A 114,046-nucleotide genomic window follows, 5' to 3' on the forward strand; every position below is an offset into this window, starting at 1 on the left:
CTCCGAGCCCGCCGGGCCGAGGCGTAGGCGCCCGGGGCCGGGCCTTAGGGTCGGAAGATGACCACGCCCGAATACATCCGCGAGATCCGCGCCACGGCCGGACACCGGCTGCTCCTGCTGCCCGGCGTCACGGCCATCGTCGTCGACGACGAGGGCCGGGTGCTGCTCGGCCGGCGCTCGGACACCGGCCGCTGGTCGGTGGTCGGAGGGATCGCCGAACCGGGGGAGCAGCCCGCCGAGACCGCCGTGCGCGAGGTGTACGAGGAGACCGCCGTGCGGTGCGTGCCCGAGCGCGTGGTCCTCGTCCAGATGCTCGAGCCGGTCACCTACCCCAACGGCGACGTCTGCCAGTTCCAGGACATCACCTTCCGCTGCCGGGCGACCGGCGGCGAGGCGCGGGTGAACGACAGCGAGTCGCTGGAGGTCGCCTGGTTCGAGGTGGACGCCCTGCCGCCGCTGGAGCCCTTCGCGCTCGACCGCATCCACCGCGCGCTGCGCGACGAGCCGGCCTGGTTCGAGGCCCCGGTCGCGGTCACGGACTAGCGCGCACGCGGCGCCCCCGCGGATCGGCCCGTACGCGGCCGCCCGCACGGAGCGGTGCGTACGGCGGGCGGTGTCAGCCGGCGTCCGACGCCTCGCGGTACAGCTCCACCGCCTGGTCGCCCATCAGCGCGCTGTACGAGACCTCCGGCACGGTGCCGCCGCCCTCGTAGCCGCCGAGCACCCCGGCCAGGGCGCCGTCCACCAGCCAGGGGCTGCCGCTGGTGCCGCCGCTGAGGTCCGGGCACTCGATGCGGCGCTGGGTCGGCGAGAGCAGGGCGGTGGTGTTCGCGCAGCGCAGCGGGGCCTCCTCGGCGCGCGGGTAGCCGATGACGGTCACGGTGGCGTCGGCCGCCTGCTCCGCGGCGACCGGGAAGCCGCCGACGAGGTCCTCGACCCGCTCGGAGTGCCCGCCGTCCGCCGGGGCCACCGTCGCGAAGGCGATGTCGGCGTCCGGGTCCTCGCCGTCCGTCCAGCCCGGCGCCACGTACACCCCCGTGATCCGCCATGTGCCGTAGGGGGCCTCGCCCTCCCGGTAGCCCGGCGCGAACACGGTGGTGTCCGGGTCCTCCAGGCAGTGCGCGGCGGTGGCGATCACGTCGCGGCCGCCGCTGCGGACCACCGCGGCGGTGCAGAAGTGCCCGCCGTCGAGCCCGCCGGCGAACAGCGCGCCCACCCGGTCCGCCGCGGGGTCCGGCGCGGCCCGCGCGGTGACGCCGAGCGGCAGCCCGGCGGCCGCGCCGGGCACGTCCACGCTGAGCAGCGCGGCCATCGCGGCCAGCGCCGCCAGGATCCGGGACGCCCGCCGGGCACGCGCTCGGCCGACGGCACGGGGCTGGGGGAGCAAGCGGTGGATCATGCTTCGACCCTGCCCGGCGAACCTATGTCCGGAGCCCGATGTTCCGTATGAATCCGCTGTGAATCGTGGACCCGCCGTGAAGCCGGTGGCCCCCGTGTGAAGGCCGGGCGCCCGGCCCGGGCGCCCTAACCGAGCCGCTCGTACACCGTCACCCGGCGGCCCCGGACCTGCCGGTCCTCCACCACCGTGAACCGCTCCCGCAGGACGGCGGCCTTGGCCTTGTCGCGCTCCGCCGACGGAGCCTTCGCGACCTCCGCCGCGTCCGTGACCAGCAGCACCCGCCGCTGTCCGAGCAGCTCCTCCCGGATGCGGGCCGGACCTGCCTCCTCGCCCTTGAGCGTGCCCGAGGCGGCCGGGGTGCTCGCCAGGGCGATGTCGGCCAGCCCCGTGAACGCACCGGGGGAGACCAGCGCGGTGTCCCGGCGCGCGGCCGGGACGAACAGCACCGCGTCCCCGTCCCGCTTGAGCCGCGCCACCTCACCGGCCACCGACAGTACGTCGTCGACCCGGCTCGCCGGAGCCCGCTGGCCCAGCTCCACCGGCAGCAGGGCCAGCGCGGCGACCCCCGCCACCCCCGGCACGACCAGCCGGCCGGTCCTCGGGAAGCGGGGTGCGCAGGCCCGCACGGCGGCGCCCAGCGCGGCGCCGACCAGCAGGGCCAGACCCAGCAGGGAGAACAGCACGTACCGGTCCAGGAACAGCGGCTGGACCAGCGAGATGCCGATCAGCCCCAGCTGGGGCACCGCCAGCAGCGGCAGCCCGACCGCCGCCGCCGACAGCCGCCCCCGGCGGGGGCGGTCCGCCCCCGCGCAGAGGCCGCCGAGCGCCAGCAGGATGCCGGGCCCGATCAGCATGTGCCAGGTCAGCGGCGGTATCCACGAGACCTGGTCGGACTGCCCCCGGCTGAACAGGACCAGCGGCAGCGCACCCGCCACCGCGCCCGCGCCGTACGCCGCCCACCGCAGCCACGCCCCGCGCCCGGCCCGCACCCACCACAGCGTCACCGCGTGGGCGGGCAGGACCAGCAGCGACAGCCAGTTCAGCAGGGCGCAGACCAGCACGGTGATCCCGTACGCCGTCCAGCGCGGCCGGACCCGCCGCCCGGGCCGCGCGGCCTCCGGGCCCAGCAGCGACACCAGCAGCAGGGTCGACAGCCCGGCCCCGGCCGCGACCAGCGCGTACGGCCGGCCCTCCTGCAGGTGGAACTGCACGGCGGGCAGCAGCCCGAGGGCCAGTCCGCCGCCGAGCCCCGCCCAGAACCCGGCGAGCCGCCGCCCGAGGATCGCCACGCACGAGGCGGCGGCGGCGACCGCCAGCACGGACGGCAGCCGCAGGGTCGTCGTGCTCGCCCCGAAGACCTCGAAGAGGCCGTGCATCAGCAGGTAGTACAGGCCGTGCACGGCGTCGACGTTGCCGAGCATGTCCCAGATCTCGCCCGCCGACCGCCCGGCCACCTGCCAGGTCGCCGCCTCGTCCCGCCACACGCTGTCCTGGCGGGAGAGCCCCCACAGACCGAACGCCAGGGTCCACAGGAAGGGGAGGAGCCAAACGAGGTGCCCGCGTCGGGGCGCGGGTATGTGGCAAAGCATGAAGGGCTGGTGTTCCTCGGTCTGGCGTTCGGGCGGAAGCCACCAGTCTATGGACGACACGGACGGTTTCCGGACCGCCTGTTGTGCACCGCGGAGCGTGAGCCGGCGCCCCACCCGCCCCTAGCCTCGCCGCAGGAGCACGAACGAGGGGCGGTACCCGGTGAACTGGCTCATCCACGACTACCGCGAGAGCGATCTCGCAGCGGTGGTCCACCTGATCGACACCACGGCCGAACTCGGCCAGGAGTCCGTCTTCTCGCTCGCCGAGTGCATCAGCGCCCTCACGGACCGGCAGCCCTGTGTGGTCGCCGTCCACCAGGGCGTGCCGATCGGCGCGGCGCTCGCCTGCGTCACCGGGGAGCGGGCCTGGGTCATGCGCATCGCGATCGCCGCGGGCTGGCGCGGCCGGGGCCTGGCCAGCGCCCTGCTCGTCGAGCTGGAGCGGCGGCTCATCGCGGCCCGCGTGGGCCGGATCGCCTACGTGCTGCCCGAGGAGGACCTGCTCGGCGAGGGGCTGCTCAACGCCGGCTACACCCGCCAGCCCGCCGTCGCCTACTTCGAGAAGACGGAGCCGCTGCACGGACCGGCCGCGGGTCTCCTCGACGACCTCGGCGGCCGTTTCCTGCAGGGCGACCTGTGGGCCAAGGTCGCGGGAATGGAGCGGGAGAAGGACCTCATCGAACGGCGCGTGGTGCTGCCGCTCGCCGAGCCGGAGCGCGCCGCCTCGCACGGGGTGCGGCCGCCGCGCGCCATCACCCTCTTCGGGCCGCCCGGCACCGGCAAGACCACCTTCGCCCGGGCCATCGCCTCCCGGCTCGGCTGGCCCTTCGTGGAACTGCTGCCGTCCCGGCTCGCCGACGAGGGCAACCTGGCCGCGGCGCTGCGCGACGCCTTCGCCCGGATCGCCGAGCTGGAACGGGTCCTCGTCTTCATCGACGAGGTCGAGGAGATCGCGCCCGTGCGCACCGAGCCCGCACAGCCCGGCGGGATCCACGGGGTGACGAACGAACTGCTCAAGCTGATACCCGGCTTCCGCGAGGGCGACGAGCGGCTGCTGGTGTGCGCCACCAACTCCATCCGCTCCCTCGACCCGGCGTTCCTGCGGCCCGGGCGCTTCGACTACCTGATCCCGATCGGCACCCCGGACGCCGGGGCCCGCGCCGCGATCTGGTCCCGCTACACGGCGGGCCGCGCGGACGTCGACGTGGCGGCCCTGGTGGCGGCGACCGAGCTGTTCACGCCGGCCGACATCGAGCACGCGGCGCGGATCGCGGCGCAGGTGTCCTTCGAACGTGACCTGGAGGCGGTGGGCGGCCGGGGCGCCTCGGCCGCGCAGCTCGGCGCGACCACCGAGGACTACCTCGCGGCGGTCCGGCAGTGCCGGCCGACGGTGACCCCGGCGATGACGGGCGAGTTCGAGGCGGACATCACCGCCCACGCCCGGTTCTAGCCCCCGCGGAAACAAGGACTCCGCTCCCCGGTTGCGGCGGGGGGCGGGACGGCCGAGCGGCCGGACGCGAAACGGCCCGCGGCCACTCCCCAAAGCGGCCGCGGGCCTCCCGCGCGGACTTGGCATCCGTGCGGGACGGCCACGCTCCGGTTGGGGTGTTCGCCGGCTGGAACGTGACACGCAGGGGTGCCGGAGGGCGTCCTGAGCGCCCTCGTCAACACCCTCGAGTCAACCAGCGGACGGATCTGCGCGCTTCGGCCGGACGGCCACCGCCGCCCCGGCCGAAAGGACGAGAACGCGCGGGGAGGGCGGCGGGGGAGGTACGGGCAGCCGGATCCGGCCGCCCGCTACGGGGCGCAGCGGTAGGTGAACTCCACCGCGGCGGTGTGCCGATCGGGCGAGAGCAGCTCGAGCTCGGCCTTCGCGGGGTAGGTCCCCGGGCCGCGGAAGGTCCACAGCAGGTGCAGCCGCGCTTCGCCCTGTCCCCGCGGCACCCGCTCGGTCAGCCGCTCGGACCGCGTGCCGTCGCTGCGCAGCCACCGGTAGGAGAGGGTCCCCGGCCGGCCGTTGGTCCGTACGACGGCCACCACATCGGCGGTCGCATCGCAGGCCGGGCCCCGGGGGTCGGTGGTGACGGCCACGTCCCGGACGGCGAGCGCGGGACCGAACCGCTGCCACCCGAGGTACGCGAGGACCGCGAGCAGCACGACCGCGGCCAGGGCGTACCGCCGCAGGCCCGCGCCGCGCCGCGGCCGCGCGGGCGGGGCGGGGGCGGTCAGCGGGAACGGGGCGGGCAGGGCCGCCGTGACGCCGGGCCCGAACCGGAGCACCGATCCCTCGACCCGGTCGGGGGTCACCTCGGGGGCCGCCGGGGGGCCGGAGAACCAGTGGCTGCCGAGGACGGTGGCGCTGTAGTCGTCGTCCTGCGGGGCGCGGGGATCGCTCATCGGGGCGGCTCCTGGCAGCGCAGCAGGTACTGCGAGGCGGACGCGGACTTGTTGCCCGCGGCGGGCTTGGTCGTCACCCTGACACCGCCGTAGCAGCCGCGGTCGCGGGTGAACGCGTGGGACTTCACCACCGGGGCGAGCGAGCCGGACTGCACGACGAAGGTCTCCGTGCCGTCGGGTACCGAGTAGTCGCCCTGCCGGCTGCCGAGGAACCACTCGACCACGACGGTGACCGGCCCGGTGCCCGTGGCCGCGACCGAGATGGTCGCGTCGCCCCGGTAGACCCCCGTCCTGAGCGAGACGTCGACGCTCGTGACCCGCAGCGTCGGCGTGGGACTCGGAGTGGGCGTGGGCGACCAGCTGACGGTCGGCTTCGGGGACGGTGTGGGGCTCGGCGAGGCCGATCCCGACACCGACGGCGAGGGCGACGCCGACGCGGACGCGGACGGCGAGGGGCTCGCCGACGCGGAGGGACTCGGGCTCGGCGACGCGGAAGGGGACGCGGCCGGGCCCGGAGCAGGGGAGCCGGGAGGGGCCGCGCTCGTCGTGGCGAACGCGCTGAGGGCGGAGGCCCCGTCCGGCGACGCGCCGATCGCGTCCGTCGTGAGCACCAGAGCGGTGCCCAGGATCAGCGCCGCCCCCGCCGCCAGCCAGCCGCGCCGGCCCGGGGCCCAGCCGGAGCCCGATCCGCTGCTCAGGGTGGTCGTGGCCACCGCGGTGGTGCCCTCGGCCGCGCCGCCCGCGGAGGGGAACAGCAGTGGCAGCAGCGCCGCCACCGCCGCCAGCTTGCGCTGCCCGCGCTCCTCCCACTGCGGCCCGTACGCCGCGAGGGCCACGTGCTCCAGCTCCGCAACGAAGGCCTCGGCGTTCTCCGGCCGCTGCTCGGGCTGCTTGGCCAGACCCCGCCGGATCAGCGGGCGCACGGGCTCGGGGGCCTCGGTCTCCGGCACGGGCGCCTCGATGTGCTGCACGGCGAGCTCCGCGAAGTTCTCCCCGTCGTAGGGCTTGCGCCCGGTCAGGCACTCGAAGAAGGTCGCCGTCGCCGCGTACACGTCGGCGGCGGGGGAAGCGGGCCGGCCCTGCCACTGCTCGGGGGCCATGTAGGCGGGGGTGCCGGCCACGCCCGGGGTGGTCCCGCGCCCGGCCGCGATCCCGAAGTCCACCAGCTTCGAGGAGCCGTCCGCCGAGACCAGGACGTTCTCCGGCTTGTAGTCCCGGTGGACGACGCCCTCCCGGTGCGCGGCCGCCAGCCCGAGCAGCGAGCCCTTCAGCACCACCAGGGCGGCCTCGGCGTCCGCCTGCCCGGACTGCCGGAGCAGGGCGCGCAGCGAGATGCCGTCCACCAGCTCCATCACGATGGCCGCGCCGGCGGGCGACTCCACGTACTCGTACAGGCCCACGACGAAGGGCGAGCGCAGCCCGCCCAGCAGCCGGGCCTCCGCCCGGAACTCGCCGACGAAGGCCGGGTCCTCGCGCAGCCGGTCGCTCAGGTACTTCACCGCGACCGCCGTGCCCGTGCCGTCGTGCACGGCGAGCACCACGCGCCCGCTGCCGCCCGCACCCAGCTCCCGGACCTCCGTGTATCCGGGGACCGCCCATGCCGTCCGGGTGTCCTTCATCGTCTTCCGCCCCCCTGCCGGCCGTGGTTCCGCCGCCCGTGTGCGCCCCAGGTCGGGGCGTCACATGGGACGTGGTTCGAGCCACGGCCGGTTCCCCACCGCGTGGCGTGTCTCAGGCCGCGACCGACACCGCTCCGATCATGGCGTGCAGCCGGTCGGCGGCGGCCCGTCCGAAGGCCGGGTCGTTGATGTGGGTGTCGTAGTCGTAGAGCCGGGCGGCGCTGCCCCGCAAGCCGTCGCGCAGCGCCGAGAACAAGGCCCGGTCCGCGCCGGGGTCATGGTAGGGCCCGCCGGGGGCGCCGAGCGTGGACAGTCCGCGCAGTGGGACGCAGACGGCCGTGGGGCCGGTCGCCGCACGGAGTTTGCCGGCGACCCGGCGGCCGAGTTCCGCGCACTCGGCCTCGGTCGTGCGGATCACCGTGATGGACGGGTTGTGCACGCGGACCCGCCGGTGGCGGACCCGGTCGGGCAGCGTCTCCATCGGGCCGAACTTCACCATGTCCAGCGCCCCCAGGCTCACCACCTGCGGGATCCCGGCCCGCCCGGCGGCGCTGAGCCGGTCGGGGCCGGCGGTGAGGATGCCGCCGCACAGGTCGTCGGCGAGCTCGCTGAGCGTGAGGTCGAGGACGCCCGCGAAGACCCCCTGGCCGGCCAGCGTCTCCAGGGTGCGGCCGCCGGACCCGCTGACGTGGAAGACGAGGACCTCGTAGCCCAGTTCGGTCAGCCGCTCACGGGCCGCGTCCACCCCGGTCGTGGTCACACCCGCCATGCTCGCCGCGATCAGCGGGCGGTCGCCCGCGCCCAGCCGCGGGGCGCGGCGCGGGTCCAGCGAGGCGCGGGCGAAGGCCTTCGCCATCCCGGCGACCGCCTCCACGGCATTGGCCAGGACGGGCGACGAGACGCTGTTGATCCCCGCGATGTCCACCACGCTGTACATCATCGTGATGTCCGAGGAGCCCACGTACGGCGAGACATCGCCGGACGCCATGGACGAGACCATCAGTTTCGGTACGCCCAGCGGCAGGGCGCGCATCGCCCGGGTGGCGATGGAGGTGCCGCCGCTGCCGCCGATCGCGAGGACCCCGTGCAGCCGGCCTTCGGCGTGCAGGCGTAACAGGGTCGCCTCGGCGCCCCGGGCCATCGCGGTGACGGCCGCGCCCCGGTCGGCGGCCGCACGCAGTTGCGACAGTTCCGTTCCCGCGGCCCGGGCGACCGCCTCCCGCGGTACGTCCGCGGGCACCCGGGGCTCGCCCATCACCCCCGTGTCGACCAGTACCACTTCGACGCCGGCGCGCAGCAGCCCTTCGCGCAGCCAGCCGTACTCCACACCCTTGGTGTCCAGGGTTCCCACCAGCACGACGTTCGTCATGTGTGCAATGTGCACGCAGCCGGACCCGCTGACAAGCCGACGCGTATCAGCCCTTGATCACCTCCAACAGGCGTTCCAGGAAAGGAACCTGAGAGGCGATCAGTTTCTGCCGGGCGGTGGACGGGTCGAACCACGCCACCCGGTCGAGCTCGGGGAACTCCTGCACGGTCCCCGAGTGCGGCGGCCATTCCATCGTGAAGGTCCCGGGCACCATCAGCGCGGGGTCGAGGTCCGCCTCCACCGCCCAGACGGTCACCAGTTTTCCGCTGGTCAGCCGTACGTCGCCGAGGGGAAGGTACTCGCCCTCCGGCGGCGGCAGCCCGATCTCCTCGGTGAACTCCCGGCGGGCCGCGTTCCGCGGGGTCTCGCCGGGTTCGTACTCGCCCTTCGGGATGCCCCAGCCGCCGGCGTCCCGCCCCGACCAGAGCGGGCCGCCCAGGTGGCCGAGGAGGACCTCGATCCGGGGGTCGGCATCCTCACCCGTTCGGCGGAACAGGAGCAGTCCGGCACTGCGCTTGTGCGTCATGGGTCCATGTATGCCCCGTACGGCGGCAGGCCATGGACCGGACCCGCCGGTGTCCGGCGACGCGCCGTCAGTGGTCGTGCGGGCCCTCGCGGTGGACCGGGCCGTGGGCGTCCGCGCAGTGCGCGTCCCGCGGCTGCTGACCGGAGCGGCCGACCGTGAGCAGCACGTCCTGCACGTGGTCCACCTGGAGGGTGGTGTGGGTGATCCCGTACTCCTTGGCCAGCAGCCGCTCCAGGTCCCGGCGCACCGCGTGGCAGTCGCCCGCGGGCTCCACGAGCACGTGCGCCGACAGGGCCGCCTGCCCGGAGGTGATGGTCCATATGTGCAGGTCGTGCACCTCGGTGACCGGCGGGTGCCCGACCAGCCGGTCGCCCACCGCGTCCGGGTCCACATGGGCGGGGGCGGCCTCCAGGAGGATCCGGCCGGACTCGCGGACCAGCCCGTAGCCCGCCTTGACCATCAGCACCACCACCACGAGGGTGGCGATCGCGTCGGCCTGCCGGAATCCGGTGGTCAGCACGATCAGGCCGGCGACGGCGGTCCCGATGAACGCGAACAGGTCGTTCAGGATGTGCTGGTAGGCGCCCTCGACGGCGAGGGAGGACCGGTTGGCCCGCGAGATGCACCAGGCCGCGGCGATGTTGACGAGGATGCCCGCCAGCGCCGTCACGACCACCAGCCCGCCCTCCACCGGCGGCGGGTCCATGAGCCTGCGCACCGCCTCGTACGCCAGCCACACCGCCAGCAGCAGCAGCGTCAGCCCGTTGGCCTGGGCGGAGAGTATCTCCGCCCGCTTGAGGCCGTACGTGAAGCCGCCGCGCGCCGGCCGGGCCGCCAGCCGCATCGCGATCAGCGCGAGGACGATCGAGACGGCGTCGGTCAGCATGTGGGCCGCGTCGGAGATCAGGGCCAGCGAGTTGGCCACCACGCCGATGACCACCTCGACGGCCATGAACGTGCCGATCAGGCCGAGTGCGATGGCCAGCCAGCGGCGGTCGGCGTCGGCCGACACGCCGTGGCTGTGCCCGGCGTGGCCGTGGCCCTTGCCGGCGCCCTCGTCGGGCGCGCGGCCGTGGTCGTGCGCATGGTCGATCGCGGTTCCGTGGTCGTGCCCACTCATGGCGTCCCCCGTTTGTTCGGTTCCGTCGCGTGAAGTGAAGCGCACCCGGGCGAGATGGGCAAAGGCTGCAACGGGGACCGTTGTCATTACCCATAAGAGGCCTCTGACCTGCGGTGATGCCCGACCGGTGCCGCGTCGCCCGGATCGTGGGAAAATCTGCTCATGGTCCAGCGCCCCGGTGTGCCGACCGCACCCGAGCTCGTTCTGGAGACCGACCGGGGCTCCACACGGATGAGCCCGGGCCGGAACTACCACGTCGGCCGCGACCCCCTCTGCGAGATCTGCCTCGAGGACGCCCGCGTCTCGTGGCACCACGCCGTGCTGCGTCCCGACGGCGACCACTGGACGGTCGAGGACGAGGGCAGCACCAACGGCACCTGGGCCGACGGCCACCGCATCCACGAATGGATCGTCGGCCCCGGCAGCGAGCTGCGCTTCGGCAGCGCCGAGGACGGCCCGCGCGCCGTCCTCGTCGACGCACCCGCCGGATCGGCCCGCCCCTCCCGGATCTCGAACCCCGGCATGACCGGCACCTTCCGGCAGCCGACGACCATACGCCCGCTGCTCGCCCGCGCCGCCGTCAAGATCGGCCGAGGCCCCGACAACGACCTCGTCATCGAGGACCTCATCGTGTCCCGGCGCCACGCCGAACTCCGCGCCCTGGCCGACGGGAGCTACGAGATCGCCGACCTCGGCAGCCACAACGGCACCTATCTCAACGGCGCCCGGATCGAGGGGGCCGCCCGCCTGGCCGAGGGGGACATCGTCGGCATCGGCCGCTCCGCCTTCTGCCTCGTCGGCGACCAGCTCCAGGAGTACGTGGACACGGGCGAGGTCTCCCTCGACGTCCAGGACCTCACCGTCGCCGTCGACCGGGGCCGCAAGACCCTGATGGACGGCGTCTCCTTCCCCGTGGGCGCCAAATGCCTGCTCGCCGTCGTCGGCCCCAGCGGTGCGGGCAAGTCCACCCTGCTCGGCGCGCTGACGGGCCTGCGCCCCGCCGACCGCGGCACCGTCCTCTACGACGGCCGCGACCTCTACCGCGACTACGCCGAACTGCGCAGCCGCATCGGCCTCGTCCCCCAGGACGACATCCTGCACGCCCAGCTCACCGTCCGCCGCGCCCTCGTCTACGCCGCCGAACTGCGCTTCCCGCAGGACACCGCCAAAGCCGAGCGCGAGGCCCGGGTCGACGAGGTGATCCGGGAGCTCGGCCTCGTCCAGCGCGCCGACCAGCCCATCCACAGCCTCTCCGGCGGCCAGCGCAAACGCGTCTCCGTCGCCCTGGAACTGCTCACCAAGCCGTCCCTGCTCTTCCTCGACGAACCCACCTCCGGCCTCGACCCCGGCATGGACCGCTCGGTCATGCACATGCTGCGCGGACTCGCCGACGACAGCCGCACCGTCATCGTCGTCACCCACAGCGTGCTCAGCCTCGACGTCTGCGACCGGCTGCTGTTCCTGGCCCCCGGCGGGCGCGTGGCCTACTTCGGCCCGCCCCAGGAGGCCCTCGACTTCTTCGGCTTCGACCACTGGCCGGAGGCCTTCGAGGCCTTCGAGACCCAGCAGGGCCGCGACTGGGCGGGGGCCTACCGCGCCTCGCCCGTCCACCGCCGCTACGTCCACGACGCCACCGCGCGCGGGACCGGACCGGCCGACGCGGCCGCGGGGCCCGCCCGGGCCGCGCCGCTGCCCCCGCCCAAGGCGCAGAGCTGGGGCTCCCAGCTGTCCACCATGATCCGCCGGTACGCCGCCGTGCTCGGCGCCGACCGCACCTTCCTCGTGATCATGGTCGCGCTGCCGTTCATGATGGGCGCCATGGCCCGCGCGCTCGCCGGAAGCACCCTCACCGCCGAGACCGCGTTGAACGCCCTGCTCATCCTGACCATCGGCGGCGTGCTCACCGGCGCCGCCAACGCGGTGCGCGAACTCGTCAAGGAACGCGTGATCTACCAGCGCGAACGCGCCGTCGGGCTGTCCCGCTCCGCCTACCTGATGTCCAAGGTGGTGGTACTCGGCACGATCACGGTCGGCCAGGCCGTGGTGCTGACCCTCGTGGCCCTCGGCGGAGTGAAACTGAACGCCCCGGACGGCAAGGGGATCATCCTGCCACCGCTGATCGAGATCACCCTCGCCGTCGCCCTGCTGTCCTTCACCGCGATGATGCTCGGACTGCTGATCTCCGCCCTGGTCCGCAAGGAGGAGGTCACCATGCCCCTGCTGGTCCTCCTCGCCATCGTCCAGGTCGTCTTCTGCGGCACCCTGCTGAAGCTCTACGACGTCGCCGTCCTCGAACAGGTGGCCTGGCTCGCGCCCGCCCGGTGGGCGATGGGCGCGATGGGCGGCACCATCGGGCTCGGCGCCATCGTCCCCGGCCGGCTCACCCAGGACCCGATCTTCCGGCACGAGGCCGGCGTGTGGCTGATCAGCATCTCCATGCTGCCGGTCCTGTCCGTGCTCTTCGGCGTCCTGGTGTCCCGGCTGCTGCGCAGGCACGAGCCGGCCGTCATGCGGAAGCAGCCGCGGAAATGAGCTTCTCCGAGGGGGTCGCGGACTTCCACCCCACCCACATCGTCCCCCAGGAGGGCCTGCCCGCCTGGGAGACCCCGGACGCCTCCCGCCCGACCGTGCCGCTCGACGCCTTCCTCCCCGTACAGCTGCTGACCCGGCGCGGCGACTGGGGGGAGGTCCTGTGCGCCAACGGCTGGTCCGCCTGGGTGGACGGCCGCCTGCTGGTCTCGGTACCGCAGCCGCCGCCGACCGCCGCAGGACGCCCCCCGGGACGCGCCGAGGACCCCGGACCCCAGCTCGACCGCGGCGCCGCGTCCCTGGACCGCTACCGGCGGGCCGTCGCCGAACTCGCCGCCGGGCGCACGGACAGCGATGCCTTCCGGCGGTCCGTACGGGGCCTGCGCGCCGGGATCGTCATCGACGGGGAGTCCGTGTGGCTGTACGACGAGTCGGCGGGCCGGTGGATGTACGGCGACGGGTCCCGGATGATGACCTACGCGGCCGTCGCCGGACCGGGAGCACCCCTCGGACCGGGCACCCCGCCCGCACCGGCCTCGCCGCCCGCGACCCCGCCCGCGGAGGCTTCGGCGCCCGATCCGGTCGCGGTACAGCTCGACGTGGAGCCCGAACCGGAGATGGGGCACGCCCCGACCCGCATCGTCGACAAGCCCGGGCACGGCGGCGAGTGATGGCCACGCCGGATCCGGTCGGCGGGCGCCCCTCCGACCTGCGGGGCAAACGCATCGCCGGATACGTGGTGGAGAGCGAGATCGGACGCGGCGGCATGGCCGTCGTCTACCGGGCGCGCGACCTGAACCTGGACCGTACGGTGGCGCTGAAGCTGCTGGCCCCCGAACTGGCCCGGAACGACACCTTCAGGCAGCGGTTCGCGTACGAGTCGAAGGTGGCCGCGGCCATCGACCACCCGCACATCGTGCCCGTCTTCGAGGCGGGCGAGACGGACGGGCTGCTGTACATCGCGATGCGCTACGTCCCCGGGCAGGACCTGCGGGCCATGCTGAACCGCGCCGGGCCGCTCCCGGTGGACACGGCCGTCCGGATCGCCGGGCAGGTCGCCTCGGCGCTGGACGCGGCGCACGACCACGACCTCGTGCACCGCGACGTCAAACCGGGCAACATCCTCGTCGCACGGGGCACGGACAGCGACCACCCCGAGCACGTGTACCTCACGGACTTCGGACTGACGAAGAAGTCGCTGTCCCTGACCGGCTTCACCAGCGTGGGGCAGTTCGTCGGGACCCTGGACTACGTGGCGCCGGAGCAGATCTCCGGCAAGCCGGTGGACGGCCGGTGCGACGTGTACAGCCTCGCCTGCGTGGTCTACGAAACCCTGGCCGGCGGCCCGCCGTTCGAGCGGGACGACGACATGGCCCTGCTGTGGGCCCACCAGTACGACGCGCCACCGCCGCTGTCCTCGCGGCGGCCCGGGCTGCCCGAGGCGTTGGACGAGGTCCTGGCGAAGGCGCTGGCCAAGTCCCCGGAGGACCGCTGGAGCACCTGCCTGGAGTTCACCGGAGCGCTGCGCCTCGCCGGCGCGTCCGCCGGCCCCCCGCCCCGCCCGGCGCCCCCGCCGGACACCGCGCCCCCGCCTCCTCCGGCGTGGGCGCTCCCGGTGTTCGGACGGGACGCCTGAGGTACTCCGCCAAGGGCGCGGCGGTGGCGCCGGCCCGGCGTCAAGGGCGGGGGGCCGCGGCGGGCTCGTCGACGCGGCCGCGGTGGCGCACCGGCCGGGCCAGGAGCGCGCCCAGGAAGCCCGCCACCGCGCCCCACAGGAGGGCGAGGCCGACCGTGCGCCACAGGACCGGCAGGAGCTCCACCCTGCCGCCGAGGCCGTCCTCGTCGCCGATCCCCAGGAGGGAGAGGCCGAACTGGGCCTGGACCCGCGCCAGCAGGCAGACCATCAGCGTCGCGAGGGCCAGGGCCACCGCCAGGTGCAGCGCGTGCTGCCAGGGGCGGACGTGCGCGGGGGAGCGTACGGCCGCCAGTACGCCGGTGCAGAGCAGCAGGACCGCGGCCACCGCCACCAGCCACCAGGCGCGGGAGTCCCGCTCGGCGAGCGAGGCCACGTCGACCGAGGACAGGTCGGAGCCGCGCAGGACGTGGTCCAGCAACGGGGGCATCGGCAGCCCGAACGGGCCCTCCACCCGGCCCTCCCAGGCACCGCCGAAGCCCAGGGTGAGCGCGAGCCAGACCAGGTTCGGCAGGCCCAGCAGGATCACGGCCAGGGTCCGGGCGGCGTGGCCCTGGGTGGCGGCCACGACCACGCCGACCCCGATGCCGAGGACGACGTACGCCAGCAGCAGCACGACCGTGGCGAAGGCGGCGGGGCGCACCGCGGCGTGGAAGCGGACCAGCCCGGCCGGGAGCGGTGCGCGGCGGGAGACCAGCAGGGCCACCAGCAACAGGCCGATGATCCACAGCAGTCCGAAGAGGATCGTGGCGGGCAGGTTGGCCCGGAACCCCACCGTCGGGGCGGAGTCGAGGAGTTCGCCGATCACTCCGATGGGGGAGTCGCCGGTGGTGAGCCCGAACGTCTGCCGGGCGAGGTAGCCCGCGCCGGTCAGTGCGAGGAGCCACAGGACGATCAACGGGACCGCCCGGCCGAGGAGTTCGCGGGGCCGGGCGACCGCACGGTTGTGCAGCGGACGCAGGAAGCAGTAGCCGGCGGTGAGGGCGCCGGCCAGGCTCACCGAGAGCGGGAGCACCGACAGGTTCGCGTTCGCCCCCGCCAGGAATCCGGCTCCGCCCGACACCTCGACCGAACCGCCGGCCGCCATCACGACGACCGCGGCGACCACCCGGGGGAACGCGCCGCCGGGCAGATCGCCCGCGCCCGCGAACGCCAGGCCGGCCGCGGCGACCGCGGTCATCACCGCGAAGGCCGCGACGACGGCGACGAGGGCGTCACGCCATGCCCCCGCGGAGCCCCCGGACGACGGTGATCTCGGTGTCTGGCTCACCCTGCAACCGTGGCACTCTCGGCTTGCGGGCACCACCCGGACGGCGCACACAATGGTCCGCAGGGAACTCACTCCTCCTGTGAAGGAGAGCCCGTGACCACGCAACCCTCCGGCCGACCGCCCTCGTCAGAGCGCCCCACCGGGCCGCCGTCAGGCCCGCTCTCGGGCGGGCAGCAAGGGCCTCCTCCGCCGCCTCCACCCCCTTCCGCGCCGCCCGGTGGGCCCGGTGGCGCGGGCGGCCCCGGCGGCCCCGGCGGCCCGGCCAAGGGCCCGTGGTGGCGGTCCGTACCCCGGCTCGCCACCGCGCTCGTCGCGGTGGCGGCCGCGGTGGCCCTGGCCGTGGTGCTGACCAGGCCCTCCGGGACGGCCGAGGGCGGCGAGGTGTTCCTCCAGCCGGTGGCCGCCTCGGGCCCGGACCCGTTCACCGAGTCCACCGCGGTGAGCGAGGCCCCGCCGCCCCCGGAGACCCCACCGCCGACCGGGACGGGGAAGCCTCCCGAGACCGGCAGGCCCCCTGAGACCGGCAAGCCGCCCGAGACCGGCAAGCGGCCCGAGACGGGCAGGCCCCCCGAGACCGGTACGCGGCCCGCGACCAGGGCGCCGGGCACCACGGCCCCCTCGGGCACCCGGACCGTCAACGGCGCTTCGCCGGGCGTGTACAGCGGCACCAGGAACGTCGCCAGCTGCGACGTCGAGAAGCAGATCCGGGTGCTGTCCGCGCAGCCGGACCGGAACAGCGCCTTCGCCTCGGCCCTCGGCATCCAGCCGGCGGCCGTCCCCGGCTACCTCCGCTCGCTCACCCCGATGCAGCTGCGGTTGGACACCCGGGTCACGAACCACGGCTTCCGGGACGGCAAGGCCACCTCCTACCAGGCGGTGCTCCAGGCCGGAACGGCCGTGCTGGTGGACGACCGCGGGGTGCCGCGGGTGCGGTGCGCGTGCGGGAACCCGCTCGGGCCGCCGGTGGCACTCAGGGCCAACCCGAAGCGCTTCGGGCAGGTGTGGAACACGTACCAGCCCGCGCGGGTCGTCGTCATCGCACCGTCGGTGACCATCGTGAACAACTTCGTGATCTACGACCAGGGCAACGGGCACTGGTACGAGCGGGTCCCCGGCGACCGTCCCAGCCGGCCCGACCGGCGGGTGCCGCCGCCCGTGTTCCCGACTCCGCCGATCACCACGACGACTCCGTCGTTCCCCACGCCGACCAGGCCCACCGGCTCGCCGTTGACGCCGACGCCGACCCCGACCGGGTCGCCGACGCCGTCGGGAACGCCCTCGCGGACGCCTTCCGGGACCCCGTCGGAGACGCCGTCCAGGACCCCGTCCGTGACTCCGTCGGAGACGCCGTCCAGGACCCCGTCCGAGACCCCGTCCGAGGCACCTTCCGAGACCCCGTCCGAGACGCCATCGCCGACCCCGTCGAGGGAGGAGTCGCCCACGGCGTCCCCTTCGCCGGAGTCCCCGTCCGCGTCACCCGCCGCGTCGCCCACGCCGTCCCCGACCGAGGCGACCCCGCCGGCCACCTCCGTGCCGCCGACCGAACCGCGGTCGGTGGAACCGGAGTCCCCGCCGCCGACCACACCCGAGGCGGAGGTGCCGCCGGCCCCGGTTCCGACTCCGGCGCCCTCGGTGCCGCTTCCGCCGCCGCCGGTCGTCCCCAGCCCTGAGGAGCCCGCCCCCGCGGAGCCCAGCCCGGAGGCCCCCGCCCCCGAGGAGCCCGGACCGGCCCAACCCGACCCCGACCGGCCTGAGGAGTAGCAGCCCGTCGGGCCTGTAAGGGGCCAGTAGGGGCCGCCCCCCGCGGGGAGGCGGCCCCTACCGACGCCGCCGTCCGGCGAGCGAGTCGCCCGCCGCGCCCACCGCGATCCCGAGCGCCACCATCACCCCGTAGCCGTAGGGCTCGTAACCCTCCGGGACCAGGAAGCGGACGAAGCCCATGAAGTGGAACCAACCGAGCCATTCGTGCAGCAGGCCGCTCGCGCCGCCGACGACGAGGACGAAGCCGATCAGCCCCGACAGGGCCGTCGCGGGGGATCCGGGTGTGGTTGAGGTCATGCCCCGACGGTAGGCGGGCGGGCTCGGGCGGCGGATCGGCCGTTGGGCGCCGGCGAGGGGTACTTAAGTATCCGGTTGGCCGCGCGGAGGTCCGGCCACCGCCGGGCCCGCGTAGATTTCCGGGACATGCGCCGCTTCCCCCGCATCCCCGGCATCCACCGGATCCCCCGGCTCCGGCGGATCTCCCGCACCCGCCGGGACTGGGCCGCCGACCTGGCTCTCGTCCTCTTCGCCGCCTGCTTCGCGGCCGTCAGCTCGCAGTCCATCCCGGTGGCCGACAGCATCGGACCCGCCTGGCGCGCCGCCGACCAGGCGGCCGGCGGGCTGGCCTGCGCGGCGGTGCTGCTGCGGCGGCGCTGGCCGGTGCAGCTCGCGGTGGTGCTCCTGCTGGCGGGCACACAGGCGCACTATCTGACCGGCCCGGCGCTGGTGGCGGTGTTCACGGTGGCCGCGAGCCGGCCCTGGCGGATCACGGCCTGGGTGGCCGCCCTGGCCTTCGCCCCGCTCCCGCTCTTCCTGTGGCGGCTGCCCGGCATGTCCGACGAGCGGGCGGGCCCGGCGGTCACGTACTTCGCCCTGATCGCCGGGTCCCTCGGCTGGGGCCTGTTCCGGCGGTCCCGGCAGCAGCTGATCGCCTCGCTGCGGGAACGCGCCGAACTGGCCGAGGCGGACGCGGAGTCGCGGGCCCAGCGGGTCCGGATGGAGGTGCGCGAGGAGATCGCCCGCGAGATGCACGACGTACTCGGGCACCGGCTGTCGCTGCTGAGCGTGCACGCGGGCGCCCTCGAGTACAACCCGGGCGCACCGCCCGCGGAGACCGCCCGGGCCGCCGGGGTGATCCGGGAGAACGCGCACCTCGCCCTGCACGACCTGCGCGAGGTCATCGGAGTGCTCCGGTCGGGAACGGGCACCGACACCGCGGAGCGGGAGCGGCCGCAACCGGAACTGGCGGACCTGGAGCGGCTGGTGGCGGAGGTCCGGGCGGCGGGCGGTCGGATCGAGCTGGCCGGGCCCCCGGAGGGGCCCGCCCCGCCGCCGCTCGCGGGGCGCACCGCGTACCGGATCGTGCAGGAGGCGCTGACCAACGTACGCAAGCACGCGCCCGGTGCGACGGTCCGGGTGCGGGTGGCGGGGGTCCCGGGGGAGCGGCTGACGGTGGAGGTGCGCAGCGACCGGCCGCCCGGTCCGGCTCCGGGGCCCGGTCCGGACCGCGGGCCGGGCGCGGGCGGCGGACAGGGCCTGATCGGACTGGCCGAGCGGGCCCGGCTCGCGGGCGGCGAGCTCACGGCCGGCCCCGCGGACGGCGGGTTCCGGGTGGCCGCGTGGCTACCCTGGCAGCACTGAACACAGGGAAGGGGCGCGGGTGATCCGGGTACTGCTGGTCGACGACGACGCGATCGTCCGGGCCGGGCTGCGCCTCATGCTCGGCGGCGCCCCGGACATCGAGCTCGTCGCGGAGGCAGCGGACGGCGCCGAGGTGCCCGCGCTGGTCACCTCCTACCGCCCCGACCTGGTGCTGATGGACATCCGGATGCCGGGCGTGGACGGACTGGCCGCCACCGAGGCCCTGCGGGCCCGGCCCGGCGCGCCCGAGGTGCTGGTCCTGACCACCTTCCACACCGACGCGCACGTCCTGCGGGCGCTGCGGGCCGGGGCGGCCGGCTTCGTCCTCAAGGACACCCCGCCGCACGAGATCGTGACGGCGATCCGGGCGGTGGCCGCCGGAGACCCGGTGCTCTCGCCCGCGGTCATCCGCCGGCTCATCGACCGGGTGGCGGCCGGCACCGGCCAGGACACCCGGGCGGCCGCGGCCCGGGAACGGCTGGCGCTGCTGGCCGGACGGGAGCGGGAGGTGGCGCTGGCGGTCGGGCGCGGCCTGTCCAACGCGGAGATCGGGCGCGAACTGCACCTGGCCCTGCCGACCGTGAAGACGCACGTCTCCCGGATCCTGACCCGGCTGCACCTCAACAATCGCGTCCAGATCGCCCTGCTGGTCCACGACGCGACCCCGCCGGAGGACTAGGGCGCCTCTCCGATCAGGCCGGGCTCCTCGGCCGGGCCCGGCCGTTTTCGCCGCTCGGGGGCGATATGAGGAGAAAGGCCGCGGGGAGTGAGACGCTGGCTGCATGGCCCAGTGGGGACGGAATCCCGAGGTCGACTGGCCCGCGCGGCCGGACACAAGCCTGGCGCTCAACCGCATGGGCACCTTCGACTGGGACCTCGACAGCGGACGGATGTTCCTCGATCCCACCGCCCTCGAGGTCATCGACCTGCGCCCGGACGAGTTCGACGGGACCACCGCCGGGCTGCGCCCCCGCATCCCGCCCGCCGACGAGGCCCGCCTCGAGGCCCGGGTCGCGCAGGCCCTGGAGGACGGGCACAGCCACTACGGGGCCTACGTCCGCGGCCGCCGCCGGGACGGAACCCTGGCCTGGCTCCACATCCAGGGGCACATCATGCGAGACCCGGGCGGGCGCCCGTACCGGGTCATCGGAATCCTCCGCGACGCCGCCCACGACCCCGGGGAGCCCGGCGCCGCCGGGGAGCGCGCGGAGGGGCGGCGCCGGATGACCGGCGTCGTCGAACGGACCACGGCCATCCTCGCCCACGCCCGCACCGTCAACGACGTGACCGACGTCCTCAAGGATCCGGAGGCCCTCGGCCACCTCGGCGCCGTCAGCGTGATGCTGGGCGTCGTCGACGGCGGTCGCATCCACCTGGTCGCGGAGGGCCAGCTGGGCTCGTACGTGCCCGAGATCGAGTACACCCGGATCGACGCGCAGCTCCCGATGAGCGAGGCCGTACGCACCATGCAGCCGGTCTACCTCGCCTCACGGGAGGAGTTCCAGCTGGGCTACCCGCAGCTGTGGCCGTACATCGAGCCGCTGTCCGTGCGCAGCGGGGTCTACCTGCCGCTGATCGCCCAGGGGCGGCCCATCGGGGCGCTCGGGCTGCTCTACACCCGCGACGGGGACTTCACCGCCGAGGAGCGCAACCTGCTGATGGCGCTCGGCAGCGGCATCGCGCAGAGCCTCCAGCGCGCCATGCTCTTCGAGCAGGAGCACGACCTGGCGGAGGGCCTCCAACGGGCCATGCTGCCCCGCCGGATCCCCGACGTGCCGGGCGCGCTGATCGCCGTGCGCTACCGCTCCGCCCGGATGGGGCGGGACATCGGCGGCGACTGGTACGACGTGATCCCGCTCGGCGAAGGCCGCGTCGGGGTCATGATCGGTGACGTGGAGGGCCACGACACGGACGCGGCCGCCGTCATGGGCCAGCTGCGCATCGTGCTGCGCGCCTACATCGTCGAGGGGCACACCCCCGGCACCGCCATGGCACGGGCCTCCGCCTTCCTGCGCGAGCTGCAGACCGAACGGTTCGCCACCTGCACGTACGCGGAAGTGGACCTCACCAGCGGGATGCTCCGGATGGTCCGCGCCGGCCACCTCGACCCGGTGGTGCGGCGCGGGGACGGCAGCTGCCACCGGGTCCAGGTGGCCGGCGGGCTGCCGCTCGGGCTGCCGCCCCGCGAGCAGTCCGGCAGCGGCTCCGGCTACCCGGTCACCAGCATCGAGCTGCACCCCGGTGACACCCTGCTGCTGTGCACGGACGGGCTGGTCGAACGGCCCGGGGCGGACTTCGACACCGGCATGCGGGAGCTCATGGACGCGGTCCGCGGCGGCCCGGTCGATGTGGAGGAACTGGCCGACGTCCTGTGCGACCTGGTCGGCGACTCGGGAGGCGGCGACGACATGGCCCTGCTCGTCCTGCGCCGCCGCGGCACGCCCACCGGGCGCGGCGGCGGCCCGCTGCACCACCGGCTGGACCCCGGCGATCCGGAAGCCCCGGCGATGGCCCGGCACCTGATCCGAGCGGCCGCGGCCGCCTGGGGAGCAGGGGACCGGGCCGACGAGATCGAACTCGCGGCGGACGAGCTGATGACCAACGCCCTGGTCCACACCGACGGCCCCGCCGAGCTCGGCATGCGGCTGACGGCGGAGGGCCGGATCCGCGTTGAGGTCGAGGACTCCAGCAGCGCCCTGCCGAGGCGCCGTGAGGCGGGGGACTGGGCGGTCTCCGGACGCGGGCTGCTCCTGGTGGAACAGCTCGCGGACGCCTGGGGCGTGGAGCCCCGGGGCGGCGGGAAGCGCGTGTGGTGCGAGTTCGCCGTCACCGCCCCGCAGCCGGCGGCCGGCTGACCTTCAGACGGCGGCGTACGGGCCCTGCACGGCCTTGGTGTTCTGCAGGGCGGTGAGCTTGCGGACGAACAGCACGGCGAGCACCGCGGCGGCGACCATGAGCAGGTCGGAGAAGACGCCGACGGCGGAGGCGTCGCGCACGGCCTCGGGGGTCTCGGCCCGTTTGTACATCTGCGCGAAGACGCGGTCGACGCAGGCCGCGAGGACCCAGACCACCCACCAGGCCGTGAGGGGCGCGGCGGAGACCGGGCGCCAGGATCCGTCGGGTCCGAGCTGGGTGCTGGCCGTCCAGACCTGGCGGGCGATGCGGAAGGGGAGGAACAGGTTGCCGAGGGGGATGAACCAGGCGCCGATGGCCCAGCCGCGCCCCATGGTGAAGGCGTCGGGGCGGAAGATCCCGCCGTTCACGCGCACCCGGTGGAACCAGATGACGAAGACGGTCGCCGTGCCGAGCAGCGCCAGGAGCTGCAGGCCCCCGGCGAAGGCGGTGAGGACGTCCGACGTGCTGAGCGCGTCGCGCGTGGCCTGGTCGGGGTCGGCGATCAGGTCCTTCATCAGCGACCAGGCGAACAGGTGGGCGCCCGCCGAGAACAGGTTGACCGCGCCCGCGAGGGACAGCAGCACGGTCAGCGCCGTCGCGAGGGCCTGCGGGGAACGCAGTACGTCGGCGGACGGCGGCGGGCCGGGGTACGGGGGGCCCGGGTACGGCTGCCCGGGGTAGGGCGACCCGGGGTAGGGCGGCGCCGGGTCGGGCGACCCGGCATAGGGCGGCGCCGGGTACGGCTGCTGCGGGTGCGGCTGCCCCGGAAACGGGCCGGCCGCGTCGTACGGCGGCGGTGAGCCTGGCGGCGGCGGTGAGCCGGGCGCGCTGAAGGACATGACGGAGGACCCCCCACGGGACGCGTGACATGCGGATGGCGCCCGCGACGGGCGCGCAGGCACCGCAGAACATATGCCAGGCCGCTGACGTGCGTCCAAACGATTCCGGCGGCGGCGCGCTAGAGGCGTACGAGGGTGACCTCGGTGGCCTTCACGCTGGTCCACACCTCGGCCCCGTCGACGATGCCCAGCTCCGCGGCGGCCTCCGGGGTGATCTCCGCGACCAGGTCCGGCGCGTCCTGCGGGGCGATCAGCACCCGCAGCCTGCTGCCGACCGCCGTGACCTCCCGTACCGTGCCCGGCCACACGTTGCGGGGACTGCCGCCCGGCCGGTCCCGGTGCACGGACACCGCCTCCGGGGCGATGATCGCGAGGGCCTGCGCCCCCTCGGGCAGCGCCTCGGCGACGACGAGGCGGCCCCCGGCGGCCAGGTCCAGCCCGTGCGCGGAGGCCGTGCCCGGCCAGGCGTTGCGCCCCAGCATCCGCGCCACCCACGGGGAGCGCGGATGCCGGGTCACCTCGGAGGGCGGCGCGTCCTGGAGGGTCTGCCCGTCGGAGAGCACGAGGACCCGGTCGGCCAGCGAGACCGCCTCGACGGGGTCGTGCGTGACGATGAGGCAGACCCCGCCGAAGCCGGCCAGGTGTGTGCGCAGGGTGTGCCGGACATGGGCCCTGGTGGTCTGGTCGAGGGCGGCGAGCGGTTCGTCGAGCAGCAGCAGCCGGGGGCGGGCCGCCAGGGCGCGGGCGAGGGCGACGCGCTGCGCCTGGCCCCCGGAGAGCTGGGCGGGCTTGCGCGCGGCCAGGTGCCCGACGCCGAGCCGGTCCAGCCAGGCCTGGGCGTCCAGGCGGGCCTCGGTCCGCCCCACCCCGTGGGCCCGCAGGCCGTACGCGGTGTTGGCCAGCGCGCTCAGGTGCGGGAAGAGGGCGCCGTCCTGCGGGACCCAGGCGACCTTCCGGCGGTGCGGGGGCAGGGCGGTGACGTCGGTGTCCCCGAGCCGGAGCTCGGCGTGGGCGCGCGGCGTCAGGCCGAGGAGGGCGCGCAGCAGGGTGGTCTTCCCGGCGCCGTTCTCGCCGACCACGGCGATCGTGGTGCCCGGTTCGGCGTCGAGGGTGAGCCGGTTGAAGCCGGTGACGGCCGCGTGCAGGGACCAGTGCCCGGCCTCGGCCGGGGCGGCCGCCGCCGAATCCCGGGGGGACGCGGGCGCCGGTGCGGACGGCTCCTCGGCGGTGGGCGGCGCCCCGGCGGGCTTGCGGGCGGCGGGCGTGCCCGTCCAGCGGCCGCGCAGGGCGATCAGTACGCCCATGGCGATCGCGAGCAGCAGCAGGGAGACGGAGGTCGCGGCCTCGGGCTCGTCCTGGAGCAGCAGGTACACCTGGAGCGGCAGCGTCTGGGTGGTGCCGGGCAGGTTCCCGGCGAAGGTGATGGTCGCGCCGAACTCGCCGAGCGCGCGGGCCCAGGTGAGCGCGGCGCCGGCGATCAGGCCGGGGGCCACCATCGGCAGGGTCACCGTGAAGAACACGCGGACCGGCGAGGCGCCGAGGGACGCGGCGGTCTCCTCGTAGCTCTGCCGCAGCCCGCCGAGGGCCCCCTCCAGGCTGATCACGAGGAACGGCATCGCCACGAAGGTCGCCGCGACGACGGCCCCCGACGTGTGGAAGGGCAGGGTGACCCCGAAGGTCTCCTCCAGCCAGGGCCCCAGCAGCCCGCGCCGGCCGAAGCCGAGCAGCAGGGCGACACCGCCGACGGTCGGCGGCAGCACCATCGGCAGCAGGACCAGCGAGCGGACCAGGGCCTTGCCCGTGAACTCCACGCGGGCCAGCAGCCAGGCGAGCGGCACGCCGAGGAGCAGCGAGAGGCCGAGGGCCCAGAAGGACACGACGAGCGACAGGTTCAGGGCCTGGACCACGCCGGGGCTGCCGAGATGGGTGCCGAGCTCGCTCCACCGGGTGCGGCTGAGGATGCCGATCAGCGGCAGCAGCAGGAACGCGACGGCGAGCAGCGCCGGGAGCGCGAGGGTCACGGGGGGCCGGGTGCGGGTGCGGAGTCTGCTCATGGGGCGTTTCTGGCTCGGGGGCGGCTGCGGGGAAGCGTACGCGGGACGGCCGCGCCCCATGCGAAGGGCTGCCCGTCCCCCCGGACCGGGCAGCCCTGCTCGGCGTTTTCGGATGCGGGCGGTGGGCGGCGGGCGGCACAGGCCGGGAGGGGCCTGCCGCCCGCCGGTCTGCTCCCTAGGCCTGCTGGAAGCCGGCGCCCTGGAGGATCTTCTGCGCCTCCGGGGTGCTCAGCCAGGCCACGAACGCGGCGGCGGCCTCGGGGTTCTTGGACTGCTTCAGGGTGGCGGCCGGGTAGGAGGCCACCGCGTTCTCGGCGTCCGGGATGTCCACGGCGACGACCTTGTCGCCCGACTTGGCGGAGTCGGTCCGGTAGACGAGCCCCGCGTCGGCCTCACCCAGCTCGACCTTGCTGAGCACGGCGCGCACGTTGGGCTCCTGGGAGACGGGCTTCACCGTGACGCCCTGCTTGTCCAGGATCTCCTTGCTGTAGCGGCCCACCGGGACCTCGGGCGCGGCGAGCACGACCTTGATCTTGGTGTCGGCGAGGTCCTTGAGGGCGGCGATCTTGAACGGGTTGCCCTTGCCGGTCGCGATGACCAGCCGGTTCTTGGCGATGATCTTGGCCTCGCCCGTCTCGCCCCGCAGCCCGTCCATCGTCTTCGTGTCGGCGGTGACCAGCGCGTCGGCCGGGGCGCCCTGCTTGACCTGCGCCGCGAGCTCCTGCGAACCGGCGAAGGAGAAGGTCACCTTCGTGCCGGGGTGGGCCTTCTCGTACGCGGCACCCGCGGTCTTGAAGACGTCCGTGAGGGAGGAGGCGGCGAGGACGGTGAGGTTCGCGGCCTTGGGCTCGGCGGAGGCGGAGGCCGAGGGGCCGGCGGAACCGGCGGCCCCGGTGTCCCCGCCGCCGTTGCCGCAGGCGGCCAGCGGGACGAGCAGGGCGGCGGTCAGCACGGCGGCGGCGGCGCGGCGGCGGTTCAGGGGCGCGGACATGGGTGGAGGCTCCTCGGTCGAGTCGGCGGCCGGCCTTGTGCCGGGACCGTGGCGGTCCTGGATGCGGCGGGACTGCACGTGCGACAAGGTAGGGCCATCCGTGGCGCATTTGCAATTGGCTTGGGGTCATCTACATGGCAGATGCCATAGCTCTTGTGATATCCGCCGAAAGTCCTTCGGCCATCCGGGCCCGCCTCGCTGGTGCTGTGACCGCAGAGGTTCACCGGGTCGCGACGCCCGGCACGGCACCTCGCCGCGTTGTCGGACCGCGCACGTACGTCCAGTGCGAGCCGTGGCCCTCCGCCTTGCGATGCACCGCACCGGACGCCGCGCCCCGGCAGACCTTTCCGGCCACAGCACTAGAGTCGGGGCATGGCTGATGAGGTATCGGGATCGGGTACGGACACGGGATCCGTGCGGGTGGACGCGTGGATCTGGTCCGTGCGCCTGACGAAGACCCGCTCGACGGCGGCGACCGCCTGCCGGGCGGGCCATGTGAAGGTCAACGGGGAGCGCGCGAAGCCGGCGCAGCCCGTGCGCGCGGGTGACGAGGTGCGGCTGTTCCACGCGGGGCGGGAGCGCATCGTCGTGGTGCGCCGGCCGGTGTCCAAGCGCGTGGGGGCTCCGGTCGCCGCCGAGTGCCTGATCGACAAGAGCCCGCCGCCGCCGAGCCCCGTGGAGGCCGCGGTGGTGGGCATCCGCGACCGCGGAGCGGGCCGACCGACGAAGCGCGAACGCCGGGAGATCGAAACCCTCCGCGGCCGCCCGTAGCCTCCGGCGGGGCCGGCACCCACGACCGCCGCCCGGCCCCGGCCGTCCAGGGACGGCGCGTCCACCAGCCGGGAGGCCGGCGGCCGTTCGCCCTCGGCCGCCGGCCGCGCCGGCCGGCCGCGGTCGGGCCGCCCGCCGCCAGGCCCCGGGCGAGTTCCGCAGCTCCGCCACCGCCTCGGCGACCTGCGCGCTGTGCGAGACGCCCGCCGGCCGCGCCGGCCGGCTTCGCCTCGCCGGGCTCAGGCCTTGCGGTAGGCGTAGGCCTCGTTCGCGGTGGTTTCGACCATCGGCAGGGGGGCTCCGGCGGAGGCGGTGACCACCGCTGCCACCGCTCCCTCCAGGAACGGTGCGTCCACCAGCCGGGAGCCCGGCGGCAGTTCGCCCTCCGCCAGCAGGGACTTCACCGTCAGCACGGAGCTGCCCAGGTCCGCCAGCAGGGCGACGCCGGCGCCGCGGTCCACCTCCCGCGCGGCCGCGAGGATGCGCTCCGCGCTCGTGCCGAGGCCGCCCTCGGCCGTGCCGCCCGCAGCGGCCACCGCCGCCATCGGGCCGCCCGCCGCCAAGCCCCGGGCGAGCTCCGCCACCGCCTCGGCGACCTGCGCGCTGTGCGAGACCAGCACGATGCCGACCAGGCCCGCTCCCGCCTCGCCGCTGTCACCGCCCTCGGGGGAGGCCGAGTGCGGCGGTACCGGCGAGGCGGGAGCGGCCGCCCCCGGGTCCTGCGCCGCCTCCGCGGCCTCCGCCGCCCCCGGGTCCTGTGCCGTCGCTTCCGCGGCCTCCGCCGCCCCCGGGTCCTGCGCCGTCGCTTCCGCGGCCTCCGCCGCCCCCGGGTCCTGTGCCGTCGCTTCCGCGGCCTCCGCCGCCCCCGGGTCCTGCGCCGCCTCCGCGGCCTCCGCCGTCCCCGGGTCCTGTGCCGTCGCTTCCGCGGCCTCGGCCAGCGCCGCCAGCAGCAGCGCCGACGAGGTCGCGCCCGGGTCCTGGTGGCCGATGCTCCGCTCGCCGAGGTAGCTGGCCCGGCCCTTGCGCGCCCGCAGCGGCACCGTCGCCAGCGCCCCCTGCTCGGCCGCCTCCGCGGCCGCCCGGTAGGAGGTGCCCAGCGCGGCCACCCCCGGGACCAGGGCGTCCAGCATCGTCTTGTCGCCCGGCGCGGCCCCGCCCAGCCGGGCCACCGCGCCCACGCCCGCGTGAAGGGCCTGGCGCAGCGCCTCGTCGGAGACCTCCGCGGCCTCCCCGAGCTCCTTGCCGGTGCGCCTCAGCAGCGTCCCGTACAACGGCCCCGACGCGCCGCCGACGGTCGAGATCAGGGTCCGCCCCGCGAGCTGGAGCACCCCGCCCGGGGTCCCCGGGGCCTCCGCCGACAGGGCCGCCCCTACCGCGACGAAGCCCCGCAGCAGGTTGCTCCCGTGGTCCGCGTCCCCGATGGGCGAGTCGAGCTCGGTCAGCCGGTCCGCCTCGCGCTCCACCACGGCCGCGGTGGCCGCCATCCAGCGCCGGAAGAAGTCTGCGTCACGCACCGGATCTCCTCGTATCGGGATCAGCCCGGGCGGGCCTCACCGCCACCTTACGGTCAGCGGCCCCAGCGCAGCGCGGCCGTCTGCACGGGGGAGGGCGTTATTCGTGCAGGTGTTCGGTTATGGGGTTAGGGTGGAGGCATGCACGCAGTACAGGGCATGGGCCTGCAGGGTTCCCTCTTCGACCAGGGTGACGAGATCGGCCTCGGGTCGCTCGCCGGCCTGCGGCGCACCGCACTCGGGGCCGGGGCCTGGGTCGACCACCTGCCCGGCTGGCTGACCGGGGCCGACGCGCTCTTCGAGCGGCTGGCCGCCGAGGTGCCCTGGCGCGCCGAGCGGCGGCAGATGTACGAGCGCGAGGTCGAGGTGCCGCGCCTGCTCGCCTTCTACGGGGCGGACGAAGCCCTCCCGCATGCCGTCCTCACCGACGCCCGCGAGACCCTGAGCCGTCACTACGCCGCCGAGCTCGGCGAGCCCTTCGTCACCGCCGGGCTGTGCCTCTACCGCGACGGCCGGGACAGCGTGGCCTGGCACGGGGACCGGACGGGCCGCTCCTCCACCGAGGACACGATGGTCGCGATCGTCTCCGTCGGTGACCCCCGGGACCTCGCGCTGCGCCCCCGCGACGGCGGCCCCGCCCTGCTGCGGCTGCCGCTCGGGCACGGCGACCTCGTCGTCATGGGCGGCTCCTGCCAGCGGACCATGGAGCACGCCGTGCCCAAGTCGACGCGGGCCGTGGGCCCGCGCATCAGCGTCCAGTTCCGCCCCCGCGGCGTGATGTGACCCGCGGTCACACCCGGTCGGGCTCCTTCGCGGGGCGGACCGTGCCCGCCGCGGCGGCCGCGGCCGCGTGCAGCGAGCGCAGGGCCAGCAGCAGGACGCCGATGTCGTCCAGGTACACCGGGTCCGGAATCAGGTCCACCGGCGAGACGGTGTAGATCACGGCGACCCAGAACAAGGCCTTGTCGCGCAGCGGGATCCCGGCGTCCAGTAGCATCCGCCGGGCCCGCAGGACCCGTACCAGCAGCACGGCCGCGGTGATCGCGAGCCCGGTCGCGACGGCCAGGGCGAGCCAGAGCCAGATCTTTGCGTCCATTGCGCGCCTATACCCGCCCGGCGGGCCCGCATACCGCCCGCCCGCGGTTCACGAGCCCGAGCCCTGGGCCCTCAGGCGCCGGCCGACCTCGCCCAGCCCGTCGGCGAGCGCGTCGAGCTGTTCGGGGGTCAGGACGTCGATGAGGACCTCCCGGACCGTGGTCACGTGTCCGGGCGCCGCCTCGTCCAGCCGGGCCCGGCCGGCCTCGGTGAGCACGGCGAAGACCCCCCGCACGTCGGAGGGGCAGCTGCGGCGACGGACCAGGCCGGCCTTCTCCATCTGGGTGACCTGGTAGGTCAGCCCGCTTTTGGAGTTGATCAGGCCATTGGCCAGTTCGGTCATCCGCAGCTCGCCGCCGGGGGCCGCGGCGAGCCGTACGAGGATCTCGTACTGGGGGTGCGAGAGCCCGGAGTCGTCCTTCAACTGCTGGTCGAGGCGGCGGTTCACCAGCGCCGACGCGGCCAGGAACCCGCTCCAGGCGCGCTTCTCGCGGTCGTCCAGCCATCTCGTTTCAGCCATGGCCCCACCCTACATGGGTTGTTCCAATTTGAATCAAAGGCTAGGGTCGGGCCCGGCGGTTCGAATTTGAACAACTCCTGCCCCATCCGTCCCCTCGAACCGCCCGACCGGAAGGAACTCCCCCCATGACCAGTCCCTCCGCCGCACCGGCGAAGCCGCAGGCCCCCGCACCGGCCGACCAGCCCGCAGCCCGCTTCGCCCCCTCGACCCCGGGCCACGACGCCGGGCTGCTGCTCCTGCGCCTCGTCCTCGGCCTGACCATGGCCGCGCACGGCTCCCAGAAGCTCTTCGGCTGGTTCGGGGGCGGCGGCGTCAGCGGCACCGGGCAGTTCTTCACCGCCAGCGGCTACCCCGCCGGAGAGGCCATGGCCGTCCTCGCCGGCCTGACCGAGACCCTCGGCGGTCTCGGCCTCGCCGCCGGACTGCTGACCCCGCTCGCCGGCGCCGCCGTCGTCGGCACCCTCATCAACGCGATCGCCGTCCACGGCGCCGGATCCTTCTTCGCCCCCCAGGGCATCGAGTACGAACTGCTGCTGACCGCGGGCGCGGCCGCCCTCGCCCTGACCGGCCCCGGCCGGTACGCCGCCGACCGCTTCCTGCCGGTCCTGCGCGGCCACCGCCTGTCCCACGGCGCCCTCGCCCTCACCCTCGGGGTGGTCCTCGGCGCCGTGCTGCTCCTCGTCCGGAGCTAGGCCGTCCCCTTCGGATCCTGCCGGGCTAGCGCGCCCGGGGGTGTCCGGGGCCCGCGCGGATTGGCCCCGGACATTCGAGGGAAGAGCGCACAAATGACACAACCCATCGAGGACTACGCACTCATCGGCGACCTGATGACCAGTGGGCTGGTCGGCCGCGACGGGTCGATCGACTGGCTGTGCCTGCCGCGCTTCGACTCGGCGGCCTGCTTCGCCAAGCTCCTCGGGGACGAGGAGAACGGCCACTGGCGCATCGCGCCCCTCGACGCGGCCGACGGCGAGCAGTGCACCCGCCGCGCCTACGTCGAGGGGTCGCTGGTCCTGGAGTCCTACTGGGAGACCGAGACCGGCACCGTCAAGGTCATCGACTTCATGCCCCAGCGCCAGGTCTTCCCCGACGTCATCCGCATCGTCGAGGGAGTCACCGGCCGGGTCAGGATGCGCAGCACGCTGCGCCTGCGGTTCGACTACGGCCACGTCGTCCCCTGGGTCCGCCGCGCCGACGGGGACCGCGTCGCCGTCGCCGGGCCCGACTCCGCCTGGCTGCGCAGCGACCCGCCCGTGCGCACCTGGGGCGAGGAGAACAGCACCCGCTCGCAGTTCCCGATCGCCGCGGGGGAGCGGGTGGCCTTCGTGCTCACCTGGCACCCCTCGCACGAGCCGCGGCCCGAGCCCATCGAGGCATACACGGCGCTGGAGCAGGCCCTCGCCGACTGGTGGGACTGGACCCGGCAATGCCGCTACGAGGGCCCCTACCGGGAGGCCGTGACCCGCTCCCTGATCACCCTCAAGGCCCTCACCTACGCCCCGACCGGCGGGATCGTCGCCGCGGCCACCACCTCACTGCCCGAGGAGATCGGCGGGGTCCGCAACTGGGACTACCGCTACTGCTGGCTCCGGGACGCCACCCTCACCCTCGACGCGCTCCTGGCGACCGGCTTCCTGGACGAGGCCCGCGCCTGGCGGGCCTGGCTGCTGCGCGCGGTCGCCGGAGACCCCGCCGACCTCCAGATCATGTACGGGATCGCCGGCGAGCGGCGGATCCCCGAGACCGGGCTGCCCTGGCTGCACGGCTACGCCTCCTCGGCGCCCGTGCGCGTCGGCAACGCGGCCGTCGACCAGCTCCAACTCGACGTGTACGGCGAGGTCATCGACTCCCTGCACCTGGCCCGGTCGGCCGGCCTCCCCTCCGAGGAGCACGCCTGGCGCATCCAGCTGGCCCTCCTCGACTTCCTGGAGCGCAACTGGCACCGTCCGGACGAGGGGCTGTGGGAAGTGCGCGGCCCGCGCCGCCACTTCGTGCACTCCAAGGTGATGGCCTGGGTGGCCGCCGACCGGGCCGTGCGGACCCTGGAGGGCGACCCCTCGATCCCGGGCGACGTGGAGCGCTGGCGGCTCATGCGGGACGAGGTGCACCGCGACGTGTGCGAGAACGGATACGACCCGGAGCGCGGCACCTTCACCCAGTACTACGGCTCCAGCGAGCTCGACGCGGCGACCCTGCTCATCCCGCGCGTCGGGTTCCTGCCGCCCGACGACCCGCGCGTCATCGGCACGGTCGACGCGGTCCGCGAGGAACTCGGCCGCAGCGGCCTGGTCCGCCGCTACAGCACCGAAGGCCCCACCGTCGACGGACTGCCCGGCGACGAAGGGGCCTTTCTGGCCTGCTCGTTCTGGCTGGCGGACGCCCTGCACCTGACGGGCCGCCGCGAGGAGGCCCGCACCCTCTTCGAGAGGCTGCTGGCGGTGCGCAACGACGTGGGGCTGCTCGCCGAGGAGTACGACCCGGTCTCCGGGCGCCAGCTCGGCAACTTCCCCCAGGCCTTCAGCCACGTCGGCCTGGTCAACACCGCGCTGACCCTGTCCCTGGACGAACCCGACGGCAGCGGCGCCGGCTGACGCCGGGCCCGCCCGGGACCGGGCCCGGCGCCGGCCGGAGCCGGTGAGCGGTCAGCGCTTGCGGTACTGCCGTGCGTCCTCGGCCGCGTCCAGGACCGCGTCCAGGTCGCCGCCGAGCGCCGAGGTGAGGGTGATGGCGACCGCGCCCTCCAGGAAGGGCGCGTCCACGATCCGGGTGCCGGCCGGCAGCGGCGAGGGGTCCTCGCCGAGCAGGGTCCGCACGGTGAGCACCGCGCTGCCCATGTCGCACAGCACGGCCACGCCCTGGCCCTCGTCCACCAGCCGCGCCGCCGCGAGGATCAGCTCCGCGCTGGTGCCCACACCGCCGTCCCGGGTGCCGCCCGCGACGGCGATGGGGGCGGGGTCGACGGCCCCCAGCAGGGCTCCCGACAGCTCGGCCACGGCCGCGGCGACCTGCGCGCTGTGCGAGACCAGGACCACGCCGACCCGGCCGGTCCGGGTCCGCGCGACGGCGGCGGACGCGCCCGCCGGGGTGCCCGCCGGGGCGGAGGCCGGGGCGGAGGCCGGGGTGGAGGCGGGGTCCGGCCCGGCGTCCACCGTCCCCGCCGCGCCCACACCGTCCACCGCCGTCCGCAGGGCCTCCATCAGCAGCACCACCGAGTTGGCCCCGGCGTCCTGGTGGCCGACGCTGCGCTCCCCGAGGTAGCTGGCCCTGCCCTTGCGCGCCTGGAGCCCGGCCGTCGCGTCGGCGCCGTCCCGGGCGGCCTCGCAGGCCATGTCCAAGGCCTCCCGCAGCGGCCGCCCCGCCTCGGCGGCCTCGGACAGCGCGGCCACCCCCGGAGCCAGGGCGTCCACGAGCGTGGCGTCGCCGACCTCGGCCCCGCCCAGTTTCTGCACGGACCGCAGCCCGGCCCCCAGAGCGGTGGCCAGCTCGATCCCGGTCGGTGCCTCGGTGGTGCCGAGCACCTTGCCGGTACGGCGCAGCGCGGTGCCGAACAGCGGGCCGGAGGCGCCGCCGACGGTGTTGGTCAGGGTGGTCCCGGCCAGGGTGAGCAGGGCTCCCGGGGTGGCCGGCCGGGCCTCGGCCACGGCGGCCCCGACGGCGCCGAAGCCCCGTACGAGATTGGCGCCGTGGTCCCCGTCGCCGATGACGGCGTCGAGTTCGGTCAGGCGCGCGCTGTCCCGGCGTACGAGACGGGCGGTCTCGTCGAGCCAGCGGCGGAAGCAGTCGGTGTCCAGGACAGGGGTGGTGGTCGTCATCGGTGACGGCTCCTCAAACAGGTGTGACGGAAGGTTCAGCAGCCCCAGCGCAGGGACGGGGTGTCGACCGGCGCGTCCCACAGCCGCAGCAGCTCCTCGTCGGCGCGGCACAGGGTGAAGGTGCAGCCGGCCATGTCCAGGCTCGTGACGTAGGAGCCGACCAGCGAGCGGGCCACGGTGATCCCGCGCTCGGCGAGCACCCGGCCGGCCTCCGCGCGCATCACGTACAGCTCGACCGGAGGGGTCCCGCCGAGCCCGTTGACCAGCAGGACGACCGGAGCCCCGGAGGCCTCCGGAAGGTCGTCGAGGATGGCGTCGAGCATCGCCTCGGCGGTCTCGGCGGCCGTCATCAGCCGGCGCCGCTCGCGGCCGGGCTCCCCGTGGATGCCGATGCCGAGCTCGATCTCGTCCGGGCCGAGCTCGAAGTTGGGGCTGCCCTTGGCGGGAGTGGTGCAGGAGCTCAGGGCCACGCCGTAGCTGCGGGAGAGGGAGTTGACCTTGCGGGCGACGGCGGCGACCTCGGCGAGCGGCGCGCCCTCCTGCGCGAGGGCGCCGGCGATCTTCTCCACGAACAGGGTGGCCCCGGTGCCGCGGCGGCCCGGCCCGCCCTCCACCGCGGCCACCGCGACGTCGTCGTCCACGACGACCTGCTCGACCTCGATGCCCTCGTCCGCGCAGTCCTCGGCGGCCATCGCGAAGTTGAGGATGTCCCCGGTGTAGTTCTTCACGACGTGCAGGACGCCCGCGCCCGCGTCCACGGCGGCCGTCGCCCGCGCGATGTTGTCGGGAACCGGAGAGGTGAACACCGGGCCGGCCACAGCGCCCGCCAGCATGCCCCGGCCGACGAACCCGGCGTGCAGCGGCTCGTGCCCGCTGCCCCCGCCGGACAGCAGCGCGACCTTCCCGGCCGCCGGGCCCGAAGCCCGCGTGACGATGCCCGTCTCCGCCTCGACCAAGAGCCCCGGATGGGCTGCGGCCATGCCGTGCAGCGCGTCGCCGACGACACTCTCGGGGGAATTGATGAGCTTCTTCACGGGGGCCTCTTTTCTGGATTCCTATACGTGGGACCGAAAGCGGAAAACCGGAATTCCGGCGCGGTATTCATGGCGGGCCGCCGGTGCTCGGTGGCCGCTGCAGGCCCACATGCCTGGCACGTTACCCCGGGTCGCGCCCACTGCGGGCCGGGCCTTTGGTCCCGTTCACGGGCGCGGAAAGGCCCCTCTCGAACGGTCGGACCACACGTTTACTCCGCTATCCGAATCCGTGATAGGCATGAAATGCAGTTGCGGAAATGAATTCCCATCCTGGAGGTTTCGCCGTGAAGACCGTCCGTACGCGCATGCTGATCAGCCCGCCGAAGTACGTACAGGGCGCGGGGGCGATGCACGACCTGGGCGAGCACGCGGCGCGCCTCGGCGAGAACGCCGTCGTACTCGCCGACCAGGGCGTCTGGGGCTTCGTCGACACCGCGGTCACCGACTCCCTCGCCGCCGCCGGGGTCCGCCTCACCAAGGAGGTCTTCGGCGGGCTGTGCACGCAGAGAGAGATCGACCGGGTCGCCGCGGCCGCCCGCGCGGCCGGCGCCGACGTGATCGTCGGGATCGGCGGCGGCACCGCCATCGACACGGCCAAGGCGGTCGGCCACGCCCTCGGCGACACAGCCGTCGTCAGCGCCCCCACGGTCGCCTCCACCGACGCGCCGACCAGCGCCCTGGCCGTCGTCTACACCGAGGACGGCGCCTTCGAGCGGTACTCCTTCTTCCGGCGCAACCCGAACCTCGTGCTCGTCGACACCGCGCTCGTCGCCGCCGCGCCGAGCCGCTTCATCGTCTCCGGCATGGGCGACGCGCTCGCCACCTGGTACGAGGCGCGCGTCTGCGTGGCCGCGCAGCGCACCGCGATGGCGGGAGGCCTCGCCACCGAGGCCTCCCTGAGCCTGGCCCGGCTGTGCTGGGAGACCCTCATGGAGTACGGCCACCAGGCGCGCCTCGCCGCCGAGCAGCACGTGGTCACCCCCGCCCTGGAGAAGGTCACCGAGGCCAACACCCTGCTCTCCGGCCTCGGTTTCGAGTCCTGCGGCCTGGCCGCGGCCCACGGCATCCACAACGGCCTGACCGTCTCCCACCGCACCCACGGCATGATGCACGGCGAGAAGGTCAACATCGGCACCCTGGCCCAGCTGGTCCTGGAGGGCGCCCCCACCGCAGAGCTCGACACCTACCTGCAGTTCAGCCGCGCCGTCGGCCTGCCCACCACGCTCGCCGAAGCGGGCCTGCGGGACCCGGACCGCGAGGAACTCCTCGCCATCGGGCGCGCGGCCACCGCCGAGGGCGAGACCACGCACAACATGCCGTTCCCGGTGACCCCGGACATGGTCGCGGACGCGCTGCTCGCCGGTGACGCGTACGCCCGCGCCACCGCCACCGCCGGCTGAGCGTCGGGCCCTCGCGGATCCGCCGGCGCGGCCCGTGCGGCTGCGCGTCCCGGCCCGCGGCTCCGCCCGGCCGGACCTCCCCGGGCCCCCGCCTACGCGGCTCCGCCGGTCCGGCAGGCCAGCAGCAGGGCGATGTCGTCCGGCCGGTCGGCGGTGTTGCCCGCCTCGCTGATCAGCCGGTCGGCCGCCTCGGTCAGCGGGTCCGGCCGGGCCGCGGCCAGCGCCCTGCGCAGCCGCTCCACCCCGACGTCGATGTCGATGCCCGGCTTCTCCACCAGCCCGTCCGTGTACAGGGCGAGCACCGAGCCCGTCGCGAGGCGCAGTCCGGTGACCGGGTAGGCGGCCTCCGGGTCGATGCCGAGCACCACCCCGCCGGGCAGGTCCAGCACCTCGGTCCGGCCGTCGGGGTGGCGCAGCAGCGGCTGCGGGTGCCCGGCCCGCACGGCCTCGGCGGACCCCGTCGCGGGGTCGAGCACCACGTAGCAGCAGCTGGCGAACTGGCCCGGATCCAGATCGCTCAGCAGCTGGTTGGTACCGCGCATCACCTGCTCCGGCGTGCTGCCGGTCAGCGCGAAGGCCCGTACGGAGCTGCGCAGTTGGCCCATGGTCGCGGCGGCCGCCACCCCGTGCCCCTGGACGTCCCCGATGACCAGGGCCAGCCGGCCGCCGCCGGTCTCGACGACGTCGTACCAGTCCCCGCCGACGTCCATGCCCTGGGTGCCGGGCAGGTAGCGGCCCACCGTGTCCACCTGCTCGTGCACCGGCAGCCGGTGCGGCAGCAGGCCCGACTGCAGTCCGCGGGCGAGCGCCGCCTCGCTGTCGTAGCGCCGGGCCCGCTCCAGGGCCTGCGCGATCAGCCCGGCCAGGGCGGTGAGCACCGTACGCTCCTCCGGGCTGAAGCCGCGGGGCGCGTCGAAGCCCAGGATGCACGAGCCGACCGGGCGGCCGGACGCGATCAGCGGCAGGAACGCGCGGGCGCCGACATGGGCGTCCAGCGGGATCCCCGGATACGCCGCGGCCAGGTGCTCCATCGACTCGAAGAACAGCGGCCGGCCCGAGGTCAGCGTCTCCACGCCCGGCAGCCGCACATCGAGCCCGACCCCGTCGAACCGGTCGAGGAAGCCCTGCGGGAAGCCGGTCTCCCAGGCGAGGTGCAGATGCCGCTCGTCCAGCAGGTAGATCGCCAGCTGGCGGCCGCCGAAGGCCGGCAGCAGCTCCTCGGTGACCACCGCCGACACCTGGCGGGCCGTGATCGCCTCGGTCAGTGCGATGGCCAGGGCGACCGGCCGGTAGAGCGCGGAGGCGCGGTCGGCGGGGGAGCCGAGGCCTCCTCCCGGTCGCGCCATCGAGGCGGGCGCGTAGGAGGGCTTCTCGGTGGCGCCGATGGTCACGGTCACCCCGTCGGTGCCGGGGTACAGGTCCACCGACACCCACTCGGAGGGCGTACGGCGGCCGCGCCGGGCCGGGAAGCGGACCGGCTCGGTGGACATGAAGACGGCCCGGAAGTGGTCCTCGTACGCGGGATGCCCGAGCCAGGGGAGCGCCTCCCACAGCACCCGTCCGCGCAGTTCGGGTCCGGCCGCGCCGAGCAGCCGCTCGGCGGCCGCGTTGACGAAGCCGATCCTGCCCTGCCGGTCCAGCGACAGCAGGGCCTGATCGAGGCGCTCCACGGCTTCGAGGGCGCCTCCGGCGCAGTCGGGCCGCTCCGTGTACAGCGGGTCGCCGTCCCAGAGCACCGGGTCCCCGGCCGCCGCCAGCTCCGCCAGCTCGCCGGCCAGCCGGTCCGCCTCCCGGCGCATCCGCTCGCGGTCCTCCGCCGCCACCGGGACCCCGGGGGTCGCCGCGCGCAGCGCCATCATCACGCCGAACCGCTCGGCGCCGGACGTCACCGGTTCGAACATCGACGCGAAGGGGAAAGGCAGCCCCGCCATCAGCTGGGGGAAGCGGCGCATGGCCGCCTCCGCGTCGGGCAGGTGCACGGACTGCCCGGTCCGGTAGGACTCCGCCACCGGATAGGGGCGGCTCAGGTTCATCCGCCACCAGGGCCGGAAGAGCGGGCCCGGCAGCCCCATGAGCGATGCCATCCGCAGCTGCCCCGGCTGCCCGGAGCGCAGGTACACCCCGCCCGCGTACCCGCCCACGGCCGTCACCACCTCGACCGTGGCCCGGGCGAGCACCTGGGCCATGGCATCGGAGGCGGGGCCGCCACTGTCCGGTCTCGCCGTCACACCGCCAGGATGCGCCCTGGGCGCCGGTGGCCGCACCCCCGGGGCCGGGGCCCCGGGCCGGACCCGTCCGACCGGCTGACCAAGGAGCGGGAGCGGAGGGCGGAAAGTCCCCTGTGATCAGGGACTTTGAGCAGCCGTCCGGGGCGTCCGCGGCTGCTTGGGCTCGCCTGAGCAGGGTGGACCCACCCCGAACGCCGAAGAAGGTGCGCTGGTGCCGGTGCTCAACGAATGCCGTCCCGGGACGACCGTCCGCCTCACGGGGATCGCCCCCGCCCCCGGCCGGGCCGGCGGGAGCCGCGGCCCCGGGCGAGGGGCTGCCGCGGATCGCCGCCCGGCTGGGCATCAGCCCGGCGGAGGCCGCCGAGCTCGCCCGCTACTGGGTCCGCAAGGGCCGCCTCAGGCGCGAGGAGATCGGTGCTCCGGAACGCGAGGAGATCGGTGCTCCGGAATGCGCCGGGTGCTCTTTCGCCGCCGCCGGCTGCGCCGCCGCCTGCGCGGGCCCGTTCGGCGCAACCGGCCCGGCGCGTCCGGTCCCGGTCGCGCCGAGCCCCGTACGGGACGGGGCCCCGGAGCGGGACCGGCGGCGCCCGCGATAGGCCGACCGCCTCCCTCGTCCGGGGGACGCACGGGTGTGCGGCCAGGCGCCGGGAGCGCCGCCGGGGCACGATACGCACGCGCCCCACCCCCCCTGCCCGGCAGGCCACCGGAAGGCAGAGCATGCGGTTCCAGTACGACACCCTCGGAGAGCGGTACGCCGAGTCCAGGACCACGGCGGCCTTCTCGGCGGCCGACACCTACACCCTCCACGGAGCCATCGACGCCCTCGGCGGGGTGCGCGGGCTCGACGCCCTCGACCTGGCCTGCGGCTACGGCTACAACACCCGGCTGCTGGCCCGCGGCGGCGCCCGGCGGGCCGTCGGGGTGGACGCCTCGGAAGAGATGATCAAGCTGGCCCGCGAGCACCACGCGGAGCAGGACGGGCCGGCCGGCGGGACCGTCGAATACCACGTCGCCGACGCCGCGGGGCTGCCCGCCCTCGGCCCCTTCGACCTCGCCACCGCCGTCTACCCGTTCAACCACATGCCCGACCGCGTGTCCCTGCACACGATGTTCCGCTCGGTCCGCAACAGCCTGCGCGCGGGCGGGCGGCTGCTCGCCATCGTGCCCAACGCGGGGGCCTTCCCCCGCGTGGACTGGTCGCCGTACGGTGTCCGCATCCTCGACCGGGTCGTGGCCGGCGACGCTCCGCTGCTGAAGGCGCACTTCCTCACCGAACCGCCGGTGCCCTTCGAGTTCCACGAGTGGGCCCACTCCGAGCTCGCCGAAGCGGCCGTCGAGGCGGGCTTCAGCACCATCGGCTGGCAGCCGAACCGGACCCCGCCCGCCGACCCCGAACGCGACGACGCGTACTGGACGGCCTACCGCGCCTGGCCGATCAGCTCCCTGATGACCTGCGTGGCGTAATGCCCGCCCCGGCCCGGCCCGCCGTGCGGACCGGGCCCTGGCGGGAGGCTCACACCTCGCGGGCCGCCGACCGGATCAGCTCGACGATCCGGTCGCGCGCCGCCCGCCCCTCCGGCAGCGGCAGCAGCGGGTACACGTGCGGCAGCCCCGCCTCCTCGTGGAACTCCACCTCCACCCCGGCCGCGCGGGCCCGGCGCACCAGCTCCCTGCTGTCCGTCGTCAGCACGTCCCGGGTCCCGGTGAACACCGTCAGCGGCGCCAGCCCCTCGAAGGACCCGTGCAGCGGGCTGACCCGGGGATCGTCGGCGGCCAGGGTCCCGGCGTACAGCCGCCCGGCCTCCCGCAGCCCCGGGCGGGCCAGCATCGGATCGTCCGCCTCGATGCCGGCCTGGTCCGGATGGCTCATCGTCACGTCCAGCCACGGCGAGATCAGCACGATCCGGGAGGGCTGGGCCCCGCTGCGCTCGCGCAGCCGCTGGGCGGCGGCCAGCGCCAGCCCGGCCCCGGCGGAGTCCCCGACGAGCACGGTCCCGCCCTCGCCGCCGCTCGCGATCAGGCCGCTCAGCAGGTCGGCGGCGACCGGGACCGTCCGGTCGGCGGTGCCGCGCGGGGCGAGGATGTACGCCGGTACGACGACCCGCGCCCGCGCCTGCGTGACCAGGGTCCGGATCAGCGCCCAGTGCGGACGGACGAGTTCGTTGATGTAGCTGCCGCCGTGCACGTACAGGACCCGGGCGACGGGCTCGCTCCCGCGCGGGGAGACCTCGTACACCGGCCAGGCCCCGACGAAGGTCCGCGAGATGTCCGCGACCCGCCCCAGCGAGCGCGGCGGCAGGTGCGAAGCGGGCCGGCGGGCGGACTCCGCCACCCGGGTCCGCACCGCCTCGACGCTCGCGAACCGTCTTCGCCGCCCCGCCGCGATCAGCGCCGCCGACAGCGCCCTGCTGCGCAGACTCGGCACGCCCCTCACCTCCCCTTTTCCCCGGGCCACCCCCGGCCCGGGACCCTACCCCGTCATCGGAGGAGCATAGGCGTGAAGCTGGGCTGTCGACCCGCTTAAGAAAGTCTCGATGGACTGATCACCGGGCGTCTCGGCAGATTGGTGACCGTCACCGACGCCGTCCGCGCCCCCCGCGCTGCGCGGCGCCCCCTTCCGCATGCCTGGAGCCACCCCCATGAAGGCACTCGTCAAGCACAAGGCCGAACCCGGACTGTGGCTCATGGACGTTCCCGAGCCCGAGTACGGCCCGGGCGACGTGCTGATCAAGGTGCTGCGCACCGGCATCTGCGGAACCGACCTGCACATCCGCGCCTGGGACGGCTGGGCGCAGGGCGCCGTCAAGACCCCGCTCGTCCTCGGTCACGAGTTCGTCGGCGAGGTCGCCGCCCTCGGCGCTGACGTCCGCGACATCGAGGTCGGCGCCCTGGTCAGCGGCGAGGGCCACCTGGTGTGCGGCAAGTGCCGCAACTGCCTGGCCGGGCGCCGCCACCTGTGCCGCAGCACGATCGGCCTCGGGGTCGGCCGCGACGGCGCCTTCGCCGAGTACGTGGTGCTGCCCGCGCAGAACGTGTGGGTGCACCGCACGTCGGTGGACCTGGACGTCGCGGCGATCTTCGACCCCTTCGGCAACGCCGTGCACACCGCGCTCTCCTTCCCCCTCGTCGGCGAGGACGTGCTGATCACCGGCGCCGGCCCGATCGGGATCATGGCGGCGGCCGTGGCCCGGCACGCCGGTGCGCGCAGCGTGGTGATCACCGACGTCAGCCCCGAGCGGCTGGACATCGCCCGCAAGGCGGGCGCCACGCTCGCGGTGAACGTCGCGGAGTCCTCCATCGCCGAGGCGCAGGCCCAGCTGGGCCTGCGCGAGGGCTTCGACATCGGCCTGGAGATGTCCGGCCGCGGCGAGGCCATGCGCGACATGATCGACAACATGACGCACGGCGGCCGGATCGCCATGCTGGGACTGCCCGCGCAGGAGTTCCCGGTCGACTGGGCCAAGGTGGTCACCTCCATGATCACCATCAAGGGCATCTACGGCCGCGAGATGTTCGAGACCTGGTACGCGATGACGGTGCTGCTCGAAGGCGGACTCGACCTCAGCCCGGTCATCACCGGCCGCTACTCGCACCGCGACTTCGACGCGGCGTTCGACGAGGCCTCGACCGCCCGCAGCGGCAAGATCATCCTGGACTGGACCGCCTAGTACCGGCGCCGCGGCCGTCGCCCGGCCGGCCTGCCCGGTACCGTCCCCGCGCGGCGGCCGTCACCCCGACCGCCTGCCCGGCACCGTCCGGACCGGCCTGCCCGCGTGCGGCGGGCGGTACGCACCGCACCCCGAGACCATCTCCCCCCGGCCGGGCCCCGCACACCCTCCCCCCTCCGCGGGGCCCGGCCCCCCTTCGTTCGTCGCCCTCCGCCGCATAAGGAGAACCGCACCATGTTCGAGTCCGTCCGCGAGGACCTGCGCACCACCCTCGACGAGATCCGCGCCGCCGGCCTGCACAAGCCCGAGCGCGTCATCGGCACCCCGCAGAACGCGGCCGTCGCCGTCACCGCGGGCGGGGCTCCCGGCGAGGTCCTCAACTTCTGCGCCAACAACTACCTGGGGCTGGCCGACCACCCCGAGGTGGTCGCCGCCGCGAAGGACGCCCTCGACCGCTGGGGCTACGGCATGGCCTCGGTCCGCTTCATCTGCGGTACGCAGGAGGTGCACAAGGAGCTGGAGGCGCGGCTGTCGGCCTTCCTCGGCCAGGAGGACACGATCCTCTACTCCTCCTGCTTCGACGCCAACGGAGGGGTCTTCGAGACCCTGCTCGGCGCCGAGGACGCGGTCATCTCCGACGCCCTCAACCACGCCTCGATCATCGACGGCATCCGCCTGTCCAAGGCCCGCCGCTTCCGCTACGCCAACCGCGACATGGCCGAGCTGGAGACGCGGCTGAAGGAGGCCGCCGAGGGCGGCGCCCGCCGCAAGCTGATCGTCACCGACGGCGTGTTCTCCATGGACGGCTACGTCGCCCCCCTCCAGGAGATCTGCGACCTCGCCGAGCGCTACGACGCCATGGTCATGGTCGACGACTCGCACGCCGTCGGCTTCGTCGGCCCCGGCGGCCGCGGCACCCCCGAGCTGCACGGGGTCATGGACCGCGTCGACATCATCACCGGCACCCTCGGCAAGGCGCTGGGCGGCGCCTCCGGCGGCTACGTCGCGGCGCGCGCCGAGATCGTCGCGCTGCTGCGCCAGCGCTCGCGCCCGTACCTCTTCTCCAACTCCCTCGCCCCGGTCATCGCGGCAGCCTCCCTCAAGGTCCTCGACCTGCTGGAGTCGGCCGGCGACCTGCGCGAGCAGCTCGCCGCCAACACCGCGCTGTTCCGCACGAAGATGACCGAGGCCGGCTTCGAGATCCTGCCCGGGGACCACGCCATCGCCCCCGTGATGATCGGCGACGCGGCCGAGGCGGCCCGCATGGCCGAGCTGCTGCTCGAGCGCGGCGTCTACGTGATCGGCTTCTCCTACCCGGTGGTGCCGATGGGCGCGGCGCGGATCCGCGTGCAGCTCTCGGCGGCCCACTCGACGGCCGACGTGGAGCGCGCGGTGGCCGCCTTCACCGATGCCCGTGCGGCGCTGGCGGCCGACGGGGCCTGAGACAATGGCGGGGTGATCGACCCCCGCCGGCTGCGCATCCTGCGGGCCGTGGCGGACCACCGTACGGTGACCGCCGCGGCCGCAGCCCTCTACCTCACTCCCTCCGCCGTCTCCCAGCAGCTCGCGGCTCTGGAACAGGAGACGGGCCACGCCCTGCTCACCCGCAGCGGCCGGGGCGTGCGGCTCACCGCGGCCGGTGAGATCCTGCTCGGCCACGCCCACGAGGTGCTGGCGCAGCTGGAGCGGGCGGAGGCCGAACTGGCGGCGTACGCGGGCGGCTCGGCGGGCGAGGTGACCGTGGCCGCCTTCGCCACCGGCATCGCGGAGGTGCTGGCCCCGGCCCTCGCCCGGCTGGGGCTGGAGCACCCCGGGATCCGGCTGCGGGTGCGGGACGCGGAGGGCGACCAGAGCCTGCCGCTGCTGCTGGACGGAGAGGCGGACGTGGCCCTGGCGGTCGAGTACCGGGGCGGGCCCGGGGCGGACGACGCCCGGCTGTCCGTCCTGCCGCTGTACGCGGAGCCGTTCGACGCCGTGCTGCCCTCGGGGCACCCGCTGGCCGACCTGCCCGCCGTGGCGCTGGCGGACCTGTCCGACGCGGACTGGGTGGGCCAGTACCCCGGCAACCCCTGCCACGACGTGACGCTGCTCGCCTGCGAACTGGCCGGCTTCCAGCCCCGGTTCGTGCACTCCTCCGATGACTTCCGCGCGGTGGCCGCGCTGGTGGGCGCGGGGGCCGGGGTGGCCCTGGTGCCGCGTTCCGCGCTGCGCGGCATGGACCTCAAGGAGGTCGAGGTCCGCCCGGTCTCCGGCCCGGCGGCCACCCGCCGGGTCTTCGCCGCCACCCGCCGCGGCGGCGAGACCCACCCGCTCATCGCCCCGGTCCTGGCCGCCCTGGTCCGGGAGTCGGAGCGACTGCCGGCGCACTGACCGGACCGGTCGGGCCGGACCGGTCGGGCCGGACCGGGCTGCCGCCTGGCTCCCGGCCGCCCCGCGTTCGCCGGCTGCTCCGCGTCCCCCGCTGCTCCCGCGTTCCCGGCCGCCCGCGTTCTGCCCCCGCTCTCCGGGCCGCCCGGCTCCCGGCCGCCCCCGCGTTCCCGTGCGTCAGCCCAGGGTGAAGACGGCTCCGGGATCGGCGTGTGCGACGGGCCCGGGGTAGTGCGCCGCGGCGCGGGCCACCGCCTCCTCCGGGGTCAGGTCCCGGCCCACGTGCGTGACGACCAGCCGCGCGGCGCCCGCGGCGGCCGCCGTCGCACCGGCCTCCTCCGGCGTGTGGTGGAGGTGCGCGCCCCCGCCCCGCTCCGGGCGTCGCGCGCTCTCGGCCTCGCACAGCAGCAGGTCGCACCCCGCGGCGAGGTCCGTCAGCGCGGCGCACGGAGCCGTGTCCCCGGAGTAGGCCAGCGCCCGGCCGCCGGCCTCGGCGCGGACAGCGAAGGCGGGCATCCCGTGCGTCACGGCGCGGCTGGTCAGGGTGAGCGCCCCGACCCGCGCCCGGTGTCCGTCGGACAGCTCGTGCACGGCGAAGGCGGACTCGACGGGGCTGCGCGCGGGGCCGTTGGTGAGGAAGCCGGCGAGCCGGTCGGCGGTGCCCGGCGGGCCGTACAGCGGCAGCGGCGCCGCCCGCCGGACGTCGGCGAAGAGCAGGCCGTAGTACGCGGTGAGCAGGTCCGCGCTGTGGTCGGCGTGCAGGTGCGAGATCCAGACGGCGTCCAGCCCGGCCAGGCCGGTGTACCGCTGGAGGGGGCCCAGCGTGCCGGTGCCGGCGTCCATCCAGACGCGGGCGCCGCCGCCGGACACCAGGTAGCCGGAACAGGGGTTGTCCGCGCTCGGATAGGGCGTGGCACTGCCGAGCACCGTCAGGCGCAGGGGATCGCCGGCCGGGGGAGGCGCGGGCTGCGGGGCCCGGTTCATACCCTCAGCACCTCCACGCCCGCCGCCTCGAACTCCCGGGCCACGCCGGGCGCCAGGCCCGTGTCCGTGACCAGGACGTCCACCGAGGAGGTCGGGCAGATCCGGGCGAAGGCGCGCACGCCGAGCTTGCTGGAGTCCGCCGCGACCACCACCCGGCGGGCCCGGTCGCAGAGCAGCCGGTTGACCGAGGCCTCGTCCTCGTGGCGGGTGGCCGCGCCGTCGGCCGGGTCGAAGCCGTCCACGCCCAGCACCGCCGTGTCCACCGCGAGCTGGCCGAGCACCTGTTCGGCCAGCGGGCCCGTCAGCTCGTAGGACTGCGGCCGTGCCACCCCGCCCGTCAGCACGATCTTGAACTGCGGCCGGATCACCAGCTCGCCCGCGATGTTGAGGGCATTGGTCACCACCGTGAGCGCCGGGGAGCCCTGGGCCAGGTCCGGCCGGCCGGCCAGGGCCCGGGCGATCTCGGTGGTCGTGGTGCCGCCCGTCAGGCCGATCACCTCGCCCGGGGTGATCAGGGCGGCGACCGCCTCGCTGATGCGGCGCTTCTCGGCGGCGCGGCGCGAGGTGCGGTAGCGCAGGGGGAGTTCGTACGAGACCCCGTGCAGGACGGCCCCGCCGCGCGTGCGGACCAGCAGCTGCTGCTCGGCCAGCTGGTCGAGGTCGCGGCGGATGGTCGCCGCGGACACGCCGAGCGCCTCGGCCGCCGGCTCCACCTCCACCTCGCCCCGCTCCACCAGCAGGTCCAGCAGTCCCTGCCAGCGCTCCTTGCGGGTCATCGGCCGCCCCCTTCGGTCTGCTCCATCGGCCTACCCGCCGAGATTAACTCAGGGGATCACCTCGTAGATGCTTGAAGTTGCGCGAAACTGCCAGCTACCTTGCAGGAAAACGCATTCAGAGCCGTCTGTCGCATGAGGGAGCCTGCATGAGTCACGTCGCGCACGAGTTGGGCACACAGCCCGAATGCTGGGAGCGGGCCGCCGAACTGGCCCCGACCCGGCGGTCGGTGCTGCCGCAGCCGGGGGAGCGTACCGCGATCGTCGGGTGCGGGACCTCGTACTACATGGCCCAGGCGGCCGCCGTGTTGCGCGAGGAGGCGGGGCAGGGGGAGACCGACGCCTTCGCCGCCTCGGAGTTCCCGCGCCACCGCCGCTACGACCGGGTCGTCGCGCTCACCCGGTCCGGGACCACCACCGAGGTGCTCGACCTGCTGGCCGCGCTGCGGGACGCGGGCGTGCCCACGACCGCCGTCATCGGCGATCCGGCGACCCCGGTGATGACCCTCGCCGACGAACTCGTCGTCCTCGACTTCGCCGACGAGCGGTCCGTCGTGCAGACCCGGTTCGCCACCACGGCCCTCACCCTGCTGCGCGCCCACGTCGGCCTGCACCGTGCCGGAGTGGTCGCCGACGCCCGTACCGCGCTCGCCGAGCCGCTCCCCGCCGAGCTGGAGAGCCGGGGGCAGTTCACCTTCCTCGGCCGCGGCTGGAGCGTGGGCCTCGCACACGAGGCCGCGCTGAAGATGCGCGAGGCCTCCCTGTCCTGGGCCGAGTCCTACCCGGCGATGGAGTACCGGCACGGCCCCATCAGCGTCTCCGGCCCCGGCACCGTCACCTGGTCGCTCGACGCCGCCCCCGAGGGGCTCGCCGAACAGGTGCGCGCCACCGGCGCCCAGTGGGTCGCGGGCCGCCTCGACCCGCTCGCCGAGCTGGTCCGGGTGCACCGCCTGGCCCTCGCCGTCGCCGCCCACCAGCAGCTGGACCCCGACGCGCCGCGCCACCTCACCCGCTCGGTGATCCTCACCACCGGAGAGGAGGCGGTCCGATGAGCCTCGTCCCCGCCGGCACGCTGGTGAGCGAGGCGGCGGGCGCGGGCCGCGCCGTCGCCGCCTTCAACATCATCACCCTGGAGCACGCAGAGGCCGTCGTCGCCGGAGCCGAGGCGGCCGGGCTGCCGGTCATCCTCCAGCTCAGCGAGAACGCCGTGAAGTTCCGCGGCGGGCAGCTCCTGCCCATCTCCCGCGCGGCCGCCGCCTGCGCCGAGGCCGCCGGGGTCCCCGTCGGCCTGCACCTCGACCACGTCAAGAGCAGCGACCTGCTGCGCCAGGCCTGCGACGCCGGGTACAGCTCGGTGATGTACGACGCGGCGCACCTCCCGTACGCCGAGAACCTGGAGGCGACCCGCTCCGCCGCCGACTGGGCGCACGCCAACGGGCTGTGGATCGAGGCCGAGCTGGGCGAGGTGGGCGGCAAGAACGGCGCCGCGCCGCTGGACCCGCACGCGCCGGGCGCCCGCACCGACCCCGACGAGGCGCGCCGGTTCGTCGCCGACTCCGGGGTGGACGCGCTGGCCGTCGCCGTCGGCAGCAGCCACGCCATGACCAGCCGGACCGCCCGTCTGGACCACGCACTGCTGGCCCGGCTCGCCAAGACGGTGGACGTGCCGCTGGTCCTGCACGGCTCCTCGGGGCTGCCGGACGCGGAGCTCGCGGCGGCCGTCGCCGGGGGCATCCGCAAGGTCAACATCGGCACCGCCCTGAACGTGGCCATGACCGGGGCGATCCGCGCCCACCTCACCCCGGCGGACCCCCGGCCCTATCTGACGGCCGCCCGCACGGCGATGGCGGCGACGGCGGCGGCCATGATCCACGCCCTGAACTGACCGGCGCGGGGGACCGCGCCACGGCGGGACGATCCCGCGCCCCGGCCCGCGGTTCCCCTGACCGGGTCCGCCCGGCGTGGTCTCGTACCCCGTCGCCCGCCCCCGTGTCCCCGCCGCCGGACCCTGCTCCCATAATCGCGGACATGACGAACCGACGCAGGCGAGCCGAGATCTTCCCCGGGCCCGGGCCGGACGACCGCTTCACCGGCCCGGCGACCGGGGACGAACGGCAGCTGCTGGCCGCCTTCCTGGCGGACCAGCGCACCACCCTGGTCCTGAAGTGCTCGGGTGTGGAAGGGGAGTTGTCCCGGCGTTCCGTGGAGCCGTCCACGCTCTCCCTGCTGGGCCTGGTGCGCCACCTGGCCGACGTCGAACGCCGCTGGTTCCGCACGGTGCTGGCGGGGCAGGACGTGAAGCCCCTGTTCTCGTCGGAGGCGGATCCCGACGGGGGCTTCGACGGAGCGGCCGGCGGCCCGGAGGCCGTGGAAGAGGCCTGGCGGGCGTGGCGCGCCGAAGTGGCCTTCGCGGACCGCTTCGTGGCCGAGGCGCCCGACCTCGACGTGGAGGGCGACGACGCGTGGCGCGGCAGGGTCTGCCTGCGCTGGGTCCTCGTCCACATGGTGGAGGAGTACGCGCGGCACAACGGCCACGCCGACCTGCTGCGCGAGCGGATAGACGGGGCCCTGGGCATCTGAAGGAGCCCGTCCGCACCCCGGGTCGTCCCGCGCCCCTTCCGAATTTCTGGAACTGGTTCTACTCTGACCGCCGCCACCCAGCGACGACCGGCTGGACCGCGAGACACCCGGAGGGGCCGTGCACCTCGAATACACGCCTGAGCAGCAGCAGTTGCGCACCGAGCTGCGCGCCTACTTCGCCGACCTGGTGCCCGAGGACGTCTACGCCCGCTACGAGGACCCGGCCGCGCAGAAGCGCTTCTACCGCGAGACCATCCGCCGGCTCGGCGCCGACGGCTGGCTCGGGGTCGGCTGGCCGAAGGAGTACGGCGGCCGCGGGATGTCCCCGATGGACCAGTTCATCTTCTTCGACGAGGCCGCGCAGGCCGTCGTACCGCTGCCCCTGATGGCGCTCAACACCGTCGGGCCGACCATCATGCAGTTCGGCACCGACGAGCAGAAGGCGTACTTCCTGCCCAGGATCCTCGCGGGCGAGATCGACTTCGCCATCGGCTACAGCGAGCCGGACGCCGGGACCGACCTCGCCGCGCTCAAGTGCAAGGCGGTCCGCGAGGGCGACGAGGAGACCGGCACCTACGTGGTGAACGGGCAGAAGATCTGGACCACCAACGGCGACACCGCCGACTGGGTCTGGCTCGCGGTGCGCACCGACCCGGACGCCCCCGCGCACAAGGGCATCACGATGCTGCTGGTGCCGACCTCCGACCCCGGCTACTCCTGCACCCTCATCAACACCCTCGCCTCGCACGACACCACCGCCAGCTACTACGAGGACATCCGCGTCCCGGCCACCCGCCGCGTCGGCCGGGAGAACAAGGGCTGGCGCCTGATCACCAACCAGCTCAACCACGAGCGCGTCACCCTCGCCGCCCACGGCACCATGGCCATCCGTGCCCTGCACGACGTCCAGCGCTGGGCCGCGGAGACCAAGCTCGCCGACGGCCGCCGGGTCATCGACCTCTCCTGGGTCCGCGGCCGCCTCGCCCGCACCCACGCCCGCCTCGACGCGATGAAGCTCCTCAACTGGCAGATGGTGAACGCCGTCCAGGACGGCACCCTCACCCCGCAGGACGCCTCCGCGGTCAAGGTCTACGGCTCCGAGGCCCGCCGGGACGCCTACGCCTGGCTGATGGAGGTCGTCGGCGCGGCCGGCTCCCTCAAGGACGGCTCCGCGGGCGCGGTCCTGCACGGCGAACTCGAACGCGGCTACCGCAGCGCCGTCATCTTCACCTTCGGCGGCGGCAACAACGAGATCCAGCGCGAGATCATCTCCTGGATAGGCCTCGGCATGCCCCGGGTCCGCCGCTGACGGGCGGGCCCGTTCGGAGCCGCCGGGAACTCCCGCTTCCCACACGGGTGTTACCGTCACGCCATGCCCAAGAACGAGATCGACACGGTCACCGCCGAGTTCTTCGGCGCCTTCGACAACCGGGGCGGCAAGGCCGCCGACGTGGACCGGATCCGCCGGCTGGTCGTGCCGGGCGGCGTGATCGTCAAAACGGGTCCGGAGTTCACCGTCTACACGGTGGAGGAGTTCATCGAGCCCCGCCGGCGGCTGCTCGCGGACGGCCGGCTCCTCGAGTTCGCCGAGTGGGAGACCTCCGAACGCACCGAGATCGCGGGCGACATCGCCTCGCGGTTCGGCGCCTACCGCAAGTCCGGGATCCTGGACGGCGAGCCCTTCGAGGGAGGCGGCACCAAGACCATCCAGTTCGTCCGCACCCCGGAGGGCTGGCGCATCGCGGCGTTCGCCTGGTACGACCACCCCTGACCGCCGACGGGCCCACGGCCCCGGGTCCCGGATTCCCGCCGGAAGCCGCGCCCCGCCTCCTGGCCGCCGCGCCCCGACCCCTCGTACGCTGGACCCGCCGCGCGCAGGGGACAGGAGGTGCCGGGATGGGTGGCAGCGCTGCCGTCGGGCCCGAACCGGGGCTGTACGGGCCGGCGTCCGTCACCTGGCAGTGCCATGGCGATCCGATGATGTGGATCGCCGGCGTCCGGGCGCTGTACCTCCAGGCCCTGCACCCGCGCGCCGTGCGCGGGGTCATGGAGAACAGCGACTTCCGGCGCGACGCCTGGGGGCGGCTGCTGCGCACCGCCGACTTCGTGGGCACCCTCACCTACGGCACCGCCGGGGACGCCGAACGCGCCGGGGCCCGCGTCCGGGCCATCCACCGCAAGCTCTCCGCCACCGACCCGGCAACCGGCGAGCGCTTCCCCGTCGACGAACCGGCCCTGCTGCTCTGGATCCACTGCGCCCAGATCGACAGCTTCCTGCACGTACTGCGCCGCTCCGGCGTCCCCCTCACCCCCGCCCAGGCCGACCGCTACGTGGACGAGAACCGGGTGAACGCCCGCCTCGTAGGCCTCGACCCGGCAGCCGTCCCCGCCGACACGGCGCAGCTCGCCGCGTACTTCGAGAAGATTCGCCCCGAACTCGCCGCCGGAGCCGACGCCCGCGCCGTCGACGACTTCCTGCGCGGCCCGCCCGTCCACCCGCTCCTCGTGCCTGGCCGGAATCTGCTGTGGCGCCCGCTCGCCGACCTCGCCTACGGGTCCCTGCCCGGCTGGGCGCACCGGCTGTACGGGCGCCCGGCCCCGACCCCGCTCAGCACCACCCGTCGCTTGCGTCTCACCGGGCACGTGCTGCGCAGCATTCCCGCAGGTCTGCGCTGGCAGCTGCCCCCAGGTCACATCTTGAAAGCGATGCGCCGCATGGGCCCCGGGAGTCGCCCCTCCTCGTACACACTGCGTACATCAGCGGCCATACTGGACCGGCCGGGGAGGGCGAGGCACGACAACGGGGGCGACTTCAAGACATGGCGGAGTCCAGACTGATCCAGGGCCGATACCGGTCGCTCGACCTGATCGGTCGCGGCGGCATGGGCGAGGTGTGGCGGGCCCGGGATGAGTCGCTGGGCCGGCAGGTCGCCGTGAAGTGTCTGAAACCGATCGGTGCGGAGCAGGACGCCCACTTCACCCAGGTGCTGCGCGAGCGGTTCCGCCGCGAGGCCCGCGTCGCCGCCTCCCTCCAGCACCGGGGCGTCACCGTCGTCCACGACTTCGGCGACGACAGCGCCGCCGGCGGCCCCCTCTACCTCGTCATGGAGCTCCTCGAAGGCCGCAACCTCAGCCAGCTCCTGGAGGACAACGAGACCCGCCCGCTCCCCGTCGACGTGGTCGTCGACATCGCGGAGCAGATGGCCGCCGCCCTCGGATACACCCACGACCAGGGCGTCGTCCACCGCGACCTCAAGCCGGCCAACATCATGCGGCTCACCGACGGCACCGTGAAGATCTGCGACTTCGGCATCGCCCGCCTCGCCCACGACATCGGCTTCACCGCCAAGCTCACCGGCGGCGGCATGGCCATGGGCACCCCGCACTACATGTCGCCCGAGCAGATCGCCGGCGGAGAGGTCGACCACCGCAGCGACCTCTACTCCCTCGGCTGCGTCCTCTACGAGATCGCCACCGGCGCACCGCCCTTCGACCTCGGCGACTCCTGGTCCGTGCTGGTCGGCCACCGCGACACCGCTCCCGTGCCGCTGCGCGAACACCGGCCGGAACTGCCCGGCTACTTCGAACGGGTGGTTCTGGACCTCCTCGCCAAGCGCCCCGAGGACCGGCCCGGCGACGCCCGCCACCTGCACCGGCGGCTCGTCGAGGCACGCCTCGGCCCGGCCGTGCCGCCCGGCGCCCAGGCCCCCCTCCCGCCCTGGGCCCAGGGGATGACCGCCGGGCGCAAGGCCGGGATCGAGGCCCGGCCCGCGAGCGGCGAGTGGGCGGTGCTCACCGGCGCCTGGACGGCCGCGCGCCCGAGCGGCGCCCAGCGGATCGTGCGTCCCGAGCCCGCCGAGGACCCCCGGCTCACCGCCCCGTACGGGGCTCCGCGGCTGCCCGGTCCGCGGGGGAGCGGCCCCGAGGCCCTCGCCGCGGGCCACACCCGTGCCTTCGCCCTCAGCCGGGCCGGCCGCCCCGAGGAGGCCCTCGCCGCGTACGAAGCCGTGGCCGACGGCCGCGCGCGGGTGCTCGGCCCGGACCACGCCGACACCCTCGCCGCGCGCCAGGAGGCGGCGTACGAGCTCGGCAGGCTCGGACGGCACGCCGAGGCGTACGCGATCTACCGGGCGGTGCTCGTCGCCCGCGAGCGCACCGCGGGCCCGCTCCATCCCGACACCCTGCGCTGCCGCCACAACCTGGCCTGCGCCCTCGGCGCGCTGGGCCGGTTCGCGCAGGCCCACGCCACCGCCGCCGCGGTCGCCGCCGACCGGTCGGCCGTACTCGGCGCCGAGCACACGGAGACCCTCCTGACCCGCTACGAGGTGGCGTACGCGCTCGGCCGCCTGGAGCGCTGGCAGGAGGCCCTGGCCGCGTTCCGCGAGGTGGCCGCCGTACGCGAAGGGGTGCTCGGCCGCGACCACCCCGACACCCTGGCCGCGCGCTACGAGGTCGGCATCGCGCTCGGCCGCTGCGGGAACAGCGCCCAGGCCCTCGACCTGTTCCGGGCGCTGGTCCGCGACCGCACCCGCGCCTACGGGGCGACCGACCCCGAGACCCTGCGCGCCCGGCACGTCGTCGGCGTCAACCTCGGCCGCCTGGACCGCTGGGAGGAGGCGGTGGCCGAGGCCCGCGAGGTCGGCGCCGCCCGGGCCGCGGTGCTCGGCGCGGAGCACCCGGACACCCTGGTCAGCCGCCGCGAACTCGCCGCCGGGCTGGGCCGCCTGGGCCGCTGGGAGGAGGCGCTGCCCATCTACCGCGACCTGGCCGGGATCCGCGAGCGCGCCCTGGGCGACGAGCATCCGGACACCGCCCTCGCCCACGCCGACGAGGCCTACTGTCTGGAGCGGCTGGGCCAGGTGTGTTACCAAGAGCCATGACAGCCACACGGGGCTCCAGCGGATCGGCACACTCGGGGCACCTCCCAGCGGTAGCCGGGGGAGTGTACGACGCGGTGATCGTCGGAGGCGGCCACAACGGCCTGGTCGCCGCCGCCTACCTGGCCCGGGCCGGCCGCTCGGTGCTGGTCCTGGAGCGGCTCGGCCACACCGGCGGGGCGGCCGTCTCCACCCGCCCCTTCGCCGGGGTCGACGCCCGCCTCTCGCGCTACTCCTACCTCGTCTCCCTGCTCCCCGCCAAGATCGTGCGCGATCTGGGGCTGCGGTTCGCGGTCCGCAAGCGCGGCGTCTCCTCGTACACGCCCACCCTGCGCGACGGGCGCCCCGGCGGGCTCCTCGTCGGCGGCGGAGAGGAGCGCACCCGCGCCTCCTTCGCCCGGCTGACCGGCTCGGACCGCGAGTACGAGAGCTGGCGCGCCTTCTACGGCACCACCGCCCGGGTCGCGGGGAAGGTCTTCCCGACCCTGACCGAACCGCTGCCCACCCGGGAGGCCCTGCGCGCCCGCATCGACGACGAAGCGGCCTGGCGGATGCTGTTCGAGGAACCCCTCGGGGCGGGGGTGGAGCGGCACTTCGCCGACGACCTGGTGCGCGGTGTGGTCCTGACCGACGGGCTGATCGGCACCTTCGCGGACGCGCACGACCCCTCGCTGGCGCAGAACCGCTGCTTCCTCTACCACGTCATCGGCGGCGGCACGGGCGACTGGGACGTGCCCGTCGGGGGCATGGGCGCGCTCACCGACGCCCTGGCCGAAGCGGCGCGGGCGGCCGGTGCGGAGATCGCCACCGGGCACGAGGTGCTGCGGATCGACACGGACGGCACCGCGCCGGCCGAGGTGGTGTTCCGTACGGCGGGCGGGGAGGGGCGGGCCGTCGCCCGCACCGTCCTGGTCAACGCCTCCCCGCGGGCGCTGGCCGAACTCCTCGGCGAGGCGCCGGCGCAGCCCGCGCCCGAGGGCGCCCAGCTCAAGGTGAACATGCTGCTGCGGCGGCTGCCCCGGCTGCGGGACAGCGCCGTCGACCCGCGCGAGGCCTTCGGCGGCACCTTCCACATCGCCGAGGGCTACACCGAACTGGCCAGGGCCCACGCGGAGGCCGCGGCCGGGGAGCTGCCCTCGGTACCGCCGTCCGAGATCTACTGCCATTCACTGACCGACCCGACGATCCTCGGGCCGGAGCTGGTGGAGCAGGGCTACCAGACGCTCACCCTGTTCGGACTGCACACCCCGGCCCGGCTGTTCCGCCACGACAACCGGCAGGCGCGCGAGGTGCTGCTGACCGCCACGCTGGCGCAGCTCGACGCGCACCTGGACGAGCCGCTCACCGACTGCCTGGCCTTCGACGCGGACGGCCGCCCGTGCATCGAGGCGAAGACCCCGCTGGACCTGGAGCGCGAACTGCGGCTGCCCGGCGGCCACATCTTCCACCGGGACCTGTCCTGGCCCTACGGGGACTCGGGGCGCTGGGGGGTGGAGACCGCCCACCGCAACGTACTGCTGTGCGGTGCGGGGGCGGTGCGCGGCGGAGGGGTCAGCGGGGTCCCCGGGCACAACGCGGCGATGGCGGTGCTGGGGCACTGACCCCACGGCCTAACCGGCGGCGTCGACCGGCTCGATGACGACGATCGGGATCTCACGGCTGGTCTTGGTCTGGTACTCGTCGTACGAAGGCCAGTGCTTGACCATCAGCGGCCAGTACGCGGCACGCTCTTCCGAGGTCGCGGTGCGGGCCCTGCCCTGCATGATCTCGGCGCCGACCTGGATGCGGACCTCGGGGTTCTCGGTCAGGTTCCGGTACCACAGCGGGTGCGCCGGGTCGCCGCCCTTGGAGGCGACCAGGAGGTAGCGGCCGTTGTCCTCACCGTAGATGAGGGGCGTGCGCACCGGGCTCCCGGAGACCCGGCCCACGGTGGTGAGCAGCAGGGTCTGGGTTCCGTTCCAGTAGTGGCCCTCGGCCCCGTTCGAGCCCACGTACTGCTTGACGTGGTCGAGCTGCCAGCTTCCGGTCCTGGGGTCGGTCGGGTGGTCCCAGTCGATCTCGGTCGTCATGGCGATCTGCCTGCCTTCGTGTTGAACGGTCAACGAACCTCAACAACGAGTCCGAACGCCCACGGGCACGGTGTTCATTCCGGGCGAGGGCCGCTCTACATCTGTAGAGTGATCTCATGCCCACCCCGGACCGCGGCCCCGACCGCAGAACGCTCATCGCGGACACCGCGATCGACCTCGTCGCCGAGGGCGGCCTGCGGGCTCTGACCCACCGGGCCGTGGACGCGGCCGCGGCGCTGCCGGCGGGCAGCACCTCCTACTACTTCCGCACGCGCACGGCGCTGATCGCCGCCTGCTACCAGCGGCTGGCGGAACTGGACCTCGCGGACCTCGACGCGGACGGGCCGGCGCTGCCGCCTGCGCCGCTTGCGCCGCCGGACCGCGCGGCGGCCGCGGCGGCGCTCGCCGGGCTGCTGTACCGCTGGCTGACGGCGGGCCGCGCCCGCCAGCTGGCCCGTTTCGAGCTCAGCCTTGAGGCGGCCCGCAACCCGGAGCTGGAGCCGGACTTCCACCGGGCGGGCCAGGGTGCGCGGGCCCGGGCGGCGGGGATCCTCGCCGCACTCGGCGCGGACCGCCCCGAGGAGGCGGCCGACCTGCTGGTCGCCTGGGCCGACGGGCTCCTCTACGACCGGCTGGCCGGCGCCTCCGCCCGCTCCCGCCCGGCGCCGGACCTGTCCGAACTGACCTCCGTCACCCGCCGGATGATCGACGCGGCGCTGTCCTAGGCACGACGGAAGGGCAGGCCGCAGCCTGCCGCACCCGTCACCGGCCCGGCCGGTGCACGAGGCCACGTGGGCAGGGAAAACGCAACGTCGACAGGGTCCGCGCAGGCGGCTACCTTCACCTGGTCCTCGGCGATCGCCCACGGTCGTACGGGAGTTCCAAGGAGAGACGCATGCCCCGTCTTGCGCTGTACACGTTCGGCGTCCTGAAGTCGCCCCTCGCCGATCCCGCACCTCTCACGCGGGAGTTCTACGCCCGGGGCGAGGCCGTCTACCGGAAGATCAGCCGGCACCCCGGATACCTCGCCCGCGCCGAAGCGGCGGACGGTGACCGGGGCGTGCTCTTCGGGGCGGACTGGGGTGCATGGGGCGAGTTCGCCGTACCGGCCTGGTACGGAAAGGGCCGTACGCTGGAGACCACCGCCCTGGCCGCGACCCTCTCCCTCTGGACCGACCTGCGCCCCGCCTTCGACGCCGTCTACACCGGTCCGCACCGTGAGGCGCTGAACAGGCGCCACGACTGGTTCGAGAGGACAGGGCACCCGAATCACGTGTTCTGGTGGGTCTCCGACGACGTGATCCCCACCTGGCAGGACGGAGTCGCCAGGCTGGAACACCTCCACGGCCACGGCTCCGCGCCGCACGCCTTCACCTTCCACCACTCGTTCGCCCCGGACGGAACTCCGACCCGGATCGAAGGGATCGGGCCGAAGCGAGACCAGGTTCGCTGACCCGGCCGTCCTGCCCCCGGGGGACCGCGGCCGGGCCCCGCCGGAGGTTCCGGGCTAGTCCGAGGACCTGGTCCAGCCGACGGGTTCGAGCCGGGCGGCGTCGGCCGGGCGGTCCTCGGCGAAGAGGAGCCGGGCCGGCTCCGCGACGCGGATGAGGTCGACGTAGACCCCCCGCCCCACATAGCGGCCGGTCGCGGCGTGGCGGAAGCGCAGACGGACCTCGCGGCCCGCCCAGGCCGCCGTGAGGGGGGCCTCCAGGCGGTGCCAGATCCGGCCGGACCAGCCGCCCGCCGAGCCCCGGGGCCAGCTCTCGGGCGTGCCCCCGGTGGACCGCAGGGTGCTGAACGGCAGCGGCTCCCAGCGCTCCCCGTCGGGCGAGGCCTCCAGATGGAAGGCGCCCTCGCCGGGCACCGTGTCCCACCAGACGGCGCAACGCAGCCGGGCGGCGGCCGTCGCCGGGGTGAGCGGCGGCAGGGTCAGGGTGCCCGAGGCCCCGGGGGTGATCCCGGAGAACCAGGCCGGGCCGCCGTGCCTCGTACGAACCGGCACGGCGCGGGCGAATCGGTTGCCGACGGCGACCCGGGGCGCGCTGCCGGCCCGCCAGGTGCGGACGGGGTGCACCGAGTTGCCGAGCAGGATCAGGAAGGAGTCGGTGGAGGGGTCGAGGACGAGGGAGGTACCGGTGAAGCCGGTGTGCCCGGCGGAGTGCGGGGTGGCCATGGCCCCCATGTACCAGTGCTGGTAGAGCTCGAAGCCGAGGCCGTGGTCGTCGCCGGGGAAGGAGGTGTTGTAGTCGGTGAAGAGCAGTTCCACGGAGCCGGGGCGCAGGATGCGCCGGCCCGCGTACACCCCGCCGTCGAGGAGGGCGCGGGCGAGCACGGCCAGGTCGAAGGCGGTGCCGAAGACCCCTGCGTGGCCCGCGACCCCGCCGAGCGCGTACGCGTTCTCGTCGTGCACCTCGCCCCACACCAGCCCGCGGTCCAGGCCGGACCAGGGCGGGCGCTGCACCTCGGTGGCGGCCGTGACCCGGCGCCAGGAGCGCGGCGGGTTGTAGCGGGTGCGCTGCATCCCGAGCGGAGCGGTGATCTCGTCGCGGAGCAGGACGTCCAGAGTGCGGCCGGTGATCTGCTCCAGGAGCAGCTGGAGGGCGATCAGGTTGAGGTCGGAGTACCGGTAGACGGTCCCCGGCGTCTCCTGAGGCTGCACCGACCACAGCAGCCTCAGCCGGCCCTCGCGCGTGGGCTCCTTGTAGAAGGGGGCCCACGAGCGCAGCCCCGAGGTGTGCGTGAGCAGCTGGCGGACCGTGATCACCTCCTTGCCGCCCCCGGTGAACAGCGGCAGATAGCGGTGCACCGGGGCCTCCAGCTCCAGCCGGCCCCGCTCCATCTGCTGCACGGCCAGGACGGAGGTGAAGAGCTTCGTCAGCGAAGCCAGGTCGAAGACGGTGTCCTCGGCCATCGCGAGCCGCTCCGCCGCCGGGAACTCGCTGACCCGGTCGGTGCGCCCGTCGTAGTCCGCGTACCGCACGGCGTCGCCCATCGCGCGGTGCAGCGCGATGGTGCGGCCCCGGCCCGCCAGGACCACCGCACCGGCGTAGTAAGGGTGTTCGGGGGAGGGGCCCAGGAACCGCCGCGCCTCGTCCGCCACCCCCTCCAGGTGCCGGTCCAGCAGTCCGGCCTGGCGTGCGGACCCGTAGCGCAGGCGCAGGCCCTGGAGGGCGCGCCGTTCGGCCGGGCCGCCGGCCGCCGCGGAGCTGCCGGGCAGCGCGGAGTGCAGGACGAGCACACCGCCGAGGGCGAGCAGGCGGGCGCCCAGGCGCCGCCGGCTCAGCCCTTGTGCCTGCGCCGGCCCGTCCTCCCCTTGTGCCTGCGCCGGCCCGTCCTCGCCTTGTGCCTGCGCCGGCCCGTCCTCGCCTTGTGCCTGCGCCGGCCCGTCCTCCCCTTGGGCCCGCACGCCCCCTTGCCCGTGTCCGGGTTCGTGCCCCTGCCCGGGTCCCCGTCCCGGTTTCTGCCCCTGCTTCCGCGCTGCTCCGTACCCGGGCCCGCACGGGCCCGCTGCCGCCGCCGCTGCGCCCGTCGTCCCGTCAGCCCCCGTACCTGAAGCCATGTCCGGCCCTCCTGTCCGCTGCCCGAGCCCGCCTGCCGCGCCGCGCTCCGCGGGCCTCGCTCCGCCCCGGACCCCGGCGCTCCATCGCCGGCGGGGCGGGCTCTCGCCGGCGCCGGGACGGGATCTGCCGCACGTTAGTGGGTATCTGCCCGCCCGGCGGCCACCCTCCGCACGGACCGGGGCGCAAAGAATCTGACACTGCATCAGAAAATCTCTTCCCTCGACTGCCGGGCTGCGGCATCCTGCCGCCCATGGAGACGGAGCTGAGCAAGAAACTGGGAGTCGAGCACGCCATCTTCGGCTTCACGCCCTTCCCGGCGGTCGCCGCCGCCATCACCCGGGCGGGTGGCTTCGGCGTACTCGGCGCGGTCCGCTACACCGCGCCCGACGACCTCAAACGCGACCTCGACTGGATGCAGGCGCACACCGACGGCAAGCCCTACGGCCTCGACGTCGTCATGCCGGCCAAGAAGGCCGTCGACGGCATCAGCGAAGCCGACATCGAGGCGATGATCCCGGCCGGACACCGCCAGTTCGTCCGCGACACCCTCGCCAAGCACCACGTGCCCGAGCTGGCCGAGGGAGAGGCCTCCGGCTGGCGGATCACCGGCTGGATGGAGCAGGTCGCCCGCAACCAGCTCGACGTCGCCTTCGACTACCCCATCAAACTCCTGGCGAACGCGCTGGGTTCCCCGCCGGCCGACGTCATCGCGCGCGCTCACGACCACGGCGTCCTCGTCGCCGCCCTCGCCGGCAGCGCCAAACACGCCCGCCGCCACGCCGAAGCCGGCATCGACATCGTCGTCGCCCAGGGCTACGAGGCCGGCGGCCACACCGGGGACATCGCCACCATGGTCCTGGTGCCCGAGATCGTCGAGGCCGTCGCCCCGCTCCCCGTCCTCGCCGCGGGCGGCATCGGCAGCGGCGAGCAGATCGCCGCCGGACTCGCCCTCGGCGCCCAGGGCGCCTGGCTCGGCTCCCTCTGGCTGACCACCACCGAGGCCGAACTCCACTCCCGGGCGCTCACCGAGAAGCTCCTCGCCGCGGGCTCCGGCGACACCGTCCGCTCCCGCGCCCTCACCGGCAAGCCCGCCCGACAGCTGCGCACCGAGTGGACCGACGCGTGGGACGACCCGGAGGGTCCCGGCGCGCTGCCCATGCCCCTGCAGGGCCTGCTCGTCGCCGAGGCCGTCTCCCGCATCCAGAAGTACGAGGTCCAGCCGCTGCTCGGCACCCCCGTCGGGCAGATCGTCGGCCGGATGAACGAAGAGCGCGGCGTCCAGGCCGTATTCGACGACCTGACCAAGGGTTTCGAGCGAGCCATCGACCGAGTCAACCGCATCGCCGGCCGAGTCCGAGAGGCGTGATCAGTGTGACCGACCAGCCCCCCAACGGATTCTGGGCGCAGGCCGCGGCCGACCCGCAGCGCACCGTCCTCATCACGCCCGAGGGCGAGGAATGGAGCGCCGGCCGACTGCACGCCGACGTCAACCGCCTCGTCCACGGCCTGCGCGCCGCCGGTCTGGAGAAGGGGGACGTCTTCGCCGTCGTCCTGCCCAACGGCGTGGAGTTCCTCACCGCCTACCTCGCCGCCTCCCAGGCCGGCTTCTACCTGGTCCCCGTCAACCACCACCTCGTCGGCCCCGAGATCGCCTGGATCGTCTCCGACTCGGGCGCCAAGGTCCTCATCGCCCACGAGCGCTTCGCCGAGGCCGCCACCGCCGCGGCCGACGAGGCGGCCCTACCCGCGAGCCACCGCTACGCCGTCGGCACGGTTCCGGGCTTCCGCCCGTACGGGGAACTCCTGGACGGACAGCCCGCGGCGGCGCCCGCGGAGCGCACCCTCGGCTGGGTCATGAACTACACCTCCGGCACCACCGGCCGTCCGCGCGGGATCCGCCGCCCGCTGCCCGGCAAGCTCCCGGAGGAGACGTACCTCGGCGGCTTCCTCGGCATCTTCGGCATCAGGCCCTTCGACGGCAACGTCCACCTGGTCTGCTCACCGCTCTACCACACGGCCGTCCTGCAGTTCGCGGGCGCCGCCCTGCACATCGGGCACCCGCTGGTGCTGATGGACAAGTGGACCCCGCAGGAGATGCTGCGCCTGATCGACCGGCACGCCTGCACGCACACCCACATGGTCCCGACCCAGTTCCACCGGCTGCTCGCACTCCCGCAGGAGACGAAGGACGCGTACGACGTCTCCTCGATGCGGCACGCCATCCACGGCGCCGCCCCCTGCCCCGACCACGTCAAGCGGGCGATGATCGACTGGTGGGGCCGGTGCGTGGAGGAGTACTACGCGGCGAGCGAGGGCGGCGGCGCCTTCGCGACGGCCGAGGACTGGCTGAAGAAGCCGGGGACCGTCGGGAAGGCGTGGCCGATCAGCGAGCTCGCCGTCTTCGACGACGACGGGAACCGGCTGCCCGCCGGTGAACTCGGCACCGTCTACATCAAGATGAACACCGGCGGCTTCAGCTACCACAAGGACGAGGGCAAGACGAAGAAGAACCGCATCGGCGACTTCTTCACCGTCGGCGACCTGGGGCTGCTGGACGAGGAGGGCTACCTCTTCCTCCGCGACCGCAAGATCGACATGATCATCTCGGGCGGGGTGAACATCTACCCCGCCGAGATCGAGTCCGCCCTGCTCACCCACCCGGCGGTCGCCGACGCCGCCGCCTTCGGCATCCCGCACGCGGACTGGGGCGAGGAGGTCAAGGCCGTCATCGAGCCGGCGGAGGGCTTCGCGGCGGGCGACGCACTCGCCGCGGAGATCCTGCACCACTGCGAACGGCAGCTCGCCGGCTACAAGCGCCCCAAGACGGTCGACTTCATCGAGACCATGCCGCGCGACCCGAACGGCAAGCTGTACAAGCGCCGGCTGCGCGACCCGTACTGGGAGGGCCGCGAGCGCGCGATGTGACGGGGCGTCCGGGCCGGGGTGCGTCGACGCCCCGGCCCGGACCCCTCCGTACGCCCGGGCGTACGGCGGGTCAGCCCGTGAAGATCCAGCCCAGCTGGCCGCCGGAGGCCTGGCCCTCGCAGTTCGTGGTGTTCGACTCGAAGAACTCGCGGTGCTTGCCGACCATACAGCGCATCAGCGGCAGGCTCCCCACGCCCGCCGGCTGGCCGGGGTGGAACCAGCCGAGCCGGGAGACGTAGGTCTGGCCCTCACAGTTGACGTCCCCCGAGAGGAAGTTGTCCTTGCGGACCACGCAGTGGTAGAGCGGGACCGTGCCCTCGCGCGGGCTGGTGTAGAGCTGCCCGAGGCTGCCCTCGACCGTGTAGCCGGGCGGGACGTTCCAGACGGTGCTGATGTGCTCCCCGTTCGGGCCGATCAGCCGGTTGAGGCTGCGCGTGGGCGTGCTCACCGCGGGTTCGCCGCTGCAGGTGGCTTTGACCATGGCCTGCCAGTAGATGGTGGTGATCTGCTGGTAGACGGGCCCCTGGGTGATCCGGCACTGCGAGCCCGAGAAGCCGAACTCGGCCGCCTGACGGTTGATCGCATCGTAGGCGGCGGCCGCCGCGATGTTCTGCGGGCCGCCGCCGATACCGGTCAGGTGGACGTTGACCGGTCCCACGGAGGCGGCCGCGGCGGGGGCGGAGTCGGGGGCGGCGGAGCCGGTGGCGGGCACGGCTCCGGCCGGTGCGGCGGCGGTGGCCGCCGCGGCCAGGGCGGCGGTCAGGGCGAGGAGGGCGGTGCGTAAGCGGGATGTGCGGCGCAAAGCGGATCTCCTGGTCGTCGGCCCCGGCGTCGGTGCAGGCGCCGAGGGGTGAGGCGACAGTGCATACCGCCCGATCGGCGGCATCAACGGCATTCCATCTGCGAGCGGTCATCAGGGGCCAGCCGGTCTTCGGCCGATCTCGGGGCGGACCTCGGCCGCCGCCGCCCGCCGCTGGGCCGCCGGGGCACCGCCGGGCCCGGAGCCGTCGTGAGAAAGGCCACGTCAGAGCCACCGACGCGCGCCGTGCGCCGCACGGAAGGGATAGATCTGGCAAGTTGGCTGATATGAGTACGGCAACGAGCAGATCACCCCTGACCGACTGGACCGTCGTGGTCCCCGTGGTGGCGCTCGTCGCGCTCGTCTTCAGCTGGGGACGCGACCTGCCCGGATTCGCGGTGGTCCTGGTCTCCCTCTGCCTCGCGGGGGCGGTGCTGGCGGCCGTGCACCACGCCGAGGTCGTCGCCCACCGGGTCGGCGAACCCTTCGGCTCCCTGGTCCTCGCCGTGGCGGTCACCGTCATCGAAGTGGCGCTCATCGTCACCCTGATGGCCGACGGCGGCGACAAGACCTCCTCCCTCGCCCGGGACACGGTCTTCGCCGCGGTCATGATCACGTGCAACGGCATCGTGGGCATGTCCCTGCTCGTCGGCGCCCTGCGCAACCGCGTCGCCGTCTTCAACGCCGAGGGCTCCGGCGCGGCGCTGGCCACCGTCGCGACGCTGGCCGTCCTCAGCCTCGTCCTGCCGACCTTCACCACCAGCAAGCCCGGCCCCGAGTTCTCCACCGCCCAGCTGACCTTCGCCGCCGTCGCCTCGCTCGCCCTCTACGGGCTGTTCGTCGCCGTCCAGACGGTCCGCCACCGGGACTACTTCCTGCCGGTGGACACCTCGCGCGGCCATGTCGGGCCGGGCGGCCCAGCCGGGCGCGATGCCGGCGGCGGCCGCGCCCAGGACGCCGCGCCGACGCCGACCGGGCCTGCCGCGGCCGCCGCGTCGGCCGGTCTTGCCGCGCCGGACGGGCCTGCTGCGTCGCCCGGTCTTGCCGCATCGGCTGGGCCCGCCGCGTCGGCCGGGCCTGCCGCGTCGGCTTGGCCTGCCCCATCGGCCGGGCCTGCCCCATCGGCCGGGCCCGCCGCGTCGGCCGCGCCTGCCGCGTCGGGGGCGCCCGCGGAGGACGGCGAGCACGCCGCGCCGCCCACCGCCCGCGCCGCCCTGATCAGCCTCGGCCTGCTGCTGGTCGCGCTCGTCGCCGTCGTCGGCGATGCCAAGGCGGTCTCCCCGACCATCGAGCAGGGCGTGGCGAAGGCCGGCCTGCCCCACGCCGTCGTCGGTGTGATCATCGCCCTGCTCGTCCTGCTGCCCGAGACGCTGGCCGCCGTCCGCGCCGCCCGCCGCGACCGCGTCCAGACCAGCCTCAACCTGGCCTACGGCTCCGCCATCGCCAGCATCGGCCTGACCATCCCGGCCATCGCGCTGGCCTCGGTCTGGCTCTCCGGCCCGCTCCTGCTGGGCCTCGGTCCGATCCACATGGTGCTGCTCGCCCTCACCGTCGTGGTCAGCGCCCTCACCATCGTCCCGGGCCGCGCCACCCTGCTTCAGGGCGGGGTGCACCTGGTCCTGCTGGCCGCGTACCTCTTCCTGGCCGTCAGCCCGTGAGGGCCGCGGCCAGGAAGGGGCCGGGGGTCACCCGCGCTCGCGCGGCCACACCACCTTCAGCTTCGGCGAGGTGAGGATGTCCCGCTCGCAGAACCGGGAGGTCACCCAGCGCTCCTGCGAGAACATCCGGGTCTGGTCGGCGTAGTACGGCGAGTTCGGGTTCGCCGACTGGCTGTACGTCAGCAGGGTGCGCGCGACGGGGCAGCGGCCGCCGTTCCAGCCGACCGCCTGGACGTGGCTGGAGCCGTGCAGCACCTCCGGGTAGCCGCCTCCCGCCGCGTTCCACGGCGCCTCGATCTTGTTCCAGACGCCGAGCGCCTCCGTGCCGCCGCCCACCGGGAGCTTCTCGCCGCCGCGGACCACGAACTGGTGCTCGCCCAGCGGAGCGTCCAGGGCGGCCCCCGCCGCCCTCAGCTCCGCCACCGCGTCCGCGAGCGCCCGCCCGATGCCGGGCGCCGCCTGGTTGAGCGTGCGGGGCGTGCGTACCGGATCGGCTGCCGAGAACGGCACCAGCCACAGGTCCTTGGCCGCGGTCGTCGCCGTCAGCCGCCGCCAGAACCGGTCGAAGAGCAGCGCGCCGCGGCTGCCGCTGTCGGCCGTACGGTCCCAGCCCGCCAGCACCGGGCACGCCGCCGACACGTCCACCGCCGTCCCGTCGCTCGCCGTCGCCGTACCGCCGGGCAGTGCGGCGCAGGCCTCCGCCGCGTCCGCCGCCGCCAGGTCACCGGCCGGGGCCCGGTTGGCGAACTGCTGCTTCTGCAGGTCGGCCACGGTCAGCCGGCCCTTCGCCGCCATCCCGGCGACGTCCTCGATCGCCCCGCGGGTGCGCAGCGAGCGCGGGGCGGCCACATTGCCCCAGATCCGCTCGTAGCCGGTCAGCGGCCGTTCCGCGTTGGCCAGCCACGCACTGTCGTTGGAGTTCTCGGCGTACGGGGCGTCGCGCAGCGTCGGTGCCCTGCCCGGCCCGAACACCCCGGGCTGTACGGCGTCCGGGTCCGAGCCGAGCGCGCAGTCGCCGCGCGCCCCGTCCAGCACGGCCAGCCCCGAGGCGGGGTACGTGGCCCGGCCCAGCGCGGTGGAGCAGCGGGCCGCGAGCTCGTCGGTGATCCGGGGGAGGACCTGGGACTGGGTGAAGAGGGTGCCGCCCGCCGAGTCGGCGGCCACGGTGTTGACCCAGGGCAGGCCCTGGGTGCGCCGCAGGGCGTCCTGGATCCCGCCGACGGAGCGGGCCTTGCCCATGGCGAGGGCGGTGTCGGAGCCGCGCAGGTTCGCCGCGTTGGGGTCGTTCAGCGCGTACGCCGTTCCGGCCGTCCAGGGCAGCGGCAGGCCCGGGCCGAGGTTCGAGACGACCGGTCCGTAGCGGGTCCACCACTGGGTCCGGGTCACCGGGTCGCCGCCCGCCACCGGCACGGTGACGGTCCGCCGGGTCATCTGCTGCGGCACGCCGTCGACCAGGTAGGCCGTCGGGTCCGCCGGATCGAGGGTGAGCTGGTGCAGGCTGACGGGTGTGCCGGTGGCCACCGTGTGGCTCCAGGCCACCTTCTCGTTGAAGCCGATGTTGACGACGGTGGTGCCGAGCAGGGAGCCTCCCGAGACGTTCAGCTCGCCCGGGATGGTCTGCTGCGACTGCCAGAAGCGGCGGCCGCCCTGCCAGGGGTAGTGGGGGTTGCCCAGCAGCAGGCCGGCGCCGCTCGCCGTGGTGGAACCGGCGAAGGCGACCGCGTTGGAACCCATGTCGTAGCGGGTGGTGTCGAAGAACTCCCGCGCCGCCTCGGCCGCGGCCGCCGGGTCGGGCTCGCCCGGCGCCGCCGTACGGGCGCCCGCGCCGGGCGTGCCGGGCGCCGGCGGCTGGGCGGCGGTGATGCCGTCGATCCCGCGGCCCTGGCCGCCGAGGACCGAGACCGCGAACCCGCGGGCGGCCACGTCGGTGGCGGAGACTGGGCGGACCCAGCCCGCGCCCTTGCAGGCCGGGTCGGTGATCTTGTTCTGGGCCAGCCATGCGTTGTAGCCGGCCGCCCAGCCGCGCATCAGCTCCCTCAGGTCCTTGCTGGGGCCGGCCGGGGCGGGGGCGGCCAGCAGCTTCTCGACCGTGCCGGATTCGCGTACGCCCTTGAAGTACAGGTCGCTGGTGAGGTTGCGGGTGGCGGAGGACAGGGATCCGTCGGGCGCGGCCTCGGGGCCGAACCAGCGCGAGCGCTCACCGGCGACGGTGACGAACCCGTCGGCGAGTACGCACACCTGGTCGGCGGCCTGGGCCCAGCCGGTGCCGAAGCCGAGGTGCGCGTAGTCGCGGGCGAGTATGTGCGGGATGCCGTTCTCCGTGTACCGGATGACGGCGGACAGACCGCCGCCGGACGGGCCTGCGTCCCCGGTGGCCGCGGCGGCCTGCGGTAGCGCGGCCGTTGTGGCGAGCAGCGCGGCGCCGGTGAGGGCGACGCGGCGGAGTATCGGGCGGGTGCGGAGCAACATACCTCCCAAGTAGCCTGCGGATGAGCGAGGTTGCCCGTGGGGCGGGCGGTGCGTCCGTGCCCCCACACTCATGCAGGCTGCTTGATGGTCTGTCAACATCCCGTTTGGTATCCGGGCCGCCACGGGGCCGTGCTGGTTCCGCGGGCTCCGCCGGGTCAGCTCCCCGCCGGACCGTGAGGGGCGGGCGGAGGGGGTTCTTCCGTGGGGAGGTAGCCGCGCCGCTCGAGGCGGCGGAGCGTGAGGTGTTCGTGGACGAGGCGGCCGACGAGGGCTCCTCCGTAGACCACGAATCCGACGCCGACCAGCCAGGACTGGACGACCAGCAGCGTCCCGAAGGGGCCGTAGGTGACGGCGTTCGAGGCGATCAGCGGGGAGAACACCAGCTGCGAGAAGACGCGCAGCCCCAGCAGGCCGACACTGGTGGCCACCGCCCCCGGCACCAGGGCACGCCAGCGGACCCGGCCGCCGAGCAGCAGCCGCTGCGAGGCGATGAAGAACAGGCAGGTGCCGAGCAGGTCGCCCAGGGTGCCCAGGACCGTGCCGACGGCGTCGTTCGACGGCGCGGGGATCTCGACGAGCAGCGCGAGGTAGCACACCAGCAGGGCGAGCCAGACGACGTGCCGCCACATCGTGTGCCACCGGGCGGTCGGCACGTCCCAGACCTTCTCGTAGCCCGTCTGCACGGCGGAGCCGAAGGTCAGGCCGAAGACGGCCAGGGCCGCCAGACCGAAGGCCGTGGTCCGCTCCAGGGCCAGGTCCGCCGCGCCGAACACCACCTCGACCCGGCCCCGCGAGGACTCCGTCACCCCGAGGGCCTGGCCGAGCCACCGGCCGAAGCCCGAGCCGCTGCCGGGGGCGGCGGCCGCCACGACCACCAGCAGCGGCACCAGCGTGAGGAAACCGAGGGCCGCGAAGCCCATCGCCCGGTGCATCAGCTCCATTTCCCGGCCGCGGCTCCAGGCCAGCCCCGCGAGGGAGCCCTGGAGCCGGTCGTAGAGCTGCCGCAAGAACGAGGTCACGCGGTATGCACTACCCGGGCGGCTCCGACGGCTCTCGGACGCCGCCCCCAAATAGGCCCGAAGGGGTGGTTTCAGCCGTCTCGGTCACCCCGATCCGTGTCCCGGAGATCCACCAGCCGCTTGATCTTGCCCACCGAGCGCTCCAGGGTCTCCGGCTCGACCACCTCGACCCGGACGGAGACCCCGATCCCCTCCTTGACAGCCCGCACCACCGAAGCGGCCGCGGCCTCCCGCCGGCCGGCATCCGCCTCCCGGCGGGCCTCCACCCGCACGGTCAGGGCGTCCATCCTGCCTTCCCTCGTCAGCCGCAGCTGGAAGTGCGGAGCCAGCCCTTCCGTCCGCAGCAGGATCTCCTCGATCTGGGTGGGGTACAGGTTCACCCCGCGCAGGATGATCATGTCGTCGCTACGGCCCGTGATCTTCTCCATCCGGCGGAAGGCCGGCCGGGCCGTGCCGGGCAGCAGCCGCGTCAGATCCCGGGTGCGGTAGCGGATCACCGGCATGGCCTCCTTGGTGAGGGAGGTGAACACCAGCTCGCCCGGCTCGCCGTCCGGCAGCACCTCGCCGGTCAGCGGATCGACCACCTCCGGGTAGAAGTGGTCCTCCCAGATGTGGAGCCCGTCCTTGGCCGACGCGAACTCCTGCGCCACGCCAGGCCCCATCACCTCGGACAGGCCGTAGATGTCCACCGCGTCGATGCCGAGCCGGTCCTCGATCTCCCGGCGCATCTCCTCGGTCCACGGCTCCGCGCCGAATATCCCGGTGCGCAGCGAGGTCGACCGCGGGTCGATGCCCTGGCGCTCCATCTCGTCCAGCAGGGTCAGCATGTACGAGGGGGTCACCATGATGACCTCCGGCCGGAAGTCCTGGATCAGCCGCACCTGGCGGTCGGTCATCCCGCCCGACGCGGGCACGACCGTACATCCCAGGCGCTCGGCGCCGTAGTGGGCGCCGAGGCCTCCCGTGAACAGCCCGTAGCCATAGGCGATGTGCACGATCTGGCCGGGTCCGCCGCCGGCGGCGCGTATGGACCGGGCCACGACGTCCGCCCATGTGGACAGATCCCGATCGGTGTACCCGACGACAGTGGGGCGCCCGGTGGTCCCGCTGGAGGCGTGGATCCGGCGCACCTCGGAGCGCGGCACGGCGAACATCCCGAAGGGGTACTGGTCGCGCAGGTCGGTCTTGGTGGTGAAGGGGAACAGGGCGAGGTCCGCGAGGGTACGGCAGTCGTCGGGATGCACCCCGGCCTTGTCGAACGCCTGCCGGTAGAAGGGCACCCGGTCGTAGACGCGGTGCAGGGTCGCGCGCAGGCGTGCCAGCTGGAGGGCGGCCAGCTCCTCGCCGCCGAGGCGCTCGCCGTCGTCCTTGTCGTGGAGATCCGCGTATGCCGCCATTGTCGTCACCTCGTCCTGAGTCGCCCGACCGATCATTCGGTAGATTGCCAGTGTTCCAAGGGTCAACGCAATGACTCGAACGAGTGATCGTCTGATGTGATGGCCCGCCTGCCGCTCTTCACCACTTACGACGGGACCGAACTCGCGTACCACGTCCGGGGGAGGGCGAGCCGCTCGTCCGCCTGCCGGGCGGCGCGATGTGCGCCTCGGAGTACCTGGGGCCTCGGGGGGCGCCGCCTCGTCCTTCTCGACCTGCGCGGTACGGGCGGCTCCGCGATCCCGGTGGACGAGGGGATCCTCGCGGGGGGCCGGGCCCGGCCGGGCCGGGGTGCGGGGGCTCCGCCCCCGGACCCCCGCGCCTCAAACGCCGGCGGGGCTGGTTTGTCGGGGCCGGCCCCTAGCTTCGGTGGTGGGGCAGAGACGTGGGGCTCCGCCCTGGACCCCGCGCCTCAAACGCCGGCGGGGCTGGTTTGTCGGGGCCGGCCCCTAGCTTCGGCGGTGGGGCAGAGGCCTGGGGCTCTGCCCCCGGACCCCCGCGCCTCAAGCGTCGGCGGGGCTGGGGTGGTGTCGGCGGGGCTGGTTTGTTGGGGCCGGGCCTGTACCGGGAGCTTCGGGGGTGGGGGTAGGGGCGTGGGGCTCCGTCCCGGACCCCCGCGCCTCGAGTGCCGGCGGGGATGGGGGGTGGGGGTAGGGCTAGAGGGTGGTGTCTGCGTTTGTGGCTATTGATTTGGCCCAGCGGTAGTCCGCCTTGCCGCTGGGGGAGCGTTGGATGGAGGGGGTGATGACCAGCTGGCGGGGGATCTTGTAGCCCGCCAGGCGGGTGCGGCAGTGGGTCTGGATGTCGTCCAGGGTCGGCTCCGGGGCGCCCGCGCGGATCTGGACCACCGCCGCCACGTGGTTGCCCCACGTCGGGTCCGGGACGCCGGCGACCAGCGCGTCGTACACGTCCGGGTGGGACTTCAGCGCCTGCTCGACCTCCTCCGGATAGACCTTCTCGCCGCCCGTGTTGATGCACTGCGAGCCGCGTCCGAGCACGGTGACGATGCCCTGCTCGTCCACCGTGGCCATGTCGCCGAGCAGCACCCAGCGCTCCGCGCCCTTCTGGAAGAAGGTCTCGGCGGTTTTGGCCGGGTCGTTGTAGTAGCCGAGCGGGACGTGGCCGCGCTGGGCCAGTCGCCCCGGTTCGCCCACCGCCACCGGCTCGTGCGTCACCGGGTCCACCACCTGCGTACGGTCGTTGACCTCGAGCCGGAAGCCCTTCTCCGGGCCGGAGTCGTCGGTGGCCCGCCCGTTGGACCCGGACTCCGAGGAGCCGAAGTTGTTCAGCAGCAGCACGTTCGGCACCAGCCGCTGGAACTCGGCGCGCACCGTCTCCGACATGATCGCGCCGGATGAGGAGACGCTGAAGAGGGACGACAGGTCGGTCCCGCGCAAAGGGCCGTTCAAGGCGTCGATCAGCGGCCGCAGCATGGCGTCGCCCACCAGCGACACGCTGGAGACCTTCTCCTTCTCGATCGTCCGGAGCACCTCCTCCGGCGCGTACTTGCGGTGGATGACCACCCGTTGGCCGTAGTTGAACGCGATGAACGAAGTGAGCGTGGACGTCCCGTGCATGAGGGGAGGGGCCGGGAAGAAGGTCAGGCCGGCGCCGCGCGCGGCGACCCGCTCGGCCAGTTCCTCGGGCCGCTTCACCGGCTCGCCCGACGGTTCGCCGCCGAACAGCCCGGCGAAGAAGAGGTCCTCCGCCCGCCACATGACGCCCTTGGGCATACCGGTCGTGCCGCCGGTGTAGATGATGAACAGGTCGTCGGGGCTGCGCGGCGGGAACCCGCGCTCGGGCGAGCCGGCCGCTTCGGCGTCCGGGTACGCCACCGGCGCGATCGCGGGCTCCGGAGCGCCTTCGGGGGCCGTGCCGACGCGGATCAGGTGGCGGAGCCTCGTGGTCTGCGGCAGCGCGGCCGCGACACGTTCGGTGAACTCGCCCTCGAAGACCAGCGCGGCGAGGTCGGCGTCGTTGTAGAGGTAGACCAGCTCCTCCTCCACGTACCGGTAGTTCACGTTCACCGGGACCAGCCGGGCCTTCAGGCAGGCCAGTACGGTCTGCAGGTACTCGATCCCGTTGTAGAGGTGCAGGCCCAGGTGCTCGCCGGGCTTCAGCCCGCTGTCCAGCAGGTGGTGCGCGATCCGGTTCGCCGCCGAGTCCAGCTCCGCGTACGTGAGGCGGCGCTCGGCGCCGGTGCCGGGGTGGTCCACGTACACGAGGGCCTCGCGGTCCGGAACCACGTCCACGACCGACTCGAACAGGTCGGCAAGGTTGTACTCCACCGTTCCTCCTGACCCTGGGATGTCCCTGGCTGGTCTGCTCCGGCGGTCATTAGAGCCCCGCCGACCGCAAGTAGGAAGGGCGTCGTCCAAGAAAACTGACTGTGTGTCAGAAAACTATTGAACTGCACCCGCGCCTACTGCAACCTGTTCTAGGTCTTGAGACGGGAGGACGGCAATGGGTGGGACGGAACACCTGACCGTGGAACGGCACGGCGCCACGCTGGTGCTCACCATGAACAGGCCCGAGGCGAAGAACGCGCTCTCGCTGCCGCTGCTGGTGGGGCTGTACGACGGGTGGCTGGAGGCGGACGCCGACGACACGATCCGATCCGTGATCCTGACCGGCGCGGGCGGTGACTTCTGCGCCGGCATGGACCTCAAGGCACTGGCCGGGAAGGGGATGGCGGGCGACCAGTACCGGGACCGGCTCAAGGCCGACCCGGACCTGCACTGGAAGGCCATGCTCCGCCACCACCGGCCGCGCAAGCCGGTCATCGCCGCGGTGGAGGGGTACTGCGTGGCCGGCGGGACCGAGATCCTCCAGGGCACGGACATCCGGGTCGCGGGGGAGGGGGCGACCTTCGGGCTGTTCGAGGTCAAGCGCGGGCTCTTCCCGATCGGCGGCTCGACGGTGCGGCTGCCGCGGCAGATTCCACGGACGCACGCGCTGGAGATGCTGCTGACGGGGCGGCCGTACTCCGCCGAGGAGGCCGCGCGGATCGGGCTGGTGGGGCGGGTGGTGCCGCAGGGCACGGCGTTGTCCGCTGCGCTGGCGATCGCGGAGCAGGTCAACGCGTGCGGGCCGCTGGCCGTGGAGGCCGTGAAGGCCTCGGTCTACGAGACCGCCGGGCTGACGGAGTCGGAGGGGCTTGCGTCCGAGTTGCTGCGGGGGTGGCCGGTGTTCGACACCGCCGATGCGAAGGAGGGGGCGAGGGCATTCGCCGAGAAGCGGCCCGCGGTGTATCGGCGGGAGTAGCCCCCGCCCGGGCTCCTGCCCGGGCCTCTGCCTGGGCCCGGTCCCGTGTCGGGTTCGTGGGCGTGGTCTGGTGCGGGGCCGCTGCCGGGGTGCTGCCCCGGGCCCCGCGCCTCAAGCGCCGGCGGGGCTGGGGTTGGGCTCGGCGGCGTTGAAGTTGGCGCTGGCTGGGCTCAAGGATCGGGGCTCCGCCCCGGACCCCGCGCCTCAAACGCCGGCGGGGCTGAAGTTGGGCCCTGGCCGGGCCCCGCGCCTCAAGCGCCGGCGGGGCTGAAGTTGGGCCCGGCGGGGGGTCGTTTCGTCGTTCGTGAGTCGGTGGGTTGGAAATGGGCCCGCCCCTAGGTCAATTGGAGTCTGCCGTGACAGCCCCCGCGTCCCCGCCCGAGGTGCTTCGTGCGCCGCTCGTCGTCGAGTTTCCCTTCACCCGGTCCCTCGGGCCCGTGCAGTCCGCGTTCCTCACCGGGCTGCGCGAAGGGCTCGTGCTCGGGGTGAAGACCTCCGACGGGACGGTGATGGTGCCGCCCGTGGAGTACGACCCCCGTACCGCCGAGGAGATACGCGAACTCGTGGAGGTCGCCGCCACCGGAACCGTCACCACCTGGTCCTGGAACGACCGGCCCCGGCCGAACCAGCCCCTGGACACCCCCTTCGCCTGGGTGCTGGTCAAGCTCGACGGCGCCGACACCGCGCTGCTCCACGCTCTCGACGCCCCCGGCCCCGAAGCCGTGCGCACCGGTATGCGGGTGCGCGTGCGGTGGGCCGCCGAGCGGAGCGGCGCGATCACCGACATCGCCTGCTTCGAGCCCCACGACGGGACCGGCAGCGGCCGGGCCGAGCCGCACGACGGGGCCTTCGCCGAGCCCGTCACCGGCATCGTCGCCGAGGCCCGCCTGGACTACTCGTACAGCCCGGGCCGCGCCCAGACCGCCTACATCAACGGCCTCTCCCAGCGGAAGACCATCGGAGAGCGCTGCCCCTCCTGCCACAAGGTGTACGTCCCGCCGCGCGGCGCCTGCCCCACCTGCGGGGTCGCCACCACCGACCAGGTCGAGGTCGGCCCGGCCGGCACCGTCACCACCTACTGCATCGTCAACATCAAGGCACGGAACCTCGACATCGAGGTGCCCTACGTCTACGCCCACATCGCCCTCGACGGCGCCGGCCTCGCGCTCCACGGCCGGATCGGCGGGATCCCCTACGACCAGGTCCGCATGGGCCTGCGCGTCGAACCTGTGTGGACCGAAGGCGGCCGCTACCCCGACCACTACCGCCCCACCGGCGAGCCGGACGCGGACTACGACGCGTACAAGGAGCTCATCTGATGCCCAGGACGAGCAGGCACGCACGCGACGTGGCCGTCGTCGCCTTCGCGCAGAGCGACCACCTGCGCCGCACCGACGAACTCAGCGAAGTCGAGATGGTCATGCCGGTCCTGCACCAGGTCCTGGCACAGACCGGGCTGAAGGCCGGCGAGATCGGCTTCACCTGCTCCGGCTCCAGCGACTACCTCGCCGGCCGGGCCTTCTCCTTCACCATGACCCTCGACGGGGTCGGGGCCTGGCCGCCGATCTCCGAATCACACGTCGAGATGGACGGCGCCTGGGCGCTCTACGAAGCCTGGGTCAAGATTCAGACCGGCGAGGCCGACACCGCGCTGGTCTACTCGTACGGGAAGTCCTCGCCCGGTCCGGTACGAGACGTGCTCACGCGCCAGCTCGACCCCTACTACCTCGCCCCGCTCTGGCCCGACTCCGTGGCCCTGGCGGCCCTCCAGGCCCAGGCCCTCATCGACGCCGGCGAGACCGACGAAGCCGCGCTGGCCGCCATCGGCGCCCGCAGCCGCGCATCCGCCGAGGCCAACCCGCACGCCCAGCTCAGCGGCTCCGTGCCCCAGGGCGACTACCAGGTCCGGCCCCTGCGCACCGGGGACTGCCCGCCCATCGGCGACGGCGCGGCCGCCGTGGTCCTGGCCGCCGGGGACACCGCGCGCCGGCTGTGCGCGCGCCCCGCCTGGATCACCGGCATCGACCACCGCATCGAGGCCCACTCCCTGGGCCTGCGCGACCTCACCGACTCCCCGTCCACCCGGCTCGCCGCCGAGCGCGCCGGGGTGTTCGACTCCCCGGTGGACACGGCGGAACTGCACGCGCCGTTCTCCTCCCAGGAGGTCGTGCTGCGCAAGGCCCTCGGGATCGGCGCCGGCGGCGCCGGGGGCGACGCCGTCGCCGTCAACCCGTCCGGCGGGGCGCTCGCCGCCAACCCCATCATGGCCGCCGGCCTGATCCGGATCGGCGAGGCCGCCGCCCGGATCCACCGCGGCGAGTCCGACCGGGCCGTCGCCCACGCCACCTCCGGCCCCTGCCTCCAGCAGAACCTGGTCGCCGTCCTGGAAGGAGACCCCGCATGAGCACCTCGGGCAAGGAACCGGTCGCCGTCGTCGGGATCGGCCAGACCAAGCACGTCGCCGCCCGGCACGACGTCTCCATCGCCGGACTGGTCCGCGAGGCAGCGGCGAGCGCCCTCGCGGACGCCGGGCTGACCTGGGCGGACATCGACGCCGTCGTCATCGGCAAGGCCCCCGACTTCTTCGAGGGGGTGATGATGCCGGAGCTGTACCTGGCGGACGCCCTCGGCGCGGTCGGCAAGCCGATGCTGCGCGTGCACACCGCAGGCTCGGTCGGCGGCTCCACCGCGCTCGTCGCCGCCAACCTGGTCGCGGCGCGCGTCCACCGGACCGTCCTCACCCTCGCCTTCGAGAAGCAGTCGGAGTCGAACGCCATGTGGGGGCTCTCGCTGCCCGTTCCCTTCCAGCAGCCGCTGCTGGCGGGCGCGGGCGGGTTCTTCGCCCCGCACGTGCGCGCCTACATGCGGCGCACCGGCGCGCCGGACACGGTGGGCTCGCTGGTCGCCTACAAGGACCGGCGCAACGCGCTGAAGAACCCGTACGCGCACCTGCACGAGCACGACATCACCCTGGAGAAGGTCCAGGCCTCGCCGATGCTGTGGGACCCGATCAGGTACTCCGAGACCTGCCCCTCCTCGGACGGCGCCTGCGCGATGATCCTCACCGACCGGGCGGGCGCGGCCCGTTCCCCGCGGCCCGCCGCCTGGGTGCACGGCGGGGCGATGCGCAGCGAGCCCACCCTCTTCGCGGGCAAGGACTTCGTCTCCCCGCAGGCCGGCAAGGACTGTGCGGCCGACGTCTACCGGCAGGCCGGGATCACCGACCCGCGCCGGGAGATCGACGCGGTGGAGATGTACGTGCCGTTCTCCTGGTACGAGCCGATGTGGCTGGAGAACCTCGGGTTCGCGGCGGAGGGCGAGGGCTGGAAGCTCACCGAGGCCGGGGTCACCGAACTCGACGGGGACCTTCCGGTCAATCCCTCGGGCGGGGTCCTGTCCACGAACCCGATCGGCGCCTCCGGCATGATCCGCTTCGCGGAGGCGGCCCTCCAGGTCCGCGGCCAGGCCGGGGAACACCAGGTCCCGGGAGCCCGCCGGGCCATGGGGCACGCCTACGGCGGCGGCGCGCAGTTCTTCGCGATGTGGCTCGTGGGGGCCGAGCCGCCGGCCTCCTGAGCGCAAAGGACCGCGCGCAGGGTGCCGGACAGGTCACGGGTGACTCACCGTGGCCTGTCCGGCACCCGCCGCGGTGGTTAACCTGGCCCCCGGACGACGTACCGGGAGGAGCACGCACGTGGCCGAGAGCACGACTTCACAGGCCCTGGCCGGCTGGGACAAGCCGGACCTCGATCTCACCGAGGCGCAGTGGCGCTCGAGCAGCCGGGGAGCGGGTGACGTTCAGATCGCCTTCGTCGAGGGCTTCGTCGCCATGCGCAACAGCGAGCGCCCCGAAAGCCCGTCGCTGATCTTCGCGCCGGACGAGTGGAACAAGTTCGTGCTGAACGCGCGGGGCGGGGAGTTCGACCTGACGTAGCGGGCGGCCGTCACCCGCCGCCCGCACCACCGGGGCAGCGGGCCGCCGCACCACCGGGGCAGCGGGCCGCCGCACCACCGGGGCCGCGAGCCGCCGCCCCGGTGGCCGGCGGCCCGTGGGTAGGCTGGCCGCATGAGCGGAGAGAGCGACCTGCGCAAACTGCTGAGCGGGATGCGGCCCGAACTGAACGAGGGGCGGTACGTGTTCTGCACCGTCCCCGGTCCCGCGGTCCCCCCGGGGACCGCCCCCGTCGCCACGGTCCGGGAGCCCGAGGGCCTCACCCTGGTCCTGCGCCAGGAGGACGCCGACGCGGCCGGCCTCGCCTACGACTACACGGCCGGCTGGATCACCCTGCGGATCCACTCCGCCCTCGCCGCCGTGGGCCTCACGGCGGCCTTCGCTGCCGAACTCGGCGCACACGGCCTGAGCTGCAACGTCATGGCCGGCTACCACCACGACCACCTCTTCGTGGCCGCCGACCGGGCCGCCGAGGCCGTCACCGTCCTCGAGGAGCTCGCGGCGCGTTCCGCGCGGGACTGAATCTTTGCCGTGACGGGCTCCCTCCCGGTGTGCGCGGGCGTACGCTGATCTCCGGAACAGGCCTGGGGGGTACCAGCCATGACGGACCGTCTGTCCCGTCCGAACCGCAGACGCCGCACCGTGATCGAACGCGAGGCCGAGCTCTCCCTCGTCGATGAAGCACTGGAACACCTCACCAGCCCCCCGCCGGACTCGGGCGGCGCGCTGCTCGCCCTCTCCGGCGCCGCCGGACTCGGCAAGACCACCCTCCTCACCGAACTGCGCCGCCGCGCCCACGCCCGCTCCTGCACCGTCCTCGCCGCACGCGGCGGGGAACAGGAGCAGAGCCAGCCCTTCCACGTCGCCCGCCAGCTCATCCAGCCCCACCTGGCCGGCACCTCCGAAGGGGAGCTGCGCGCCGCCCTCGGCAGCTGGTACTCCATCATCGGCCCGGCCCTGGGGCTCTGCGCACCCGAACAGGGCGCCCCGCCCGACCCCCAGGGCCTGCGCGACGGACTCGACTGGGTGCTCACCCACCTCGTCGTCCAGCGCGCGCCGGTCACCCTCGTCCTCGACGACGCCCACTGGGCCGACCCCGAGTCCCTCGGCTGGCTGGCCGCCTACGCCCCGCGCGCCGAGCACCTCCCGCTGCTCCTCGTCGTCGCCTACCGGCCCGACGAGCTGCCCGCCCACGCCGATGCCCTCCGCACCCTGCCCGGCCGGGCCGGACAGCGCCCCCTGCACCTCGCGCCCCTCACCGCGCCCGCCGTCGCCGCCCTGGTCCGCGAGGCGGTCGGCGACCACGCCGACGACGCCTTCTGCCGGGAGGCGTGGACCGTCACCACCGGCAACCCCTTCGAGGCCGTCGAACTCACCGCCAAGGTCCGGGACAAGGGCCTGCCGCCGGTCGAGGCCAACGCCCCGCTGCTGCGCGACCTCGCCGCGGCCCAGCGCGGCAGCGGGCTCGTCGCCCGCCTCGACCGGCTCGGGCCGTCCACCGTCCGCTTCGCGTGGGCCTGCGCCGTCCTAGGCACCGACATCCCCCGGGACCTCGCCGCCCGGGTCGCCGCCCTCGGCACCGAGGAGGCCGTGGACGCCGCCGCACGGCTGCGCGACGCCCGCATCCTGGCGGCCGCGGCCACCGAAGTCCCCGACGCCGGGCTGGAGTTCGTCCACCCGCTCATCGCCACCGCCATCTACCGCGCCATCCCCGACGCCCTGCGCGTCGCCCTCCACGGCAAGGCTGCCACGGCCGTCGTCGACGCCGGCCTCGGCCCCTCCGCCGCCGCCCGCCACCTCCTGGAGACCCACCCCGAGAACGACCCGTGGGTGGTCCGGACCCTGCGCGAGGCCGCCGGCGAGAACCTCCGGGCCGGCGCCCCCGAGGCCGCCCGCCGCCAGCTCGCCCGCGCCCTGCGCGAACCCCCGGACTTCGACGAGCGCGCGGCCGTCCTCTACGAACTCGGCTGCGCCTCCCTGCTCACCGAGCCCGCCACCACCGTCAACCACCTCCGCGCCGCCCTCGCCGAGCCCGTCGACGACCCCGCGCTGCGGCAGGGCATCGTGATACGGCTCGCCCAGGTGCTGGCGCACAGCGACCGCCTCGCCGACGCCTCACAGGCACTCGCGCGGGAGATCCCGTACACCCAGGACGTCCGCGCCCGGCTGCGCCTGCAGTCGGAGCAGTTCATGTGGGACGCCTTCAACGCCGCCGAACCCGACTCCCCGGCCCGGTCCCGGCGGCTGGCGCTCCTCGCCGACCGGCTGACCGGGCGCGACCTCACCGAGCGGTACGTGATCGGACTGCGCGCCTGGGACGCCTGCCTGCGCGGGGAGCCGGCCGAGGTGGTGCTGCACCACGCCGGGCGGGTGCTGGAGCAGGACTTCAGCTGGGCCCACGAGGACCGCGGTTTCGAGGTCCCCGTGCTCGTGGCCATGGTGTACATGTACGCCGACCGGCCCTGGCGGGCGGAGGAGCTGTTCGAGGCGGGCACCGCCGAGTTCGAGCGGCAGGGCTGGCGCGGGGCGCACCTCTCCTTCGCGTACGGCCTGCGCGCCTACATCCGCTACCGGCGCGGGCGGCTCGCCGAGGCCGAGGAACTGGCGCGGGCCGGGCTGCGGCTCGCCGAGCGCGTGGGCCGCGGCACCCCCGTGCACTGGTACAACATCGCCATCCTCATCACGACGCTCCTCGCCCGGGGACGGGCCGGCCAGGCCTGGGAGCTGGGCCGGGAGCACGAGTTCGGCAAGCCCTTCCCGGCGGCGGTGGTCTTCCCCGACTCCCAGACCGTCTACGCCGAACTGCTGCTGGCCCGGGGCGACACCAAGGGCGCGGCCGCGGAACTCGAGGAGGTCGAGCGACGGTTGACCCCGCGCGGCATCCAGAACCCCGCGTGGTGCCCGTGGCCGCTGCACCTGGCCCGCGCGGTGTCCGCGGACGACCCCGGCCGGGCCAGGGCGCTGGCCGCCGACGCCGTCCGGCGGTCCCGCGCCTTCGGCGCCCCCTCCGGCATCGGCCAGGCGCTGCGGGTGGCGGCGGAGGTGGCCGCCCCGCACGACCGGGCCGAGCTGCTGCGCGAGGCCGTGGCGCTGCTCGCCGTCTCCCCGGCGGGATACGAACTGGCCTGCGCACTGGCCGCGCTGGGTACGGAGCTCGGCGATCCCGGACTGCTGGCCCGGGCGGTGCTGACGGCGCGCGCGTGCGGCGCCGACGGCCTGGAGGCGCGGACCTCCCGGACCCTGTCGGCCCTCGGCGGCGCGCCGCCCGGCGGGACCTTCGAGGCGGACGGGCTCACGGAGGAGGAGCTGGGGGCCGCGCGGGCGGCAGCCGGCGGCACCGGGCCGGCGGCCGCGGACCGGGAGCCCGACTGGGTGCTGTCGGCGGCCTGCCGCACCCTCGGCACCGACCTCCCCGGCCTGGGCGCCGCCCTGGAGGCGTACGGACGGTAAGGGGTGTCGCGGTCGGCCGGCCTGCGGACCGGGACGGCCCCGATCCGCAGGACACGCGCCGGGTCAGTTCACCGCGTACACGCCGAACAGGTCGACGACCAGGTCGGCGGACTCCCAGCCCCGGTTCCAGAAGTCGACGATGTCGTTCTTGCCGGTGCTCGCCTGGACCAGGTTCGAGACGGTGTCGCCCTTGGTCCAGTTCAGGTTGGAGGAGTTCGGCGGAGTCGGCCGGACGGCCGTGCTGTTGCCGTACTGGGCGCTGGTGTTCGGGTCCGGTGCGACCGTGAGGTGGCCGCTGCCCTCCGTGTTGGTCACGGTCGCGTTCACCACGGCGCCCGCGAGCTGGACGTCGGGCTTGAACACCGACACGTGCCGGTAGTCCTGCCCGTCGACCTCCCAGTAGTACTCCCGGGTGTCGAGCAGGCGGTCCGGCTCGACCGGCAGGTAGGCGGCCTTGCCGTCGGCGCTGTAGTAGCCGGTCACGTCCACGATCACGTCGGTCGGGCTCCAGGAGCCGTTGCGGATGTCGATCCTCCCGTTCGGGCCCACCGGCACGATCACCGAGTTGGCGACGGTCTGGCCGGCGGTGAAGTTCACGTTCGAGGTGATCGGCGCCGGCTGCCCGCTGGGGAAGGCGGTCAGGTGGCCGGCGCTCTTGGGGCCGGTGGTCGTGACGGTGAGCGCGACGGCGGTGATGCCCTGGGCCGGCAGCCCGCCCTTGCCCGAGATCTGGACCCCGGCCGTGCTCTGCCCGGCGACCTGGCCCCTGGCCGCGCCCAGCCCGTCCCGGGTGTCGACGAGGCGGACCGGGTCCATCGGGGTGTAGCCGCTCGCGGCGGTCTTCGCGAAGTAGCCCGTGACGTCCGCGATCAGGCTCACCGTGCCCGCGCTGCGGTTGGCCAGTTCGACGTAGCCGTCCGCGCCGACCGGGACGATCGCCAGGTTCGGGACGGACCGCCCCGCGGCGAAGTTGACGTTCGACGTGGTCGGCTGCTTGCTGCCGGACGCGTAGGCGATGAGGTGCCCGTCCGCGGCGGCGTCGGTCACGGTGAGGTTCAGGGCCACGGCCGTCACCCCGGCCGGGATGCCGTTGCCGCCGCCGACCTTCACCCGGGTCGTGCCGTAGGGCGCGACGGGCCGGGCGGACGAGGTGCCGGTGCCGTCGCGGGTGTCCAGCAGCCGGGTGGGCGTGTGCGGGGTGAACTCGGACCCCGCCACGAGGACGTCCTCGGTCTTGCTCACGGACGTCTTGGTGCGCAGGTCGGTCGCGGTGACCGTGACCTTGTAGGTGCCGACCTTGGCGTACCTGTGCGAGAAGTCGAGGAACTCGTCCGTGATGGACGTTCCGGGAGCCGAGCTCTGCCCGTCGCCCCAGTCGACGACGACTTCGAACACGTCGAGGCCGTCGCTCGACACCCAGGTGGAGAGGTTCATGGTGTGCGCGCCCTTGGTGCGTTGGACCATGCCCACCCAGGCGTCGGAAGCCGCGGCCCGCGAGGAGCCGGCCTGCGCGGGATCGGCCTGCGCGGGATCGGCCGCGTGGGCCGCCCCCGGTGCGACGAGCCCGACGGTTGCCGCGACGGCGGCGGCAGAGATCATGACACGGCGACGGTGCACCGGCCCCCCAGTGTGTTGAACTTGTTCATAAAGGTCATGATCAGACTACCCCGTGGCCGCGGCGCCCCCGCACGTCGCCCACGCGCGGGCCGGAGCAGGTTGGCCGGCCGCACCGCCGGGGCAGGGTGACCCCATGGAACACGCCCAGCGCATCTCCCTCTTCCGGAGCGAGGCGGCCGCTTTCGAACAGGCCGTCCGCCGTGCCCTCGACCCCGGCGGGCCCCCGCCCCTGGTCCCCTCCTGCCCCGACTGGTCGGTGTCCGACCTCATCGGGCACCTCGGCGGGGTGCAGCGCTACGTGGCCCACCTCCTGCGGGAGCGCCTCCAGGAGCGGCCCGACCCGAGCGACCTCACCCTGTACGGGCTCCCGGCCGACCCGGCGGCGCTGGCCGCCTGGCCCCGGCCCGAGCGGGCGCCGAACCGGGAGCCGGTGCCGGACGCGCTGACGGCCTGGTTCACCGAGGGCGCGGAGCAGCTCGCGACGATGTTCGGCGAGGTCGGAGCGGACCTGCCGGTGTGGACCTGGGGGCCGGAGCGGACCTCCGGCTTCTGGCTGCGGATGCAGGTGATCGAGCTGGCCGTCCACCGGTGGGACGCGGAGTCCGCGACCGGCACCCAGGCCCCCCTCGACCCGGCCCTCGCGACGGACGCCGTCACCCAGACCTTCGAGGTGATGGCGCCGGCCCGCCGCTCCTGGTGGGCGTCTCCCGCCGGCAAGGGGGAGCGGTACCGCTTCCGGCGCACCGACGGCCCGGAATCCTGGACCGTCGTCTTCGCGGCGGACGAGGTCCTGCTGGAGCCCGGCTCCACCGCCCCGGTGGACGTCGAGGCCGAGGGTTCCGCCTCCGACCTCGCGCTCTTCCTCTGGGGCCGCCTCACCGCCCCCGCCCTCAAGGTCACCGGCGACGACACCCTCCTCCCACACTGGTTCACCCTGGTCCCGTCCGTCTGACGGGCCCGGACGGGGCCGCGGCCCGGCGGGGCGCGGGGCGGGCCCCGATCAGGGGCCCCGGGCCGGAAAACTTCGCCCGGCCACGTACCATGGCGGCATGTCCTTCCTCCGCCGCCACCGCGCCGCCACACCCGCCGGCCCGGACTTCGACGTCCTGGCCATGGACCCGGGGGACTGGCCGGGCAATCTCGGGGCCGGGCTGCTGCCCGCGCCCGACGGCAGCTGCCAGGGTGTCTTCCTCCGCTACGACCTGTTCGGCGGCCGCGGCCCCGCGATGATCATCGGAAACCTGCCGGAGGGTTCCCCCGCCCGGGACCTCTCCGACGGCCAGGTCCCCTTCGAGGTCGCCCAGCTGCTCGACGCCCTGGAGAACGACGAGGACGTCGAGGTCACCGGCATCGAGGACTGCCCCGTCATGCAGGGCGACAACCTCCTGATCGTCCGGAAGGTCAAGCTGTCGGAGTCCCGCATCTCCTGCGTCCAGTTCGACCGCAGCGACAACGTGCTGGTCACCATCGCCAGCTGGGACCGCCCGATCACCGATGACCTCTACGCCCTCCTGAAGCCGCTCCCCGCCGAGCTCTTCCAGCAGGGCTAGTACCGCCCGGTCACGCGTCCGCGATGTCGTTCGCCGCCACGTAGCCGAACGTCATCGCGGGTCCGATCGTCGACCCGGCCCCCGCGTAGCTGTGGCCCATCACCGCGGCGCTCGCGTTGCCCGCCGCGTACAGCCCCCGGATCACCGAGCCGTCCGCCCGCAGCGCCCTGGCCCGCGCGTCCGTGACGATGCCGCCCTTCGTGCCCAGGTCGCCCGGGACGATCTTGAACGCGTAGAACGGCGGCGCCCAGATCGGGGCCAGGCACGAATTCGGCCGCACCCCCGGGTCCGTGTAGTAGTGGTCGTACGCCGAGTCGCCCCGGTGGAAATCGGCATCCGTCCCGTTCCACGCCTGCGCGTTGAACCGGTTCAGGGTGGCCCGCAGCGCCGCCGCGGGAACCCCGATCTGGCCGGCCAGCGCGTCCCAGGTCCACGCCTTCTTCGCCGCCCCCGTCTCGTACCAGGAGTCCGGGAACACGATCGTCGGCAGCACGTCCTTGAACAGGTACTTGCTGCGGTAGTTCTGATCCACGATCAGCCACGCCGGGATGTGCGAGCCGGGCGCGCCCCGGTCCTTCTCGTACATCACGTGCACCACGTCGCTGTACGGCGCCGCCTCGTTGACGAACCGCGCGCCCTTCCCGTTCACGATCAGCCCGCCCGGCAGGGTCCGTTCGGCGAGGCAGAAGTACGGCTCCCCGGGCAGCGGGATCGACGGGCCCCACCAGGCGTCGTCCATCAGCGCCAGCGCGGCCCCCGCCCGCTGCCCCGCCCGGATCCCGTCGCCCGTGTTCTCCTTCGCGCCCACCGACCACTGGGTGCCGATCGGCTGCTGCTGGTACTGCGCCCGCATCTGCGCGTTGTGCTCGAAGCCGCCCGAGCCGACGATCACCCCGCGCCGGGCCCGTACGATGCCCCGTACGCCCTCCCGCTCCACCACCACCCCGGTGACGGCGCCGCCTTCCTGGACCAGGTCCACCAGCGGGCTGTTCAACCAGACCGGTACGCCCGCCCGCTGGAGCCCGGCGCGCAGCCCGGCCGCCAGGGCCTGCCCCATCGTCAGCGGCTTCTGGCCGAGCAGCGCCGCCTTCGTGCCGCGCGCCAGGCACTCCGTGGACACGGCCAGCCCCTTGGCGTTGACCGCCGCCAGGTTGAGCCACTTGTAGTCCGCGCTGAAGACCACCATCCCGGCGGGCACCGGCATGTACGCCGGGTTCAGCCGGGCCAGTTCGGCGCCCAGGATGTTCCCGTCGATCTGGTCCGGCTCGATGGAACGACCGTTCGGCAGCCCGCCCGGCAGGCCGGGGTAGTAGTCGCTGTACCCCTCCATGAAACGGAACCTGAGCGGGCTGTTGGCCATCACGAAGTCCAGCATCCGCGGCCCGTTGGCGAGGAAGGCGGCCTGGCGGTCGGCCGGCACCTCGGGCCCGACGACGGCCGCCAGGTACGTCGCCGCCTTCTGCGGCGTGTCCGGCACCCCGGCGCCCAGGATCACCGAGTTGTTGGGCAGCCAGATCCCGGCCCCGGAGCGGGCGGCGGATCCGCCGAAGGTGGGCGCCTTCTCGACCACCAGGACGCTCAGTCCCCGCTGGGCGGCGGTGAGCGCGGCGGTCATCCCGGCGGCCCCGGACCCGACCACGACGACGTCGTACTCGCCGAGCGGAGGCCCGGCCTGGGCGCCGTCGGCCCGCGCCGCGGCGGACGGCAGCACGGTGGCGGCGAGCACCCCGGCGCCGGTCCCGGCGAGCACGCTGCGGCGGGACGGGAGGGCTCCGGGGGACGTGCGTGAAGCGCTTGCGGACATGTGCAGGCTCCAGCGGAGTGGGGAGGAGGGGAGTGACTCAGCACGTCTGATGCTGAGTCAGAAAAGGTGTTCGGGGGATCATGTGATGTCAAGGCATCCGACGCCGGCGCCACCGGCGCCGCCGCCTCCGCGGCAGGCACCCCCTCCTCCGGGATCCGCGGCGCGTACACCCCCGCACACAAGCGAAGTCCCGCGGCGGTGGGGGCCACGGGACTTCGCGATGGTGGGCGGACCGGCGGGATCAGCGGGTGCCGACCGCCGCCCGGACCGCTCTGCGCGCCATGCCGGCGTCGTCGTGCAGGCGGCGCAGCAGCAGCCGCTGCTCCTCGCCCGAGGACAGGGCGCCCGCCGCCAGGGGCTGCGCCGGGGCGGTCGCCAGCATCGAGCGCTGTACGGCCGTCTCGGACATCCGGATCTCCCGGGTCAGCACCAGCATCAGGTTCACCAGGAAGGCGTCCCGCACCGCCGGGCCGGCCGACTGGGCGAGCCGGCTGATCTGGCTGCGCGCGGCCGGGGCGTCGCCCAGTACCGTCCACAGGGTGGCCAGGTCGTAGCCCGGCAGGTACCAGCCCGCGTGCTCCCAGTCGAGCAGCACCGGCCCGGCCGGCGACAGCAGGAGGTTCGACAGCAGGGCGTCACCGTGGTTGAACTGCAGCCCGGTGCCGGACAGCTTCACGCCGTGCAGCAGCTTCTGCAGGTCGCCGAGGTCCCGGTCGGTCAGCAGGCCCAGCTCGTAGTCCCGGGCGATCCGCCGCGCGTAGTTCAGCGGGGTCCCGAACAGGTCGGCCGGCGGACGCCACTGGTTGACCCGGCACACCGCGCCGAGGGCCGCCCGTACGTCGACCCGCGGCGGGGCCTCCACGGGATGCCGCTGCAGCGCCGCGACCCGGCCCGCCATCCGCTCGACGATCAGTACGCAGTTCTCCGGGTCGGCGGCGATCAGCCGCGGCACCCGGACCGGCGGGCGGTGCCGGACGAACGCCCGGTACGACCCTATTTCGTGCCGGTACCGCTCGCGCCATTCCGGCGAGTGGTCCAGTAAAACCTTCGCGACGGCGGTCATCCGCCCGGTGGTGCCCACGAGGAGGACCGACCGGCCGCTGCGCCGCAGCACCTGGACGGGCGCGAACTCCGGACAGATCCGCTGCACCGAGGCGAGCGCGGTGCGCAGTTGCGCGCCCTGCGGCCCCGAGAGGTCGATTCTTCCGCTGAGCGGCTGCGATCCGGCCCCCGGCATCCGCCGCGCCCGAACGGCGCCCTGCGCCGGAGCCGCGGGGCGGCCGGGTTCGAGGTAGGGGCCGCCGCTCGCGGGGAGCGTGCGGTGCGGCCGGACCGGGGCGGACACGGAGGACGTTGCTGCGTACATGGCGTTACGGATCCCTTCGTGCGCCGACGAGTTGCGTACGCCGCCCCGCCGGATCCCGTGCATCACCCTGGGGAGTTCCGCCGGTGACCGGGTCGGGGAGGCGCATTCCTACCTGACACCCGGCCGCGGGTGGCGGACCATCAGGCGTGCCCTGGCGAAGCCTGGCGAATAGTCGCTGGGCATCTGACGGCGGGTTACTGTCAACTCAGCCGAGAACCTGGGGGCTTGACGTGAGCAAAGGTCCAAACACCCGCTTGAACGACCTGTTCGGCCTGGCCGGCTGGTCCAAGGGCGAACTGGCGAGGATGGTCAACCGGCAGGCGGCGGCCATGGGGCACCCCCAGCTGGCCACCGACACCTCGCGGGTGAGGCGCTGGATCGACATGGGGGAAACCCCGCGCGAACCGGTGCCCACGGTACTGGCAGCACTGTTCACCGAGCGGCTCGGTCGTGTCGTGACCATCGAGGACCTCGGGTTCGTACGGCAGCGGCGCACCAGCAGACGGCAGCCGGAGGGGGCGCAGGAGAACCCCGACGGAATGCCCTGGGCGCCCGAACGCACAGCCGCGGTCCTCACCGAATTCACGGGAATGGACCTCATGCTCAACCGTCGCGGTCTGATGGGCGCGGGCGCCGTGCTCACCGCCGGCTCCGCCCTCACCAACGCCATGTACGACTGGCTCCACACCGACCCCGCGCTCGCCAAGGAGGCGCAGCGCTTCGGGGACTCCTTCCAGGCCGACCCGGCGGGCTACGACCGCTACGAGGCCGCCCCGATCGGCTCGCAGGAGATCGAGGCGCTGGAGCGCTCCGTCGAGGTGTTCCGCGCCTGGGACGCCTCCAGAGGCGGAGGCCTGCAGCGCAAGGCGGTCGTCGGCCAGCTCAACGAGGTGGGCGGCATGCTCGCCTACCACCACCCCGACCACCTCCAGCGCCGGCTCTGGGGGGTGGCGGCCAACCTCGCCGTGCTCGCGGGCTGGATGTCCCACGACGTGGGCCTGGAGCCCACCGCGCAGAAGTACTTCGTCATCGCCGCGCACGCCGCGCGCGAGGGCGGCGACCGGCCGCGGGCCGGCGAGGCGCTCTCCCGGGCCGCCCGCCAGATGGTCCACCTCGGCAAGCCGAACGAGGCGCTGGACCTGATGAAGCTCGCCCAGTCCGGGTCCGGCGAGCAGACCCTGCCCCGCACCCGCGCCATGCTGCACACCATCGAGGCCTGGGCGCAGGCCGCCATGGGCAAGGGCCAGGCCATGCGCCGGACCCTGGGCGAGGCCGAGGAGCTGTTCGTGTCCGACAAGGGCGACGTACCGCCGCCGAGTTGGATGCAGCACTTCGACGAGGCGGACCTGCACGGGATGCAGGCGCTGGCTTACCGCACCCTCGCGGACCACGACGCCACGGCGGCTCCCGTCGCGGCCCGCCACGCCAAGGAGGCCCTGCGGCTGCGCGGCGACGGCTACCAGCGCTCGCAGATCTTCGACTACATCTCCATGGCCTCGGCCTGCTTCATCGCCGACGACCCGGAACAGGCCGACCGCTACGCCCGGCTCGCCCTGGTGTCGATGAACGAGACCTCCTCGCACCGCACCTGGGACCGGCTGCGCGAGATGTACCGGCTCACCGGGCAGTACTCCGGGTACGCGAGGATCGAGGACCTGCGCGAGGAGATCGAACTGGCCCTCCCGGACATCCCGGCGGCGCGCAGCCCGCGCGGTTCGGTCGTGTAGTGCGGGACGACGTACGGAGACGAGAAAGGCCGCGCCTTCCGGCGCGGCCCACCAGCCCCCGATCCCGCGGGGGCCCTGCGCATCCCTGATCCCACAACTGCCGGGCGGCTGCGACGGTTTCGAGCGGCTACGAGCCGACCCGTGCCACCAGCACGCACGCGTCGTCCTCGCGCTCGCTCTCGCCGAACTCCTCGATCACCATGCGCACGCAGTCCTGGGCCGACCGCGCCGCCGAGAAGCGCGGTGCGAGCGCCAGCAGCCGTTCCGTTCCGTCGGCCCGGCTGAACTCGATGCTGCGCGGGGTCAGTCCGTCCGTGTGCAGGACGAGCACGTCGCCCTCCTCGAGCCGCTCCTCGGCCTGTCCGTACGAGGCTCCGGAGGTCGCGCCCAGCAGCACGCCCTCGGGCGGCACCAGCGAGCGGCCGGAACCGCGGCGGAACAGCAGGGGGGCCGGGTGGCCGGCCTGCGCCCAGGACAGCACGCGGCGCGCGGGATCGTAGCGGCAGCAGACGGCCGATCCGAGGGCCGGCTGTACGGAGGTCTCCAGGAGCTGGTTCAGCCAGCCCATCAGGGGGCCCGGCTCGATGCCGGCCATCGCCATGCCGCGCAGGGCGCCGAGCATCATCGCCATGCCGGAGGTGGCGGTCACCCCGTGCCCGGTGAGGTCGCCGACCGTCAGCAGGGAGCGTCCGTCGGGCAGTTCGAGCGCGTCGTACCAGTCGCCGCCGATCAGGGCGCTGGTCGCCGAGGGCAGGTAGTGCGCGGCCACGTCCAGCGTGCCCGCGTTGCCGTGCGGGAACCGCAGGGAGCCGCGCCACGGGGGGAGCACGGCTTCCTGCAGCTCGACCGCCAGCCGGTGCTCGGTCTGCGCGATCTCCCGCTGGCGCTGCAGCGAGTCACGGGACTCGCGCACCGCCCGCTGGCTCCGGCGCAGTTCACTCACGTCCCGCAGTACGGCCCACATGGAGGCCGTGCAGCCGTCGGAGTCGAGTACCGGCTCGCCCCTCATGTGCAAGGTCCGGACCCGGCCGTCGGCCCGGACGATGCGGAACTCGCCGTCGATCGCCTTGCCGTCCACCAGGCAGGCCGTCACCCAGGCGGTCAGCAGCGGCTGGTCCTCGGAGAACAGGGTGGAGCCCAGTTCGTCGAGCGGGAGCGCGCCCGCCTCGGGGGACCGGCCGAAGATCTGGAACAGCTCGTCGGACCAACTGACCTCGTCGGTCAGCAGGTTCCACTCGGCGCTGCCCACCCGGGTCTGCGCCTCGGGTGCGGCTTCGGGCGCCGCCTGCGGGAGGACGATCGTCTCCGGCGCGGGTGGCAGGCCCTCCTTGAGCTGGCCCAGGTGCTCGCCCAGGTCGTCGAGGTGGTGCACGGCGAGATCGCACAGTGCGCGCTGCCAGCGGCCCTGGGCGTCGTCGTCGTCCACGACGGTGTCGCGGCGGACCGCGTCCACTTCACCCCGGAGGCGCCGGGTCTGTGAGATCAGTGCGTCCACCGACCCCGGCTCGGGCGGCTGCGCGGGACGGTCCGCGAACAGGTGGGACGGCATGAGAACTCCGATACAGGCGCGGCACGGCCAAGTCTGAAGGAAGGACCGGTTACGACTGTTGCACAGGCGGCGACGGCGTGTAAGGCGTTTGGCAACATCTGTAACGGTCTTGCTCTTGGCATATGCCTCAGGCCTCTCGGCGTGTCCCTCCCGTACGAACGAATCCGGTCAGCCGAGGTCAGGCCGCCATGATCGGCCCCGACGCGCCCGCCTCCCCGGTCCCCCGGGGAAGGGCTCCGACGAGCCGGAACAGGCCCGGAAGGGGCGGCCGGAAACAGGCCCCCGACGCACGCCGGTTCGAGCGTACGGCCGACACGTGCGAGCCCCGGGTCTCCGTTCGGGTCGGGGGGAACGCCTTCGGCGCCGTACCCCCGAACGAATGACTCCGCGTCCGGCGCCCCGCCCCGCGGCCCGTTCCCCCAGTCTTCCCACCCGACCCCTTGATCGCTACCCTACGTGTCGGTAACGAACCGGGGGTGGCACGCGTCATGCGGGCCCGCAGGGTGGGAGCGACACGCATGACCGGGCAGAACCACCCCTCGGGGCAGAGCCGCCGCTCCTTCCTCACGTACCTGGTCGCTGCGCCGACGCTCGCCCTCGTCACCCGTGCGGGCGCCGAAGCGCTGGCCCCGCAGGCCGCCCACGCCGTCGTGCCCAGCCTGCCCGCCATCGCCGACGTGATCGACCTCGGCGACCTGTTCATCCTGGCCGGCGCCCCCACCTCAGCCCTGCTGGCGCTCGCCGTCGAGGCGGACGGCACGATCCGCTTCCGGCTGCCGCGCGAGGAGGTCGGCCAGGGCCTCACCACCGCCGTGGCCATGCTCGTCGCCGAGGAGTTGGACGCGTCGCTCGCCGATGTCCGCGTCGAACTGGACGACGCCCGGCCCGAACTGCTCTTCAACCAGCTCACCGGCTCGTCCAACTCCATCCGCTCCCTCTACGGGCCGGTCCGCCAGTGCGCCGCCACCGCCCGGGCCCGGCTCGTGGCGGCCGCCGCCCACCGCTGGAGCCTCTCCCCGGCCGCCCTGACCACCGCGAACGGCGCCGTCCGGGCCCCCGACGGCCGCACCGCCGGCTACGGTTCCCTCGCGGCGGCCGCCGCCGACCCGGGCCTGGTCGTCCTCGGCGCCACTCCCAAGAAGACGGCGAAGCACGCCCTGGTCGGCAGGCCCACCAGCCGTGTCGACGCCCGCGCCATGGTCACCGGAGCCCAGCGGTACACCCTCGACCTCGACGTGCCCGGCGCGAAGCCCTGCGTGGTGCGCCGGCCGCCCACCCTCGGGGGCGGCGTCCGCTCGGTCGCCAACCTGGCCGCCGTCAAGGCCATGCCCGGCGTCCTGCACGTGGTGACCGTCCCGACCGGGGTCGCCGTCGTCGCCGAGACCTTCGGACAGGCCCTCTCCGCCAAGGCCGCCCTCCAGGTCGCCTGGGGGCCGGGCCCCGCCGACGCGCTGTCGGACGCGCAGATCCGTGCCAAGCTGCGCGCCGCCACCCCGCCGCTGCTGGTGCCGCCGCTGCTCACCCCGTCCGTGGACGCCGAGTTCGACTTCGCCTTCGTCAGCCACGCCCCGATGGAGACCAACTCCGCCGTCGCCGACGTACGGGAGGACCGCGCCGAGATCTGGTCGGGCCTCAAGTCCCCCATCGTGGCCCGCCAGACCATCGCGGCCGAACTCGGCCTTCCCCTCGACAAGGTCACCGTGCACGTGGTCCAGGCCGGCGGCTCCTTCGGCAGGCGCCTCTTCTTCGACGCGGCCCTGGAGGCGGCCCGGATCTCCAAGGCCTGCCGCCGCCCGGTCAAGCTGATGTGGACCCGCGTCGACGACACCCGGCACGGCCGGATGCGCCCCGCCACCCACCACCGGATCCGGGCCACGCACCTGCTGGGCGAGGTCCTCAGCTTCGAACACCGGGTGGCGGCCGCCGAGACCGACTTCCGGCACGGGCTCGGCGAGATCATCACCGCCACCGCCGCACACCTGCCGCTCGGCATCGGCAACGCCACCCTGGCCCAGACCCTGTTCCTGACCACCGTCAAGTCCCCGTACCATTTCGGGCTCACCACCCAGGCGCTCACCGAGGTGCCGACCGGCATCCCCACCGGCTCCTGGCGCTCGGTGTACTCCGCCAACACCCGCGGCGCCGAGGAGATCGTGGTCGACGAACTGGCCGCGGCCACCGGCCGGGATCCGTACGCCTTCCGCCGCGCCTTCCTGAAGACCGCCGCCCAGCGCGCCGTGCTCGACAAGGCCGCGACGGAAGGGCAGTGGGGGCGGCCGATGCCGGCGGGATGCGCGCAGGGCATCGCCTTCCACGAGGAGTACAAGTCCCGCACCGCGTGCCTCGTCGAGATCGACACCCGCGACCCGGAGCGCGTGCGCGTGACCAAGGCCGTCATCGCCGTGGACGTGGGCCTGCCCGTCAACCCGCGCGGGCTGGAGGCCCAGATGATCGGCGGCCTCACCGACGCCATCTCCACCACCCTGCGCGCCGGCCTGCACCTGGACAAGGGCCTGCCCCTGGAAGGCAGTTACAGCCAGTTCCACTGGGCCCGTCAGCGCGACACCCCGCGTGACGTCCGGGTCCACGTGCTGCCCGCCACCGGTGAGGAGCCGGGCGGCGCGGGCGAGCTCGGCGTCCCCGCGGCGGTCGGCGCGATCGCCAACGCCTGGGCCCGGGCCACCGGTTCCAAGCCGCGCAGCTTCCCCCTCGACTTCGACGTCGACTTCACCCCCTACCCGCGATAGCCCGCAGCCAGGAGTACGCCGTGCCCTCCCACACCTTCACCGTCAACGGGCGGAGCGTCACCGTGGACGCGCCCGACGACCTGCCCCTGCTCTGGGTCCTGCGCGACATGCTGGGCGTCACCGGTCCCAAGTACGGCTGCGGCGTGGACGTGTGCAAGGCCTGCACCAGCCACCTCGACGGCACCGACGTCCGGCCGTGCGTGGTGCCCGTCTCCGCCTGCGCGGGCAAGGCGGTGACCACCATCGAGGGGCTCGCCGACGGCGACGACCTGCACCCCGTGCAGGAGGCCTGGCTCGAACAGGACGTCTCCCAGTGCGGGTTCTGCCAGCCGGGCCAGATCATGGCGGCCGTGGCCCTGCTGCGGCGCACCCCCGACCCCACCGACGAGGACATCGACGCCATCGCCAACATCTGCCGCTGCGGAACCTACTTCCGCATCCGCGAGGCCATCCGCAGCGCGGCCGCCCGGATGTGAGCGGCGGCGGACCCCGGAATTTCCCCCGCGGACACCGGGATCCGGCCGCTCGTGGCCAAACCTATGCGGGCCGGGTGCCGTCCGCAGGGTTCGCTCCGCCCAGTGAGGACGCGAGACGGGTATCACTGCGCACAGTGTCCGGCGGGTGGTTCAATGCCGCGGTGTCCCGGTCAGACGACGTCCTCAAGGTCCACCGGCTCGCCCACACCGGGGGGTCGGCCGCGCTGCTGGAATGGCTCGCCGCCCGCCTGGGCGGGTGGGCCGGGGTGGTGGAGGCCGGGCAGGGGCACGGGCCGGAGTCCGTCCTGCGCGGTGTCGCCGAGATGAACGCCCGCGGTGTCCGGTCGGCCGTCCTGTACGGGGCCGGGACCGCGACGCTGCTGTTCGCGCTGGACGGCGGGCGCGCGCTGGCCGCCGTACTGGACCAGCCCCTCGCGCCGCAGGCCCCCGCCCTGCTCGCGGACGCCGCCGTCCCGCTGGCCCTGGTCCTGCGTGCCGAGGAGGCCGCGCGGCGGGAGGCGCGGGCCGGGCTCGCCGAGGCGCGGGCCCGCGAGGCTGTGCTGCACCTGCTGATGAACGGCCGGCTCTCCACCGCGCACCAGGTCGCCGAGGCGCTGGGCCCCTCGCTGCCCGAGCCGATGCGCATGTACGTCGTGGAATGCCGGACCGGCCGGCGCGGCGAAGTGACCCGGCGGTGTGAGGAGCTGACCGGCGGCCGGGCCTGGATCGTGCGCTGCCCGGTCTACGTGCGCCACCTCATCGTGCTCGTCCCGGCGGACCTGGCCGCCGCCCGGGCCGACCACGATCCGCTGGCCGGGGCGCTGGTGGAGGTGGACCCGGACTGCGTGGTCGGGGTCAGCGGCGAGACCCGCCTGCGGGAGGCCCCGGCCGCCTACACCCAGGCCTTCCACGCCCTGGCCGTCGCCCGCGGCCGGGGCGAGCGGCACGCCCGGTTCGGGCCGGGTCCCGAGCTGGCGCTCGCCGCCCACGCGGCCGGGGCCGGTTGGGCCGGGGCTCTTCTCGCGCCCCTGCACGCGTACGAGCCCCGGCGCCCCCAGGACCCCGGCGGGCAGGAACTGCGGGCCACGGCACACGCCTGGCTGAACTTCTCCTCGCACGCGACCCGGCTCCTGAAGATCCACCGCAACACCCTGTCCGCCCGGCTCCGCCTGGTCGAGACCCTGCTCGGCCTGGACCTCGCCCGCCTCGGGGACCAGGCGGCGCTCTCGCTGGCCCTGCGGCTGACCCCGGGCGGGCAGACGGGGGAGCGCGCGGCGCCGGACGCTGCCGCGCGGGCCGGTGAGGAGGAGGCGCCGCCGGATGCGACGGCGCGGCCCGGGGAGGGTGCGGTGCCCCCGGCCGCGCGGGCCGCCCACGATCTCGACGGGCTGCTGCGCGATCCGCGCCTGACCGCCTGGGCCCGTGCCCATCTGCGCGCGCTGTCCGGGCCCGACGCCCCCGCGGGCGCCCGCGCCACCCTGCGCACCTGGCTGGCGCACGACGCCCAACTCGTCCCGGCGGCGGCCGCGCTGGGCGTCTCCGTCCCCGCCGCCCGCAAGCGCCTGACCCGCATCGAGGCGCTGCTGGAGCGCTCCCTGCTCCAGTCCCCGAGTGCCCGCCACGACCTGTGGCTGGCGCACCGGGCGGAGGAGCTCGCCGGGTGACACCGCCACCAAAAGGGATGAATCGCGCAAAACATGCACGATCATGCCCCAATGAGGCGTATCAATATGAAGCGCGTACTGGTCGGTGAACCCCTCGACACCGCCCGGATGGGCGAGACCCTGCTCCCCAAACGGCTCGCCCTGCCGATCTTCTGCAGCGACCCGCTCTCCTCCGTGGCCTACGCCACCGAGGAGATCCTGCTGATCCTCGCCCTCGGCGGCGTCGCGCTGCTCCACCTCACCTGGTACGCGGCCGCCGCCATCGTCTTCCTGCTCGTCGTCGTCATCGCCTCCTACCGGCAGACCTGCCACGCCTACCCGGGCGGCGGCGGTGCCTACGTCGTCAGCTCCGAGAACCTGGGCCAGACCGCCGCCCTGACCGCCGCCAGCGCCCTGCTCGTCGACTACGTGATGACCGTCGCCGTCTCCGTGGTCTCCGGCGTCGCCGCGATCACCTCGGCCATCCCGGCCCTGAACGACCACGAGGTCGGCCTGTCGGTGGGGTTCGTGGTGCTGCTGACCCTGATGAACCTGCGCGGCGTACGCGAGTCCGGCCGCGTCTTCGCCCTCCCCACCTACGGCTTCGTCCTCGTCATCTACATCATGTTCGCCTGCGCCGCTGTACGGATGGCGACCGGTGACACCATCCGCGCCGAGTCCGCGCACCTGCCCATCACCGAGGCCGGCACCTACACCGGCCTCGCCGTGGTGCTCCTGGCGATGCGCGCCTTCGCCTCCGGCTGTACGGCCCTCACCGGCGTCGAGGCCATCAGCAACGGCGTCCCCGCCTTCCAGAAGCCCAAGGCCAGGAACGCGGCGACCACCCTCGCCGCGATGGGCGTGCTCTCGGTGACCATGTTCATGGGCATCACCGCGCTCGCCATGACCTACCAGGTGCACGTCGCGGCCGACCCCACCGAGCTGGGCCTGCCGCCCGGCACCCCCACCTCCACCGCCCTCGCGCAGATCGGCCGCGCCACCTTCGGGAGCTGGCACTTCCTCTTCTACCTGCTCCAGGCCGTCACCGCGGGCGTGCTGATCCTCGCCGCGAACACCGCCTTCAACGGGTTCCCGATGCTCGCCTCGATCCTGGCCAAGGACCGGTACGCGCCCCGCCAGCTCTTCAACCGCGGCGACCGGCTCGTCTACTCCAACGGCGTCGTACTGCTCGCGCTCGCCGCCATCGCCCTGATCGTCGCGTTCGACGCCGAACTGACCCGGCTCATCCAGCTCTACATCATCGGCGTCTTCGTCTCCTTCACCCTCTCCCAGGCGGGCATGGTCCGGCACTGGAGGAGGGAGCTCGCCTCTCCCGCCACCCCGCGCGAGGAACGGGTGCACATCCACCGCCGGCTCGCCATCAACGCGGTCGGCGCCTCCCTGACCGCCCTGGTCCTGGTCATCGTCCTGATCACCAAGTTCACGCACGGCGCCTGGCTCGTGGTCATCGCCATGCCGCTGCTGTTCCTCGGCATGAAGGGCGTGCGCCGCCACTACGACCAGGTCGCCCGGCAGGTCGCCGTCGCCCCCGGCGCGAAACCGCGCAAGCCCGCCCGCCACCACGTCCTGGTCCTGGTCGCCTCCGTGCACGCCCCCACCCTCAAGGCCCTCGGCTACGCGCAGGCCCTGCGCCCCGACACCCTGACCGCGGTCACCGTCGCCGCGGACGAGACGGAAGCGGCCCGGCTGCGCGAGGAGTGGGCCGAGCACGCCCCGGGCCTCCCGCTGAAGATCCTGCACTCCCCGTACCGCGAGGTGGTGGGCCCGGTCCTCGCCCACGTCGAGGAGCTGGCCTCCGACAGCTCCACGGACGTGCTCTCCGTGGTGATCCCGGAGTACGTGGTCGGCCACTGGTGGGAGCAGCCCCTGCACAACCAGAACGCGCTGCGGCTGAAGGCCCGGCTGCTGTTCACCCCGGGGGTCGCCGTGATCGACGTGCCGTACCTGCTCGAGTCGGCGAAGACCCCGCCCCCGGCCGCGCCGTAGCGGAGGCGGCCCGCTGGGCCACCGCCGCATGCGCCAGCGCCAGTTCCACCACGTGCCGGGGGTCCGCCAGGGAGCGGCCGGTGAGCTGCTCGAGGCGGCGCAGCCGGTTCGACACCGTGTTGCGGTGGCAGTACAGCCGCTGCGCGGCGTACGTCGTCGAGCCCTGGCAGGCCAGCCAGGTGCCCAGCGTGGTCAGCAGCAGCCTGCGGTCCTCCGCGGGCAGCGCCAGCACCGGACCCAGCACCACCGTCCGCAGCCGTCCGGCGAGTTCGGCCTGGGCGGCGACCAGCGCCGCCGGCAGCCCCTCGTCCAGCAGGGCGGTGCGCGGGCCGCCGGACTCGGGGGCGGTGCGCAGCGCCAGAGCGGCCAGCCGGTGGGCGCGGGCCAGCTCGGCGGGCGCCTCCATGACCGGGCTGACCCCGGCGCGCACCCCGAGCGGGGCGAGCAACTCCCGTACGGATTCCAGCGGATGGTGCCCCAGCTCCACCAGGCCGGTCTCGCCGCCGGCCCGGATCCGCCACAGCACGCGGGGCGCCGCGGCGGCGGGTTTGTCCGCGGCCGCCTCCGCCGCGCCGGGGGAGCCGTCGGCGGCCACCACGAACACGGCGAACCGGCCGCGTTCGGGCAGCCCCAGCTGCGCCGCCGCCTCGGAGGCCGTGGGGCCGCCGGGGGCCGGCGAGCCGTCCAGCAGCACGTCCAGCAGGGCCGCGCGGCGCTCCCGGTCGCGGTCCGAGCGGGCGGCCTCCGTGCGCCGGTAGGACTCGGACACGGCGTCCGTCAGCTGGTCCAGCACGTCCCACAGCACGCTCGCGCCCGGCAGCAGGCGTGGCAGCGCCGAGCGGTCGTGCGCGGCCACGGCCTCGGTCAGGGCCGCCCACAGCAGTCGGCCGCCGCTGCGGTAGGCGCGCAGCAACGAGGAGAGCGGCAGCCCCTGTTCGGCCCGCAGCGTGCCGGTGGCCCGGGCGTCGGCGAGCTCCACCGGAAGGCCGCGGGAGCTGCGCACCAGGCCCTCGACGGCCTGGCGGAGGTTGTGGTGGATCCGCTCGCGCAGCTCGGCCCGGCCGAGCAGGGCGGCGTACGCGGGGTCCTCGGCCAGCGTCCGGTCGGCGAGCCGGTCCGCCGCCACGGCCAGGCGGCGGGCCAGGTCCTCGCGTATCTCCTCGATGATCCGCTCCATGACGGGCCAGCCTGGCACGCGGGAGGGGGCGGTGGGGAGGGCCCGGACCGGTCCATCCGATACCTTGTGCGAAGCACTGCGCGTGCAGTGCTCACATGACGTGCCGCACCCGACCAGGGACCTGCCCATGCGCCAGAACCCGCAGCGCCGCGCCGCGCTGCTCGACGCGGCCATCGAAGTCCTCGCGCGCGAGGGCTCGCGGGGCCTGACGCTGCGCGCGGTCGACGCGGAGGCGGGCGTGCCCACGGGCACGACCTCGAACTACTTCGCCAACCGGGCCCAGTTGCTCGTACAGATCCTGCACCGCACCCGCGAACGGCTGGTCCCGGACCCGGCGGACCTGACCGGCCCGCTGGAGGCCCGGGTGCTGCTCGGCGAGCTGCTGGACCGGATGCGCCGCGAGCGCAGCGTCCACATCGCCATGCTCGAACTCCGCCTGGAGGCCACCCGCCGCCCCGAACTCCAGGCGGAGCTCGCCGGGTTCCTGGCCTCGGAGCTGGAGGAGAACGTCGCCTGGCACCTGGAGTCGGGCCTGCCCGGCGACCGCCGGGGCGTGGTGCTGCTCTACCTCGCGATGCTGGGCCTCATGGTGGACGACCTGACCGCCCCCACGCTCCTGGACGCCCACCCGGTGGAGGGCCTGATCGAGACGATGGCCGAGCGCCTCCTCCAGAGCCCGCCCCCGGCGTAGCCCGCGCGCCGCCGGCCGCTCAGGCCGCCTTCCCGGATCACCTGACGTGCCAGGACGGCCCGGGCCGGGGGCCGGCTCCCCCCTCGGATCCGCGGCCGGAGCAGCACCGCAGGCGGGCGTCCGGCCCGGGCACCCGGGCTGAACTGCGCGGATGGGTTTTGCCCGGGCGGTCGGGGGTTTGTGACACTGGCGGGGTGAATGCCACCGACCTGTTCCACCAGATGCTGCGCCGGAAGATCGCGCCCGCCCTCCGCGACGCCGGATTCACCGGGACCGGGCTCGAGTACCGGCTGCGGGAGTGCGCGCCCGACCATGCGCTGGTCGGGTTCCAGCGCAGCGCCGGCGACGGTGACGGGGCGGAGCGGTGCCGGTTCACGGTCAACCTGCGGGCCGCCCTGCACGAGGACCACGAGGCCCTGCGGCGGCGGCGCCCCGCGCTCGGGAGCAGGATTTCGGCCAATCGGGTCGGGCCCGTCGGCTGGCACATGCGGATCGGGCAGCTCCTCGGCCATCCGCACGACCACTGGTGGACGATCACCGACGAGCGCAGCGCCGACCGGGCCGCCGAAGACGTCCTCGCCCTGGTCCTGCGCCACGGGGTGCCCGCCCTGTGGGCCGGCCTCCTCGATCTGACCCCCGGGCACGGCCCGGCCCTCGACCCGGTGCCCGAGTGCCTGGACCCGCACTGCTTCCGGAGCGGGGCCGGCGGCCCGCGCCCGGCGGCGGGGGCTCCGGCGCCCGAGGAGCTCGAGGACGCGGTCGTCGTCGAGGTGGGCGAACGCCGGTCCAGCTACGTCGTCACCTTCCTCGACGAGTCGCGGGACCGGGAGAGCAGGCTGCGCATCGACGCCTCCTGGCGCCTCGAACAGCCGCTCTTCGGCTGGGTGCGGGTGGGCTACGGCATCGAGGGCGACGTACGGACGGTCCCCTCCGCGGGGAGCTCCCTGCCCGCCAACCCCCTGGCCCTGCTCGGCGAACTCACCCTGTGCCGCGTCGAATCGGCACAGGCCGCACCCGACGGATCCCTGCTGCTCGCCTTCGAACCGGGCACCCCGCGCGAGACCGGCCTGATCGTCGCGGGAAGCCCGCACGCCCTCGCCCTGGACAAGGCCTGGCACTTGGAGGCCTGGACCGAGGTCCGGTGATCTTATGCTCAGGTTTACGCGAGTCAGCTGGTTTTGCGGCTGGTGAGGGACTTTGATGGCTCTGCCAGGCCTCGTACCGGAGCAGGGGGACCACTCATGCGCGCCGACCACAGCCAGCAGAGCCAGGACCGCACCCAGAGCCGCACCCAGAGCCGCACCCAGGACCACGGTCAGAAGGACAGCACGCCCACCCTGATCGGTTCCGTGCAGCGCGCGCTGCGCCTGCTGGAAGCGATGTACGCCGAGGGCGGGGTGACGGCCAAGCGGCTCGCGCGGCTCACCGGGATCCCGCTGCCCACCGTCTACCACCTGCTGCGCACCCTCAGCCACGAGGGCTACGTACTGCGCGAGGGCGGGTCGTTCCGGCTCTCGGACGATCTCCCGCTCGCTTCGTGATCAAAAGTCGACGGGTTCCGGCCAAGCTGTCGCGTGCTTCGGCGCATGTTCCAGCGGAAAATGCCAGAACCCCCTTCCGCACTGTGGAACTTGAGTAAGTTCCCTCCTGTCGCGCCGTACGACCGTGCACTCCGCACGTCCGGCCGGGAGGGGAGCCCGCGTGCCCGGGATCGACGAATGCCTGCTCGAAGCCATGGCCCTGCCTGGTGCGCGGGGGGCCGCGCTGGTCGACTGGAGCAGCGGACTGGCCCTCGGCACGGCGGGGGAGTCGCCCGTGGGCGACCACGAGACCACCGCCGCCGAGACCGCCGAGCTGGCCCGGGCGGCCGCCGAGTACGAGTCCTTCGCCCCGGCGGCGGACGCCGCACCCGGTGAGGCGGCCCCCGGCGGCGCCACCGGACAGCCCGTCGAGGACCTGATCGTCACCACCCGCACCGGCTACCACGTGCTGCGCTTCGTCGAGACGAGCTTCGACAGCAGCGTCTTCCTGCACCTGTGGCTCGACCGGACCGACGGCAACCTCGCCCTCGCCCGCCTCAGACTCCGCTCCCTGGCGGAAGGCCTGGTGCTCAGATGACCGTCCCGGCACCGACCGTGTCCGTCGCCGTCTCCCCGCTCCTCACCCGGCTCGCCGCCGAACGCGCCACCGGCGCCCTGTTACGCGACCGGGGCACCCTCTTCCTGGAGAACGGCAACGTGGTCCACGCCGAGAGCCCGGCCACCCCGGGCCTGGACGTCCTGCTCACCACCGGCGGCGGCCTCGCCCCCGAACGCTGGCGCGAGGCCGTGGACCGGGCCGGCGCCCGCCGCCAGGTCGCCCGCTTCCTCGTCGACAGCGGCGGCCTCGCGGGCGGTGAACTGGAGATCTGCCACATAGCCGCCATCTTCGACGCCGCCTTCTTCGCCCTCTCCCCGGGCAGCGGTCCCTCCCGCTTCCGCCGCGGGGCCACCCACTGGATCGGCTCCGTCCGGTCCGTCCCGGCAGCCGCCGTGGAACGCGAGACCCGGCGCCGCAGGGAACTCCTCGACGCGGTCTGGCCCTACCCGCTGCTCGACACCGCCCCGGTGGTACCGCGGGCCGCCGCACCCGGCCAGACCGTCACCGCCCGGCAGCGGCTCCTGCTGCGCCAGGCCGACGGCGTGCGCACCCCCGCGGACCTCGCCTGGGTCCTGGGCAGGCCCGCCTTCCACACGCTGCTCGACGTACGGCGCCTCGCGGCGGCCGGACTCGTCGAGACCCCGCACACCCCGGCGCCGCCGCCGATCGCGGAACCCCTGCCCGACTGGATGACCCAGGCCCAATCCCCGGACGTGGCGCTGCTCCGCCGGTTACGCGACGCACTGGAGGCAAGCCTGTGAGGCTCCCGCTGCGACCGGCCCTGCGAGCCGACCGCTCCGAGCGGAGGCAGCCCGAAAGGAGAAAGGCAGACATGAGCACGGTGCCGCCCGAGGCGGAGGCCGAGATACTCGCCGAGCTGCGCAGGCTGCGGGCCCGCGTGCCCCAGCTCACCGGCGCCCTCGCCGCCAGCGCCGACGGCCTCGTGCTCGCCCAGGACAGCGCCGCCGCCGAGGGCGAGACCGTCGCGGCCCTGACCGCGGCCGCCCTCGGCGTCGCCCAGCGGCTGAGCGACAGCACCGGCCAGGGCGGATTCCGCGAACTGCTGGTGCGCGGCGAGCACGGCTACGTGGCCACCTACGCGGCGGGCGAGGCGGCCGTCCTCACCCTGACCGCCGAGACGCGCGTGAACGTCGGGCGCCTCCACCTCGAGGCCCGGCGCTCCAGCCTGCGCATAGCCGAGCTCATCGACCACACGCTCGGGCGGCGGGGGCCCGGCTCCCTCCCCGCCCCGCCCCTGCCGCCCGTACCGCCCGCCCCGCCCGTCCTGCCCGCCTGACCCTGACCAGCCGACACCCCACCCACCGGATCCGGTGGCGCCCCAGCAGAGAACGAAGGAAGAGGAACCAGTCATGGCAAACGTCGAGACCACACTCAAGGAAGCCACCACCGTCATCGACGGCGCCCTCGGCGCCGCCCTGGTCGACTACGGCAGCGGAATGGCCCTCGGCACCGTCGGGGGCGGCAAGGACCTGGACCTCGGGGTCGCCGCGGCGGGCAACACGGACGTGGTCCGCGCCAAGGTCCGCACGATGGAGATGCTGGGGCTCAAGGACGAGATCGAGGACATTCTCATCACTCTGGGGAACCAGTACCACCTGATCCGCCTCTTGAAGGGCAGGGGTTCCTCGGGCTTCTTCCTCTACCTCGCCCTCGACCGGGGGCGGGCCAACCTCGCGATGGCCCGTCACCAGCTGAGCCGGATCGAGGCGGAGCTGGAGATCTGACCGGGGGGCCTCCTCCCGGCCGCGCCCCGCCGGGCGGCGCGGCTGCGCATCGTCGAGGTGGCGGGCGGCTGAATTCTTTGCCGTCCGCCCCGGCGATCGGCCGTGGTATGCCCGGTATCGGAGGAGTTCACGATTCTGCTAGCTAGTAAGATGCTGTGAGTAGCTGATCATCAATAGAGCACAAAATGCTGGAGAACCTGCCACCCATGCCCCCGCGCCTGAGCATCGTCGTCCCCGTCTACAACGTCGAGCTCTACCTCGACGAGTGCCTGGAATCCATCGCCGCTCAGACCTTCGAGGACTTCGAGGCCGTCCTCGTGGACGACGGGTCCACGGACACGAGCGCCGTCATCGCCAAGGCGTTCGCCGCACGGGACAAGCGCTTCCGGGTCGTCATGCAGGAGAACGCCGGCCTCGGCGCCGCCCGCAACGCGGGCGCCCGCCACATCCACCCGGACAGCGAGTACCTGGCCTTCGTCGACAGCGACGACACCATGCCGGACTACGCCTACCAGCGGATGATCGAAGCCCTCGACGAGACGGGCTCGGACTTCGCCGGCGGCAACGTCAAGCGCTTCCGCTCCGTCGGCATGCAGCAGTCCTGGGGCCACCGGGCGGCCTTCGCGAAGACGCAGCTGAAGACCCACATCTCCACGTTCCCGGCGCTGGTCACCGACCGCACCGCGTGGAACAAGGTCTACCGGCGCACCTTCTGGGACGAGCACGGCTTCCAGTACCCGGAGGGCATCCTCTACGAGGACGCCCCGGTCAGCATCCCCGCGCACTACTTCGCCTCCAGCGTCGACATCCTCAGCGACTGCGTCTACCACTGGCGCGTCCGCGAGACCGGCGAGCGCTCGATCACCCAGCGCTCCACCGACCCGGTCTCCCTCATCGACCGCGTGAAGTCCGTCCGCCTGGTCCGCGAGTCCCTCAAGGCCAAGCAGGGCGCCAAGTACGTCCGCTACCTCCGCGACTACGACTACAACGTGCTGAGCGAGGAACTCCCGCTCATCTACAAGTACGTCGGTGAAGGCGGCGCCGACTTCCGCGCCGCGTTCGTCAAGGAGGTCGGCGGCCTCGTCCGCGAGATCGGCACCGCCCCCTGGTCCGACCTGACCGTCGCCGACCGCCTGAAGGCCTTCCTGGCCAGCGAAGGCCGCGTCGAGGACTTCATCGCGCTCCAGAACCACCAGCGCGACTACCACTACAGCGTCCCGGTCAAGGGGATCGCCCGCCCGCAGGCGGACTACCCGTTCCTGCAGGGCCGCCCGCCGGTCCCCGCCAAGATCCTCACGCTGGGCCCGCGCGAGCGCCGCGTCGTCAGCCGCCTGGAGCAGGCGGCCTGGGCCGACGGCAAGCTGCTCCTGCGCGGCTACGCCCTGCCCGGCCACCTCGGCGCGGAGAGCCGCCTCGGCTCCCGCAAGATGCTGATCTTCCGCGAGGGGGGCAAGCGCCGCCGCTCCGTGGTCAGCACCCGCACGGTCGCCTCCCCGATGGCCACCGTGAAGGCCCCGCACCTCGCGCTGCGGCACGCCGACTGGGCCGGCTTCACCGCCGTCGTCGACCCCTCGATCTTCCAGTCGGGCGGCAAGTGGCACGAGGGGATATGGACCACCTCCGTCGCCGTCACCGGAGCCGGCGGCCTGCACCGCGCCCGGCTCAGGGGCGGTGAGCACGACACCGGCCACAACCCGCCCGCGCACTGGGTGGCCCCCGACGTCCGCATCGTCCCGACGGTCACCAGCTCCCTGACCATCCAGGTCGAGATCGTCCGCGCCCGCGCCCTGGACGTGCGGCCCGCCGGCGACGACGCCGTCGAGATCATCGGTGAGCTCGCGGCCGCCATCGGCGCCGGCGCCACCCTGCGCGCCGTCCACGTCTCCACCGAGACCGCCCTCGCCTTCACGCTGGAGACCGGTGCGCCCGTCTCCGGCCGCACCCCCTTCACCGCCCGGGTGCCGCTGGCCGACCTGGCCGCCGTACCGGACGCCCCGTGCGAGCCCGGCGAGTGGACCCCGGAGCCCTGGAGCCTCTCCGTGATCGGCGCCGACGGCACCGAGCACCGGCTGGCCCACGACGAGCGCGGCGGCTTCGCCGGCCTCGTCCTGCCCCTGCCCGGCGGGAGCGCGGACCGCGCGCTCTACGCCAAGCGCGGCACCAGCGGACACCTGACCCTCTCCGTGCAGCCCTCGCCGCCGCTGATCGACGCCGTCGAGGCCAAGGACGGCACCGTGAGCCTGCGCGGCCGGTTCGTCGCGCCCACGGACGAGCCGTACGAGTTCGTCCTGCACAACGCGCACGGCGTGGAGTTCAGCCACCCCGTCACGCGGGACGGCGACACCTTCGCGACCACCTTCGAGCCCGTGCTCCCCGAGGCGTACGCGGGCCGCACCACGCTGCCCGAGGGCCGCTGGTGGCCCACCCTGCGCCCGGCCGCCCAGGGCGGCACGACCGCGGGCCTGCTCGGCGTCGACCGGGGCGCCCCCGTGCAGATGAGCCCCGGCCTGCTCTTCGCCGGACCGCACCCCCTCACCGTGGAGGGCCGCCGGATGCGGGTCGAGACCCGCTTCCACGACCGCATGGTGCTGGTGGCCGACCCGCTGCTCAGCCCGCACGACCGCTCCCGGTACGCCCAGCGCGTCGCCCGCTTCGAGACCTACCCGGCGCAGCGCGCCCTGCCCGTCAAGGACGTCGTCGTCTACGACACCTTCCAGGGCAACGGCGCCGGCGACTCCCCGCGCGCCATCCACGAGGAGCTCGTGCGCCGCGGCGAGAAGCTGGAGCACATCTGGCTGGTCCGCGACGGCCGCGCCGAGGTCCCGGCGACCGCCCGCGCCGTGCAGTACGGCAGCGTGGAGTCCTGGGAGCTGCTGGCCCGCGCCCGCTACTACGTGACCAACGACAACGTGCCGCTGCACTTCGAGCGCCGCGCCGGGCAGGTCGTCGTCCAGACCTGGCACGGCACGCCGATCAAGCAGATCGGCCACGACTTCGTGCACGACTACTACACGAGCCCGGAGATCCTGGAGGGGCTGGCGCACGACAGCGCCCAGTGGACCCTGCTCGCGTCCCCCGGCACGTACGCGACCCCCCTCCTCAAGCGCGCCCTCGGCTACGACGGCGAGGTCATCGAGGCCGGCAGCCCGCGGACGGACGCATTGGTCCGGCCCGACGCGGACCGCGTCGCCGAGGTCCGGCGGCGGCTCGGCCTGCCCGAGGGCAAGAAGGTCGTCCTGTACATGCCCACCTGGCGGGAGAACTGCGAGGGCTGGTCCGGCGGCTACAAGCTCGACCTGCGGATCGACCTGGAGCACGCCCGGCGCGAGCTCGGCGAGGACCACGTCCTGCTGGTCCGCGGCCACCACCACGTGGGGGAGCAGGTCCGCGAGGGCGTCCGCGACGGATTCGTCGTCGACGTGTCCCGCTGGCCCGACGCCACCGACCTGCTGCTGGTCGCCGACGTGCTGATCTCGGACTACTCCTCCGCGATCTTCGACTTCTCGCTCACCGACCGGCCGGTCCTGCTCTTCACGTACGACCTGGCGCACTACAAGAGCACCCTGCGCGGCTTCAACTTCGACCTGGAGGCGAAGGCCCCCGGCCCGCTGCTGGCGGACTCGGCGAGCCTGATCGAGGCCGTGAAGAACGCGGACGCCCTCGGCGAGGAGTACGCGCAGGCGCGGGCGGCGTTCCGTGACGAGTTCTGCGACCTGGACGACGGCCACGCCACCGAGCGCGTCGTCGACCGCATGCTCGCGAAGGGCGCCGAGCCCGCGAAGTAGGCCGTACGGGCGAATGACCGCCCGATCACAGACCGGCCCCGGGCCCACCGATGAATCTCGGGCCCGGGGCCGGTCTGCGGAGATGCGGCGGGCGGCCGACGGGTTCTCCGGCTAGGCGATCTCGGCCAGCAGCCTGGGCAGGGCGGTGCCGATCGGTTCGCGCACGATCTCGTCGGCGAGGGAGTCGTAGGGGGTCTCCTCGGCGTTCACGATGACCAGCCGGGCCCCGGCCTCCGCCGCCATCCCGGCCAGCGAGGCCGCCGGCTGGACCTGGAGGGTGGACCCGACGGCGATGAAGACCTGGCAGCCCTTGGCCACGGCCACCGCCTGACCCAGCACCCCGGGGTCGAGCCGCTCGCCGAACATCACGGTCGCCGCCTTGAGGATCCCGCCGCACGCCAGGCAGGCGGGGTCCGGCTCCCCGGCGGCGACCCGGGCGAGCGCCTCGTCCATCGGGGTCCGGGCGCGGCAGGCCGTGCACACCACCGACCGTGCCGTGCCGTGCAGCTCGAACACCTTGCGGGCGGGCAGCCCGGCGAGCTGGTGCAGCCCGTCCACGTTCTGCGTGATGACCCGCACCGGGGTCCCGCCGCGCTCCAGCTCCGCCACGGCCAGGTGCGCGGCATTGGGCTTCGCCCCGAGCGCGCCGAGCTCGGCGCGCAGCAGCCAGGACCGGCGCCGGATGTCGGGATCGGCCATGTAGTACTCGTACGTCACGAGCTTCTCGGCGTCGGGCTCGCGCCTCCACAGCCCCTGCGGCCCCCGGTAGTCCGGAATCCCGGAATCGGTGGACATCCCGGCCCCACTGAACACTGCGACGAGCGGCTTCCCCATGATCCGACCCTACGTACGGGCCCCGGGCGGCCGCGACCCCTTTATCGCACCACCCGTTCGGCCGTCTGCGGTGAATCAAGCCCTCCACAGGGGTGAGATCCGGGCCGCGCCTCTGCCCTCGGCCGCGATGGGCGGGTACAAACCCGGCATGAAGCTCAAGCCGTACAGCCTTGGCGCCCTGCTGCTGACCCTGCTGGCGCCGGCGACCCTCTCGTCCGTTCCCGCCCTCGCGTCGCCGGTGGTGGCACCCCCGGTGCCGGAGCGGCACTCCGCCGATGTGATCGGCCGCTTCCTCGTCGGCTTCTACGGCGAACACGGTCCGACCCTTCAGGACCGCGAGACCCGCGTCTCGCAGGTGCTCAAGGACAGGCAGAAGGAGAGCCCCGGCGCCGACGTCCTGCTCTGCGCGCAGAACGTGCCGTGGAACATCGTGGTGGGACCGGTCACCGTCGCCCAGTCGGCCGGGGTCGGCTGGGCCACCGTCACCACCCACTGGGAGGCGGGGCTCACCGACACCTTCACCGCCTACGTGCGCCTGGACTCCCAGCCCATCCGCGTCGACGACGTGATCTGCGCGGGCTGACACCCGTTCGGCGGACCGGTGCGTCCCGGTCTTCCCGGCCTGCTACAACATCGGCATGACTGGATTCCAGATCGCCGGCGCGAGCGCCGCAGACATGGAGATGATCCGAGGCTGGGCCGACGAAGAGGGCTGGAACCCGGGGGACTCGGACCGGTTCGCCTTCGCGGTCGCCGATCCGGAGGGCTTCCTCGTCGGCCGGCAGGGCGGCGAACCGGCGGCCTGTGTCTCCGCGGTCCGCTACGGCGCCGGCTTCGGCTTCATCGGCTTCTACATCGCCCGTCCCGCCTTCCGCGGCCAGGGCTACGGCATCCGGCTCTGGGACGCGGCGATGCGGCGCCTCGACGGGCGCCTCATCGGCCTGGACGGGGTGGTCGAGCAGCAGGAGAACTACCGCAAGTCCGGCTTCCGCCACGCCTGGAACAACGTCCGGTACGAAGGCGCTCCGCGGGGCGGTGCGGCGGGCGCCGGGGGAGTGGAGGTGGTGGACGCGGCCTCCCTGCCCTTCGGCCAACTCGCCGCCTACGACCGCCGGTTCTTCCCCGAGGCCCGCGACGCCTTCCTCTCCGCCTGGACGGGGCTGCCCGGCCGGACGGCGCTGGCCGCCGTCCGCGAGGGCCGGATCGAGGGCATCGGCGTGGTCCGCCCGTCCAGCGGGGCCTCCCGGGTGGGCCCGCTCTACGCTGCGGGCCCGGGCGTGGCGGCGGCCCTGCTGCGCGGGTTGGCGGAACAGGCCCCCGGCGGGCTGGTGTGCGTGGACGTACCGGACGCCAACCCGAAGGCCGCCCCGTTGTTCGCGGACCTCGGGCTGGCTCCGGTCTTCGAGACCGCCCGGATGTACACCGGTCCGGCGCCCGCAGTCGACCTGGCCGGCCTCTACGGGGTCACCAGCCTCGAACTGGGCTGACCGGTCCGGGGGTTGTCCCGGCCGGGCGGCTGTCGACGGGCCGCCCGGCCGGGCCTCGCACCGCGTGGCCGTCAGAAGTCGAACAGGGTGCCGCTGGTGTTGCGCATGCCGCACGGGTTGCCGAAGGTGTACGTGTAGTTCAGCCGGCTGCCCTGCCACACCCCGTCGGCCGTCACCGTCATGGGGTTCCACTCCTTGGTACACGCGGTGCCGGGCTCGGGCGCCGCGAGGGCGTCGAGGGCCGGTGCGTTCGACCGTAACTCGGCACAGGCGGCGGCCGGGTTGGGGTGCGTCCCGCCCGGCGTCGGTGCGCACACCAGCGTCACCGCGCGCAGCACGGTGCCGGTCGCGGTGTCGTCCCCGGCGGTCACCCCGAGGACGAGCGCGGACGGGGCGTACAGGCTTTCCGTGCCGGACTGGGCGGCTCCGGCCGACCCGGGCCAGGCCAGCGCGGTGAGCGCGGTGAGCGCCATGGCGGCGGAGCCGAGCCCGAGACCCCTGGTGATGGACCGCATTTCGAACACTCCCTTGGGTTGCTGTTTCGGATAGCGGACAGAGTCTTGCCCACCCGGGCCGTGAACGCCCGTTCGCACCGCCGTTTTTCGTCACCGATCGTGTACGGATGAGTGCAGTCCGCAGCGGTGCGGCATCGGCTGACCTGTGCCGGAGCATGCCGCCGAATCGGCCGAACACCGACCGGAGACAGCCCCGAAACCTCACCGAAACGGCCCGCGGGGAGGGTCCGGGTTCCCCGCGTCCCGGGGGAGCCCGGCTCAGTTCGCCGAGGCGCGCGGCGCGTACAGGTCGAGGAGCCGGGTCCGGGTCTGGTGCAGCCGCAGCGCCAGGACCCGCCCGACCCAGTGGCCGATCGCGGACCCGAAGGCGGGATCGGCGTCCATGAGCATCCGCACCCTCGCGCCGTCGAACTCGTACGCGCGCACCGGCGTCATGGCCTCGGCGCTCAGCTGCCACGCGTACGGCGGGAACAGCCAGGACCAGCCCACCAGCTCACCGGGACCGAGGTTCTCCACCGGCGCGGGCGTGCGGCGGCCGGCCACCGGGATCTGCAGGGTCACCGTGCCGGAGCGCACGATCCAGAAGGACTCCGCCCGGGTGCCCTCATCGAAGATCCGTGCACCCTCGGGAAAATTGACCTCGCGGGCCTGGGACATCAGCAGGCCGCGATGCTCGGTGGACAGCACGGCAGCCATCCGGACGGGGGAAGGTGTGCTCACGACGGCCTCCGATCACGACCCCCCACGGCGCACTGCTACACCCAGTGTCGCCGACGCACGCCCGATCCAGACCGGATCGGGCGGCGCTTCTTGCACAGGGTGCGCGGACCGGCCGCCGGCGGCCGTCCTCCGCCCCGGTCTGCCCCGGTCCGCGGCGGCCCCCCTGCGCCCTAGTCCTCGGCGTTCGCCTCCAGGCAGGCCACTTCCATGGTGTCCAGCACCGCCTCGTGGCTGCGCCCGCTCAGCTCCGCGACGTTCTCGATCTGCGCCGTCGCCCAGGCCGCCAGCGTCATCGCCAGCACCCGGAGCCCGTCGGTGCCGTACTCGGCCAGGATCTCGTCCGTGACCGCCATGGCATCCTCGGGAACCTGCTCGGGCGGCTCCAGGCCAGCGAGGCCGCGCAGCATCGCGAGCGTGCGGCGCGAGATCTCCGGAGTCAGCCTCGCCAGCCGCATGTCCTCTTCTTCGTCCATCCGCCCCACCCCTCCACGCTCCGGTGCCGTGCCCATCACCTCAGGGCACCGTAGAGGGACGCGGCCCCGCGCGGGGCCGTTTCGCCACGGTGCCTCCCCCCGGGCCCGGACCGGCCGGTAACTTGACCTGCGGCTGCCGTCCGGATCCGGAGTGCGCGGCGGGCACCGCCTTCAGCACCCGCGCCGCCGCCCGCCCCGCCCCGGCCGCCCTCCGCTGCCGCCCCTTCCGGCGGCCCGACCCGCACCGGCCCGCCGCCGCCCTCCGCGGGCACGGTGCGATTCGGCATCCGATGTGCCAAGTGGGGTGAACGGAAGGCCGATTCGCCCTAGGGTGCGCCCGTACGCATGACCGCGGACCGCCGTTCGGCGGTTTCCGGCCATGACGCGCGGCCGGCACGACACGGCCGCGCACCACACCGAACTGGGGGGTTCATGCGTAGATCCAGACGACTGGCGGCCGCTCTCGCCCTGTCCCTGGCCGGAACCGGCGCCGGGCTCGGCCTCGTCCCGCAGGCGGCGGCCGTCACCCCGCCCGTGGCCTTCACGGCCGACGCCCTGCCGACCTGGCAGCCCAACGGCGTGGTCTGGGCGCTCGCCGAGGCGGGCGGCAAGGTCTTCGTCGGCGGCACCTTCTCGACCGTACGCCCACCGGCCGGCGGCGCCGGCAGCGAACAGCAGGCCGTGAACTTCGCGACGCTCGACGCCGCCACCGGCGCCCCGGCCTCCTGCGCGCTCTCCTTCACCGTCGGCTCCGGCACCGCCACCGTCCGCGCACTCGCCCTCTCGCCCGACCAGCAGACCCTGTACGCGGGCGGCTACTTCGGCGCCGTCAACGGCACCCCGGTCTCCAGCCTCGCCGCCGTCGACGTGGCCACCTGCACCGTGAAGACCGGCTTCCGCCCCGCCTTCGCGGCCACCGTACGGGCCCTCGCCGTCACCGGCGACACCGTCTACGCGGGCGGTGACTTCCTCACCGTGGCCGGCCAGCAGCGCGAACGCTTCGCCGCGGTCGACGCGGCCGACGGGTCCCTGCGCCCCTTCACCGCCAACGCCGACGAACCCGGCCGCGCCGTCGAGGTCACCCCCGACGGCACCGGCGTGATACTCGGCGGTGACTTCTTCACCGTCAACGGGGCCAACAGCCACGCGCTGGCCGTCGTGAACGCCACCACCGGCGCCCTCACCACCTCCTATCCCGGCTTCATCGAGACCAACTCCGTCGTCAAGGACATCGCCACCGACGCCACCGGCTTCTACACCGCCAACGAGGGCACGGGCGGCGGGGTCTTCGACGGCCGCATCGCGCTCGACCTCGCCGGCTTCGGCCAGCGCTGGCGCGACACCTGCCTCGGCGCCACCCAGGCCGTACTTCCCCACCAGAACGTGCTCTACAGCGCCTCGCACGCCCACGACTGCTCCAGCGTCGGCGAGTTCCCCGACGGCCAGCGCCACCACCTGCTCGCCCAGCCGACCGGCGGAACCGGCAAACTGGGCTGGGCCCCCGACACCAACGACGGCATCGGCGAGGGCATCGGGCCCCGCGTGATGGCGGTCGGCGCCAAGGGCGGCGTCCAGTACCTGTGGGTCGGCGGGGAGTTCACCACCGTCAACGGCGCGGCCCAGCAGAGCCTGACGCGCTTCGCCTCCACCGGGGACACCGGCGCGCCCAGCACGCCCCTCGCCGGCGCCGTCAGCTTCAAGCCCGGTGAGGTCCAGGTGCGCTGGCGCACCAGCCTCGACCTGGACGACAGCACGCTGACCTACCGGATCCACCGCAACGGCTCGGCCGCACCGATCGCCACGGTCGCCGCCGACTCGCTGTTCTTCCGCCGCCCGCAGGCCTCCTGGACCGACACCACGGTGACCCCGGGCCAGACGTACACCTACCGGGTGACCGCGAGCGACGCGGCCGGGAACACCAGCGCCCTGTCGGGGACCGCGAGCGTCACCGTGCCGACCTCCGTCGACGCCTACCCGCACCAGGTGCGCGCCGACGGCGCCCAGCAGTACTGGCGCTACGACGAGTCCGCCCTGCCCTTCGCCGCCGACTCCTCGGACGGCGGCAACCAGAGCGGCGTGCACCTGAACGCCCCCGCCCTGCGCCAGGCTCCCGGCGCGGTCTCCGGCTCGAGCACGGCGATCGGCTTCAACGGCACGGACACCCAGGTGTACGGGGACAAGCGCCAGACCGTGGGCAGCACCTACACCATCGAGACCTGGTTCAGGACGAGCACCACCCGCGGCGGCAAGCTCTTCGGCTTCGGGAACAACCAGGCGCGCGGCAGCAACCAGTACGACAAGCACCTCTACATGACCAACGACGGCCGGCTCGTCTTCGGCGTCTACACGGGCGCCACCCGCACCGTCACCACGAGCGCCGCCTACAACGACGACCAGTGGCACCACGCCGTCGCCACCCAGGGGCCCGGCGGCATGACCCTCTACGTGGACGGCGTCCAGAAGGGCACGCTGGGCGTCACCACGCACGAGAACTTCTCGGGCTACTGGCACGCCGGCGGCGACAGCCTCGGCGGCTGGCCGGACCGCCCGACGAGCGAGTACTGGGCGGGCCGGCTCGACGAGACCGCCGTCTACCCGACCGTCCTGAGCGCGGCGCAGGTGCAGCACCACCACGCCCTCGCCACCGCCCCGGCCGACTCGGTGGTACGGGTGACCGCCTCGGAGGACACCTACGCCAACGCGGGCGCGCCCGACGGCAACTACGGGACCTCGAGCTCGCTCGCCGTACGGGGCACCTCGTTCTACGCGAGCTACCTGCGCTTCAACCTGCCCGCCGCACCCGCGGGCACGGCCTTGAAGTCGGCCGCCCTCAGCGTCAAGACGAGCACGATGAGCGGAGCCGGAACGGCGGACACCGTCTCGGTCGTCCCGGTCACCGGGCCGTGGACCGAGGGCAGCGCCACGTACAACAACCGGCCCGCCCTGGGGAGTCCGCCCCTCGGCAGCTTCGCGGGGATCCCGGACGGCTCGGCGGTGCACACCGCGGGCCTGGACACCCCGACCGTCGCCGCGGCCCTCGGCGGAGGCTACGGCCTGGCCCTGAGCAGCACGGGTACGGACGCCCTGTGGCTCTGGTCCTCGGAGGCACAGGCGGCCGAGGGCACCCCGCAGCTGACGCTGACCTTCGGTGCGCCGTGAGGTGACGCCGGCGGAAGTGTGAGGGGCGCCGGCCGTTCCCGGCCCGCGCCCCTCGCGCGCCCGATCGTAGGGTGGGCGCATGGCGATCGAGCTGCGCGAGACGCAGGACAGCGACCTGGACGTCTTCTGGCGGCAGTTGACCGACCCGCGGGTCCGGCGGATGGCCGCGATCACCCGGAAGCACCACTACGACCGCGAGCCCTTCGACACCCACTGGGCGAAGGTGCGCAACGACCCCGACGTGCTGCTGCGCACCGTCCTGGCCGACGGGATCGTGGCGGGGCACGCCGCCGTGTTCGGGCCGCCCGGCGCACGCGAGGTCACCTACGTGATCGGCGCCGAGCACTGGGGCCGGGGCATCGGCACCGGGGCGCTGGCCGCGCTGGTCCGGCTGGAGGGGACCCGTCCGCTGCACGCCGGGGCCGCGGCCGACAACGCGGGCTCCATCCGGGTGCTGGAGAAGTGCGGGTTCACCGTGACGGGCCGCGACCGGGACTTCTCCCTGGAGCGCGGCGAAGAGGTCGACGTCGTGCTGCTCACCCTGAGCTGAGGCCGCCGCGGCCCGCGCCGGCGGCGGACTCCCAGCGGATCTCGCCGTCCTGGCGGTACGGGGTCGGGCGCAGCCCGCAGGCCGCCGCGACGGCCGCCGAGGCGGTGTGGTCCGGATGCACGTGTGCGACCAACTGCCCGACGGGAAGCGCCGTCAGCCAGTCCGCGAGGGCCCGGGCGGCCTCCGTGGCGAACCCCCGGCCCTGCCAGGGGCTGCCGACCGTCCAGGCCAGCTCGGCGCGGTCGAGAGCCGGGGTGATCGTGGCCTGGACGGTGCCGACCAGGCACCCCTGCCCGCGCAGCCGCAGCACCCGGTTGACCCAGACGACCGCGGGATCGGGCGAGCCGGCGGCGAGCCGCTCGTAACGGGCGCGC

General features: G+C 74.2%; 95 protein-coding genes and 5 pseudogenes (2 of these 100 cut by a window edge). 60 read left to right on the forward strand and 40 right to left on the reverse strand.

Annotation, left to right across the window (positions count from 1 at the left end; genetic code table 11):
* Positions 1-27: the 3' portion of an apolipoprotein N-acyltransferase gene (gene lnt / locus AB0D66_RS08430; RefSeq protein WP_362298579.1), read on the forward strand. 1,617 nt of this gene lie to the left of the window's left edge; the window shows 27 of its 1,644 coding nt (coding positions 1,618-1,644); its start codon lies beyond the left edge, outside the window; the stop codon is at positions 25-27.
* A 30-nt stretch (positions 28-57) separates the two neighbouring features.
* Positions 58-543 (forward strand): NUDIX domain-containing protein, encoded by a 486-nt coding sequence (locus tag AB0D66_RS08435; protein WP_362298582.1) that lies wholly within the window; start codon positions 58-60, stop codon positions 541-543.
* Positions 544-616: 73 nt separating this feature from the next.
* Here the strand turns inward: AB0D66_RS08435 and AB0D66_RS08440 are convergent, their stop codons facing one another.
* Both AB0D66_RS08440 and AB0D66_RS08445 read right to left on the reverse strand, forming a co-directional pair.
* Complete coding sequence (locus AB0D66_RS08440) at positions 617-1,399, reverse strand: trypsin-like peptidase domain-containing protein (RefSeq protein ID WP_362298585.1); 783 nt, start codon at positions 1,397-1,399, stop codon at positions 617-619.
* A 125-nt stretch (positions 1,400-1,524) separates the two neighbouring features.
* A complete protein-coding gene (locus tag AB0D66_RS08445; RefSeq protein WP_362298588.1) occupies positions 1,525-2,988 on the reverse strand; it encodes a hypothetical protein in 1,464 nt (487 codons plus the stop codon).
* A gap of 160 nt (positions 2,989-3,148) precedes the next feature.
* On the opposite strand from AB0D66_RS08445, the gene AB0D66_RS08450 reads away from it, so the two are divergent.
* Positions 3,149-4,438, forward strand: a complete 1,290-nt coding sequence (locus AB0D66_RS08450) for a bifunctional GNAT family N-acetyltransferase/ATP-binding protein (protein ID WP_362298591.1) — start codon at positions 3,149-3,151, stop codon at positions 4,436-4,438.
* A gap of 347 nt (positions 4,439-4,785) precedes the next feature.
* Here the strand turns inward: AB0D66_RS08450 and AB0D66_RS08455 are convergent, their stop codons facing one another.
* From AB0D66_RS08455 to AB0D66_RS08475, 5 genes are all read right to left on the reverse strand, one after another.
* Positions 4,786-5,385, reverse strand: a complete 600-nt coding sequence (locus AB0D66_RS08455) for a hypothetical protein (RefSeq protein WP_362298594.1) — start codon at positions 5,383-5,385, stop codon at positions 4,786-4,788.
* On the reverse strand, positions 5,382-7,004 hold the full coding sequence (locus tag AB0D66_RS08460) for a serine/threonine-protein kinase (protein WP_362298597.1): 1,623 nt from the start codon (positions 7,002-7,004) through the stop codon (positions 5,382-5,384). Before AB0D66_RS08460 ends, AB0D66_RS08455 begins: the two co-directional genes overlap by 4 nt.
* Before the next feature lie 112 nt (positions 7,005-7,116).
* Positions 7,117-8,373 carry a Tm-1-like ATP-binding domain-containing protein gene (locus AB0D66_RS08465; protein ID WP_362298600.1) on the reverse strand — a complete coding sequence of 419 codons (1,257 nt, stop codon included), beginning with the start codon at positions 8,371-8,373 and terminating at the stop codon, positions 7,117-7,119.
* Positions 8,374-8,419: 46 nt separating this feature from the next.
* Positions 8,420-8,899, reverse strand: a complete 480-nt coding sequence (locus AB0D66_RS08470; RefSeq protein WP_362298603.1) for an NUDIX domain-containing protein — start codon at positions 8,897-8,899, stop codon at positions 8,420-8,422.
* A gap of 67 nt (positions 8,900-8,966) precedes the next feature.
* Entirely contained in the window at positions 8,967-10,019 is a 1,053-nt protein-coding gene (locus tag AB0D66_RS08475; RefSeq protein ID WP_362298606.1) for a cation diffusion facilitator family transporter, read from the reverse strand.
* Positions 10,020-10,181: 162 nt separating this feature from the next.
* Between AB0D66_RS08475 and AB0D66_RS08480 the strand changes: the two genes are divergently transcribed.
* Genes AB0D66_RS08480 through AB0D66_RS08490 form a run of 3 tightly spaced genes read left to right on the forward strand, consistent with a single transcriptional unit; the run spans position 10,182 to position 14,184 of the window.
* The gene (locus tag AB0D66_RS08480; RefSeq protein ID WP_362298609.1) at positions 10,182-12,551 is read left to right on the forward strand and encodes an FHA domain-containing protein; all 2,370 of its coding nucleotides are present in this window, start codon (positions 10,182-10,184) and stop codon (positions 12,549-12,551) included.
* Positions 12,548-13,219, forward strand: a complete 672-nt coding sequence (locus AB0D66_RS08485; RefSeq protein ID WP_362298612.1) for a hypothetical protein — start codon at positions 12,548-12,550, stop codon at positions 13,217-13,219. The genes AB0D66_RS08480 and AB0D66_RS08485 overlap by 4 nt, the downstream gene beginning before the upstream one ends.
* On the forward strand, positions 13,219-14,184 hold the full coding sequence (locus AB0D66_RS08490) for a serine/threonine-protein kinase (protein WP_362298615.1): 966 nt from the start codon (positions 13,219-13,221) through the stop codon (positions 14,182-14,184). The genes AB0D66_RS08485 and AB0D66_RS08490 overlap by 1 nt, the downstream gene beginning before the upstream one ends.
* Before the next feature lie 40 nt (positions 14,185-14,224).
* Here AB0D66_RS08490 and AB0D66_RS08495 read toward each other — a convergent pair whose 3' ends face one another.
* The gene (locus tag AB0D66_RS08495) at positions 14,225-15,511 is read right to left on the reverse strand and encodes a streptophobe family protein (protein WP_362298619.1); all 1,287 of its coding nucleotides are present in this window, start codon (positions 15,509-15,511) and stop codon (positions 14,225-14,227) included.
* Positions 15,512-15,604: 93 nt separating this feature from the next.
* Between AB0D66_RS08495 and AB0D66_RS08500 the strand changes: the two are divergent.
* A pseudogene (locus AB0D66_RS08500) lies at positions 15,605-16,630 on the forward strand (DUF6777 domain-containing protein); the annotation flags it as partial.
* Between the two features lie 699 nt (positions 16,631-17,329).
* Here AB0D66_RS08500 and AB0D66_RS08505 read toward each other — a convergent pair.
* The gene (locus tag AB0D66_RS08505; protein WP_362298622.1) at positions 17,330-17,569 is read right to left on the reverse strand and encodes a hypothetical protein; all 240 of its coding nucleotides are present in this window, start codon (positions 17,567-17,569) and stop codon (positions 17,330-17,332) included.
* A gap of 126 nt (positions 17,570-17,695) precedes the next feature.
* Here AB0D66_RS08505 and AB0D66_RS08510 point away from each other — a divergent pair, with 126 nt between their 5' ends.
* The 3 genes from AB0D66_RS08510 to AB0D66_RS08520 all read left to right on the forward strand — a co-directional run bounded on the left by AB0D66_RS08510 (position 17,696) and on the right by AB0D66_RS08520 (position 21,768).
* Positions 17,696-18,913 carry a histidine kinase gene (locus tag AB0D66_RS08510; RefSeq protein ID WP_362298625.1) on the forward strand — a complete coding sequence of 406 codons (1,218 nt, stop codon included), beginning with the start codon at positions 17,696-17,698 and terminating at the stop codon, positions 18,911-18,913.
* A gap of 19 nt (positions 18,914-18,932) precedes the next feature.
* The gene (locus AB0D66_RS08515) at positions 18,933-19,592 is read left to right on the forward strand and encodes a response regulator transcription factor (RefSeq protein ID WP_362298628.1); all 660 of its coding nucleotides are present in this window, start codon (positions 18,933-18,935) and stop codon (positions 19,590-19,592) included.
* A 103-nt stretch (positions 19,593-19,695) separates the two neighbouring features.
* The gene (locus AB0D66_RS08520; protein WP_362298631.1) at positions 19,696-21,768 is read left to right on the forward strand and encodes a SpoIIE family protein phosphatase; all 2,073 of its coding nucleotides are present in this window, start codon (positions 19,696-19,698) and stop codon (positions 21,766-21,768) included.
* 3 nt (positions 21,769-21,771) lie between these two features.
* Here the strand turns inward: AB0D66_RS08520 and AB0D66_RS08525 are convergent, their stop codons facing one another.
* From AB0D66_RS08525 to modA, 3 genes are all read right to left on the reverse strand, one after another.
* Positions 21,772-22,647 (reverse strand): DUF4328 domain-containing protein, encoded by an 876-nt coding sequence (locus AB0D66_RS08525; RefSeq protein ID WP_362298634.1) that lies wholly within the window; start codon positions 22,645-22,647, stop codon positions 21,772-21,774.
* 119 nt (positions 22,648-22,766) lie between these two features.
* Positions 22,767-24,701 (reverse strand): ABC transporter permease, encoded by a 1,935-nt coding sequence (locus AB0D66_RS08530; RefSeq protein WP_362298637.1) that lies wholly within the window; start codon positions 24,699-24,701, stop codon positions 22,767-22,769.
* Between the two features lie 175 nt (positions 24,702-24,876).
* Positions 24,877-25,692, reverse strand: coding sequence for a molybdate ABC transporter substrate-binding protein (modA, locus tag AB0D66_RS08535; RefSeq protein WP_362298640.1), 816 nt, complete (start codon positions 25,690-25,692; stop codon positions 24,877-24,879).
* Between the two features lie 372 nt (positions 25,693-26,064).
* Here modA and AB0D66_RS08540 point away from each other — a divergent pair, with 372 nt between their 5' ends.
* Positions 26,065-26,463 (forward strand): RNA-binding S4 domain-containing protein, encoded by a 399-nt coding sequence (locus AB0D66_RS08540; RefSeq protein ID WP_362298643.1) that lies wholly within the window; start codon positions 26,065-26,067, stop codon positions 26,461-26,463.
* Positions 26,464-26,702: 239 nt separating this feature from the next.
* On the opposite strand, the gene AB0D66_RS08545 is transcribed toward AB0D66_RS08540, so the two are convergent.
* Together AB0D66_RS08545 and dhaL (AB0D66_RS08550) are read right to left on the reverse strand one after the other, a co-directional pair.
* On the reverse strand, positions 26,703-27,083 hold the full coding sequence (locus AB0D66_RS08545; protein ID WP_362298867.1) for a PTS fructose transporter subunit IIA: 381 nt from the start codon (positions 27,081-27,083) through the stop codon (positions 26,703-26,705).
* 303 nt (positions 27,084-27,386) lie between these two features.
* A pseudogene (dhaL, locus tag AB0D66_RS08550) lies at positions 27,387-27,977 on the reverse strand (dihydroxyacetone kinase subunit DhaL); the annotation flags it as partial.
* A gap of 138 nt (positions 27,978-28,115) precedes the next feature.
* Between dhaL (AB0D66_RS08550) and AB0D66_RS08555 the strand changes: the two are divergent.
* Entirely contained in the window at positions 28,116-28,757 is a 642-nt protein-coding gene (locus AB0D66_RS08555; RefSeq protein ID WP_362298646.1) for an alpha-ketoglutarate-dependent dioxygenase AlkB, read from the forward strand.
* A 7-nt stretch (positions 28,758-28,764) separates the two neighbouring features.
* Here AB0D66_RS08555 and AB0D66_RS08560 read toward each other — a convergent pair whose 3' ends face one another.
* A complete protein-coding gene (locus tag AB0D66_RS08560; protein WP_362298649.1) occupies positions 28,765-29,070 on the reverse strand; it encodes a DUF1232 domain-containing protein in 306 nt (101 codons plus the stop codon).
* A gap of 48 nt (positions 29,071-29,118) precedes the next feature.
* Complete coding sequence (locus AB0D66_RS08565) at positions 29,119-29,589, reverse strand: MarR family transcriptional regulator (protein WP_362298652.1); 471 nt, start codon at positions 29,587-29,589, stop codon at positions 29,119-29,121.
* A gap of 125 nt (positions 29,590-29,714) precedes the next feature.
* Between AB0D66_RS08565 and AB0D66_RS08570 the strand changes: the two genes are divergently transcribed.
* Positions 29,715-30,281, forward strand: coding sequence for a DoxX family membrane protein (locus tag AB0D66_RS08570; protein WP_362298654.1), 567 nt, complete (start codon positions 29,715-29,717; stop codon positions 30,279-30,281).
* Between the two features lie 93 nt (positions 30,282-30,374).
* Positions 30,375-32,180, forward strand: a complete 1,806-nt coding sequence (locus tag AB0D66_RS08575) for a glycoside hydrolase family 15 protein (protein WP_362298657.1) — start codon at positions 30,375-30,377, stop codon at positions 32,178-32,180.
* Between the two features lie 51 nt (positions 32,181-32,231).
* Here AB0D66_RS08575 and AB0D66_RS08580 read toward each other — a convergent pair whose 3' ends face one another.
* The 3 genes and pseudogenes from AB0D66_RS08580 to dhaK all read right to left on the reverse strand — a co-directional run bounded on the left by AB0D66_RS08580 (position 32,232) and on the right by dhaK (position 34,435).
* On the reverse strand, positions 32,232-32,786 hold the full coding sequence (locus AB0D66_RS08580) for a PTS fructose transporter subunit IIA (protein ID WP_362298869.1): 555 nt from the start codon (positions 32,784-32,786) through the stop codon (positions 32,232-32,234).
* Positions 32,775-33,401 (reverse strand): annotated as a pseudogene (gene dhaL / locus AB0D66_RS08585) (dihydroxyacetone kinase subunit DhaL); the annotation flags it as partial. The gene AB0D66_RS08580 and the pseudogene dhaL (AB0D66_RS08585), both read right to left, overlap by 12 nt.
* 35 nt (positions 33,402-33,436) lie before the next feature.
* Entirely contained in the window at positions 33,437-34,435 is a 999-nt protein-coding gene (gene dhaK, locus AB0D66_RS08590) for a dihydroxyacetone kinase subunit DhaK (RefSeq protein WP_362298660.1), read from the reverse strand.
* A 257-nt stretch (positions 34,436-34,692) separates the two neighbouring features.
* On the opposite strand from dhaK, the gene AB0D66_RS08595 reads away from it, so the two are divergent.
* Positions 34,693-35,835, forward strand: coding sequence for a glycerol dehydrogenase (locus AB0D66_RS08595; RefSeq protein ID WP_362298663.1), 1,143 nt, complete (start codon positions 34,693-34,695; stop codon positions 35,833-35,835).
* A 92-nt stretch (positions 35,836-35,927) separates the two neighbouring features.
* Here AB0D66_RS08595 and AB0D66_RS08600 read toward each other — a convergent pair whose 3' ends face one another.
* Positions 35,928-38,021, reverse strand: coding sequence for a SpoIIE family protein phosphatase (locus AB0D66_RS08600; RefSeq protein WP_362298872.1), 2,094 nt, complete (start codon positions 38,019-38,021; stop codon positions 35,928-35,930).
* Between the two features lie 218 nt (positions 38,022-38,239).
* Between AB0D66_RS08600 and AB0D66_RS08605 the strand changes: the two genes are divergently transcribed.
* Both AB0D66_RS08605 and AB0D66_RS08610 read left to right on the forward strand, forming a co-directional pair.
* The gene (locus tag AB0D66_RS08605) at positions 38,240-38,659 is read left to right on the forward strand and encodes a hypothetical protein (RefSeq protein WP_362298666.1); all 420 of its coding nucleotides are present in this window, start codon (positions 38,240-38,242) and stop codon (positions 38,657-38,659) included.
* Between the two features lie 121 nt (positions 38,660-38,780).
* Positions 38,781-39,527 (forward strand): class I SAM-dependent methyltransferase, encoded by a 747-nt coding sequence (locus tag AB0D66_RS08610; RefSeq protein WP_362298669.1) that lies wholly within the window; start codon positions 38,781-38,783, stop codon positions 39,525-39,527.
* Positions 39,528-39,576: 49 nt separating this feature from the next.
* Here the strand turns inward: AB0D66_RS08610 and AB0D66_RS08615 are convergent, their stop codons facing one another.
* A complete protein-coding gene (locus AB0D66_RS08615) occupies positions 39,577-40,488 on the reverse strand; it encodes an alpha/beta hydrolase (protein WP_362298672.1) in 912 nt (303 codons plus the stop codon).
* Between the two features lie 214 nt (positions 40,489-40,702).
* On the opposite strand from AB0D66_RS08615, the gene tdh reads away from it, so the two are divergent.
* From tdh to AB0D66_RS08630, 3 genes are all read left to right on the forward strand, one after another.
* The gene (gene tdh, locus AB0D66_RS08620; protein WP_362298675.1) at positions 40,703-41,731 is read left to right on the forward strand and encodes an L-threonine 3-dehydrogenase; all 1,029 of its coding nucleotides are present in this window, start codon (positions 40,703-40,705) and stop codon (positions 41,729-41,731) included.
* A gap of 234 nt (positions 41,732-41,965) precedes the next feature.
* A complete protein-coding gene (locus tag AB0D66_RS08625) occupies positions 41,966-43,174 on the forward strand; it encodes a glycine C-acetyltransferase (protein ID WP_361763258.1) in 1,209 nt (402 codons plus the stop codon).
* Between the two features lie 12 nt (positions 43,175-43,186).
* Positions 43,187-44,101 carry a LysR substrate-binding domain-containing protein gene (locus AB0D66_RS08630; protein ID WP_362298680.1) on the forward strand — a complete coding sequence of 305 codons (915 nt, stop codon included), beginning with the start codon at positions 43,187-43,189 and terminating at the stop codon, positions 44,099-44,101.
* Between the two features lie 174 nt (positions 44,102-44,275).
* Here AB0D66_RS08630 and AB0D66_RS08635 read toward each other — a convergent pair whose 3' ends face one another.
* Both AB0D66_RS08635 and AB0D66_RS08640 read right to left on the reverse strand, forming a co-directional pair.
* Positions 44,276-45,082 (reverse strand): MBL fold metallo-hydrolase, encoded by an 807-nt coding sequence (locus tag AB0D66_RS08635; protein ID WP_362298683.1) that lies wholly within the window; start codon positions 45,080-45,082, stop codon positions 44,276-44,278.
* Entirely contained in the window at positions 45,079-45,858 is a 780-nt protein-coding gene (locus tag AB0D66_RS08640; RefSeq protein WP_362298686.1) for a DeoR/GlpR family DNA-binding transcription regulator, read from the reverse strand. The genes AB0D66_RS08635 and AB0D66_RS08640 overlap by 4 nt, the downstream gene beginning before the upstream one ends.
* A 146-nt stretch (positions 45,859-46,004) precedes the next feature.
* Here AB0D66_RS08640 and AB0D66_RS08645 point away from each other — a divergent pair, with 146 nt between their 5' ends.
* The 8 genes from AB0D66_RS08645 (at position 46,005) to AB0D66_RS08680 (ending at position 54,913) form a co-directional block, all read left to right on the forward strand.
* Positions 46,005-46,907 carry an SIS domain-containing protein gene (locus tag AB0D66_RS08645; protein WP_362298689.1) on the forward strand — a complete coding sequence of 301 codons (903 nt, stop codon included), beginning with the start codon at positions 46,005-46,007 and terminating at the stop codon, positions 46,905-46,907.
* Positions 46,904-47,740 (forward strand): class II fructose-bisphosphate aldolase, encoded by an 837-nt coding sequence (locus AB0D66_RS08650; protein WP_362298692.1) that lies wholly within the window; start codon positions 46,904-46,906, stop codon positions 47,738-47,740. The genes AB0D66_RS08645 and AB0D66_RS08650 overlap by 4 nt, the downstream gene beginning before the upstream one ends.
* A 143-nt stretch (positions 47,741-47,883) precedes the next feature.
* Positions 47,884-48,435, forward strand: a complete 552-nt coding sequence (locus tag AB0D66_RS08655; RefSeq protein WP_362298695.1) for a DinB family protein — start codon at positions 47,884-47,886, stop codon at positions 48,433-48,435.
* A gap of 118 nt (positions 48,436-48,553) precedes the next feature.
* Complete coding sequence (locus AB0D66_RS08660) at positions 48,554-49,744, forward strand: acyl-CoA dehydrogenase family protein (protein ID WP_362298698.1); 1,191 nt, start codon at positions 48,554-48,556, stop codon at positions 49,742-49,744.
* Positions 49,745-49,807: 63 nt separating this feature from the next.
* On the forward strand, positions 49,808-50,206 hold the full coding sequence (locus tag AB0D66_RS08665) for a DUF4440 domain-containing protein (protein WP_362298700.1): 399 nt from the start codon (positions 49,808-49,810) through the stop codon (positions 50,204-50,206).
* Between the two features lie 125 nt (positions 50,207-50,331).
* Entirely contained in the window at positions 50,332-51,273 is a 942-nt protein-coding gene (locus tag AB0D66_RS08670; protein ID WP_362298703.1) for an oxygenase MpaB family protein, read from the forward strand.
* Positions 51,255-53,315, forward strand: a complete 2,061-nt coding sequence (locus AB0D66_RS08675) for a tetratricopeptide repeat protein (protein WP_362298706.1) — start codon at positions 51,255-51,257, stop codon at positions 53,313-53,315. The genes AB0D66_RS08670 and AB0D66_RS08675 overlap by 19 nt, the downstream gene beginning before the upstream one ends.
* Before the next feature lie 62 nt (positions 53,316-53,377).
* Positions 53,378-54,913, forward strand: coding sequence for an NAD(P)/FAD-dependent oxidoreductase (locus AB0D66_RS08680; RefSeq protein WP_362298709.1), 1,536 nt, complete (start codon positions 53,378-53,380; stop codon positions 54,911-54,913).
* A gap of 9 nt (positions 54,914-54,922) precedes the next feature.
* Here the strand turns inward: AB0D66_RS08680 and AB0D66_RS08685 are convergent, their stop codons facing one another.
* Entirely contained in the window at positions 54,923-55,381 is a 459-nt protein-coding gene (locus AB0D66_RS08685) for a nitroreductase family deazaflavin-dependent oxidoreductase (RefSeq protein WP_362298712.1), read from the reverse strand.
* 116 nt (positions 55,382-55,497) lie between these two features.
* On the opposite strand from AB0D66_RS08685, the gene AB0D66_RS08690 reads away from it, so the two are divergent.
* Entirely contained in the window at positions 55,498-56,106 is a 609-nt protein-coding gene (locus tag AB0D66_RS08690; protein WP_362298715.1) for a TetR family transcriptional regulator, read from the forward strand.
* Between the two features lie 170 nt (positions 56,107-56,276).
* Positions 56,277-56,834, forward strand: a complete 558-nt coding sequence (locus AB0D66_RS08695) for a DUF3291 domain-containing protein (protein ID WP_362298718.1) — start codon at positions 56,277-56,279, stop codon at positions 56,832-56,834.
* Between the two features lie 54 nt (positions 56,835-56,888).
* On the opposite strand, the gene AB0D66_RS08700 is transcribed toward AB0D66_RS08695, so the two are convergent.
* Positions 56,889-58,664 carry a serine hydrolase gene (locus tag AB0D66_RS08700; protein WP_362298875.1) on the reverse strand — a complete coding sequence of 592 codons (1,776 nt, stop codon included), beginning with the start codon at positions 58,662-58,664 and terminating at the stop codon, positions 56,889-56,891.
* 527 nt (positions 58,665-59,191) lie between these two features.
* On the opposite strand from AB0D66_RS08700, the gene AB0D66_RS08705 reads away from it, so the two are divergent.
* On the forward strand, positions 59,192-60,307 hold the full coding sequence (locus AB0D66_RS08705; RefSeq protein ID WP_362298721.1) for a nitronate monooxygenase family protein: 1,116 nt from the start codon (positions 59,192-59,194) through the stop codon (positions 60,305-60,307).
* Positions 60,308-60,312: 5 nt separating this feature from the next.
* A complete protein-coding gene (locus AB0D66_RS08710) occupies positions 60,313-61,866 on the forward strand; it encodes an acyl-CoA synthetase (protein ID WP_362298724.1) in 1,554 nt (517 codons plus the stop codon).
* A 70-nt stretch (positions 61,867-61,936) separates the two neighbouring features.
* On the opposite strand, the gene AB0D66_RS08715 is transcribed toward AB0D66_RS08710, so the two are convergent.
* Positions 61,937-62,668: a hypothetical protein gene (locus AB0D66_RS08715; protein ID WP_362298727.1), complete on the reverse strand. Its 732-nt coding sequence runs from the start codon at positions 62,666-62,668 to the stop codon at positions 61,937-61,939.
* A gap of 284 nt (positions 62,669-62,952) precedes the next feature.
* On the opposite strand from AB0D66_RS08715, the gene AB0D66_RS08720 reads away from it, so the two are divergent.
* Positions 62,953-64,323, forward strand: coding sequence for an ionic transporter y4hA (locus AB0D66_RS08720; protein ID WP_362298730.1), 1,371 nt, complete (start codon positions 62,953-62,955; stop codon positions 64,321-64,323).
* Between the two features lie 27 nt (positions 64,324-64,350).
* On the opposite strand, the gene AB0D66_RS08725 is transcribed toward AB0D66_RS08720, so the two are convergent.
* The 3 genes from AB0D66_RS08725 to paaK all read right to left on the reverse strand — a co-directional run bounded on the left by AB0D66_RS08725 (position 64,351) and on the right by paaK (position 69,208).
* Positions 64,351-66,792: a penicillin acylase family protein gene (locus AB0D66_RS08725; protein ID WP_362298733.1), complete on the reverse strand. Its 2,442-nt coding sequence runs from the start codon at positions 66,790-66,792 to the stop codon at positions 64,351-64,353.
* Between the two features lie 155 nt (positions 66,793-66,947).
* The gene (locus AB0D66_RS08730; RefSeq protein ID WP_362298736.1) at positions 66,948-67,811 is read right to left on the reverse strand and encodes a YhjD/YihY/BrkB family envelope integrity protein; all 864 of its coding nucleotides are present in this window, start codon (positions 67,809-67,811) and stop codon (positions 66,948-66,950) included.
* Between the two features lie 71 nt (positions 67,812-67,882).
* Complete coding sequence (gene paaK, locus AB0D66_RS08735) at positions 67,883-69,208, reverse strand: phenylacetate--CoA ligase PaaK (protein WP_362298739.1); 1,326 nt, start codon at positions 69,206-69,208, stop codon at positions 67,883-67,885.
* 108 nt (positions 69,209-69,316) lie between these two features.
* Between paaK and AB0D66_RS08740 the strand changes: the two are divergent.
* A pseudogene (locus AB0D66_RS08740) lies at positions 69,317-69,496 on the forward strand (alpha/beta hydrolase); the annotation flags it as partial.
* A gap of 405 nt (positions 69,497-69,901) precedes the next feature.
* Here the strand turns inward: AB0D66_RS08740 and AB0D66_RS08745 are convergent.
* Positions 69,902-71,533: an acyl-CoA synthetase gene (locus AB0D66_RS08745; RefSeq protein WP_362298742.1), complete on the reverse strand. Its 1,632-nt coding sequence runs from the start codon at positions 71,531-71,533 to the stop codon at positions 69,902-69,904.
* 175 nt (positions 71,534-71,708) lie between these two features.
* Between AB0D66_RS08745 and AB0D66_RS08750 the strand changes: the two genes are divergently transcribed.
* From AB0D66_RS08750 to AB0D66_RS08780, 7 genes are all read left to right on the forward strand, one after another.
* The gene (locus tag AB0D66_RS08750) at positions 71,709-72,509 is read left to right on the forward strand and encodes a crotonase/enoyl-CoA hydratase family protein (RefSeq protein ID WP_362298744.1); all 801 of its coding nucleotides are present in this window, start codon (positions 71,709-71,711) and stop codon (positions 72,507-72,509) included.
* Between the two features lie 323 nt (positions 72,510-72,832).
* On the forward strand, positions 72,833-73,828 hold the full coding sequence (locus tag AB0D66_RS08755; RefSeq protein ID WP_362298747.1) for an OB-fold domain-containing protein: 996 nt from the start codon (positions 72,833-72,835) through the stop codon (positions 73,826-73,828).
* Positions 73,828-74,913: a thiolase domain-containing protein gene (locus AB0D66_RS08760; protein WP_362298750.1), complete on the forward strand. Its 1,086-nt coding sequence runs from the start codon at positions 73,828-73,830 to the stop codon at positions 74,911-74,913. Before AB0D66_RS08755 ends, AB0D66_RS08760 begins: the two co-directional genes overlap by 1 nt.
* The gene (locus AB0D66_RS08765) at positions 74,910-76,085 is read left to right on the forward strand and encodes a thiolase domain-containing protein (RefSeq protein ID WP_362298752.1); all 1,176 of its coding nucleotides are present in this window, start codon (positions 74,910-74,912) and stop codon (positions 76,083-76,085) included. Before AB0D66_RS08760 ends, AB0D66_RS08765 begins: the two co-directional genes overlap by 4 nt.
* A gap of 118 nt (positions 76,086-76,203) precedes the next feature.
* Positions 76,204-76,443 carry a DUF397 domain-containing protein gene (locus AB0D66_RS08770; protein ID WP_362298755.1) on the forward strand — a complete coding sequence of 80 codons (240 nt, stop codon included), beginning with the start codon at positions 76,204-76,206 and terminating at the stop codon, positions 76,441-76,443.
* A gap of 132 nt (positions 76,444-76,575) precedes the next feature.
* Entirely contained in the window at positions 76,576-76,983 is a 408-nt protein-coding gene (locus AB0D66_RS08775) for an ACT domain-containing protein (RefSeq protein ID WP_362298758.1), read from the forward strand.
* A 78-nt stretch (positions 76,984-77,061) separates the two neighbouring features.
* Entirely contained in the window at positions 77,062-79,911 is a 2,850-nt protein-coding gene (locus AB0D66_RS08780; RefSeq protein WP_362298761.1) for an AAA family ATPase, read from the forward strand.
* A 63-nt stretch (positions 79,912-79,974) separates the two neighbouring features.
* On the opposite strand, the gene AB0D66_RS08785 is transcribed toward AB0D66_RS08780, so the two are convergent.
* Positions 79,975-81,510, reverse strand: coding sequence for a hypothetical protein (locus AB0D66_RS08785; RefSeq protein WP_362298764.1), 1,536 nt, complete (start codon positions 81,508-81,510; stop codon positions 79,975-79,977).
* A gap of 151 nt (positions 81,511-81,661) precedes the next feature.
* On the opposite strand from AB0D66_RS08785, the gene AB0D66_RS08790 reads away from it, so the two are divergent.
* On the forward strand, positions 81,662-82,480 hold the full coding sequence (locus AB0D66_RS08790) for a maleylpyruvate isomerase family mycothiol-dependent enzyme (protein ID WP_362298767.1): 819 nt from the start codon (positions 81,662-81,664) through the stop codon (positions 82,478-82,480).
* 97 nt (positions 82,481-82,577) lie between these two features.
* On the forward strand, positions 82,578-83,078 hold the full coding sequence (locus AB0D66_RS08795) for a hypothetical protein (RefSeq protein ID WP_069918870.1): 501 nt from the start codon (positions 82,578-82,580) through the stop codon (positions 83,076-83,078).
* Positions 83,079-83,088: 10 nt separating this feature from the next.
* Here AB0D66_RS08795 and kstD read toward each other — a convergent pair whose 3' ends face one another.
* Together kstD and AB0D66_RS08805 are read right to left on the reverse strand one after the other, a co-directional pair.
* On the reverse strand, positions 83,089-84,882 hold the full coding sequence (gene kstD, locus AB0D66_RS08800) for a 3-oxosteroid 1-dehydrogenase (RefSeq protein WP_362298771.1): 1,794 nt from the start codon (positions 84,880-84,882) through the stop codon (positions 83,089-83,091).
* A 241-nt stretch (positions 84,883-85,123) separates the two neighbouring features.
* Positions 85,124-86,248, reverse strand: coding sequence for an aminoglycoside phosphotransferase family protein (locus AB0D66_RS08805; protein ID WP_362298773.1), 1,125 nt, complete (start codon positions 86,246-86,248; stop codon positions 85,124-85,126).
* Positions 86,249-86,478: 230 nt separating this feature from the next.
* On the opposite strand from AB0D66_RS08805, the gene AB0D66_RS08810 reads away from it, so the two are divergent.
* Positions 86,479-87,975, forward strand: a complete 1,497-nt coding sequence (locus tag AB0D66_RS08810) for a hypothetical protein (RefSeq protein ID WP_362298776.1) — start codon at positions 86,479-86,481, stop codon at positions 87,973-87,975.
* Between the two features lie 127 nt (positions 87,976-88,102).
* On the opposite strand, the gene AB0D66_RS08815 is transcribed toward AB0D66_RS08810, so the two are convergent.
* Complete coding sequence (locus tag AB0D66_RS08815; RefSeq protein ID WP_362298779.1) at positions 88,103-89,524, reverse strand: SpoIIE family protein phosphatase; 1,422 nt, start codon at positions 89,522-89,524, stop codon at positions 88,103-88,105.
* Positions 89,525-90,042: 518 nt separating this feature from the next.
* Here AB0D66_RS08815 and AB0D66_RS08820 point away from each other — a divergent pair.
* The 4 genes from AB0D66_RS08820 to AB0D66_RS08835 all read left to right on the forward strand — a co-directional run bounded on the left by AB0D66_RS08820 (position 90,043) and on the right by AB0D66_RS08835 (position 96,397).
* On the forward strand, positions 90,043-92,271 hold the full coding sequence (locus AB0D66_RS08820) for a molybdopterin cofactor-binding domain-containing protein (RefSeq protein ID WP_362298781.1): 2,229 nt from the start codon (positions 90,043-90,045) through the stop codon (positions 92,269-92,271).
* A gap of 20 nt (positions 92,272-92,291) precedes the next feature.
* Positions 92,292-92,747 (forward strand): (2Fe-2S)-binding protein, encoded by a 456-nt coding sequence (locus AB0D66_RS08825; protein WP_362298784.1) that lies wholly within the window; start codon positions 92,292-92,294, stop codon positions 92,745-92,747.
* 161 nt (positions 92,748-92,908) lie between these two features.
* Positions 92,909-94,411: a helix-turn-helix domain-containing protein gene (locus tag AB0D66_RS08830; RefSeq protein ID WP_362298787.1), complete on the forward strand. Its 1,503-nt coding sequence runs from the start codon at positions 92,909-92,911 to the stop codon at positions 94,409-94,411.
* 51 nt (positions 94,412-94,462) lie between these two features.
* Positions 94,463-96,397 (forward strand): APC family permease, encoded by a 1,935-nt coding sequence (locus tag AB0D66_RS08835; RefSeq protein ID WP_362298790.1) that lies wholly within the window; start codon positions 94,463-94,465, stop codon positions 96,395-96,397.
* On the opposite strand, the gene AB0D66_RS08840 is transcribed toward AB0D66_RS08835, so the two are convergent.
* Positions 96,321-97,574, reverse strand: a complete 1,254-nt coding sequence (locus AB0D66_RS08840) for a helix-turn-helix domain-containing protein (RefSeq protein ID WP_362298792.1) — start codon at positions 97,572-97,574, stop codon at positions 96,321-96,323. The genes AB0D66_RS08835 and AB0D66_RS08840 overlap by 77 nt on opposite strands.
* A gap of 127 nt (positions 97,575-97,701) precedes the next feature.
* On the opposite strand from AB0D66_RS08840, the gene AB0D66_RS08845 reads away from it, so the two are divergent.
* The 8 genes and pseudogenes from AB0D66_RS08845 (at position 97,702) to AB0D66_RS08880 (ending at position 105,934) form a co-directional block, all read left to right on the forward strand.
* Positions 97,702-98,265 (forward strand): TetR family transcriptional regulator, encoded by a 564-nt coding sequence (locus tag AB0D66_RS08845; RefSeq protein WP_362298795.1) that lies wholly within the window; start codon positions 97,702-97,704, stop codon positions 98,263-98,265.
* A 194-nt stretch (positions 98,266-98,459) separates the two neighbouring features.
* Positions 98,460-99,410: a DUF4304 domain-containing protein gene (locus AB0D66_RS08850; protein WP_362298798.1), complete on the forward strand. Its 951-nt coding sequence runs from the start codon at positions 98,460-98,462 to the stop codon at positions 99,408-99,410.
* A 192-nt stretch (positions 99,411-99,602) separates the two neighbouring features.
* A pseudogene (locus AB0D66_RS08855) lies at positions 99,603-99,773 on the forward strand (helix-turn-helix domain-containing protein); the annotation flags it as partial.
* 193 nt (positions 99,774-99,966) lie between these two features.
* A complete protein-coding gene (locus tag AB0D66_RS08860) occupies positions 99,967-100,383 on the forward strand; it encodes a hypothetical protein (RefSeq protein WP_362298801.1) in 417 nt (138 codons plus the stop codon).
* Positions 100,380-101,165, forward strand: coding sequence for a transcriptional regulator (locus tag AB0D66_RS08865; protein ID WP_362298804.1), 786 nt, complete (start codon positions 100,380-100,382; stop codon positions 101,163-101,165). Before AB0D66_RS08860 ends, AB0D66_RS08865 begins: the two co-directional genes overlap by 4 nt.
* An 80-nt stretch (positions 101,166-101,245) precedes the next feature.
* Complete coding sequence (locus AB0D66_RS08870) at positions 101,246-101,701, forward strand: roadblock/LC7 domain-containing protein (protein ID WP_362298878.1); 456 nt, start codon at positions 101,246-101,248, stop codon at positions 101,699-101,701.
* Positions 101,702-101,774: 73 nt separating this feature from the next.
* Positions 101,775-102,149: a hypothetical protein gene (locus tag AB0D66_RS08875; protein WP_362298807.1), complete on the forward strand. Its 375-nt coding sequence runs from the start codon at positions 101,775-101,777 to the stop codon at positions 102,147-102,149.
* Positions 102,150-102,355: 206 nt separating this feature from the next.
* Positions 102,356-105,934 carry a bifunctional glycosyltransferase family 2 protein/CDP-glycerol:glycerophosphate glycerophosphotransferase gene (locus AB0D66_RS08880; protein ID WP_362298810.1) on the forward strand — a complete coding sequence of 1,193 codons (3,579 nt, stop codon included), beginning with the start codon at positions 102,356-102,358 and terminating at the stop codon, positions 105,932-105,934.
* 111 nt (positions 105,935-106,045) lie between these two features.
* Here the strand turns inward: AB0D66_RS08880 and AB0D66_RS08885 are convergent, their stop codons facing one another.
* Entirely contained in the window at positions 106,046-106,768 is a 723-nt protein-coding gene (locus AB0D66_RS08885; RefSeq protein ID WP_362298812.1) for a Sir2 family NAD-dependent protein deacetylase, read from the reverse strand.
* Positions 106,769-106,916: 148 nt separating this feature from the next.
* Here AB0D66_RS08885 and AB0D66_RS08890 point away from each other — a divergent pair, with 148 nt between their 5' ends.
* Positions 106,917-107,351, forward strand: a complete 435-nt coding sequence (locus tag AB0D66_RS08890) for a hypothetical protein (RefSeq protein WP_362298815.1) — start codon at positions 106,917-106,919, stop codon at positions 107,349-107,351.
* 55 nt (positions 107,352-107,406) lie between these two features.
* Positions 107,407-108,255: a GNAT family N-acetyltransferase gene (locus tag AB0D66_RS08895; protein ID WP_362298818.1), complete on the forward strand. Its 849-nt coding sequence runs from the start codon at positions 107,407-107,409 to the stop codon at positions 108,253-108,255.
* 71 nt (positions 108,256-108,326) lie between these two features.
* Here the strand turns inward: AB0D66_RS08895 and AB0D66_RS08900 are convergent, their stop codons facing one another.
* From AB0D66_RS08900 to AB0D66_RS08910, 3 genes are all read right to left on the reverse strand, one after another.
* Positions 108,327-108,770 carry an SSI family serine proteinase inhibitor gene (locus AB0D66_RS08900; protein ID WP_362298820.1) on the reverse strand — a complete coding sequence of 148 codons (444 nt, stop codon included), beginning with the start codon at positions 108,768-108,770 and terminating at the stop codon, positions 108,327-108,329.
* A 258-nt stretch (positions 108,771-109,028) separates the two neighbouring features.
* A complete protein-coding gene (locus tag AB0D66_RS08905) occupies positions 109,029-109,490 on the reverse strand; it encodes a cyclic nucleotide-binding domain-containing protein (RefSeq protein WP_362298822.1) in 462 nt (153 codons plus the stop codon).
* Positions 109,491-109,660: 170 nt separating this feature from the next.
* Positions 109,661-109,963, reverse strand: a complete 303-nt coding sequence (locus AB0D66_RS08910) for a hypothetical protein (protein WP_361763106.1) — start codon at positions 109,961-109,963, stop codon at positions 109,661-109,663.
* Between the two features lie 432 nt (positions 109,964-110,395).
* Here AB0D66_RS08910 and AB0D66_RS08915 point away from each other — a divergent pair, with 432 nt between their 5' ends.
* A complete protein-coding gene (locus tag AB0D66_RS08915) occupies positions 110,396-113,122 on the forward strand; it encodes a DNRLRE domain-containing protein (protein ID WP_362298825.1) in 2,727 nt (908 codons plus the stop codon).
* Between the two features lie 79 nt (positions 113,123-113,201).
* A complete protein-coding gene (locus AB0D66_RS08920) occupies positions 113,202-113,672 on the forward strand; it encodes a GNAT family N-acetyltransferase (protein ID WP_362298828.1) in 471 nt (156 codons plus the stop codon).
* Here AB0D66_RS08920 and AB0D66_RS08925 read toward each other — a convergent pair.
* On the reverse strand, positions 113,659-114,046 hold the 3' portion of the coding sequence (locus AB0D66_RS08925) for a GNAT family N-acetyltransferase (RefSeq protein ID WP_362298881.1). It continues 128 nt past the right edge of the window; only the last 388 of its 516 coding nucleotides appear in the window; its start codon lies off the right edge, out of view; its stop codon occupies positions 113,659-113,661. The genes AB0D66_RS08920 and AB0D66_RS08925 overlap by 14 nt on opposite strands.

Origin of the sequence: Streptomyces sp. NPDC048270 (assembly GCF_040652335.1) — a bacterium.
Classification (GTDB): Bacteria; Actinomycetota; Actinomycetes; order Streptomycetales; family Streptomycetaceae; genus Streptomyces.

Coding starts and splice junctions, on each gene's coding strand:
- AB0D66_RS08435 (WP_362298582.1), top strand. CDS start 58: ATGACCACGCCCGAATACATCCGCGAGATCCGCGCCACGGCCGGACAC.
- AB0D66_RS08440 (WP_362298585.1), bottom strand. CDS start 1,399: ATGATCCACCGCTTGCTCCCCCAGCCCCGTGCCGTCGGCCGAGCGCGT.
- AB0D66_RS08445 (WP_362298588.1), bottom strand. CDS start 2,988: ATGCTTTGCCACATACCCGCGCCCCGACGCGGGCACCTCGTTTGGCTC.
- AB0D66_RS08455 (WP_362298594.1), bottom strand. CDS start 5,385: ATGAGCGATCCCCGCGCCCCGCAGGACGACGACTACAGCGCCACCGTC.
- AB0D66_RS08460 (WP_362298597.1), bottom strand. CDS start 7,004: ATGAAGGACACCCGGACGGCATGGGCGGTCCCCGGATACACGGAGGTC.
- AB0D66_RS08465 (WP_362298600.1), bottom strand. CDS start 8,373: ATGACGAACGTCGTGCTGGTGGGAACCCTGGACACCAAGGGTGTGGAG.
- AB0D66_RS08470 (WP_362298603.1), bottom strand. CDS start 8,899: ATGACGCACAAGCGCAGTGCCGGACTGCTCCTGTTCCGCCGAACGGGT.
- AB0D66_RS08475 (WP_362298606.1), bottom strand. CDS start 10,019: ATGAGTGGGCACGACCACGGAACCGCGATCGACCATGCGCACGACCAC.
- AB0D66_RS08480 (WP_362298609.1), top strand. CDS start 10,182: ATGGTCCAGCGCCCCGGTGTGCCGACCGCACCCGAGCTCGTTCTGGAG.
- AB0D66_RS08485 (WP_362298612.1), top strand. CDS start 12,548: ATGAGCTTCTCCGAGGGGGTCGCGGACTTCCACCCCACCCACATCGTC.
- AB0D66_RS08490 (WP_362298615.1), top strand. CDS start 13,219: ATGGCCACGCCGGATCCGGTCGGCGGGCGCCCCTCCGACCTGCGGGGC.
- AB0D66_RS08505 (WP_362298622.1), bottom strand. CDS start 17,569: ATGACCTCAACCACACCCGGATCCCCCGCGACGGCCCTGTCGGGGCTG.
- AB0D66_RS08510 (WP_362298625.1), top strand. CDS start 17,696: ATGCGCCGCTTCCCCCGCATCCCCGGCATCCACCGGATCCCCCGGCTC.
- AB0D66_RS08520 (WP_362298631.1), top strand. CDS start 19,696: ATGGCCCAGTGGGGACGGAATCCCGAGGTCGACTGGCCCGCGCGGCCG.
- AB0D66_RS08525 (WP_362298634.1), bottom strand. CDS start 22,647: ATGTCCTTCAGCGCGCCCGGCTCACCGCCGCCGCCAGGCTCACCGCCG.
- AB0D66_RS08530 (WP_362298637.1), bottom strand. CDS start 24,701: ATGAGCAGACTCCGCACCCGCACCCGGCCCCCCGTGACCCTCGCGCTC.
- modA (WP_362298640.1), bottom strand. CDS start 25,692: ATGTCCGCGCCCCTGAACCGCCGCCGCGCCGCCGCCGCCGTGCTGACC.
- AB0D66_RS08540 (WP_362298643.1), top strand. CDS start 26,065: ATGGCTGATGAGGTATCGGGATCGGGTACGGACACGGGATCCGTGCGG.
- AB0D66_RS08555 (WP_362298646.1), top strand. CDS start 28,116: ATGCACGCAGTACAGGGCATGGGCCTGCAGGGTTCCCTCTTCGACCAG.
- AB0D66_RS08560 (WP_362298649.1), bottom strand. CDS start 29,070: ATGGACGCAAAGATCTGGCTCTGGCTCGCCCTGGCCGTCGCGACCGGG.
- AB0D66_RS08565 (WP_362298652.1), bottom strand. CDS start 29,589: ATGGCTGAAACGAGATGGCTGGACGACCGCGAGAAGCGCGCCTGGAGC.
- AB0D66_RS08570 (WP_362298654.1), top strand. CDS start 29,715: ATGACCAGTCCCTCCGCCGCACCGGCGAAGCCGCAGGCCCCCGCACCG.
- AB0D66_RS08575 (WP_362298657.1), top strand. CDS start 30,375: ATGACACAACCCATCGAGGACTACGCACTCATCGGCGACCTGATGACC.
- AB0D66_RS08580 (WP_362298869.1), bottom strand. CDS start 32,786: ATGGAGGCCCTGCGGACGGCGGTGGACGGTGTGGGCGCGGCGGGGACG.
- AB0D66_RS08595 (WP_362298663.1), top strand. CDS start 34,693: ATGAATTCCCATCCTGGAGGTTTCGCCGTGAAGACCGTCCGTACGCGC.
- AB0D66_RS08600 (WP_362298872.1), bottom strand. CDS start 38,021: ATGGCCCAGGTGCTCGCCCGGGCCACGGTCGAGGTGGTGACGGCCGTG.
- AB0D66_RS08610 (WP_362298669.1), top strand. CDS start 38,781: ATGCGGTTCCAGTACGACACCCTCGGAGAGCGGTACGCCGAGTCCAGG.
- tdh (WP_362298675.1), top strand. CDS start 40,703: ATGAAGGCACTCGTCAAGCACAAGGCCGAACCCGGACTGTGGCTCATG.
- AB0D66_RS08625 (WP_361763258.1), top strand. CDS start 41,966: ATGTTCGAGTCCGTCCGCGAGGACCTGCGCACCACCCTCGACGAGATC.
- AB0D66_RS08635 (WP_362298683.1), bottom strand. CDS start 45,082: ATGAACCGGGCCCCGCAGCCCGCGCCTCCCCCGGCCGGCGATCCCCTG.
- AB0D66_RS08640 (WP_362298686.1), bottom strand. CDS start 45,858: ATGACCCGCAAGGAGCGCTGGCAGGGACTGCTGGACCTGCTGGTGGAG.
- AB0D66_RS08645 (WP_362298689.1), top strand. CDS start 46,005: ATGAGTCACGTCGCGCACGAGTTGGGCACACAGCCCGAATGCTGGGAG.
- AB0D66_RS08650 (WP_362298692.1), top strand. CDS start 46,904: ATGAGCCTCGTCCCCGCCGGCACGCTGGTGAGCGAGGCGGCGGGCGCG.
- AB0D66_RS08655 (WP_362298695.1), top strand. CDS start 47,884: ATGACGAACCGACGCAGGCGAGCCGAGATCTTCCCCGGGCCCGGGCCG.
- AB0D66_RS08665 (WP_362298700.1), top strand. CDS start 49,808: ATGCCCAAGAACGAGATCGACACGGTCACCGCCGAGTTCTTCGGCGCC.
- AB0D66_RS08670 (WP_362298703.1), top strand. CDS start 50,332: ATGGGTGGCAGCGCTGCCGTCGGGCCCGAACCGGGGCTGTACGGGCCG.
- AB0D66_RS08675 (WP_362298706.1), top strand. CDS start 51,255: ATGGCGGAGTCCAGACTGATCCAGGGCCGATACCGGTCGCTCGACCTG.
- AB0D66_RS08685 (WP_362298712.1), bottom strand. CDS start 55,381: ATGACGACCGAGATCGACTGGGACCACCCGACCGACCCCAGGACCGGA.
- AB0D66_RS08690 (WP_362298715.1), top strand. CDS start 55,498: ATGCCCACCCCGGACCGCGGCCCCGACCGCAGAACGCTCATCGCGGAC.
- AB0D66_RS08695 (WP_362298718.1), top strand. CDS start 56,277: ATGCCCCGTCTTGCGCTGTACACGTTCGGCGTCCTGAAGTCGCCCCTC.
- AB0D66_RS08705 (WP_362298721.1), top strand. CDS start 59,192: ATGGAGACGGAGCTGAGCAAGAAACTGGGAGTCGAGCACGCCATCTTC.
- AB0D66_RS08720 (WP_362298730.1), top strand. CDS start 62,953: ATGAGTACGGCAACGAGCAGATCACCCCTGACCGACTGGACCGTCGTG.
- AB0D66_RS08725 (WP_362298733.1), bottom strand. CDS start 66,792: ATGTTGCTCCGCACCCGCCCGATACTCCGCCGCGTCGCCCTCACCGGC.
- paaK (WP_362298739.1), bottom strand. CDS start 69,208: ATGGCGGCATACGCGGATCTCCACGACAAGGACGACGGCGAGCGCCTC.
- AB0D66_RS08750 (WP_362298744.1), top strand. CDS start 71,709: ATGGGTGGGACGGAACACCTGACCGTGGAACGGCACGGCGCCACGCTG.
- AB0D66_RS08755 (WP_362298747.1), top strand. CDS start 72,833: ATGGGCCCGCCCCTAGGTCAATTGGAGTCTGCCGTGACAGCCCCCGCG.
- AB0D66_RS08760 (WP_362298750.1), top strand. CDS start 73,828: ATGCCCAGGACGAGCAGGCACGCACGCGACGTGGCCGTCGTCGCCTTC.
- AB0D66_RS08765 (WP_362298752.1), top strand. CDS start 74,910: ATGAGCACCTCGGGCAAGGAACCGGTCGCCGTCGTCGGGATCGGCCAG.
- AB0D66_RS08775 (WP_362298758.1), top strand. CDS start 76,576: ATGAGCGGAGAGAGCGACCTGCGCAAACTGCTGAGCGGGATGCGGCCC.
- AB0D66_RS08780 (WP_362298761.1), top strand. CDS start 77,062: ATGACGGACCGTCTGTCCCGTCCGAACCGCAGACGCCGCACCGTGATC.
- AB0D66_RS08785 (WP_362298764.1), bottom strand. CDS start 81,510: ATGATCTCTGCCGCCGCCGTCGCGGCAACCGTCGGGCTCGTCGCACCG.
- AB0D66_RS08790 (WP_362298767.1), top strand. CDS start 81,662: ATGGAACACGCCCAGCGCATCTCCCTCTTCCGGAGCGAGGCGGCCGCT.
- AB0D66_RS08795 (WP_069918870.1), top strand. CDS start 82,578: ATGTCCTTCCTCCGCCGCCACCGCGCCGCCACACCCGCCGGCCCGGAC.
- kstD (WP_362298771.1), bottom strand. CDS start 84,882: ATGTCCGCAAGCGCTTCACGCACGTCCCCCGGAGCCCTCCCGTCCCGC.
- AB0D66_RS08805 (WP_362298773.1), bottom strand. CDS start 86,248: ATGTACGCAGCAACGTCCTCCGTGTCCGCCCCGGTCCGGCCGCACCGC.
- AB0D66_RS08815 (WP_362298779.1), bottom strand. CDS start 89,524: ATGCCGTCCCACCTGTTCGCGGACCGTCCCGCGCAGCCGCCCGAGCCG.
- AB0D66_RS08820 (WP_362298781.1), top strand. CDS start 90,043: ATGACCGGGCAGAACCACCCCTCGGGGCAGAGCCGCCGCTCCTTCCTC.
- AB0D66_RS08835 (WP_362298790.1), top strand. CDS start 94,463: ATGAGGCGTATCAATATGAAGCGCGTACTGGTCGGTGAACCCCTCGAC.
- AB0D66_RS08840 (WP_362298792.1), bottom strand. CDS start 97,574: ATGGAGCGGATCATCGAGGAGATACGCGAGGACCTGGCCCGCCGCCTG.
- AB0D66_RS08845 (WP_362298795.1), top strand. CDS start 97,702: ATGCGCCAGAACCCGCAGCGCCGCGCCGCGCTGCTCGACGCGGCCATC.
- AB0D66_RS08865 (WP_362298804.1), top strand. CDS start 100,380: ATGACCGTCCCGGCACCGACCGTGTCCGTCGCCGTCTCCCCGCTCCTC.
- AB0D66_RS08875 (WP_362298807.1), top strand. CDS start 101,775: ATGGCAAACGTCGAGACCACACTCAAGGAAGCCACCACCGTCATCGAC.
- AB0D66_RS08880 (WP_362298810.1), top strand. CDS start 102,356: ATGCCCCCGCGCCTGAGCATCGTCGTCCCCGTCTACAACGTCGAGCTC.
- AB0D66_RS08885 (WP_362298812.1), bottom strand. CDS start 106,768: ATGGGGAAGCCGCTCGTCGCAGTGTTCAGTGGGGCCGGGATGTCCACC.
- AB0D66_RS08890 (WP_362298815.1), top strand. CDS start 106,917: ATGAAGCTCAAGCCGTACAGCCTTGGCGCCCTGCTGCTGACCCTGCTG.
- AB0D66_RS08895 (WP_362298818.1), top strand. CDS start 107,407: ATGACTGGATTCCAGATCGCCGGCGCGAGCGCCGCAGACATGGAGATG.
- AB0D66_RS08900 (WP_362298820.1), bottom strand. CDS start 108,770: ATGCGGTCCATCACCAGGGGTCTCGGGCTCGGCTCCGCCGCCATGGCG.
- AB0D66_RS08910 (WP_361763106.1), bottom strand. CDS start 109,963: ATGGACGAAGAAGAGGACATGCGGCTGGCGAGGCTGACTCCGGAGATC.
- AB0D66_RS08915 (WP_362298825.1), top strand. CDS start 110,396: ATGCGTAGATCCAGACGACTGGCGGCCGCTCTCGCCCTGTCCCTGGCC.
- AB0D66_RS08920 (WP_362298828.1), top strand. CDS start 113,202: ATGGCGATCGAGCTGCGCGAGACGCAGGACAGCGACCTGGACGTCTTC.